This is a genomic window from Halorarum sp. SLYT50 (genome assembly GCF_059821265.1).
In genome coordinates this window covers 555798-664692 of record NZ_CM187555.1, presented here as the reverse complement: position 1 = coordinate 664692, position 108895 = coordinate 555798, and the positions used below count along the sequence as shown (strand labels likewise).

Here is a 108895-nt window from a genome sequence, read left to right as displayed (position 1 = left end):
CCGCCCCGGCCTCCGGGTCGTCTCGTACAACGTCCGGGCCGCCGGACTCGACGACGACGCCGACGCGTGGGAGAACCGTCGTCCGACCGTCGCCGGCCTGCTCCGCTTCCACCGCCCGGCGCTCGTCGGACTGCAGGAGGTCCTCGCCGGGCAGTTGGCCGACCTGCGCGAGGCGCTCCCGGCGTACGACTGGCTGGGCGAGAGCCGGCAGGGGCCCGAGTCGGACGAGTACACCCCCGTCGCGTATCGCTCCGACCGGTTCGAACTCGTCGGGACCGACACGTTCTGGCTCTCGGAGACGCCCGAGGAACCGGGGATAGGGTGGGACGCCGACTGCCCGCGGGTCGCGACCCGCGCGCACCTCCGCGACCGGACGACCGGAGCGGACGTCGTCCACCTCAACACCCACCTCGACCACAGAGGGGAGCGGGCGCGCCGCGAGAGCGCGGACCTGCTCCGTTCGCGGGTCGAGGAGACGGACGCGTCGACGGTCGTCCTCACCGGCGACTTCAACTGCCCCGCCGACGCCGACCCCCTCCGGCGACTCGCGGGCGACGCGTCGCCGCTCGTCCGGGCGGGAGACGTCTGCGAGACCCCCCACCACGGCCCCGAGACGACGTTCACCGACTTCGAGTCGCTCGTCCCCGGCGGGCGCATCGACCACGTGTTCGTGAGCGAGGACGCCCGAGTCACCGGGCACGCGGCCGCGACCGACCTCCGGCCCGACGGCCGGTTCCCGTCGGACCACCTCCCGCTGGTGGTCGACCTCGAATCGCCGGCCCGGTCCGAGTAGTCGGAGCGACGGGGCAGTCTCGCCTGCGTCGTCTGCCGAGTTCACCGTCTCGGGGAGGATGGACCGGGGTCTCCGGAAGCGCCTTCCCTCCGGTACGAGTCGCGGTTGCGACTGGCGATGGGTGGCCCGTCCAACCGCTCGACCGCCCGACGGCCGGCGTCTGGCCGCGCAGTGAAAAAACCGAACGGTCGCCGCTTCGAACCGGACTGCCCGTCTCAGACGACGTCGCTGTCGGCGCTGATGACGTACCGGGCGACCTCCCGCATGTCCACGTCCTGGAACCGGACCCGGAAGTCCCACGACTCGCCGGGGGCCAGTCGCTGGACGTCCTCCTCCTCTTCGACGGTGTCGTTGAAGTCGAGCAGTTCGTTGTCGTCGTCGTCGTAGAGCGTCACCGACACTTCGACCGACTCGATGTCCTCCTCGCCGGCGTTCTCGACCGTTCCGGTGACGAAGGTGGTCGACTCCTCGCGGGTGAGCTGGTGGCTCCTGATCTCGAGGTTCGGGTCCTGCTGGTCGATCTCACCCGTGACGCCGTCGTACAGGTCGCTCTCGTTCCCGGTCGCGTTGCCAGTGCCGGTCCCGGTCCCGAAGCCCGTCGTGCTGAGGTTGATCGTGTACGCCGTGACGGCGGAGAGGTCGTCCGCTTCCTCGAAGAGGACGTCGAAGCCCCACGACTCGCCGGCCGGGAGGGTCGTGGTGTCCGCCTCCTCTGTCTCGTCGAAGAATTCGTAGAGGACGTCCCCTTGGTCGTCCTGTAGCGTCACCTGGGCCTCGACGTACGAGTATCCCTCGTCGCCCGTGTTCTCGACGGTACCCTGTAGTCCGACCGCGCTCTGGTCTTCGTACAGTTCGTGGTTCGTGACATCGAGGTTCGCGGGCGTCTCCCCGACCTCTCCGGTGACGTCCGCGAGGACGTCCTCGCCGGACGTCGTCTCTTCGCCGGAGGTCGTCTCCTCACCGGACGTCGTCTCGTCGCCGGCGGTCGTCTCGGCCGCGGTGGCCGTCTGCTCGGCTCCCGCGGTGGTCCCTTCACCGCCCGCGACTTCCGTCGCTTCACTCTCTTCGCCGCCGATGCAGCCGGAAAACGCGAGCCCAGCCGTGCTGGCGCCCGCTGCCTTGATGAACTTGCGTCGCTCCATGCACCTGTCGTTGCGCCGTCAGACGGATGCACGCTGTGCTTGTATCTCCGAGTCCGTCTGCGGGCGCCATTGCGATGTTCACGCTCGTTCAGCGGACAGGCGCTGGCTCGCCCCACGGCGCAACCGTCCGCGGAATTCTCGGTCCCCTGGCACGTGACGGCACCGGGACGGTCCCACGTGGGACCGCGTGACGCGGGCCTCCACAAACGACTTTTCCGACGCCCGCGTACGACCGCACATGTACGTCCGCGATGCCAAGAACCGAGACGAGGTCTGGCTACTCGACTGCATCGAGGAGATGGGGCTCGACGAGGGGTCGTTCCGCTCGCGGGACTACGTCATCGCGGTCGACGAGACGAACAACGAGCGGGCCGGATTCGGTCGCGTCCGGGTCCACAAGACCGACGAGGGGGAGTTCTGCGAACTGACGAGCATCGGCGTGTTGGAAGCGTGGCGCGGGCAGGGCGTCGGCGCACACGTGGTCGAACGACTCATCGACGAGGCGGGCGACGCCGAGTTCGAGGTGGTGTACTGCTTCACCGACCTCCCGACGTACCTCACGCAGTTCGGGTTCGAGCGAATCGACCCGGCGGACCTCCCCGACTCGATGCGCGAGCGGTTCGAGACGGTCGCCGGAGACGACGACGCGGTCGCACCGCTCCACCTCCCGGTCGCAGAGTTCGAGATGCCGGCGCGTCTGCGCGAGCGGTTCAAGACGGCCGCCCCGACGGCGTCCGGCGGCGAGACCGCCCCCGAAGAGACGGCCGAGGACTTCGGCATCGACCCCGACGAGGCGACGTACAAGTACGACACGGGTCGGTGACGCGGTCGACCTCGGGTCGTTTCGTCGGACCGCTGCCGCCGGATTGCGTGCCCCCGGCGACCCTCACTCTCCGCGGTCCTCGCCCTCCGCGCTCACGTCCGGTCGTCGAGGAAGTCGGTCGAGAAGACGATGTACGAGAGGACCGAACAGAACAGGATGGGCGGGAGGATGGCGAACCCCCACAGCGGGTCGATGCCCCACACCAACAGGAGTGCCACGTCGGCCAGTCCGATGAACAGGAACGGGAGCGTCGACAGGACGCCGCGCGTGCGGTTCCGGTCGGGTCCCTCGTCCACGCTCGTCGCCATGCCCTTCCTCCGCGCCGCGGACTGAAAAGCCGCCCGTTACCGTCCTCTCTCCTCGCTCACGCTCGGTCGGCGTCGTCGTACCGCGAGGCGACCGTCACCAGCCCGAACAGCGTTCCCAGGACCAGCACCGACAGCAGCGCGCCGTACAGCGCCATCCCGACGGGCGTCCCGGGGAGCGTCACCACGCCGAACACGGTGACGGCGTCGACCGCGTTGTTCGAGGCGAGCACGTACCCCGCGACGGCCGCGAACGCGGTGACGCTCGCGGCCGCGCCGGCGAGGTACCGCCGGCCCGACCCCCCTTCGCGCACCGCGCCGTCGGCTCGTCGGCTCGGGCCCTCGCTCCCATTGCGCCCGTCGCTCTGACCGGTCTCGGGACCGTGGTCGCTCACGCTCGGCGTTGCACCGCGACGGGCATGGCTCTGTCGGGATTTATGTGCCCGCCGCCGGTCGGTCGGATATGGCACCCGACCCGGACGCCGACGCGGCGGACGACCCGCTCGTCGCCGCCGCCCGCGACGCCCTCGCGGACGCGTACGTCCCCTACTCGGAGTACCGCGTCGGCGCGGCGCTCGAGACCGCCGACGGCAGCGTCTTCGTCGGCTGCAACGTCGAGAACGCGAACTACTCCAACTCGCTGCACGCCGAGGAGGTGGCCGTGGGGCAGGCGGTGAAGGCCGGCCACACCGAGTTCGCCCGCGTCGCTGTCACCTCGGCGGCCCGCGACGGCGTGACGCCGTGCGGGATGTGCAGACAGACGCTCGCGGAGTTCGGCCACGACGAGATGCCCGTCGTCTGTGACGCCGAGGGCGGCCTCGTGGAGTACACGCTCGGCGAACTGCTCCCGAACACCATCAGTCTCGACACGCTCACCGACGCCGCCGAGAAGCGACGGAGCGAGGACGAAGCGGACGGCGACGCAGGTGGGGAGTAGTCGGCCGCCGTCCGACCGGCTGGCGAACGGCGCGAACAGGACGCAGCCGCCAGAGAGGGAGAGTGACGCGAGCGCGTCGGGGACACTGCCGGTGTCCGCCCCGCGGACTCGGCCCGACTCGCGGGCGCCCGGTCAGAGCCGCCGGGCACCCGCGAGGTACGCCGGGTTCCGCGAGTATCGCCGCTCGAACGTCGTCTCGACGACGGCCGAGAGCTCCCACCCGGTCTCCGCCCGGAACAGGTCGCGGAGTTCCCCGCGCGAGAGCGACGCCCCGTACGAGCACGCTCCGTCGGGACGGGCGTCACACAGCAGGTAGTAGTAGCCGCCCGGACGGAGCACCTCGCGAACCTCCCGCAGGACGCGGTGCTGCTCGTCGGGACCGAGACAGTGGAGCATCGCGGAGTCGACGACGGTGTCGAACTCGATGCCGAGGTCCGCGACCCTGGCTGCGTCCCACACCAGAAACGACGCGTCGACGCGTCGCCACCGCGCCTTCTCCCGCGCCCGGGCGATGGCGCTCGGCGCGACGTCGATGCCGAGCACCTCGTGGCCGCGACGCGCGAGGAACAGCGACAGTTCGCCGGTGCCACAGCCCACCTCCAGCACGCGCCCGCGAACCAGACCGGATTCCGCGAGGCGGACGAACGCTCGCTGCGGTCGGCCGATGTCCCAGTTAGGCGGCGGGCCCCGGTAGGCGGCGTCGAAACCGTAGGCGGCCGCGGGGTTCGTCGCGTCGACCCCGGGGTCCGGTGGGGCGCTCATCGGTCCCCCCGACGGGCGCTCGCGGGAAAACCCTACCCCCGCCGCTGTCGGTCGGTCGTGGTGACGGGTTCCTCCCGTGGTTGTTCGCGGATGGCGTAGATCTATGAGTTGCGGTATCATCTCACACGACATGTATCGGATCCTGATGCCCATCGACAGCGACGAAGACCGCGTCGACGCGCAGACAGAGGTCGTCACGGAGTTGCTCCAGGCCGCCGACGGCGTCGAAGTGACGCTCCTGCACGTGTTCGACGACGAGGAGCGCGCCGACGGAACCTCGCCGTCGCAACTCGCGGCGGGTCGACGGGCGCGGACCCGCCTCGTCGACGCCGGCGCGACGGTCGAGGAACAGAGCGCGTCGGGGAGTCCGGCCGAGGAGATAATCCGGGCCGCCCGCGAAATCGGCGCGAACCAGATCGTCCTCGGCGGGCGCAAGCGGTCGCCGCTCGGCGCGGTCGTGTTCGGGAGCGTGAGCCAGGACGTCATCCGCGAGACGACCATCCCCGCCACCGTCGCGGGGTCGGTGGAGGCGCTCGACCGACCCACCCACCGGTGTGCGGACTGCGGCGAGGTGTACTACTCCGAGACGAGTTCGGAGATCGAGACGTGTCGGCGCTGCGGCGGCGTGAACGTCGAGCGCATCACCGACGAAGCCGACGAAGCCGACGAACCGGTCGAGCGGGCGACCTGACCCGACTCGACGTCTCGACCCGACCGGATTCGGGTCTACCGCCGTCACACTCCGGCGAGCGGTCGCTCGAGGAAGGCGTCCTGATTGGGGGGTCCGCCCGCTCGCCGCTGTCGAGTGGCGGGGCCAGCCACCGCAGGACGACCACCGGGTCGTACTCAGGGTCGACCCCGGCGTCCGCGGGGTCGACCGCCTCGAACCCGTCGTCGCTCGCGCCGGGGAACTGCATGGGCGACCGTCGCCCGGACGGCGCAAAACGCCGAGGGAGGCGGCAGTCGGGGGAGCCGAGGAACTAACAGCGCGGTCGCCGAACCCGCTGTATGGACGACAGCGAGGACCCCAACGACGAGGTCCAGTACCACCTCGAGGTGGGGCCGGGCGACGTGGCCGACACCGTCCTCCTCCCGGGTAACCCCGAGCGGGTGGACAAGGTGACCGCGCTGTGGGGCGACTCCGAGGAGGTCGCTCACCACCGCGAGTACCGGACCGCGACGGGAACGTACGAGGGCGAGAGCCTCTCGGTCACCTCGACCGGTATCGGCTCGCCCTCCGCCGCCATCGCGGTCGAGGAACTCGCCCGCGTCGGCGCGAACACGTTCGTCCGGGTGGGGTCGTGCGGCGCGATACAGGAGGGGATGGCGGTGGGCGACCTCGTCATCTCGTCGGGCGGCGTCCGGCAGGAGGGAACGAGCGACGAGTACGTCCGCGAGGACTACCCCGCGAGCGCGGACTACGAGGTGGTGTCCGCGCTCGTCGCGGCGGCCGAACGGCTGGGGTACGACTACCACGTCGGCGTCACCATGTCGGCCGACTCCTTCTACGCCGGGCAGGGCCGACCGGGGTTCGAGGGGTTCCGCGCCGCCGGGTCGGAGTCGCTCGTCGAGGACCTCCGGGCGGCGAACGTGAAGAACATCGAGATGGAGGCGTCGGCCATCATGACCGTCGCGAGCGTCTACGGCCTCCGGGCGGGCGCGGTCTGTACGGTGTACGCCAACCGGACGACCGGCGAGTTCCGGACGGAGGGCGAGTCCCGGGCCGCCGAGTGTGCGAGCCTCGCGGCGGCGCTGCTGGCCGAGATGGACCGGGTGAAGGCGGACGCGGGCGTCGAGCGGTGGCACGCGGGCCTCTCGCTGGAGTGACCCGTCGGCCCGGTTTCGACCCTCCTCGGCCGAACGGGTCAGTCGCACTCCAGTCGCGTGCGCGATAACTCGAGTTCGCGGGCGCGATTCGGCCGCCGTCGGTCGGGAATCGGTCGTCGGGAGACCGAACTCGTTTCAACATTCCTTTATCCGATGCCCGGGAAGCCCGTCGCATGAGCACGAAGGTCGTCGTCGTCGGCGCCGGGTACGCCGGGGCGGGCGCGGTCAAGGCGTTCGAAGACGAGATCGAACCGGGCGAAGCCGAACTCACCTGGGTGTCGGAACAGGACTACCACCTGGTCCTCCACGAGGTCCACCGCTGTATCAGCACTCCCGAGTCGGAGTCGAAGGTGACCATCCCGGTCGACGAGATAAAAGCCGACAGCACCGAGTTCGTCCGCGACCGGGTCACGGACGTCGACACGGACGAGCGGACGGTCGAACTCCGCGACGGAGACGGTATCGATTACGACTACCTGCTCGTCGCCGTCGGCTCCGCGACGGCGTTCTTCGGCATCGAGGGGCTGCACGAGCACTCGCTCACGCTGAAGGGTCTCGACGACGCCCGCGAGATTCACCAGGCCGTGGCCGAGGCGGGTCGGGCGGCCGACCCCGACGACCCGGCGCAGGTGCTCGTCGGCGGCGCGGGCCTGTCGGGCATCCAGTCGGCCGGCGAGATAGCGGAACTCCGCGACGCACGCGGACTCCCCATCGACATCAAACTCGTCGAGGGACTCGACGAGGTGTTCCCGGGGAACGACCCCGAGGTGCAGGGCGCGCTCCGCAAGCGACTCCTCCAGAAGGACATCGAGATTCTCACCGGCGACTTCATCTCGAAGGCCGACGCCGACGCCGTCTACCTCGGCGGCGGCGAGGACCAGGAGCCGGAGCGACTCGACCACGACGTGCTGCTCTGGACGGGCGGTATCACCGGGCGCGAGGAGTTCGCCGACACGGCCGACAGCGACGAGCGGTCGAAGCGCCTGTTCGCCGAGTCGACGTTCGAGACGAGCGACGACCGGGTGTTCGCGCTCGGTGACTCCGCGCTCGTCGAACAGGGCGAGGACGACGTCGCGCCGCCGACCGCGCAGGCCGCCTGGCAGGCCGCCAAGGTGGCCGGCGGGAACCTCGCGCGCGCCACCCGCGGCGCGCCCCTGAAGTCGTGGAGCTACTCGGACAAGGGCACCGTCATCTCGGTCGGCGAGGAGGCCGTCGCGCACGACGTGCCGGGCGTCCCGATAAACACGTTCGGCGGCCCGGTCGCGAAGACGCTGAAGAAGGGCATCGCCGCCCGCTGGATCGCGACGGTCTCGTCCGTGTCGCGGGCGGCCACCTCGTGGAACGACATGTGAGACCGTAGTCGGCTCGAATCTCTCCGTCCCGCCCCCGTCGCCCGGTGCTCGTTCGGTCCCGTCGCCCGGGCGTTCTCAGTGCGCCGGGTCCTCGGCGGGCGCTCTCATCCCGTCTATCTTGAGGATGAGCACGTTCGACGTCTCGTCCTTCCCGTCGACGGTGCCGGTGATCTCGAGTTTCGAGAGCGGCGTCGGCCCGACGACGACCGAGTCCCCCTCGTGGAAGTCGCGAACCGACCCCTGAAGCTGCACCTCCGCGCGGCAGAGTTCGGGGTGGTGGACCGACGTGAGGTCGATCTCCTGGACGTTCACCTGGTCGAGCCGCTCGCCCTCGTGGAACAGCGGCGTCGCCGCCGGCTCGTCGAGGTTCTGGAGGTCGAGCGCCTCGAACGCGGTCGCCGTCGGCTTGTATCCCCCTTTCGGTCCGGGGACGCCCTCGACCAGCTGGAGGGCCTTCAGGCTCTGCATCTGGTTTCGGATGGTGCCGGGGTTCCGGCCGACGGCGTCCGCGATGGTCTCCCCCTTCACCGCGTCCTCGGTCTCGCGGTAGAGGTTCACGAGTTCGTTGAGTATCTTTCGCTGACTGTCCGTGAGTTCGATTGACGACATTTGAGAGGACGTTTCCCGCCTGCGCGCATAAATCCACGGACCTTCGTCCGGGGCGGACCGCACCGACGTTCCTTTCCCGATGGACGTCAGCGACTTGGACATGCGTGGAAAACGCGTTCTCGTCATGGGAGAGGCGGGATTCATCGGGTCGCGTGCGAGTCCCTGTCGGTGCCCGAGGAGGGCGTCGAGCGGGCCTGCGTCCCCTCGGTAGCCGTCACCGGTGCGGGCGCGCCGCGCTCACTCGTCCGTCGAGCGAGCGGCCGGGGACTGCGCCCGTTCGACGTACTCGACGGTGACGGCGGCCCGCTGCCCCGTTCGACGCTCGACGGCGGTCGCGAACTGCTCCGGGAGGTCCGGGAACGAGGCGTCGGGCGGGCGCGCCAGCGTGACGGTGATCTCCTCCGGCCCGGACGAGAGACTCAGGTCCGTGAACTCGGTGTGGGTCGACCGGAGCGAGAGTCGGTCGTAGACGGGCGTCTCCAGAACCTGCGTGACGGCCTCGTTCGTCCGGTTCTCGAATGCGACCTGGTCGGCGATGACGACCCCCGGCCCGGCGAGCAGCAGGAGCGTCGCCGCGATCGCCGCGAGCACTCGCGGCGAACGGACCGTCCGCCGCAGGTCCGCGACCGTCCCGCTGGGTTCGTCATCCCAGGGGCGGTAGCCGCGCCCCCACAGGACCGCTATCGCGGCGACGTTGATGGAGACGACGTTGACGGTGAGCAGGACCGTCGCGCCGACGGCGAGTCCGGGGTAGCCCCACGCGACCCCGACGCCGACGGCGGCGGCCGCCGGGACGAGTGCCGCGGCGACGGCGACGCCGACGAGCGACTCCGGGAGGTCCGACGAGACGCCGAACCCGCCGGCCGCGCCCGCACACAGCCCGACGAGCAGCGTGAACACGCCCGGAGAGGTGAGGTTGGATATCTCCGAGATGGTTCCCACGTCGAGTATCGCGGGGGAGATACCGCTCGTCTTTATCGTCCAGCCGAGCGCTATCGTCCCGACGACGGCCAGCGAGAACCCGACTACTTGCCGGACGACGGCCCGACGGAACATCCTCATGTCGCCGAGCACGGCCCCGACGGCCGTGCTGACCGCCGACCCGAGTTGCGGGGAGACCACCATCGCCCCGACGACGACCGACGGCGCGCCGAGCAGGAGTCCGGCGGCCGCGATGGCGGCGCTCAACAGCGTCATCGCGTAGTAGGTGTACTCGCCGGGCGCGAGGTCGAGTGCCTTCCCCCGGAGTTCCTCGTCGACGATGTTCACCTCGCGCCCGTTGGCGTACTCGTCTTCGAGTTCGGAGAACCTCGCAGTCCGTGCGCTCTGTGCGCTCGCGACGATGGTGTACTCCTCCTCCCCGACGCCGGTCTCCCGGACGTCCTCGAGCACCTCGCTCACCGCCTCGGTCGGGAGCGGAAACTGCACCAGGTGGGCGTCCCCTTCCTCCCCGTCGTCCTCGGTCCGCGTGTGGACGTAGTCCACGCCGGCGTCGTCGAGCGTCTCGAACACGCCGTCGCGCCGGTCGTCGTCGACGCGGAGGTGGACGATTCGCATGGGCGAATCACGACCGCCTCCGTGATAGTCCCACTCCTCTCGCCCCGGGCGACGTCACTCCGGTAGCTCTTTGCTCCCCCTCCGGGTGGAACGAGTATGACGACGGTCCGACTCATCGGCGTCCCGACGGACTACGGACAGGGACGACGCGGCGTCGACATGGGCCCCTCCGCTATCCGTTACGGCGGCCTCGCGGACGCGCTCGCGTCGGCCGGCGTGGAGACGCGCGACGCGGGGGACCTCCCGGTCCCGCGCGCCGAGGAGCGCGACCCGGACTACCGGGTGCCGAGTGAGGGACGTGCGAAGTTCCTCCGCGAGACGGAGGAGGTGTGCAGCCTGCTCGCCGAGGAACTGGCCGACGCGCTCGCGGCCGGCGAGACGCCGCTCGCGCTCGGGGGGGACCACTCCATCGCCATCGGGTCGCTCGGCGGCACCGCGCGCGACGCCGACGTGGGCGCCATCTGGTTCGACGCGCACGGCGACTTCAACACGCCGACCACGTCGCCGTCGGGCAACGTCCACGGGATGCCGCTCGCGGCCGCGCTCGGTATCGGCGAGTGGGCGGGCGTCGAGTGGGCGAACGCGCCGGGGCTCAGCGAGGAGAACACCGTCGTCGTCGGGCTCCGCTCCGTCGACGACGCGGAACGGGAGGCCATCCGCGACAGCGATGTCACCGCCTACACCATGTCCGACGTCGACGAACGGGGCATCACCGACGTGGTGGAGGCGGCGCTGTCGGTCGCGTCCGACGGGGTCGACGGCGTCCACGTCAGCCTCGACATGGACTGGCTCGACCCCACCATCGCCCCGGGCGTCGGGACGCCCGTCCGCGGCGGCGTCACCTACCGCGAGGCGCACTACGCGATGGAGCGAGTCGCCGAGGCCGGCGTGGTGCGGTCGATGGAGGTGGTCGAGGTGAACCCGGTACTCGACGAGCACAACGAGACGGCCGAACTCGCGACGGAACTCGTCGCCAGCGCGTTCGGGAAGCGCGTGCTGTAGCGTCCGGCCACTTCGCGCTCGCGGACCGCGCGGCGCAGGCGCAACCCCCGCGTTTTTCCGAGGGTCGGGCGACGTGTCCACGTGCGTCTCGTCCACGTCTACGTCCACGACGACGAGCGGCCGGCGGTCGAGCGGACGCTCGAATCGCTCGACATCGACTACGCCGTCGTCGCGGACGAGCGCGACCGGACCAACCTCTTCCAGTTCCCGCTGCCGCAGGGCGCCGTCTCGGAGGTGCTCGAAGCGCTCCGCGAGGCGGAGATCGACGTCGAGGAGGACGCGTACGTCGTCCTCGCGACGGCCGAGACGGCGCTGACGCCGAACATCGACGAACTCCAGGAGCGGTACGCGGAGTCGTACACCCCGCTGCCCGCGTTCGAACTGCAGGCGAAGGCGCGGTCGATGAACTACGAGACGGTGTCGTTCCTCTGGATGGTCTTTCTGAGCGCCGTCGTCGCCACGGTCGGCCTGCTGGTCGGTTCGCCCGCCGTCGTCGTCGGGTCGATGGTGCTCGCGCCGCTCGTCGGCCCGACGCTCACCGCGAGCGTCGGCGCGGTCACCGGCGACCCCGGGATGCTCGCCGCCAGCGTCCGCCAGCAGCTCCGCGGGCTCGTCGTCGCCGTCGTCGGGGCCGTCCTCACCGCCGTCGTCCTCCTGTACGTGGGACTGATACCCGCGACGCTCGACGTCCCGTCGCTCGGTCTCGTGGCGGTCCGCCTCTCGCCGGCGCGCTCGCGGTCCTCGTCGGGTCCTCGCCGGCGCCGCCGCCGCCTTCGGCCTCACCACGGAGGGACCGCTCTCCATCATCGGCGTCATGATCGCGGCGGCGCTCATCCCCGCCGCCGGCGTCACCGGCATCGGCGTCGCCTACGGCGAACCGCTGCTCGCGCTCGGGACGGTGGCGCTGCTCGTCGTCTCCCTGCTCGCCATCAACCTCGGCGAGGCGGTCACGCTGTCCCTCCTCGGCTACCGCGACCTCCCGCGGCTGTTCGACCAGGGGGACCGCGCGCGCGACAGCAGCGGCGCGGCCGGCGCGGGCGACCCCGAGCAGGGGGAGGGTGCCTCCGGGTCGACGCGGGCCGTCCTGCTCGTCGTCGTCGTCCTGCTGGTCGTCACGCCGGCGCTGGCGGCGACCGGCCAGCAGGTCGCGCTCCAGCGGGAGGTAACGGGGGCGGTCGACGCGACGCTCACTCAGCGGCCGTACGACGACCTCTCGGTCGTCGGTATCTCCGCGGAGTACAGCTACCCGGTCGGCCTCTCGGCGACGCCCATCGTCACCGTGGACGTCGCCACGACGTCGAACGCCTCGTCGTACCCCCGCCTCTCGCGAGCGATACAGCGGCGCGTGCACGAGCGGACGGGCCGGCGGCCGACGGTCAGGGTGCAGTTCACGGAGTACCAGCGGACCCGGGGGAACGCGACGCGGTGGTTCGACGCCGCCCCGCGCCCGCGCTCCCCGTCTGCGTAGCGCGGCCGTCAGAACCCGGGGAATCGGCGGAGAGCCGCTACTCGCCCGTCCGGAAGTTTAGCAGTCGTTTACTCGTCGTCCGTGCGCTCGGGCGCGACGCGGGCCGCCGGGAGGACGTCGACGGCGGCCACCTTGTCGCCGTCGTCGAGGTCCATCACCGTGACGCCCATCGTGTTGCGCCCGATGGTCGAGATGCCCTCGACGCGGGTGCGGAGTATCTGGCCCGCCTCGCTCAACGCGAACAGGTGGTCGCCGAACGTGACCGCCTCCACCGCGCACACCGGTCCGTTGCGCTCGTTCGTCTTGATGTCGATGAGTCCCTTCCCGTTGCGCGACTGGACGCGGTACTCGTCGAGGTCGGTCCGCTTCCCGTAGCCGTTCTTCGTCACCGTGAGCACCCAGTCGTGCTGGTCGCCGTCGATGGCGGCGACCCCGGCGACCCGGTCGTCCCCGGTCAACTGGACGCCGCGGACGCCGCGGGCCGACCGGCCCATCGGCCGGACCTCGCTCTCGTCGAACCGGATGGCCATCCCGTCGCGGGTGCCGATGACGATGTCGTGCCCGCCGTGGGTCACCTCCACGTCCGCGAGCGCGTCGCCCGCCTCCAGTTTGATGGCGCGGATGCCCGTCGAGAGGATGTTGTCGAACTCGTCGCCGGCGGTCCGCTTGATGTACCCGCCGCGGGTGACCATCGTGAGGTACTCGTCGTCGTCCAGGTCGTCGCAGTTGACGACCGCGGTTATCTCCTCGCCGTCGTCCAGGTCGAGCACGTTCACGGCGGACTTCCCGCGGGCGGTCCGGCCCATCTCGGGCACCTGGTACGTCTTCAGCTGGTACACCTGTCCGTGGGTGGTGAAACAGAGCAGGTAGTCGTGCGTCGACGCGAGGAAGACGGAGGAGACGCGGTCGCCCTCCTTGAGGTCGGTGCCGATGATGCCCTTCCCGCCGCGGTTCTGCGCGCGGAACTGGGCGGCGGGCATCCGCTTGATGTAGTCGTCCTCGCTGACGACGACCACGGACTCCTCCTCCGGGATGAGGTCCTCGTGGGTGACCGTCCCGGTATCCTCGACGAAGCCGGTGCGGCGCTCATCGTCGTACTCGTCTTTGATATCCCTGAGTTCCTCGGTGATGACCGACAGCAGCTCCGACTCGGAGCCGAGAATCTCCTCTAGCCGCTCGATGCGCGCGGTCACGTCCTCGTACTCGTCCTCGATCTCGGCCGCCTCCATCGAGGTGAGCGAGCCGAGTTGCATCCGGACGATGTGTTCCGACTGCGCCTCGGAGAACTCGAACGTCTCCTGGAGGGCGGCCTTCGCGGCGTCGCGGTCCTCGCTCTCGCGGACGAGTTCGACCACGCTCTCGACGCGTTCGAGCGCCCGCAGTCGCCCCTCGAGGATGTGCGCGCGGTCCTCGGCCTCGCCGAGTTCGTACTCCGAGCGCCGGGTGACGACCTCCTTGCGGTGCTCGACGTACTCCTCGAGCGTCTCCTTCAGCGTGAGCACGCGCGGCTGGCCGTCCACCAGCGCGAGGTTGATGACGCCGAACGTGGATTCGAGGTGGTGCTCCAGAAGCTGGTTCTTCACCACCTCCAGGCTCGCGCCCCGCTTCAGTTCCACGACGACGCGCACCCCATCGCGGTCGGACTCGTCGCGCAGGTCCGAGATGCCCTCGATGACGCCCTCGTTCACGTCGTCCGCGATACGTTCGACCAACCGCGCCTTGTTCTCCTGATACGGGAGTTCCGTGACGACGATACGCTCGCGGTCGGTCCCGAACTCCTCCGTCTCGAACGCGGCCCGGACGCGGATGCGCCCGCGGCCCGTCGTGTACGCCTCCCGCACCGCGTTCCGGCCGACGATGTTCGCGCCGGTGGGGAAGTCGGGCCCCTCGACGTGTTCCATCAGGTCCGCCAGCCCGCAGTCGGGGTTCTCGATGACCTCGATGGTCGCGTCGATTATCTCGCCGAGGTTGTGCGGCGGCACCTTCGTCGACATGCCGACCGCGATACCGGTCGAGCCGTTGACGAGCAGGTTCGGGTACGCCGCGGGGAGCACGTCCGGTTCCTGCAGGCGGTCGTCGTAGTTCGAGGAGAAGTCGACCGTGTCCTTCTCGATGTCCGCGAGCAACTCCTCCGCGATGGGGGCCATCCGGGCCTCCGTGTAGCGCATCGCCGCCGCGGGGTCGCCGTCCATCGACCCGAAGTTCCCCTGCCCGTCGATGAGCGGGTAGCGCATGGAGAACTCCTGGGCCATGCCGACGAGCGTGTCGTAGATGGCGGAGTCGCCGTGCGGGTGGTAGTCGCCCATCGTCTCGCCCACGACCGACGAGGACTTGCGGTGGCCGGTGTTCGAGGTGACGCCCATCTCGTGCATCGCGTAGAGGATGCGCCGGTGGACGGGTTTCAGCCCGTCACGGACGTCGGGTAACGCCCGCCCCGCGATGACGGACATCGCGTAGTCGATGTACGACTGCTCCATCTCGTCTTCGATGCGGACGCGCTCGACCTGCGCCGCGCGGACGTCCTCGGGGTCTACGGGTACGTCTGAACTCATCTCTGTCTCTCCTCGGATACCTCAGATGTCCACCCACTCCGCCTCGGGAGCGTGGTCCTTGATGAACTGTTTGCGCGGCTCGACCGAGTCGCCCATCAGCACGTTGAACATGCGGTCGGCCGCCGCCGCGTCCTCGATATTTATCTGCTTCAGGATGCGCTTCTCCGGGTCCATCGTCGTGTCCCACAACTGCTCGGGGTTCATCTCGCCGAGCCCCTTGAACCGCTGGACCTGCGTGGGGCTGCCGCCGCACTGCTCCTCGACGATCCGCTCGCGCTCCTCTTCCGTCATCGCGTCGTACGTCTCGCCGCCGCAGCGAACCCGGTACAGCGGCGGCTTCGTCGCGTATACGTACCCCGCCTCCAGCAGCGGGCGCATGTGGCGGTAGAAGAACGTGAGCAGCAGCGTCCGGATGTGCGCGCCGTCCACGTCGGCGTCCGTCGCCATGATGATCTTGTGGTAGCGCGCGTCCTCGATGTCGAACTCGTCGCCGATGCCCGTCCCGACGGCGGTGACGATGTTGCGTATCTGGTCGTTCTGCAACACGCGGTCGAGCCGGTGTTTCTCCACGTTCAACACCTTCCCGCGGATGGGGAGCACCGCCTGGTTCTCCGGGTTGCGCGCCTGCTTCGTCGACCCGCCCGCCGAGTCCCCCTCGACGATGAACAGTTCGGCGTCCTCGGGGTCGCGCGACTGACAGTCGGCCAGTTTCCCGGGCAGGGCCGTCGAGTCGAGCGCCGACTTCCGCCGGGTCAGCTCTTCGGCCTGCTTGGCGGCCTTGCGGGCGCGGGCCGCCTCGGCGGCCTTGCTCACGATGGCCGTCGCGGTGTCGGGGTGTTCCTCGAAGAACGTCCCCAGCCCCTCGTGGACCGTCGACTCGACGATGCCTCGCACCTCGCTGTTGCCGAGTTTGGTCTTCGTCTGTCCCTCGAACTGCGGGTCGGGGTGTTTGATCGAGATGACGGCCGTCAGCCCCTCGCGCACGTCCTCGCCCTTCAGGTTGCCGTCGATGTCGTCCGCGAGACCGTTGTCGTTCGCGTAGTCGTTGACGACGCGCGTCAGCGCCGTCTTGAACCCCGTGAGGTGGGTCCCCCCCTCGCGGGTGTTGATGTTGTTCGCGAACGCGTGGACCGACCCCTGCAACTCGTCGGTCGCCTGCATCGCCACCTCGACCTGGACGACGCCGTCGTCGATGGTCGCCTCGTCCGCGAAGTAGATGACGTCGCGGTGCAGCGGCGTGCGCGTCTCGTTGAGGTACTCGACGAACTCCCGAATGCCCCCCTCGTAGCGGAACGTCTCGACGGTGCCGTCGCGCTCGTCGGTCAGCGTTATCTCGACGCCGGAGTTGAGGAACGCGAGCTCCCGGAGCCGGTTCGCGAGCGTGTCGAACGCGAACTCCGTCTCCTCGAAGATGTCGTCGTCCGGCCAGAACCGGATGGACGTCCCCGTCTCCTCGTCGTCCTCCATGGGACGGACGCGTTCGAACGCGTCGGCGACGGGTTCGCCGTGGTCGAACCGGTGTCGCCAGACCGAGCCGTCGCGCTTCACCTCCACCTTGAGGTGGCGGCTGAGCGCGTTCACGACCGAGACGCCGACCCCGTGAAGCCCGCCCGACACCTGGTACGACTTGTTGTCGAACTTCCCCCCGGCGTGCAGGACGGTCATGATGACCTCCAGAGCGGGCCGGTCGTACTTCTCGTGGTGGTCCACCGGAATCCCGCGCCCGTCGTCGGCGACCGACACCGAGCCGTCCCCGTGGACGGTCACCCCGATGGTGTCACAGTGGCCGGCGAGCGCCTCGTCGATGGAGTTGTCGACGACCTCGTAGACGAGATGGTGGAGGCCGCGAGCGTCCGTAGAACCGATGTACATCGCCGGGCGCTTCCTGACGGCTTGCAGGCCCTCCAGGACCTGAATCTGCCCGGCACCATATTCACTACTATCCCCTGAGCCTGACATAGGAACCTTACAGGGGGTAGTAGGTCACCAGGTATAAAGTCCCCGCACGCGCGCGCGGAACCTGTCGAGTCGAACGCACCTCACTGCCGCGGGGTCGTGCACACCGTACGCACGACCGTTCCGGGAACGCCTCGAGGGGTGAAGGGGAGGCGGCGAGGGTTCACTTTCACCCCGCTGAGGACACCGTTTTATGCCCCGGCCCGGTAGGGGTGGACACCGAATGACGTCGTTCCAGTCGACGCTCGGGGACGAGGAGGGGATCGCGGACGAACTTGCGGCGGGCCAGCGCGAGATCTCCATCGCCGAGTTCTTCGAGAAGAACAAACACATGCTCGGGTTCGACTCGGGCGCGCGAGGGCTCGTCACCGCCGTCAAGGAAGCGGTGGACAACGCGCTCGACGCGTGCGAGGAGGCGGGCGTCCGCCCCGACATCTACGTCGAGATCCGGGAGGTGGGCGACTACTACCGCCTCGTGGTCGAGGACAACGGGCCGGGCATCACGAAAGCGCAGTTACCGAAGGTGTTCGGGAAGCTCCTGTACGGGTCGCGGTTCCACGCCCGCGAACAGAGCCGCGGCCAGCAGGGGATCGGCATCTCCGCGGCGGTGCTCTACTCGCAGTTGACCTCGGGCAAGCCGGCGAAGATAACCTCCCGGCCGAAGGGGGACTCGGAGGCGCAGTACTTCGAACTCATCATCGACACGGACACGAACGAGCCCGAGATCAAGGCCGAGCGAACCACCTCGTGGGACCGTCCCCACGGCACCCGCATCGAGATCGAGATGGAGGCGAACATGCGGGCGCGCGCTCAGCTCCACGACTACATCAAGCACACGGCGGTCGTCAACCCCCACGCCCGGCTCGAACTGCGCGAACCGGGGATGGACGAGCCGCTGAAGTTCGAGCGCGGCACCGACCAGCTTCCCGCCGAGACCGAGGAGATTCGTCCCCACCCCCACGGGGTCGAACTCGGCACGCTCATCAAGATGCTAGAGGCGAGCGAGTCGTACTCGGTCTCGGGGTTCCTCCAGGGGGAGTTCACCCGCGTCGGCAAGAAGACCGCGGACAAGGTCGTCGCCAACTTCCGCGACCGCCACTTCGGCCGCGAGGCGGCGTGGGAGACGCCCGCGTCCGTCGACGTCGAGGCGGTCGTCGCCGACGCCGTCGCCGGGAAGGGGGCGGAGGCCACCGACGCCTTCGCCTCGGGCGTCGCCGACGCGCTCGCGGACCGCGACCTGACGGCCCACCACGAACTCGTCCGTCTCGTCGACGCCGCCGCCGCCGACGCCGAGGACGCGACGGGGAAGACGTTCGGCGACACCGTCCGCGAGAACACCGTCGACGCCGTCTGGACCTCGATGACCGCGGGCCGGGTCGGCGAAGCCGACGAGGCCGACGAGGGGGGCGAGGGGGGTGACGCGAGCGAGGCGGAGTCGGTGCTTCGTGCCCCGCTGTACGCGCTCGTCGACGACGCGACGAGCAGCCGGAAGGACGACGAGACGGTCGAGGGACTCGCGGAGCGGCTCGCCGCGGACTTCGCGTCGGTCGAGGACGACCGGCACCGGCTCACCCGCGACCGACTCGCGCGGCTCGTCGGCGACGCCGCCGACCGGATGGTGGAGTTCGACGACGTGGCGTTCGGCGAGACGGCCCGCGAGAACGTCGTCGACGCGCTGTGGGCGCGGATGCGGACGGTGCCCGACGACCTGCCGAACGTGAACGACGTCGCGGCCGACCGTGACACCGCCTCCGCGCTGCTGGAGGCGATGCGCGAGACGGACATCCTCGCCCCGCCGACGGACTGTCTCGCGCCTATCACGGCCGACCTGGTCGAGGCCGGCCTCCGGAAGGAGTACGACGCCGACTTCTACGCCGCCGCCACCCGCGACGCCGACGTCCACGGCGGCGACCCGTTCATCGTCGAGGCGGGTATCGCGTACGGCGGCGACCTGAGCGCGGACGGACAGGTCGACCTGCTCCGGTTCGCCAACCGCGTCCCGCTGGTCTACCAGCGCGGGGCGTGTGCCACGACGGACGTGGTGAAGCGAATCGGCTGGCGCAACTACGGGCTCGACCAGCCCGGCGGGTCGGGGATGCCCAACGGTCCGGCGGTCGTCATGATCCACGTGGCGTCCACGAACGTCCCGTTCACGAGCGAGTCGAAGGACGCGCTCGCGAACATCCCCGCCATCGAGGACGAGATCGAACTCGCGGTCCGCGAGGCGGCGCGCGAACTCAAGAGCTACCTGAGCAAGCGGCGCTCGATGCAGAAGCGCCGGGAGAAACAGGACGTGCTCGGGCGCATCCTCCCCGAGATGGCCGACAAGGTGGCCGCGGTCTGCGAGCGCGACCGGCCCAACATCGAGGGCGCGCTGGCGCGCATCATGAACAACGTCAGCGTCGAGCGCGAGCGCGAGGGCGGCACGGTCAGGCTCGTCGTCGAGAACCACTCCGACCGGACGGAGGAACTCGACGTGACGGACATCGTCTCGGTCGAACCCGCGGACGTGCCGGAGGAGGCCACCGTCGTCGACCTGGACGGGGAGTGGTTCGTGAAGTGGGCGCCCTCGGTGGCCGGCGGCGACGAGGCGATTCTCGAGTACACGGTGTCGGACGACGCCGAGTTCGACGTGAACGTCGACGGGGTCGAGACGGAGAAACTCACGGTGAACGCGTAAATGAGCGAGACCGAGTCACGGACCAGACTGAACGAGGAGCAGGCGCGCGAACAGCTACTGGAACTGGCCGCGGAGTTCTACGACCAGTTCGACCGCGGGGACATCCCCGAGATGACGCTCCCCACGCGAACCAAGAGCAACATCGTCTTCGACGACGAGGCGGGCGTCTGGGTGTACGGCGACCGGACCTCGACCCGCTCTGCCAACTCCGTCCGCGGGGCGCGGAAGCTCCTGAAGGCGGTGTACGCGGTGGAGTTCCTCGCCCAGCAACTCGACGAGAACCGCTCGTCGACGCTGCGCGAACTGTACTACCTCAGCGAGTCGTGGGACTCCGAGGAGGCGCAGTTCACCACGCAGGACGAGTCGAACCAGCTCATCGAGGACCTCGAAATCGTCTCGGGGGTCACCCGCGAGGACTTCCACATGCGCCCGGAGGAGTCGGGCGCGAAGGTGATGGGGCCGCTGCTGCTCCGCGAGCAGACCCGACGGGGTGACCGCGAGATACACTGTCAGGACGACGTGGGGCAGGGGGGGTACCAGATTCCGAACAACCCCGACACCATCGACTTCCTCGACAACGACGCCGAGTTCGTCCTCTGCGTCGAGACCGGCGGTATGCGCGACCGGCTGGTCGAGAACGGATTCGACGACGACTACGACTGTCTCGTCGTCCACCTCGGCGGGCAGCCCGCCCGGGCGACGCGGCGCATCACGAAGCGCCTGCACGACGAACTCGACCTGCCGGTGGTGGTGTTCTGTGACGGCGACCCCTGGAGCTACCGCATCTTCGGCTCCGTCGCGTACGGCTCCATCAAGTCCGCGCACCTCTCGGAGTACCTCGCGACACCCGAGGCGCGGTACGTCGGCATCCGGCCGCAGGACATCGTGGACTACGACCTGCCGACCGACCCGCTCTCGGACTCGGACGTGAACGCGCTGGAGTCGGAACTCGAGGACCCCCGGTTCCAGACGGAGTTCTGGGAGGAGCAGATAGAACTCCAGCTCGACATCGGGAAGAAGGCCGAACAGCAGGCGCTCGCCGCGCAGGGGCTCGACTTCGTGACCGACACGTACCTCCCCGAGCGGCTGACCGAGATGGGCGTGCTGTAGCCCCGCCGTCTACGACGACTCGACCAGCCGCTCCCGTTCCGCCTCCACGTCCCCACTCTCCGACCGCTCCGATTTCGGTTCGTTCGAGTCGGTTCCCGTCGACGCTTCGGACTCCCGTGCGTCCGCGCAGTCGCGACAGTAGACGTTCTGCCCCTCCCGGTACGTCCGGACGGGGAGACCGGCGGCGTACAGCCTGTCGCCGTAGCGCCGGCGGACGCCGGTGCGGACCCGGTCGCCGCACGCCGCGCACGGTTCGGGCGGGTTCCGGACCGGTTCCTCGGAGACGGCCTGCTCGCGGCCGAACGTCGAGGGCGACCGCCGCCGGTCGCGCGACGGGAGCGACAGCAGGAGAAGCGGGGGGAGAAGCAGCGCGGCCAGAAGCACGACCCCGGTGAGGAGCGACCCGTTCAGCGCGAAGAACCCCAGTACCCCGACGGAGACGATGCCGACGCCGACCCCGAGGACGGTCGGGAGGTCGACGCTCGGGCCGTCGTCGGGGTACGAGCGCTCGGTGCCGTCGGCGCGCACCTCGCGGCGGGGCGCGCCGGCGGTGTAGCGGTAGGCGCCGTACGCGAGGTTGAGGACGCCGCCGCTGACGAGAAAGAGGAGGACGTGCGCGGGCAGCGAGCCGAACCCGCGCCTGCGGAGGACGACCCGGTCGCCGTGGTCCGCCGTCGTCTCCCAGCCGGCGACTTCGAGGTCCTGCACCCGCCGGCGGAGCCACGCGCGGTCCGGGTCGGCGGGGTCGCTCGCCCCGACCTCGCTACCGCACCGGGAACAGTACGCGTCGCCGAGCGAGAGCCGTCCCCCGCAGGCCGAGCAGTACGACGGGGTCGCAGTCGACGGGGAGGGCGCCATACCTCGGAGTCGGCGCGGACCGACCAAGTAATTTGCGCGGCGGCCGCCCGCTCGGCCGACGCTCGCTCCCGCTCCGACGCGGTGGCGTCGCTACTGGCCCGGTCCGCCCTCGTCGAGCGCGACCGGAATCGACCGCCGCGCCACGTCGACGACGAACTCGGCCGAGTCGGCCGCGAGGAAGTCGAGCGTGTTGTAGTGAATCGGGACGACCAGGTCGGGGTCCATCCGCTCGGCGAGGTCTGCGGCCTCCGCGGCGTTCATACAGACCGACCCGGAGATGTTCGCAAGGAACAGCGAGACGTCGAGTTCGGCGAACGCGTCGAGCGCGTCGGAGTCGCCCGGCCAGAACACCGACGTGCCGCCGAGCATCATCCGGTAGCCGACGCCCGACCCCCTCGGGTGCGTGACGCTCCCGTCGTCGTGGACGTGCGGGCCGTCGTCCCGGTTGTACGCCGGCATCGACCACACGTCGGCGGTCCCGTTCGCCGTCTCGACCACGTGGTGGTCCTCCTCGGCGACCCGGACCACGTCGAACGGCAGGTCGCGCACCGGCGCGACGTCGCGGTCGATGCTCCCGGCGTCGATGCCCTCGTACACGAGCACCGTCGCGTCGGCGCTCGCGACGCGTTCGATGCCGTCCGGGTCGTAGTGGTGGTCGTGGGTGACGCAGACCAGGTCGCCGTCCTCGGGGCGGTAGTCGGTCGCGCGCGGGTGGGCCGCCTCCGTCGGGTCGCCGCCGCCCGGCGGCGTCCACTCGCCGGTGAGCACGCCGTACCGCCCGGGGTCGACGTAGGCGACGAACCCGTCTTCGGTCTCCAGCCGTGCGGTCGCGTAGCCGAACCAGTCGACGGTCAGGTCGTCGTGACGGACTGTCATACTCGTCCGTCTGTGCGCGGACGGCTTACAGGTACCGCTCGGCGAGCGGTCCGGCGGCGAACCACGCCGCGAAACAGAACAGCACCGTGGTGAGCGCGGCGAGGCGGAGCGCGGTCGCCGTCGACTCGCCGCCGCCGACGACGTAGCCGACCGTGACGAACAGCGCGGCGACGAACGCGGTCCCGAGCACGACCTGCACGGGGTACGCGGCGACGGTCCGGCGGACGTTCACGCCCGGCCGTGCGACCGGCCGGGGCAAGTGCCTTTCCCTACGAGATCCGCCCCCACGCCGCCGCGAGCAGGAGCGCCGTGAACGCCCACCCGAGGACGACGAGTCCGGCGACGACCCACCGAACCCGCCCCACCTCCCCCTCCTCCGCCCGCCCGCGGGCGTCGGCGAGGACGTCGGCCGGCGTGAGGCGGCGGGCGAGCCACGCGCCGGCGGGGACGAACAGGAGGTCGTCGAGGTAGCCGAGCACGGGCACGAAGTCCGGAATCGGGTCGACCGGCGAGGCGGCGAGCCCGACCGTGAGGCCGAGAACCGCCTTCGCGTACCACGGCGTCCGTGGGTCGACCATGGCGACGGCCAGCGCGTCGACCTCCCGCCGGAGCGCCGAGAGGCGGTCGCGGAGCCCCATCTCACACTCCACCGCCCTCACTGCGCGTCCGCCAGTCGTTCGACCCGGGCGAGCGTGTCGGCGTCGCTCGGCTCCTTGTCCTCGCGCACGCCGAGGAACCGGGGGAACCGGAGGGCGTACCCCGAGGAGTACGTCGGCGAGCGCTGTATCTCCTCGTACCCCACCTCGAACACCACCGCCGGCCGGAGGTCCACGTCCGTCCCCGACTCTCCGACGACGTGTGGTTCCAGCCGCCCCGTCAACTCGGCCAACTCCTCGTCGGTGATGCCCGTCGCCACCTTCCCGATGGTCTCGTAGCCCGCCTCGCCGTCGCGCGCCGACAGCAGGAACGTCCCGAGGAACGTCGCCCGTCGCCCCTCGCCCCACTCCGCGCCCGTGACCGCCAGGTCGAGCGTCTCCACGTCCGGCTTGCGCTTCAGCCAGTTCCGGCCGCGCCGCCCGGGGGAGTACGCCGAGTCCGGCCGCTTCAGCATGACTCCCTCGTGGCCGGCCTCGAGCGCGTCGGCCTCGAACGCCTCTATCTCCTCGGGGTCGTCGGAGACCAGAAGCTCCGAGACGCCCGCACCGAGCAGTTCGCGGAGCCGGTCGTGTCGCTCGGTCAGCGGCGCGTCGAGCAGGTCCTCGCCCGCGCGAGACTCGGACTCGGACTCGGACTCGCGTGCGCCCGACCCGTCGCCGGGAACGCCCGCGTGGAGGCAGTCGAACGCCCGGAGTTCGACCGTCACCTCCTCGCGCATCCGGTCGACGTCGTGTTTGCGCCGGAAGCGCCGGAGTATCTCCTGGAACGGGAGCGGCCGGCCGTCGCCGTCGACCGCGACGGCTTCGCCGTCGACGATGGCCGGCGCGGCGAGGTGCTCCTCGGCGTGTTCGACCAGTTCCGGGAGCGCGTCGGTCACGTCCTCCATGTTCCGGGAGAACACCGACGCCGACTCGCCGTCGTAGTGGAGTTGGACGCGCGCGCCGTCGTACTTCGTCTCGACGACGGCGGCGTCCCAGTCGTCGAGCGCGTCGGCCACCGTGCCCGTCTGTGCGAGCATCGCGCGCACCGGCCGGCCGACCTCCAGCGACACCGACTCTAGCCCGTCGACGCCCTCGTCTCGCGCGAGTTCGGCCACGCGGCCGTAGTCGTTCGTCACCTGGAGCGCCCGCTCGACGACCCCCACCAGCGCGTCGGTGTCGTCGCCCTCGACCCGGTCCTCGACGGGCGTCGTCGTCGCCGCGCCGAGGAACGCCGCCGCCACCGCGTCACGGACGGTGCCGCCGCCGACGCCGACGCGCATCTCGCCGAGCACCAGTCGCGCGAGGTACTTCGCCTCCCGGGGGCCGGCGCGGTTGAACAGGCCGAACAGCGTGTCCCGGCGGGTGTCCTCGCTGCCCTCGCCCGCCGCGGCCGCCACGGACGCGAGCGCGTCGAACACCTCGCCGACGGTGAGGTCGCCCCTGCCCCTGTCCCCGCTCCCGGCGCCGTCCCCGTCACCGCCGCCCGCGAACGCCGCGAGCCCGGTCTGCCCGCCGAAGTCGTAGCTCGCGGCGACGGCGCCGATCTCGCCGGTCTCGGCCAGTTCCTCCTCCACGTCGTCGACGGTCACGTTCGTCCCGGCCGCGCGGGCGATGGCCTCGTAACACAGCGCCGGCCCGACCGAGAGCTTCCGGGTGTCCCATCCGGGGAACACCCTGCCCTGCAGGAAGCGCGCGACGACGGCGAGGTCCGCGTCCGCCTCGGTCAGGAGGGAAGCGACGAGTTCGACGGTCCCGAGGTCGCTCTCCTCGGCTTCGAGCCCGTCCGCCCGCTCGGCGAACGCCGCGAAATCCATACCGGCGGGTCGGCCGGCGGCGCGAATAAGTCCGCCGACTCGCGGTTGCCTCGCCGGAGACCCGTCGCGTTCTCCGGGTTCCTTTCGGTGTCCAACGGGTTGAAGGGCCGGCGGAGCGTCCCGGGGATATGGCCGAAGGCGACGGAACTCTCGCGGGCCGGGTGAACGACGTGCTGGCGGTCGACGCGGAGGCGTTCGGCCGGCGCGCGGCGGCCGACGCCGAGACGGTGAAGGAGGAACTGCGCGCCGGGACGTTCGACAACCACCAGTCCATCGTGGGGCTGGAGTACGAGTTCTACGCCGTCTCCGAGGGTCGCTGGCGGACCGACGAGGGGGACGGGGAGGCGCACACGCTGTGTCGCGTCCCCCGTCGACTGCTGGAACTCATCGGCTTCGAGAAGGAACTCGGGCTCCACAACGCGGAGATGACGACCAGCCCACAGCCGTTCAACCCCGCGGGCCTCCGGGCGCAGGCGGCCGAGGTTCGCGCGCGGCTGACAGCCGCGCTCGACACGACGGACACGGAGGGGATGCGCCTCGTCTCCGACGGCATCTGGACGATTCCGCCGGCCGGCGAGACGGCCCGGGGGTACCTCGCGGACTCCATCGTCGACGACGGGGTCCGCATCGCCACGAACATGAGCGACGCGGTGCGGTACCACGCGATGGCGAACGGGTCGTGGGTCGAGGGGGGCTTCTCCGTCGACGCGCCGCACGTCGACCTAGTGGCCGAGACGGTGATGCCCGAGAGCCTCATCACCTCCATCCAGCCCCACTACCAGGTGCCGAACGCCGAGGACGTCCCCGTCTATCACGACCTGGCGCTCCGCGTCGCCGGCCCACTGCTCGCGCTCGGGGGCAACTCCCCGTTCTTCCCGCCCGACCTGTACGCCGAGGACGCGTCGCCGGAGGCGATTCTCCGCGACGGCTGGCACGAGAACCGCGTCGCCGTCTTCGAGTCGGTGATGAACACCGAGGGCCACGAGAAGGTGCGGTTCCCGGCCGACCTCGACACGGTCGAGGAGGCGGTCGACCGGGTCGCCGCCGACGCGACGGTCGTCTCGATGCCCGTCGAGGAGGGAGACCGGTTCGACGACGCGTTCGCGACGCTCCGGCGGAAACACGGCACCTACTGGCGCTGGGTCCGCCCGGTGTTCGACGGCGCGACGCGGTCGGCCGCCAACGCCCGCATCGAGTTCCGTCCCATCGCCGCCCAGCCGACGGTGCGCGACTCGGTCGCGTTCCTCGCGGCGTTCGCGGGGCTGATGGAGAGTCTCACCCGCCGCCGTCACCCGGTCGTCGACCTCGACTGGGAGACGGCCGAGTCGAACTTCTACGCCGCCGTCGAGGACGGCGTCGACGCCGACCTCCGGTGGGTCGCCACCGACGGGGCGTCGACGACCGACTCGGCGACGGTGTTCGACGACCTGCTCTCGCACGCCGAGGCCGGACTGGAGGACGCGGGCTGTTCGACCGCCGAGGTGGAGCGGTACCTCGACCCGCTCCGCCACCGCGCCGAGACGGGGCGCACGCCCGCGACGTGGAAGCGACGGGAGGTGCGCGACCGACTCGACGACGGCGCGTCGTTCGCGGACGCGGTCGAGGGGATGCAGCGGCGCTACGTCGAGAAGCAGGCGGCGACGCTCGTGGACGGGCAGTTCGCGGAGTGGTGAGCGAACGGACGCGACGGCGCCGGGTGGGAGCGCGGGGCCGCACGGGAGCGCCCGCCTCCGGTCGCGACACCTCGCTGTTTCTCGCTACTCCTCGTCGAGGAAGTCGCCGAAGTCCTTGTGCTGGGTTATCTCGACGCCGTCGACGGTGACGACGCACATGTTGATGCCGTTGCCCGAGGCGAGGTCGCGCTCGACCGCCGACTTGATGGCGCGCGCGGCGACGATCTGGGCGTCCTCGACGCTCAGGTCGTCGCTGTACTCCTGTTCGAGCACCCCGAGCGCGTACTGTGAGCCGGACCCGGTCACGGTGTACTCCTCCTCGCTCATGCCGCCGGCGGGGTCGATGGAGTAGACGTGGGGTCCCTCGTCGTCGACGCCGCCGAGGATGGGCTGGACGATGTAGAACGCGCCCGAGCGGAGGAGGTTCCCGACGAGCGTCGACAGCGCCTGCATGCTCATCTCCTTGCCGCGGCGCGCCTCGTAGAGGTTGGTCTCCGCCTGAATCGTCTGGATGAGGTTCTGGGCGGCCGAGACGGCGCCCGCGATGGTGAGCGCGCCGCGCGGGTGGACCTCCTCGACCTTCTGGACGTCCTTCGAGGAGACCATGCTGCCGAGCGAGGCGCGCATGTCGGTCGCGAGGACGACGGCGTTGCCCGCGCGGATGCCGACGGTGGTCGTCCCGGTCTTCATCGCCTCGCCGTCCTCCAGTTGCTGTGCCCGGCGGTCGGCGTTCGGGAACTCCCCCAGTTCCGGTCCGAAGACGGTCTCGTCGCCACGAAGCGGGTCGAGGTCGGCGATATCGCTCGATGGTCGCATTGAAACGGCGTAGGGGGTCGCCGCTGATAAAGCCACCCCTTCGGGAATCGCGCGGACCCCGACGCTACCTCTCGGTCTCCGTCGTCTCGTCGGTCGCTCGCGCGTCATCGTACGCCCGCTGAACGCGCTCGACCGCCCGCCCGACCGGGAGCGAGAGCCCGACCCGGCGGGTGGCGAGCACCAGCGGGAACAGCAGGATGCCGGCGAGGACGGTCAACTGGTGGAGGGCGAACAGCCCGGTCCGTCGAACCGATTGCGTCGCGGTCATTACCGTACCGAGGAGCTACTCCGCCGATATATAAGCTTTCGGGCTAGGGTCCGAAGTACGGGTCGACGCAGTCTTCCGATTTTTGTTACCAGGTTATTAATCGTTATGTTTCTCCCGCTCTCGCCCCGCGACCCGGTGCATCCGGAGCGGCGACCGGAGTAATCGTCATAACTTACGGCGAAGTAGCGGGTGGCGTGCGCGTTCCCACGCGCCGTCCGGAGTCGGGCCCGGCCGAGACGAACCACAAGAGTCGAAACCCCGCAGACCCTCCAGGAACGGTATGAGCAACTACCTCGTCGCGTTGGAGGCGGCGTGGCTGGTGCGCGACGTCGACGACATCGACGACGCCATCGGCGTGGCGGTCAGCGAGGCGGGCCGGCGACTGAACGAGACGGACAAGGAGTACGTGGAGGTGGAGGTCGGCGCGACGCCGTGCCCCGCCTGCGGGGAGCCGTTCGACTCGGCGTTCATCGCCGCGAGCACGGCGCTGGTCGGACTCCTGCTCGAGATCGAGATATTCAACGCCGAGAACGAGGAGCACGCGACGCGCATCGCCAAGAGCGAGGTGGGCGGCGCGCTCCGTGACGTCCCCCTCGACGTCATCGAGGTCGTCCAGACCGAGGAGGACGAGGACGAAGCCGTCTGACCCGGCCCGCCGTGGGTCGCCGGGGACAGTCGAAACATTTTCGTATAACTCGAAGTAATTGAGCGGCATGGAACTGCCGACGCCACAGGACCTGCGCGAACGCCGGACGGGGTTGGACCTCACGCAGGCAGCGCTCGCGGAGCGGGCCGACGTGTCCCAGCCGCTCATCGCCCGCATCGAGGGCGGCGACGTGGACCCTCGTCTCTCGACGCTCCGGCGCATCGTCGAGGCGTTAGACGAGGTGGAGGGGGACGTGGTCCGAGCGCGCGACCTGATGCACGACGGGATAATCAGCGTCGCCCCCGACGACGCCGTCAGGACCGCCGTCGAGGAGATGGACGCCGAGGCGTACTCACAGCTCCCCGTGTTACAGAACGGCATCCCGGTCGGCTCCATCTCCCAGTCCGACGTCATCCACGCGGGCGAGGACGCCGCGGACCTCCCCGTGAGCGAGGTGATGAGCGAGTCGTTCCCGACCGTGGGCCCGGAGGCGACCGTCGACGAGATTCGGAACCTGCTCGACCACTACAAGGCGGTGATGGTGACCGACGGCGGCGAGGCCGTCGGCATCATCACCGAGGCGGACCTCGCGGCGCAGTTGTCCTGAGTTCGGCGTCGCGCGCGGCACGACCCGGAGTCCCACGAGCGGGACCGGGACGGCGAACCCCGCGCCTTCAGAGGCTGTTCTTGATCTTCTCGAAGAAGCCCTCCTTCACGTCGACCTCCTCGCCGCCGGCCTCCGCGAACGCCTCGAGGGCCTCGCGCTGGTCGTCGTTGAGGCTCTCGGGCGTGACGACGTGGACCTCGACGTAGAGGTCGCCCCGGCCGCGCCCGCGCAGACGAGGCATCCCCTTCCCGGCGAGGCGGAACGTCTCGCCGCTCTGGGTTCCCGCCGGCACGTCGAACTCGACGGTCCCGTCGATGGTCTCCAGTTCCACGGTCGCGCCGAACGTCGCCTGCGGGAACGAGACGGGTTCGGTGAGGTAGAGGTCCGCGCCGTCGCGTTCGAACCGGTCGTCCGCCTGAACGCGCACGTCGATGAGCAGGTCGCCGTCGCGCGCGCCGGGTTCGCCGGGCGCGCCCTCCCCCTCCATCCGGAGCGTCTGCCCGTCGCGGATGCCCGCCGGGATGTCGACCGTGAGCGTGGACTCCTCGCGGGTGACGCCCGACCCGTTACACCGCGCGCACTCCTCGGAGTACAGTTCGCCCTCGCCGTCACACCGGGGACACGCGCGGGTCTGCTGGACGCGCCCGAGCGGGGTCTGCTGGACCTGCGTCACCTGGCCCTGCCCGCCGCACTCGGGGCACGTCTCCACGTCGGCGTCGGGCGGGTGTCCGCTCCCGTCGCAGTCGGGACACCGGGTCGGTCGCGCCGCGGTGAACTCCTTGGTGACGCCCTCGAACGCCTGTTCGAGGTCGATCTCCAGGTCGGTCCGGAGGTCCTTCCCCGGCCGCGGGCCGCCCCCGCCGCGACCCCCGCCGCCGAAGAACTGCTCGAAGATGTCGCCCAGGCCGCCGCCCATGCCGCCGGCGCCGCCGCCCATGCCACCGAACGGGTCCCCCTGTCCCCCCATGCCGCCGGCGCCGCCGCCGACGCCGCCGTGTTTCTCGGCCTGTTCGTACTGCTGGTGGCCCATCCGGTCGTACGCCTGCCGCTTCTCCTCGTCCGTGAGAACCTCCTTGGCCTTCTGTATCTTCTTGAACTTCTCCTCCGCCTCCGGGTCGTCGCTCACGTCCGGGTGGTACTCGGTCGCCTTCTGCCGGTACGCCTGTTTGATCTCCTCTTCGCCGGCGTCCCGCGAGACCCCCAGCACGTCGTAGAAGTCCTCGCTCATTCGTTGTGGGTAGTACATTGCTCGTCGTATTAGTAAATCGCGGCTCGGGGACGCGAGCGGTCGACCGACCGGAACGACGGCTCAGCGGGTCACTCGCCGGCCGCGAACCGTTCGACGGCGGCCACCACGTCGTCGAGTGCGAGCCGTCGGGTGCCGCCGTCCCGCGTCTCCAGTTCCACCTCGCCCGTCTCCCGGTAGGTGTCGCCCACGATCACCTTCGCGGGCACGCCGAGCAGGTCGCTCTCCGCGAACCGCTCGCCGACCGACCGGCCGTCGTCGTACAGGAGACAGTCGCGGCCGACGGCGTCGTCGTCGACGGTGAGCCCCATCGCCCCCGAGTACCGCGTCCCGAGTTCGAAGACGTGACCCACCTCGACGCCGCCGCTCGTCTCGAGACGGCCGCCGCAGTCGGGGCAGGCGTCCCCGCCGACGAGTCGGTCGAACCCGGGCGACTCCTCGGTCGCACCGAACCGACACCCGTCGGCGGAACACAGCGTCAGTCGCGCCTCGTTACGCTCGCGGAACTCGTCCACGGGCCGTGTGCGACCCACGGGTACTGCGTGTCGAACGCATCGACCGGTTCGTCACCTCCCGAGTGAAGAAACGTTCCTCGACACTGGGACGAACCCTCGAGGGGGGCGCTCGCGTCCGCGCCGACGCCCGTCGGCGGGAGTCCGGCGACCCACGGGGACCGGAACGTGACGGGGACGGGGATTACTCGCCGTCGTTCTCGTCGTCGTCGACGTCCTCGAAGTCGGCGTCGACGTACTCGTCGCCCTCGCCGTTCCCGTCGGGACCGCCCGCACCGCCCGGACCGGCCTGTCCGCCCATGCCGCCCGCGCCGTCGGGACCGGCGCCGGCCGCGCCGCCCGCGCCGCCGGGTCCGGCCTGCGCCTGCTGCTGTTGCTGGTACATCTGCTTGCCGATCTCCTGAAGCTGAGTGCTCAGGTCCTCGGTCGCCGACTCCAGGTCCTCGGTGGAGGCGTCCTCGTCTTCGAGCACCGCCTCGACGTCCTCGATGGCCTCGCGGATGTCCGCCTCCAGGTCGTCGTCGACGTTCTCCTCGTTCTCGTCGAGGAGCGTCTCCGCCCGCTGGACCGTGCTCTCGGCCTCGTTGCGGGCCTCGATGCGCTGACGGCGCTGTTCGTCCTCCTCTGCGTGCTGTTCGGCCTCCTCCTGCATCCGATCGATCTCGTCGTCCGAGAGGCCGGCGCCGCCCTCGATGGTGATGTCCTCCTTGTTGCCCGACCCCTTGTCCTCGGCCTCGACGTTCACGATGCCGTTCTCGTCGATGTTGAACGACACCTCGATCTGGGGCGTGCCGGCGGGCGCGGGCGGGATGCCCGTGAGCTGGAACTCGCCGAGCAGTTCGTTCTCCTCGGCTATCTCGCGCTCGCCCTGGAACACGCGCACCTGGACTGACGTCTGGTTCGCCGCGGCGGTGGTGAACACCTTCGACTCCTCCGTCGGGATGGTGGTGTTCTTCTCGATGAGCCGCTCGAACAGCCCGCCTTTCACCTCGATACCGAGGCTGAGCGGCGTCACGTCGAGCAGCACCAGGTCGTCGACGTCGCCCGAGAGCACGCCGGCCTGGATTGCCGCACCGAGCGCCACCGCCTCGTCGGGGTTGACGTTCTTCTTGGGTTCGACGCCGAGCACCTCCTCGACCTTCTCCTGGACCTGCGGCATCCGGGTCGACCCGCCGACGAGGATGACCTCGTCGATGTCGTCCCTGTCGTAGCCGGCGTCCTCGAGCGCCTGCTCCGTCGGCCCGACCGTGCGGTCGATGAGGTCGCTCGTGATGGACTCGAACGTCGCGCGCGTGAGTTCCGTCTCCAGGTGGACCGGTCCGGAGTCGGTCGCCGTGACGAACGGGAGGTTGATCGTCGTCTGTTTCCGGGAACTGAGCTCTATCTTCGCCTCCTCGGCGGCGTCCTTCAGCCGCTGGAGCGCCTGGCGGTCCTCGCGGAGGTCGATGCCGTGGTCGTTCTCGAACTCCTCGGCCAGGTGGTCGATGATGGCCTCGTCCCAGTCGTCGCCCCCGAGGTCGTTGTCCCCGTTGGTCGCGACCACCTCGTAGACGCCGCCGCCGAGGTCGAGCACGCTCACGTCGAACGTGCCGCCGCCGAGGTCGTAGACGAGGACGGTCTGGTCGGACTCGTCGTCGAGGCCGTACGCCATCGACGCCGCCGTCGGCTCGTTGACGATGCGCTCGACCTCGAAGCCGGCGATCTCGCCCGCGTCCTTCGTCGCCTGCCGCTGCTTGTCGTTGAAGTACGCGGGGACCGTGATGACCGCCTTCTCCACTTCGTCGCCGAGGTACTCCTCGGCGTCGCGCTTGATCTTCTGGAGGATCATCGCCGAGATCTGTTCGGGCGTGTACTCCTCGCCGTCGATGTCGACCGTGTACTCCTCCTCGCCCATGTGCCGCTTGATGGACTGGATGGTCCGGTCGGGGTTCTGGACGGCCTGGTTCTTCGCGGGCTTGCCCACGAGTCGCTCGCCGTCGTCGGCGAAGCCGACGACCGACGGGGTCGTCCGGTCACCCTCGCCGTTCACGATGATCTCGGGCTCGCCGCCCTCCATGACCGCGAACGCGGAGTTCGTCGTTCCGAGGTCGATGCCCAGAATCTTGTCACTCGCCATTGTTACATCCATCTACACGGCCGGACTCCGTTAAACGTTACTAGATACGGCGGCGCGCGTCCGGCGGGTGCCCCCTCGCAGTCGTGCGGTTACGACGGAGCGGAGCGAGACGAGTGAGAATACTTATCACGAACCGCGGGACGGCCGGTTCGCGGGCGGTGCCGCGACGTCGGACGACGCGTCCGACGTTGCGGACGGACGTCGGTCGAGTGCGCCGCCAGCCGTCGCACGTTCACGCCTCGCGGGCGGCGTGGTCGAGGTCCGCGAGGAACCGGTCGAGGACGGCCTCGCGTCCCGACGAGGAGAAGAACTCGTGAGCGCCCTCGTACAGCCTGACCCGGTCGGCCGGCGCGCGCTCGCCGATGGCCCGCGTACTCACTACGCGGTCACGCAGCGAGCAGTGGACCGCGCTCCCCGCGCGGAACGGCGGCAGGGTCGCCTGTCCCTCCCGGACCGCGCCGAGCCACGCGGGCGAGAGCCCCCGGTCGGCCGCGGCGTCCTCGGTCGGTGGGCGGAGGTCGCCTATCATCGAGCGGTCCCGCGTCAGCGGCACCACCCGCTCGGCCACCGGGAGCCGCGAGACCAGGGGGAGGAGAATCGTCGTCAGCCCGTCGCTCTCGACGCCCCAGAACGGCGCCGAGTACACCCGCGGGTCGTCGCCGGGGACGTGCGCCAGCGCCAGCCCGCCGAGGCTGTGACCGGCGCACGCGTCGGGGTCGACGCCGTCGCGGACGCGGGTCAACGGCTCGGTGTAGTCGCGTTCGAAGTCGGTCCCGTTCTCCGGGACGACGGCGGCGTGGACGGTCCACCCGGCGTCGGCCAACGCTCCGAGGAGCCAGTCGACCGTGGTGTGCCCCGGTCGGTTCCCCCACCCGAGCGCGAACAGCAGGTCCCGGTCGCCGTCCCCGCGGACGTGGACGCGCACCCGGTCACTCCTCGTCGTCCGTCTCGTCTTCGTCCCCGGCGCTCCCGTCGCTGACCGTCACCTGCGCCGCCTCGATGACCCTGTCGGCCATCTCGTACCCCGGCTTGTACACGTCCGCGACGGTCCCCTCGGGCCGGTCGCTGTCGACGCGCATCATCACCTCGTGGCGCTCGGGATCGACCGCCTCCCCGGGGTCCGGTTCGATGGGGGCGACGTTCTCCGCTTCGAGCACGCGGTCGAACGTCTCCAGCGTCGACTCGACGCCGGGGCGGATGTCCGCGCTCTCGTCCTGTTCGAGCGCGCGGACGAGGTTGTCGCGCACCTCCGTCAGCCGGGCGACGAGGTCCTCGGTCGCGCGTTTCTTCTCCTGCTCGCGGCGCTTCTCCGTCCGCTTCTTGTAGTTCTGGAAGTCCGCCTTCGCGCGCGTCAGGGACGACTCCAGGTCCTCGACGCGCGCTTCCGCCTCCGCGGCGCGCTCTTCGGTCTCGGCGACCTCGGCGGCGAGTTCCTCGTCGTACTCCGCGACGCGGGCGGCCAGCGCCGACTCGGTCTCGTCCGCGGCTGGCGGTTCGCCGTCCTCGGACTCGGTGTCTTCGGACTCGACTCCGGCCTCGTCACTCATGCTCGGACGAAGTCGTTCGGCGGAAATAAGGGTTGCAGAATCGACCGGCGCCGCCCCCCGGTCGCGCGGAACCGGGGTCGGAGCCCGTCCCGGCTACTGGTACATCCGGACAGACTGCGCCTTCGAGGACTTCTCCTCCTGTTCCCGTATCTGCTGTGCGAGCTGTTCTTTCGCGCGCTGTATCTGCGAGGCGCTCTCGTCGAGTTCCGTCGTCGGGACGTCGACGTCGGCGATGGGAGCGACGCCGTCCTCGAGGACCGCCTTCGCGGCCGTCGGGTCCGGGAACTGCGGGTCGCAGTCGACGACCAGCCCGACCGCCGTGAGGTCGGTGTCCAGCGCGTGGTTCAACAGCGCGCCGGTCGGCCCGGAGATGAGTCCCGCGTCGTCCGGCGGGCCGATGCCGACGCGGTCGAGCACCGCCGCACCCTCGCCCGTCGCGACCCCGCGGACCCGGACCGGAACCTCCTCGTCGGTCGGTCCCTCGCGCTTCAGCCCGGCGAGGTACAGCGGCGTGACCGACTCCTCGCGGAACCAGTCCGCGACGCACTCCGCGAACTCCTCCGCGGCCGCGGGTGCGACGGGGACGTCCGACTGGAGGACGAGCAGGTCGTGGTCCGCGGCGGCGTACAGCCTGACCGGCGTCCTGAGCGTGCTGTCGCCCTCGGTGTACGCGGCCGCTGGAGGCAGGCTCCCGCAGTGGACGTCCGCGTAGTGACTCATCTCGAACGTCTCGACGAGGTGGTCGGCCGCGATTTTCCCAACCAGCCCGGCCCCGGGAAACCCCTCGACGAGAACGGGTTCCTCCAGCGCCACGTCCGCCTTCACGTCGATGCGTGCCATGACGTCCCCACGCGGGCGGTCACCGTAAACCCGCGGACGGCGGCTCCTCGGACGGGACGCCGTCGCGAGGCGAGTCCCGGGCGAGACGCCGCCGCTCGTCGATGAGTCTGACCCGCGCCGTCGGGGAGGGTTTCGGCCGGTGCGCCGGCGTGAGCGGGATGTCTTCGAGACCGAGCCACGTGAGAGCACCGACGACTGCGAGGACGCCGATGGTAATCAGACGTCCGTACATGGTCATATAGTAGAATCGTAATTAGTCGTAATAAGCTTTTGGCTATTTTACACCACTCTGACCGAGAAGCCACCGTCGAGTCCCAGAACGTCCAGCCCATCGGACGACTCTCCCGGTAGACCGGGTCGTGATCGCCGCCCCGTCGACTCCGAAACCGACAAGCGCGCCTGCCGCGAAGCGGGCGCGTGAACCCACTCGACCGCTACGCGCCGCTCGTCGACGACGAGGCGGCGTTCCGCGCCGCCTGCGAGCGACCGCTCCCGTCGGTGGTCCGGGTCAGCGCCATCAAGGGCGACGCCGAGCGGGTCGCCGCGGCGTTCGACGCGGAGGGGACCGACTACGAGCGCGCCGGCTGGCACGACGGGGTCTTCCGGTTGGCCGACCGCTCGCCCGGGACGACGTGGCCGTACGCCCACGGCTGGGTCCACGGGCAGGAGGAGGTGTCGGTGCTCCCGGCGCTCGCACTCGACCCCGCACCCGGTGAGCGCGTGTGGGACGCCTGCGCCGCCCCGGGGAGCAAGACAACCCAACTCGCCGCGCTCATGGACGACCGGGGGACGCTCGTCGGCAACGACACCAGCCTCGGGCGCATCTCCGCGCTCCGGCACAACGCCGAGCGACTGGGCGTCACGAACCTCGTCGTCGACCACCAGGACGCGCGCAACTACTCGCTCGCGCACCTGGGGTTCGAGGCGTTCGACGCGGCGCTCGTGGACGCTCCCTGCTCGTGTGAGGGGACGGTCCGGAAGAACCCGGACGCCCTGGAGAAGTGGACGCTCGACCACGTCCACCAGGTCGCGGGCGTCCAGAAGGGAATCCTCCGGCGGGCGGTCCAGGCGACGCGTCCCGGCGGCACCGTCGTCTACTCGACGTGCACGTTCGCGCCCGAGGAGAACGAGGCGGTCCTCGACCACGTCCTCGACGAGGAGGACTGCCGGGTCGTCGAGTGGGACTGCCCGCTCGACGCCCGGCCGGGCGTGACAGAGTGGGACGGCGAGACGTACGACCCGCAGGTCCGGAACGCCAGTCGGGTGTACCCCCACCTGAACGACACCGGCGGATTCTTCCTCGCGAAACTCCGCGTCGGCGGGGAGGTGGCGGCGTGACCGGGACGGTCGAGGACGAGGGGGACGCCCCCGAGAACGACGGCGGGCGCTTCGACCGCCTGCCCGCGACGGAAGACGAGCGGCGAGTCCCGGGTCGGGCGACGCGCGCGGAGGTGCTCGACTGGTGGGACGAGCGGTTCGGCGTCCCGCCGGAGACGTTCGACGACCACACCTTCTGGGAGAAGGGGTCGGGCAAACTCTGGGCGTTCGCCGGCGACGTCCCCTCGCCCGTCGACGTCGAGGGGGTAGGGATGACCGTCCTCCGGACGCGGCAGGAACACTGGAAGCCGACGACCACCGCCGTCCAGCGCTGGGGACGGCTGGCGACGAAGAACGTCGTCGAACTCTCGCCGAAACGGGCCGTCGCGTTCGCCGCGGGCCACGACCAGGACCTGCCCGAGTGGGACGGCGACTGGGGCTACCTCGTCGCCGCTCACCGGCTCGCGGGCGACCTCGAACCCATCGGAGTGGGGCTGTACCTCTACGACGAACTCCGGTCGGTCGTCCCGAAGGGGTACCAGGAGGACCTCCCCGACCTCTCCGAACTCCCCGCCGACCGTGACTGACGGCTACGCAGACTCGCGGTCGCTCTCGCCCGTCCCGCTCCCCTCCTTCTCGCGTATCGTCCCGCCGCCCAGCCCCTCCCACGCGACCCGGTAGCCGAGCGCCGACAGCGCCGCACTCGCGTCTGCGACGCCGCGGTCCGCGAGTATCTCCTCCGCGTCGGCGTACGTCATCCCGGGTTCGAGGTCGTCACGGAGCGCCGACAGCACCGCTGGCCGCACGAGCGTCCCCCCGACCCGTCGATGCTCGGGAAACGTCACGTCGTCGAGCGCGTCGGCGGGGACGCGGTACTCGTCCGCGAGGTCGGCGACCGCGACCACGTCGGCGTCGGGCGTCAGTTCCGCCGGGAGGTCGGCCGTCACCTCCGCCTCGAGTTCCGTCTCGTACTCCCGGAGGACGTCCACCACGTCCTTGACGCGGACCGTCCCCGAGTAGGGAATCGCGCGGTGGTCGCGCGCGGCGACCTCCTCGCCGACGCCCAGCGACTCGTCGACGGCGACGATCAGTTCCACGTCCTCGACGCCGTCGAGTTGCGCGAGTTTCTTCTCGACGTACGCGGGCGTCCAGAACCCCATCACCTCGAAGAACACCCGGAAGTCGGCGTGGCGGTACGCGAACGCGAAGTCGGGAATCATGACGCTCGTCCCCACTCGCAGGGGTTCCGGCTCACGCACGAGGTCCCAGTCCAGTCCGAGCGCGCGGAACCGGGCGGCGAACTCCGCCTCGACGCCCGAGTCGAACGCCGGTTCCGCGAGCGGTTCGACGCCCGGCACCCGGACGTCCGAATCCGAGAGACGGAGCTCCCGCTCGCGCCCCCGGTCGTCTATCGCGGCCGTCAGCTCCCAGTCCGCTGCGGTGCCCGCGACGCTCCGGAGCAGGCGCGCGAACGCGGTGCCGTACCGGCGGCTCCGCCGGAACAGCGCGTCCGGGCCGGTGACGACCACCTCCCGCGTCGGCAGGCCGCCCGTCGGCCCGCTCCCGGTTCCGCTCTCGCCGTCCGCCTCGCGTATCTCGTACAGCAGCCCCAGTCGCTTCACGGCGCTCACGAGCGCCTTCGGGTCCGACGACCGCACCCTGACCTCGGTCGCGTCGAACAGCGCGGTCTGAGCCAGCGAGAGGTCGTACTGCGTACACAGCGCGTCGGGGTCCCACCGCGGGTCGAACGACGCGAGCACCTCGTTCTCCTCCCGGTCGGCGTACAGCGACGCCTCCACCGCGTCCGGGTCGGCGCCCAGTTCGTCCGCGGCCCGCGCCAACGCCGCGGTCCGTCCCCCGTCGTCGGCGACGCCGTCGACTTCCGCGGCGTCGAACGCGGCGCGTCGGGCGCGTCGCGGGGGGAGCGGCGCGTGCGTCTCGAACCCCGCCTCCCGCTCCAGCAGCGCCGCGAATCCCCGGACGAGTTTGTAGTCGTCCGCGTCGCGCTCCAGCGACTCCAGCGCCGCGTCCAGGTCGCCGCGCCGCTCGCCGACGTGACCCTGGTAGACGCCGAGGACGCGCGCCGCCAGCGTCCGGGCGTCGTCGTCGCCGACGACGAACCGCGGGCGGTACGCGCCGCCGCGCCGCGAGACGCGCAGGAGGTCCTTCCGGAGCACGTCCGCGAGTCGGGCGGCGGAGACAAAAGCGATTCGCGCCCGCTCGGGGCGCCCGGCGGTCGACGCGGCCGGGTCGGGTCCGCCAGCGCCGGCGGAATGGACAAGGCTCATACCGGGGGCGACGGATTCGCGCGTATGAACCGCCGGGGACTACTGACGCGGCTCGCCGGTCTCTTCGGAGTCGGCGGGCTGAGTGCGAGCGCGGGCTGTACGGACCCCGTCAGTCCGTCGGGTCCCCGGACCCCGCCGCGGTCCGTCCAGCCGAGCGGGGACGACTCGCTGGTCATCACGGACTTCACCGAAGTGGAGTCGGAGTCGGGGAACGTGCACGTCAGCGTCACGGTAGAGAACCGCTCGGGCGCCGAGCAGACCGGCGTCGTCGTCGCCGAGGTGCGCGCCGGCGACACGGAGACGACCGTCGACCGGGAGGTGACGGTCGCCCCCAGCGAGCGCACCGAGGTGACACTGGAGACCGACCTCGCGTACGCCGACTTCGCGAGCGACGGCTCCATCTCCGTGTCGGTCGAGTGACCGACGCGGCCGCCGTCCCCGGACCCCGCTCCGTCCCCCGACACCCGGACGCGGCGACGCCCGGGGAGCGTACCCGTCCGACCGCGTTCAGAACACCCCGGTGATGAACCCGAACCCCCTGATGACGAGCACGGCCGCCGAGAACGCGGTAGGTACGGCGTGTATTCTTCGCTCGATCCTCGGAGCTGTGGTAGCCGCCGTCAGCAGCATCGTCAGCGTGATGATGCCGACGATAACGGTGAGCGCGTCCGCGGCAGCGACCGGCCGGCCGTGACCTGGCTCGATTCCGTGGACCGCTCCGAGTAACACGGCACCGACCAACAGGCGAACGCTTCGGTGTAGAGCATCGTGTCGAACGGAGGCAATCGGTCGGATTGGGGGTTGTCGTGACCGGACTCGCCCGTAATACCGGGGCCTAAGTACCACTGTGACTCACGGGCGCGTGTGCGAACAAGCCTCAACATCCCGCAGGAGGTACTGGACTCGTTCGACGAGACGTGGACGGCCGAGGGAATGGAGTCGCGCTCGCGTGCCGTGCGCGAGGCGATGCAGGAGTACATCGAGCGACACACCAAACTGGAGGAGGTGGAGGGGGAGGCGGTCGCGGCCGTCGCGTTCGACTACGAACACACGCTCGTCATCGGGGAACTCCACACCGTCCAGCACGAGTTCGAGCGAATCATCCGGACGACCCACCACCTGCACCACGGGGACTGGTGTCTGGAGACCGTCTTCTGTACCGGGCAGGCCGACCGGATTCGGGAACTGGTGTATCAGCTCCGCGATTTCGACGCCGTGGGGCGGGTGAACGTCATGTTCCTCCAGCCGGTCGGCTGACGCGGGCACGCGTCTCTCGCTCGCGGTGCCCACGCTGCTCCTGTCGACTGTCACCGCCGCCGGTCGGCCACCCGCTCTTCCGCCGTCTCGTTCGTCACCAGTTCGTACAACACGGCTCGCTTCCCGCCGTCGGACCCCGGACGGAGCACCCGACCCAGGCGCTGGGTGAACTCCCGCTCGGACCCGCTGCCGGAGATGACGACCCCGACGCTCGCGTCCGGCACGTCCACCCCCTCGTCGAGGACGTTCGCGGAGACGACGCGGGTGTACTCGCCCGCGCGGAACTTCCGCAGTACCTCGCGGCGCTCCTCCGCACCCGTCTCGTTCGTGATGGCGGGAATCAGGAACCGCTCGGAGATGCGGTAGACGAGGTCGGTGTGGGCGGTGAAGACGATGATTCGCTCGCCGCGGTGTCGGTGGAGGACGCGCGCCAACTCGTCGAGTTTCGCGTCGGCGTTCATCATCACTTCGCGCGCGCGCTGCTTGGCGAGCAGCGCCTCCCGGGCGCGCGGGTCGTTCCCCGACCGCTTCACCAACTGCTGGTAGTCCGCCCCCGACCGGAACGTGATGCCCGCCTCGCGGACGTAGTCGACGAACGTGCCCTGCGCCGCCTCGTAGCGCTCTCGCTCCGCGTCGGTCAGGTCGACCTCCACCCGGCGGACCTCGTACTCCGCGAGGTGCTCGCCCGCCAGGTCCGACGCGTCCCGCTCGTACACCACCGGCCCCACCAACCCGGCGACGGTCTCGTGCGCGCCGTCCGGCCGCTCGAACGTCGCCGTCAGCCCGAGTCGGGCGGGCGCGGCGAACAGGCGGGCGATGTCGCGGTACCCCTCGCCGCCGAGGTGGTGGACCTCGTCGAAGACCAGTAGCCCGAAGTCGCCGCCGACGTCGTCCGCGCGGAGGTACGCCGAGTCGTACGTCGCCACCGTCACCGCCTCCGCGCGCTGTTCGCCGCCGCCGAACTGTCCCACGGGAACGCCGAACTCGGCGTCGAGTTCGCGCCGCCACTGCTCCAGGAGGTCGACCGTCGGCACGACGACGAGCGTCGGGACGCCGAGCGCCGCCACCGCCGCGAGCGCGAGCACCGTCTTCCCGCTCCCGGTCGGCAGTTCCACGACGCCCCGGTCGTCGTTCGCGCGCCACGCGTCGAGCGCCTCGCGCTGGTACGCGCGGAGGTCGTACCGGAGCGAGAGGTCGAGCGTCGCGGCGGGCGCGACGCGGTCGGTGACCGCGATGCCCCGCGCGTCGAGCGCGTCGCGGACCTCGCGGTAGCGGTGGGCCGGCGCGCGCAGCGACCCCGTCCGGGCGTCCGACTCGACGCCGGGCAGGTCCGCGAGCGCGTCCGGGTGCGTCCCCCGGTCCTCGTCCGCGTCGAGGACCACCGCACCGTCCGCGAACCGGAGCGTGACCGTCACGTCCGTCGGTGGGCGTCTCGGGCGCTTAGTCCCTCCGGGTGCGGGAGCGAGCGGCGAGGATGAGCCGGCGACTGCCGCCGGACGCAACACCCAGGTGTCCGGCCACCGAACCACGACCCATGAGTGACGACCCGAGCGACGTGGACGACCCGACGACCCCGGACGAGGCGGTGGCGAACTTCCTCGCGGACGCCGAGGACGTGCTCTCGGAGTACGCGCAGGGGTACATGGACGCCGACGACGCGGTGTCGCTGCTCACGGCGCACGTCGAGGACCTCCGCGCGGAGTACGAGACGACCGCCGAGGAGTGATGCGGCCCGGGTCTCGTCGGTGCGTCCGTTCCCCCGTCTCCGGAGTGGAAACGACTATCGGGGTCGGTGCCTCCGAGTAGCACATGACCGACTTCTCCGACCGGGTGGAGCGCATCTCCATCAGCGGCATCCGCGAGGTGTTCGAGGCCGCCGGCGCGGACGCCATCAACCTCGGCCTCGGCCAACCCGACTTCCCGACGCCGGCGCACGCGAAGGAGGCGGCCGTCGACGCCATCGAGGCGGGCCTGACCGACGGCTACACGTCCAACAAGGGGACGCGCGACCTCCGAGAGGCCATCGCGGCCAAACACGACCGCGACCAGGGGGTCGCGGTCGACCCCGGCGACGTCATCGCCACCGCCGGCGGGAGCGAGGCGCTCCACCTGGCGCTGGAAGCCCACGTCGACGCGGGCGAGGAGGTGCTCGTCCCGGACCCGGGGTTCGTCTCCTACGACGCGCTGACCAAACTCGCGGGCGGCGAACCCGTCCCGGTCCCGCTCCGCGAGGACCTGACGCTCGACCCCGCGGCCGTCGAGGAGCGCATCACCGACGACACCGCGGCGTTCGTCGTCAACTCGCCCGCCAACCCGACGGGCGCTGTCGCCTCGCCCGACGACGTGCGCGCGTTCGCCCGCATCGCCCGCGAACACGACGTGCTCTGCGTCTCCGACGAGGTGTACGAGCAGTTCGTCTTCGACGGCGAGCACCGCTCGCCCATCGAGGACGAACGCGGGAACGTGGTGGTCGTCAACGCCTGCTCGAAGACGTACTCGATGACGGGGTGGCGGCTCGGCTGGGTGACCGGCGCGACCGACCGAATCGAGCGCATGCTCCGCGTCCACCAGTACGCTCAGGCGTGCGCCTCCGCGCCCGCGCAGTACGCCGCCGAGGCCGCCCTCTCCGGCCCACAGGACGTGGTCGGCGAGATGCGCGACTCCTTCGAGCGCCGGCGCGACATCGTCCTCGACGGCCTCGCGGACGCCGGCCTCGACTGCCTGACCCCGCAGGGGGCGTTCTACGCGATGCCCGAGGTGCCCGACGGGTTCGTCGACGCGTGCATCGAGCGGGGCGTCGTCCTCGTCCCGGGCGAGGCGTTCGGCGAGCGGGGGGCGGGCTACGCACGCATCTCGTACGCCACCGACGAGGACGACCTGCGTGCGGCGCTCGACGTCATCGCCGAGGCGGCCGCGGAGGTGCGGCGGTGACCCCCGAGGACCTCCGGGCGACCATCCCGGTCTGCGACCGCGCCGCCTACTTCAACACCGGCGCGACCGGCCCGTCGCCCGAACCGGTGCTGGAGGCGGCGGCCGACTGGGAACGGCACCAGAAGGTGGACGTGCTCGCCGAGGAGAACCCCTACCCGGTCAGCTTCGAGAAGTACGAGGAGTGTCGCGAGCACGTCGCGGGCCACCTCGGGGCCGAGGCGGACGAACTCGCGCTGACCGAGAGCACCGCCGACGGCGTGAGCGCCGTCGCCGCCGCCCTCGACTGGGAGGCTGGCGACGCGGTGGTCCGGACGGACCTCGAACACCCCGCGGGGACGCTCCCGTTCGACAGACTCGCGCGCCGCCGCGGCGTCGAGGTGCGCGTGGTGGAGACGGAACGCGGGCGAATCGACGTCGACGCGTTCGCGGACGCCGTCGACGGCGCGAAGCTTGCGTGTTTCTCCTCGCTCTCGTGGAACTACGGCACGCACCTGCCGGTGGAGGAACTGACCGACGTCGCGCACGACGCCGGCGCGTTCGTCCTCGTGGACGCGGTGCAGGCCCCCGGGCAGGAACCGGTCGACTTCCCCGCGTGGGGCGCGGACGCCGTCGCCGCGTCGGGTCACAAGTGGCTGCTCGGCCCGTGGGGCGCGGGCACGCTGTACGTCGACGCCGACGCGGCCGAGCGACTCCACCCCGCGCAGGTGACCTACCGGAGCGTCGCGGACGCGAGCGCCACCGAGTACGAACTCGCGCCCGGCGCGTGCCGGTTCGAGCGGGGGACCGACTCGCTCGCGCCGTCGGTCGGGCTCTGCGCCGCCATCGACCTGCTGGAGGAGGTGGGTCTCGACGCGGTCCGCGACCGGGTCCTGACGCTCTCCGCGCGGCTGGCCGACCAGGTGCCCGAAGGGCGACTGCTCAGCCCCGCCGACCCGGAGTCGGGGCTGGTGACCGTCGACGTCGACGACCCGGAGGCCACCGTCGAGCGACTCCGCGACCGGGGGCTGATTCTGCGGCACATCCCCGACCCGGCGGCGGTCCGGGCGTCGGTCCACGCGTTCAACACCGAGGCGGAGGTCGACCGACTGGCCGGTGCGCTCGCGGACGAGTAGCGGTTCGGGCACCTCCCCCGAGGCGGCGGTCTCGGCCGCTCAGTTCGCGGTGCTGACGACCTTGACGACGTCGCCCTCCTCCAGTTCCGTGTCCTCGCCGATGCGGCGGTCGGCGCGCGCGTCGACAGCGTGGAGGTAGCCGTCGCCGATGTCGGAGTGGACGGCGTACGCCAGGTCGCGGGGAGTACTCCCCGCCGGGAGCAGGAACGCGTCGGGGAGGACGTTCCCCTGCGCGTCGGTCCACCGGGTCTCGTTCTGGACGGGGTAGGCGGTCACCATCCCGAGCAGGCCGTACACCGCCTCGTTCAGCGACTGCTGGACGCCCGTGCCATCGAAGCGCTCCATCACGTCGCGTATCTTCTCCAGACCCTGCCGCTGTGCGCCGCTCACCTCGCCCGTGACCTCGAAGTCGGGGTCGCCCGGGTCGTAGCGGACGACGCCCGCCTCCGCGGCCTTCCGGAGCGCGAGTTCGCCGTCGGCCGTCGCGGGAATCACGGGTTTGTCGGTCTCGCGCAGGCGTTCGACGTTCCCCTCGGGCGCGATGTCGGCCTTGTTGGCGACGAGGACGATGGGTTTCGTCCGCGCGCGCACGTCGCGAGCGAGGGCCTCTCGGTGGTCGTCCGTCCACTGGATGGGGTCCTCGGGGTACTCCAGTTCCCGGAGCGTCGCGGTCACGTCGTACTCGGTCGCGCCGAACCCCGTGAGCAGGTCGGTCAGCGCCTCGTCGATGTCGAAGTCGGGCGAGCGCGACTTGCGCTGGACCGACTCCCAGTTGCGGTCGACGATACCCGCGAGCCACTGGTCCATCTCCTCCTCGACGAAGTCCACCTCCTCGACCGGGTCGTACTCGCCGACCTCGACCGGGTCGCCCTCGGCGTTCGTCGCGCCCGCCGCGTCGACCACCTGGAGGATGACGTCGGCGTTCGTGAGTGCGTCGAGGAACTGGTTACCCAGCCCCCTCCCCTCGTGCGCGCCGGGGACGAGTCCGGCGACGTCGAGCAGTTCGACCGGGACGTACCGCTTGCCGCCGCGGCAGTTCTCGTCGCCGCACCGCTCCTCGCGGTCGAGGCAGGGACACCGCGTGCGGACGTGCGTCACGCCCCGGTTCGGGTCGATGGTGGTGAACGGGTAGTTGCCGACGTCCACGTCGGCCATCGTCGCCGCCTTGTAGAAGGTAGATTTGCCCGCGTTCGGCTTGCCCGCGAGCGCGACGGATAGCATACGCTCCCTTCGAGAGCGCCGCGAAAAGCGCCTTTCGGTCTCGGCCGTCACCGTCACGGCCGTCGACGGTCCGCGCGGCGCGGAACTGCGCGCTTTTACGTCCGCACCGGCTACCGACCGATATGACCGCACTCGCTTTCGACGAGACCGGCGTCGACGTGGAGTACCAGGGCACCGAGTTCAGACTGGAGAAGACGCTCATCGAGGACGCGACGGACAAGCAGTACGTCGACGTGACCGACCACGAGGTGTTGCAGATAATCGAGGAGGAACCGTCGTTCTCGGGGGAGCCCCGACGCATCGGTGACGTACTGTAATCGCCGCCGCCGCCCTCGTCGCTCCGGAACACGGGCGCTCGACCCGTCGGTCCCTCGGTTCAGCCCAGCCCGCGGTCGTCGGGCGCCTCCTCCAGCGTCTCCGCCCGTTCGACGAGGTGGTCGATGAGCCGGGTCGCCGTCTCCTCGACGGTCGCCAGGTCGTCGTCGGCCCGACCCTTCACGCGCACCGAGACCTGGTACAGCCCCAGTTCTATCTCCGGGACCGTGTCCCGTCCGTTGTCGGTCGCCTCGACGGCGTCGCCACCCTCACCCTCGTCGGCCGTCCCCGTGTCGTCGGGCATACACTACGCGTACTGCCCGCCGGGAAAAGGGTAGCGCCTGCGACTACGGCTCCGCGGACGGCGACCCGTCCGCCTCCGTGTCGAAGCCGAAGTCGGGGTCGGGAAGGGTCGCGCGGTGGAGCCGCCCGGTCACCTCGTCGGCGAGCGTCCGGAGGTTGGCGGCGTCGTCGCGGTTGTACGAGACCAGCGTGTCGAGTGCGCCCTCGTCGCCCGCCTCGTACTGGTGCCAGAGGCGAACCGCGTCGCGGCCGGTCAGGTCCGGCCCGTCGCGGGCGAGACCCACCTCGCGCTCGATGGGCTTCAGCCCGCCCGTCAGGTCGAGTCGCCGGCAGGGGTACATGAGGTCGAGGTGGGGCGTCGTCACGTCCAGTCCGAGGGAGGTTTCGAGGAACGGCACGTCGAAGCGCGCCCCGTTGAACGTGACGAGCAGGTCCGCCGCGTCGAACTGCTCGCGGACCGCCTCGCCCGTGAGGTCGCGTCCGCGCACGAGCGTCTCCGTCTCGCCGTCGCAGTGGAACGACACCGTCGTCACCCGGTCGCGGTCGTGCGAGAGCCCCGTGGTCTCGATGTCGAAGAAGCACGCGCCGTCGCGAAAGTCCTCGTAGAGCCGCCACCGCTCGCCGCTCGGGAACGCGGCGTCGAAGTACGCCGCGTCCCGGTCGTCCAGCCGCTCGGTCGCCTCGTCGATGAACGACTCGATGCGGCCGGCGGTCGTCGCGCCGACGCCCGGGGCGCGGTCCTGTCGGAACTCGCCCCACTCGCCGATGCCGTTCTCCCACATCCGCCGCTCGGTCCGCTCGCCCACGCCCTCCACTGGGATGAAACTGTTCCGAATGCGCACTCTGTGGCTCCCCGGGCGACCGCCGACCCTCACCGCCGGGCGGCGGGTCACCCGTGTCTCGACGTACCTCGGCGCGTCGCCGGGTTAAGCGTTCGGTCGGCGCTCGCTCCCTGCCCGTGCGCGCGGTACCGTTATGCCCGCTCCGACCCGACTGGAGGGTATGTGTGGCCGGTACTCCCTGTTCACCCCCCGGTCGACGCTCGAGGAACGCTTCGACGCGGCCGCGCCGGCCGACTACGGCCCGCGGTACAACTGCGCGCCGGGACAGGCGCTCCCGGTCGTCGCCGGCGACGACCCAGACGAGATGCGACGGATGACGTGGGGGCTGACCCCGTCGTGGGCGGACGAGCCGTTCGACCTCATCAACGCCCGCGTCGAGACCGTCGACGAGAAGCGCTCGTTCGCGGACGCGTACGAGTCCCGCCGGTGTCTCGTCCCGGCCGACGGCTTCTACGAGTGGAGCGAGACGCGACCGGAGACCGGGGACGAGGAGGGGGGCGAGTCCGGCGACGCCGGGAGCGGGAAACAGCCGTACCGCGTCGCGTTCACGGACGACCGGCCGTTCGCCATGGCGGGGCTGTACGAGCGGTGGACGCCGCCGGGCCGGCAGTCCGGACTCGGGGAGTTCGGCGCCGGCGGGGGCGGCGGCGACGCCGAGACCGTCGAGTCGTTCACGATACTCACGACCGAACCGAACGCCGTCGTCTCCCCGCTCCACCACCGGATGGCGGTCGTCCTCCGCCCCGACGCCGAGGCGGACTGGCTCTCGGGCGACCTCTCGAACGACGCGCTCCTCGACCCGTACGAGGACGACCAGTTCCGGGCGTACCCCGTGTCGACGCGCGTGAACTCGCCGGCGAACGACGACCCGTCGCTCGTCGAACCGGTGGACGCCTGAGGCGGAGCCGTCGAACGGCGCGCGCCTCCCCCCGCCGCCGAACGGGAAACCGCTTAAGCACGTTCGCCCCTACTCGCTCCCGTCAGCCATGTACGAGAACATCCTCCTCCCCGTCGACGGCAGCGAGGGGGCGACGGAACTGCTCCACCACGTCGGCGAACTCGCGCACTGGGCGGACGCGTCCGTCCGACTGCTGTTCGTCGCGGACACCACCCACGACAGCGTCACCGTCGTCGAGAGCGACGTGGTCGACGCGCTCGAACGGCGCGGGGACGCCGTCGTCGACGCGGCGGCGGAGACGCTCGACTCGCTGGGCGTGACGTACGGCACCGACGTGGTGCAGGGTGCGCCCGCGCCCACCATCGTCGACTACGCGGAGCGGTACGACCACGACCTCGTCGCGATGCCGACCCGCGGCCGGACGGGGCTCTCGCGCTACCTCCTCGGCAGCGTCACCGAGAAGGTGGTCCGGCTGTCGACGGTGCCCGTACTCACCGGTCGGATGGAGTCGACCGATAGCTGGACGTTCCCGTACGAGCGCCTCCTCGTCCCGACCGACGGGAGCGTCGCGGCGACGCACGCCGCCGAGCACGCCTTCGCGCTCGCGGGGCCGCTCGGTGCGGCCGTCGACGTGCTCTCGGTCTTCGACGACGCCTCGCTCGGACCGGACGTTCGCTCGACGCTGTCCGGCACGGGACTCGAACGGGCCGCCAGCGAGGCGGTCGAGGGCCTGGTCGCGGAGGCGGCCGACCGCGGCGTCGACGCCGAAGGACACGTCGAACACGGGCGCCCGGCCGAAGAGATACTCGACGCAGTCGAACGGTACGGCGTCGACGCGGCCGTCATGGGTACGACCGGTCGGCGCGGCGTCGACCGGGTCCTGCTCGGGAGCGTCGCCGAGAAGACGGTCCGCTCCGCTCCGGTTCCGGTGTTCACGGTCCCCCGCGAGTCGTAACTTCCCGCGCTTCCCGGCGCGCACCGGGCCTGACACCCGTCGACGTGCGAGGCTCCCCTACCGGCCGCGAGGCGAGGGCGGCCGCCGAGTCCCCTCGCCGCCCGCCGGGCGGGACGTCCGAGCCTCACTCGTCGTCGAGCGGGTCTTCGAGTTCGCCGGCGATCTCCTCGAACGCGTCCGTCGCGGTTATCACTCCGACCGTCCGGTCCCCGTCAACGACGAACGCCAGTTCCTGTTCGGCCTCCTGGAACTCGTCGATGAGGTCGCTGACCGGGATGTCCGGCGGGACGGTCAGCGGCTCCGAGGCGATGTCCGCGAGTCCGCGCTCGCCCCGTTCGAGCGCGTCCTGTGCCTGCACGAACGCCGGGAGGTAGACGACCCCCACGACGTCGTCGACGCTCTCGCCGACCAGCGGGAACCGGGTGTAGGGGTGCGTTCGGATGGTGTCGAGGTTCTCCTCGTAAGACCGCTCGGTCGAGAGCGTGGTCACCTCCTCGCGGTCGACCATGATGTCCGACGCGTGGATGTGGTCGATGGCGACGGCGTTGATTATCTCTTCGCGCCGCTCGTCGGACATGTCGATGTCCGCCAGCGCGCCACCCATCCGACTGATGAGTTCCCCACGCGTCTGGGCTCGTTCGCCCGCACCCTCCTCCGCTTCCTCTTCGGCCCACGACCGGGTCATCTCGACGCCGAACAGCGAGAGGATGGCCTTCGCCAGCCAGTCGGCCAGCCGGATGACCGGCGAGAAGATACGCGTCCACCAGTAGAGGATGGGCGCGCCGAACTTCGCCACCTGTTTCGAGCGCTCGATTCCGAGGTACGTCGGCGCCTGCTCGCCGATGGTGAGGTGGAGGAGGTTGATGATGGCGAGCGCGGTGATGGCGGCGAGCGCGGTGTGCCCGCCGCTCCCGCCCCCGAGCACGCCGCCCAGTCCGAGCGCGGAGATGACGGGGTTGATGACGGCCGCGAGCGCAGGCTCGGCGACCACCCCGAGACCGACGCTACAGATGGTGATTCCGAGCTGACACCCCGAGAGGAACACCTCGAGGCGCTCGGTCATCTCCCACGCCCGTTCGAGTCCGCGGGACCCCTGAAACTCGCTCTCGGAGAACTGGCGAACGCGAGTCATCGCGAACTCGATAGTGACGAAGTACCCGTTGCCGAACAGAAGCGCCAGTCCGGCTCCCAGCCGGGCCAGCGTCGCGACATCGACCATGCTACCTCACCCCACCGGGGAGCAGAGGTTAAACGCTGTTCCTTCGCGTGCCCGACACGCTCCTCCCGGGTTCGCTCTCGGTCGTCGACGCGTCGTCCGCCCAGCACGACGTGCCGGTCGGAACTCGTGCTCCGGGTATCATCCGCGTGTCCACAGAACCGACCGGGCGGCGCGAGCAGGCGAGTCCCCAGGCGCTGAGCCACATCAGTGTGAGCGCACGGTACAGAGAGCCGTCGACGTCGTCGAGTACGTACCCGAGACGGGGCAGGTCGCGCGGCGTTCCACTCGAGGTGGCGGGACGACCACCACCTCGTCGTTCTCGCAGTCGCCGCGTTCGCGCTGCTCGTGTTCCGACTGCGCCAGAGGCGCCCCGTCAGTCCCACTCGCGGGGGCGTGCGGAGATGTCCGCTCCGTAGCCTCCGTGTCTCGAGCGCTCGCGGCGCCTGTCGGTGCGAGTTGACTCCGACGATTCGATATAGCGAGATACGATTCACCCGTCTGCCCCCGAGCGCGAAATAGTCACTCGTTCTCGAATACCACATCCGTCACGGGTCGGGAGGTGTCCGGCTACAGGAGTCGATAGACGTGCCGCTCGTACGTCTCGCGGACGTTGTCGCCCCAGTTGTGGGTGTAGGTGTCGATGATGTCGTCCGCGACGTCGCCCCGGAGGTACTTCACGACGCCGCGCTCGCCGGTCCGGTCGCGCAGGTGGGTGGTGAAGAAGTGCCTGAAGTAGTGGGGCGTGACGTTCTCGGACGCCCCGGCGCCGGCCTCGTGCCAGCCCACCGCCTCGGCGTGCCGGCGGACGACCCGCTGGACCTGTTCCGGCGTGAGTCGCTCACCCCACCCGCTCGCCGTCCCGACGAACAGGGGGTCGGCCGGCGAGACGGAGTCGGGACGGACGGCCAGCCAGCGTAGGAGGACGCGTTCGAGTTCGTCGTCGACGGGGACGACGGTCCCGCGCTTGCGCTTGTTCGAGGCGGTACGCTCCTCGCCGTTGTACCGCTCGCCGACCGACGGCTCCGACGGGACGTACAACGAGTCCGGCCGCCCGTCGAGTTGGGCGCGCGTGCCGAGGTCGTACCCGTCCACGCCGCGCGACAGCGAGAGGTCGCGCAGGTCCAGGTTGCAGAGTTCGCCGACCCGCATCCCGGTCTTGAGCAGCGCGACGACCAGCGCCCGCTCCAGGGGGTGCCGGACGCGCGCCACGAACGCCCGCATCCGCTCGACGGAAATCTCCCGGCGGGTCGGGTCGGTGTCGATACGCTCGTCGAGTTCCTCCATCACGAGCGCCATCGGGTTCGCGTCGAACGCGCCGACCTGCGTCATGTACGCGTAGAACCGGTGGAGGTAGGAGGCGTACGCCGCCACGGTCGAGTCGCCGAGCGCCGGGTCCTGCCGGAGGTGGTGGACGAACGCCATGCAGTCGCGGTGGGACGCCTCGTCCGGTGGAATCGCTTCTCCGCGGGGAGAGTGCCGGTCGTCGCCGAGGAACGCCTCGAACCGGTCGAGCACGCGCCGGTACTCGCCGCGGGTCCGGGCGCTCTTGCCGTGGAACTCCATGTCCTGGAGGAAGTAGCCCACCGGGTCGTCCGGGTCCGCGGCGTCTGCGCTACTCATCGGTCACCACGTACCCGCCGTCGCGCCCGCTGTAGCGGATTCGGCCGGCCGCCTGCAACTCGTTCACCGTCTCGTCGACCCGCTCCTCGAACTCCGCCGCGGCGGCCTCGAGGAGCGCGTCCCACGACAGGGGACCCCCCCGTCGAAGAACCCCGAGGAGCCGGTCTTCGAGCACGTCACTCCGGGGGGAAGAGGGGGGAGGAGTGGACTCCTCGGGGTCGGACTCGGCTCCGCTCTCCTCGGCCGCGAGCCCCAGGTCGTGGCGCCCGGCCTGCACCATCGTACGGACGAACTCCGCCTGCGACATCCCCAGGTCCTCGGCGTCCGCGACCCACGTCTCCTTCTGGTACGCCGGGAGTTTGACCCGCACCTCGACGCGGTCCGTGTCGGGAGTACTCACGCCTCGTGGGTCGGCTCGTCCCCACTTCAATCCCCGTATTCCTGTCCTAACTCACTAAGACGCGATTACGTGGATTATCTACATCCTCTTTGTACGGCGATTACCCAATGTCCTTGCAGGTTCAGACCGCTCTCGAGGAACCTTCGTTTCGAGTGGAGGTGTTGATAGTTCCGTCGAAGGCCAACGTGGTGGGTCTTCGTGCGGCGACGACGGTCCGGTCTCTCGCAGACCGACGAGTCGCCGGACGCACACACGGTCCGTGAGTGTCTGGTCGGGTTTGATACGGTTCGGGTCCGACGGTCGTCCCGTGCCCACGAGCGAGGACGGAGTCACCACCGGGACGACGGGCGTCTGGGTCGGCGAGGACGACGTGGAGATGGTCGACGCGTTCGACTCGCGATTCAAGGACGAACGCGGCCGTTCACGAGCGATCAAGGACGCCATGCGACTGCTCCTCGCCGTCGACGAGGCGTTCGACAGCACCGACCTCGACCCGGACGCGTTCCCCTCGGACCGCGAGTTCCGCGCCTGGGTCAAACAGGCCGTCATCGACCAGGCGAGACGCGAGTCGGAGTGACATCTCTCCCCCGGGACACCCTACTCGCACACCGCTTCCCCGTCGACGGACGGGAGGGGTGCGACGGACACCGAATATCTACCGTATCACCTTATTTTACGACGATATATTACCGAAATCTCACTTATGAAAGCCGAGAACGTACTTATATCTGCTGGCGACGACGAGCGGGAGTCGAGACATGCGACTATGTGACTTCGCCCGGTTCGCCGGCGACACCGGTCGGATGAAGTTCACGCCCCGTTCGGCGACCCGCCCCTCCACCGAGAAGACCCGCCGCGGAGGTGGACGGTAGTGGCGTACGAGGACGTACTCGACCGGTCGCTCGCCGCCGACCGCGCCGAACCGGTCCGCATCCGGCGGCTGGAGTCCGTCGACGAGATCGAACGGTACCGCCGCTCGGAGACCGGGTCGAGTGTCGACTGGGACCGACTCGTCGCCGAGAACCTCCTCCAACCGGCCGTGACGATACACGACGTCGTCCGGGCGTCCTCCACGGCGTATCGGGGGGTACTGCGGGCGATCCTCCGAGAGGCCGTCGACGAACCGACGCTGGAGGCGATGCTCGAGTGACGACGCTCGGTCCCGCCGCGTGACGGACTCGAGCGTGGACGACCGTCGCCCGCGCCGGTTCGACGCGATTCACCCGCGAGCGGCTTCGACGACCGCACGAACGCGGGACTCCGACACCGGGTTTCCGACTTCTCCGTCGACCTTGAGGGCCGTTCCGACGATGACGCCGTCGGCGAGCGCGAGCGTCTCCCCGACCGTCTCGGCGGTGACGCCGCTCCCGACGAACACCGGCACGTCGAGTCCGTACTCGTCGCGCCGCGCCACCGTCGCCTCCAGGTCGGCCGCGTCGACGCCGCGACCCGTGCCAGCGCCGCTGACGACGACGGCGTCCGCGTGGCCACGCCCGACCGCGTCGACCATCGACTCCGCCGCGAATTCGCTCGACGCGAGCGGGGCCGAGTGTTTCACGTCGTGGTCGGCGAGTAGCCGGACGTCCGCGTCCAGTCGCTCGCGGAGGCGGACCGTCCGGTGGGCCCGCCCCTCGACGAGTCCCTGGTCGGTGACGCGAGCGCCGGTGTGGACGTTCACGCGCACGAACCGCCCGCCGGCGGCGGCCGCCACCGACAGCGCCGCCTCGGCGTCGTTCCGCAGGACGTTCACGCCGACGGGGACGTCCACCGCTTCGACCACCTCGCGGGTCGCCCGCGTCATCGACGCGACCACGTGGTCGGGCACGTCGTCGGGGTAGAACGGCGCGTCGCCGAAGTTCTCGACCAGTACCGCGTCCACGCCGCCCGCATCGAGCGCTCGCGCGTCGCGCCGGGCGCTGTCGAGCACCCCCGCGCGAGCGCCCTCGTAGCCTGGAGAACCCGGCAACGGCGGCAGGTGCACCATGCCGACGACCGGCGCGTCCGTTCCGAACGTGGATTCGAGCACGCGCCGAGTTGTGGCCGACGGGTCGAATGCCTACTGGTCGGTGCACGACCGGCGAAATCCGTCCTCTCACTGGCGACTGATTCCTGCCGGCTGTCGTACTTGTATATCCCATACCGCTATACCGAGTTAGTCACCTCGACGAGTCGGTACGGACCGTGCGCGTCCCACCAGGGCCTGGTCGGGAGCAGGTCGACGGCTCGGACGGCCCGGGTGGTCGTCGTCCACGGGAACGACGACGCGCAGGTCCTCGTCGACGTTCGCCAGCAGTTCTCGACAGGACCCACAGGGAGGGAACCGGAGTTCGTCGGCGTGGGGTGGTCGACGCGCGCTCGTCGGTCGGCGGCGACGGGGCGGTGTTCACACCGGAGGGGGTACACCACCGCGGCGAGTGTCTCTCGACCGCCGCGGCGTGTCGCTCGCTGGAGGGGACCTCCGTCTCTCGGCACGGTTTTGTGAAGGGACCGACTAGTGCGGCGTATGCTCGACCCGGACGTCTCCCGACCCGACCACCGCTCCCCGCTCGGACGAGTCGGGCGGGAGCGGTGGGGCGGGGGACCGCCGACGAATCCGCACCGACGTCGTCGCGAGGGGCGATGGTAGACCTCCTCTCCGTCGGCGGTCTACTGCTGGCGTTCTTTCTCGTGTTCATGAACGGCTTCTTCGTGGCCGCCGAGTTCGCGCTCGTCAGGATTCGGCCGACGCAGGTGAACGCGCTCGTCGAGCAGGGGAAGTCCGGCGCCGCCACCGTCCGGGAGGCGGTCGAGAGTCTGGACGACTACCTCGCGGTCTGTCAGCTCGGGATTACGCTCTCCTCGCTCGGGCTGGGGTGGATCGGCGAGCCGGCCGTCGCGGCGCTCATCGAACCAGTCCTCGGTTCGTTCTTCCCGCCCCCGACGGTCCACCTCGTCGCGTTCGCGCTCGGGTTCGGCTTCATCACGTTCCTCCACGTCGTGTTCGGCGAACTCGCACCGAAGACGTTCGCCATCCAGGAGGCGGCGCGCATCTCGCTGCTCGTCGCGCTACCGATGAAGTTCTTCTACTACCTGTTCATGCCGGGCATCGTCGTGTTCAACGGCACCGCCAACTACTTCACCCGGCTGGTCGGCGTCCGTCCGGCCTCCGAGACGGAGGAGACGCACACCGAAGAGGAGATACGGATGATTCTCACCCGGTCACAGGAGACGGGCCAGATAGACCTCGACGAGGTGGAGATGATAGAGAGCGTCTTCGACCTGGGCGACACGGTCGTCCGGGAGATAATGGTTCCGCGCCCGGACGTGGAGACGGTCCCCGCCTCGATGCCGGTCGAGGAACTCCGGTCGGTCGCCGCCGCGGGGACATACACGCGGTATCTCGTGCTCGACGACGAGGGTGAGCAGCCGCTCGGATTCGTCCACGTCAAGGACGTGCTCCGGGCGACCGGACCCGAGGCGGAACCCGAGGCGGCGCTCACCGCGAGCGACCTCGCCCGCGAGGTGCTCATCGTCCCGGAGACGCGGCGCGTCGACGAGATTCTCGCCGAGTTCCAGACGCGCCAGGGGCAACTCGCCGTCGTGATCGACGAGTGGGGGGTGTTCGAGGGTATCGTGACCATCGAGGACGTCCTCGAGGAGATCGTCGGCGACATCCGCGACGAGTTCGACCCGGAGACCCGGGCGCCGTCCATCGAGGCTCGGGGGGACGGGGCGTACACCGTCGACGGGGGCGTCCCCGTCCACGAGGTGAACGACACGCTCGACACGGCGTTCGAGACGGAGAACGAGACCATCGGCGGCTTCGTCTTCAGCCAACTCGGTCGCGCGCCGGAGGTCGGGGACCGGGTCGAGCGCGAGGGGTACCGTTTCGAGGTGGAGGCGGTCGAGGACGCTCGCATCGCGCGCCTCACGGTCCGGGAGGCGCGTTCGAGTCAGACGGCGGACGAAGGGTCGAACCGGGTCGACTAACGGAGGCGTCCCCCGGCGCTCCCGCCGCGCGCGAGACGCGTCCGACTCGGAGCGACCGGTGGAACGGTCACTCCAGCGCGAGGCGCATCTTCAGCGTGGGCGTCACCGGTTCGGCTTCGACGTCGGTTTCGAACCCCACCTTCCGGTAGAGGGCGACCGCGGGGTCGTTGTCGCGCTCGACCGTCAGCCAGACGCGGACGACGCCGACCGTCTCGGCGTACGCCAGCAGCGTCCGGAGGAGGCGCGTCCCGATGCCCGCGTCGTGGTACGACTGGTGGACGAATATCACGAGTTCGTGCCCTCCCGACTCGTCGGGGACCAGGGCGGCGTGTCCGACCACCCGATCGCCGTGGCGCGCGAGGAGGTGGTGTCCGGCGTCGAGACTGCTCAGCCACTCGCGGACGTCGTCCGGACCGGTCGGCGGAAGCCCCTGTGCCCTGTGAGACCGGTCGAACTCGTCGTACATCCGTCCGAGACCGTCGAGTTCCCCGAGTCCCCCCGTGCCCCCGACGACGGTCAGGTCGACCTCCCGGTCGCGCCCGTCGACGAACGCCCACGACGGCGTCGGCTCCGACGGCGGAGTCGTCTCCTCCACGTCGGAACTTACTGTACGTCCATGTAGTTTCGAATTCGGTACTGATTCGCTCATCGATCTGAGTGAATACTACTCGTCCGTCCGGGTTGATAACGCTTCGCGCTAGCTACGTGGTAATACCTCCGTCACTACCGTAGAGTGTAATCCACACACGAGGTATGGGAAGTATATTAAGACGCACGCGGTCCGGCGGTGGAGGCGACGTCAGTCGGGCCGGATGGCCGTCTCCACGCCGCGACCGAACGCGCGTTTGAGCGCGTCCGTGGCGGCGGTCGCCTCCGCCTCGTTCTCCATGAGGACCGTCTCGCTGGGGAACAGGTCCGTCCCGAGGACGAGTCCGTGCTCGCGGGCCGTCCCCCCGGTGACGGTGAGGTAGACGCCCAGTCCCGCCTCCGCGATGGCGGCCTCCTCCTCGACGCCGTCGCCGGGGTAGACGAACTCCACGCCCTCGAGCGCGTCCGTCCCGAGGACGGCCTCGACCAGCCGTTCGTAGCGCGGCGAGACGCACAGCGGCCCCTCGTAGCCGGCGACGAACTCGCGGTCGAGCGACGCGCCCGGGGGGAGGGTCTCCGGGAGCGCCATCAGCGTGTGGTTGACCGTGTCGCCCAGTCCGGTCGTCACGCGCACGTCGGTGTCGCGCGGGTCGATGCGGGCGTTCACGTCGGCGAGGTCCGAGACGCCCGACGGGTCGAGCGGGACCACCTCCTCCAAGACGAGGTCCGCCGAGTCGAACCCGAGCGCGAACTCGTGGGTGCGGAGCGCCCGGAACGGTTCCTCGCGACCGACGAGGCGGACCGTCGTTCCGGACACGTCGAGGCGGGCGCTGTCGAACACGACCCGCCGCGGGTGCCCCTCCCGGTCGTCGCGGACCAGCGTGTACTCCGGGCCGTCGCCCGCGGGGTCGCTGTAGGCGGCGAGGCGGTCGTAGACGCCCCGGTCGGCGGACTGGTGCCCCTTGGTGACCGCCTTCTCGTAGCGCAGCGTCGAGGCGACGCCGTCGGCGAGCGACTCGGCCTCCTCGCCGGCGACCGCGGCGAGTCGTTCGAGCGCGGCCTCCAGCGGTCGGCCCTTGCGCGGCACCGCGACCGACACCGTCCCTGTCATTACCGGTCGCACGGTCTCACCCGTCAAAAACGGCGCGTTTCCGGCGACGGGAGGGCCGTGAGAACGTGGCACGCGGGTCGCCCGCGAGCGTTCGTGGAGACGTCTCGACGACCCACGAGAACGGCCGAGAAGACGAGGGTGCTCGGTGCGGCGGCGCGAGTGTCTTACTCGCCCTCGACGTCGGCCGCGTCGGCCGCACCACCCGCACCGCCCGCGTTCGTCGCGCCGAACGCCGACGAGAGCCGGTCGCGGAACGCCTCGAACTCCTCCATCTCGGCGCGGATGGCGGCGAGTTCGCTCCGAACGTCGCTCACCTCGTCGTCGACCAGTCCCGAGAGCGACTCGACCTCGTTCTGGAGGCTCTCCACGTCGTCGCGCACGTCCGCGACGGCGCCGTCCTCGGTCGCGACCTCCTCCGCGAGGTCGTCGAGGTCGCTCCGGACCGCCGCGACCGACGACTCCAGGTCGGCGGTGGCCGCCGACAGGTCCGTCTCCACCTCGTCGACGTCACGCCGAACCTCGTCCAGACCGTCGTCGAGTTCCTCGCGTCGGTCGCCCGCCGCGGCGGCGTCGGCCTCGACGGCGGACAGCGACTCGCGGAGGTCGGCCACCTCGTCGTGGAGTCCCTCGACGGCCTCCTCCGCGGTGCCGTTCTCGTCGATGAACCCCTCCAGCGCGTCCGCGTAGGCGGCGACGTCCTCGACGTTCGACTGGAGCCGCGAGATGCGCGCGTCGACGCTCGTCGAGTGGTCGAGTTCGAGTTCCTCCCGGAGCGTCTCGCGGTCCTCGACGGAGACGGTCCCCGCGCGCAGTTCGGCGGCGAGCGCCTCCGCGACGCCGTTCGCGCCGACCCCCGGCGAGGCGCCGGCGGCCGCGGCCGCCGCCTCGGCGGACGACGACGGCTGGCCGTCCGACTCGTCCCGGTCGTCGTTCTCGGCCTCGGGTGTCTCGACGCCGCCCTCGCGTTCGTCCGCCGGCGTCTCGTCGTCGCCCGCGTGGTCGACGTCCGCCTCTCTGGCTCCCCCCTCCGCCGTCTCGCCCGTCTCGTCCGCCGGCGGAGCGTCGTCGTCGATGACCGTGGCGACGGCGTCGTCGTCCGCGCTCGCACCAGCGTCGGTCTCGGCGACGCCGGGGTCGACGTCCTCTTCGTCGCCGTGCGGTTCGGACGGTTCGGGGTCCGTCGGCGGCACGCCGCCGGGGACCGCGTCGCGGTCGCCCGAGAGCACGTCGCGGACGACCTGCGAGGAGTCCTCGCCGATGACCTCGGAGACGTCCCCGACGGGGTCGGCGTCGTCGTCGACCTCCTCGACCGTCGGCTCGCCGAGGAACTCCTCGCCCGCGTCGGGGTCGTCGGTCCGGACGCCGTACACCGTCGTCACCTCCTCGCCGGGGTCGACCCGGCGTCGGTACTCGACGCGGTGGTCCTGGTACGCCGTCCACCGGTCGGCGTCGTACTCCGGGTGGAACCCGACGCGGTCCATCGGGAACTCCGCCGGGACGTCGTCGACGACGCGGACCTCCGCCGCCTCGTCGCGTTCGGACCGGAGCGTGAACCGAACGGCGGGGACGGGGAACTCGTCGGTGGTGAAGGTCTTCTCGACGCTGACGCCGTCGTTCTCGACGACGACCGCCGCGCTCGTGTCGCTCCCTTGGCTCATACGTGAGCCGTTCCGTGGGCGGTACAAAAGCGCCACGGGCCGATTATCGACTCTGAATCGTGGCGGCCTCTGTCGAGGAGAGCGACGACGGACCGGCGCGTGTGAGGCGGGCGGCGGCAGTCGAATCGACGGGTCTCACCGGCCGGACGGGCGACCGGGGCGGCCGCGGGCACCGAGCGGACTACTCGGTGACGACGGTGACGGGAACGTCCGCATCGAGGACGACACGCTGGGTGTCGTCGCCGAACACCGCTTTCCCGGTCGGCGAGCGGTGTCGACCGGTGATGAACACGTGGTCACAGCCGCGCCGGTCGCGCTCGGTCAGGACCGTCTCCGCGCGGTCGCCGACGCTGCCGACCGCCTCGTACGCCACGTCGACACCCTCCAGCACCTCGCGGCCGATGTCGTCCGCGTAGTTCTCCGCTCCCTCGACGGCCTGTCCGACGCTGTAGGTGGTGGTGCCGTCCGATATCCGCTGGAGCTGTTCGCGCTGCTCGTCGTACTCCTCCTCGTCGGTCACGTGGACGAGCGTCAACTCGGCGTCGACGCCGGCGGCCAACTCGCCGGCCTCGCGAACGAGTCGCTTCGCCGTCTCCGTCGGCCCGACGACCGCCAATGCGTGGTCCATGGGCGGGGCATGCGGTCGTCCGGCAAAAGTCCGGTGGTCCCCGGGTTCGGCCCCTACAGGTCGGTGCGGTCGCCGATTTCGACCAGTTCCAGCCGGTCGGGGTACTCGAAGCTCCGGACGTGTTCGTGGAGCGCGGTCGGGTCGGCGGTCATCCCCTTCCACATGTCCCAGTGGCTCGGGAGCAGTCGGTCGGCCGCGAGCGCGTTGGCCACCTCGACCGCGTCGTTCTCGTCGCTGTACCACCGCGTGCGGACCGGTTCGCCCGTCTCCTTGTCGGCTATCCGGCCGACCGACCCGAACGCGACGACGGCGACGTCGACGTCGTACCGTTCCCCGAGCGAGTCGAACCCGTCGGCGGGCCGCGTGTCGCCGCCGTGGAACAGCGTGCCGGCGTCGTGGCGAATCACGTACCCCACGGGGTGAGTGGCGTCGGGGTCGTTCACCTCGACAACGTCGACGGTGAACTCTCCCACCTCGAACCGGTCGCCCTCGGTCACCTCGTTGAACTGGTCGTCGCTCACGTCCCACTCGTCGGTCCAGGCCTCCTCGCGAGCCACCGCGAGCGAGTCGTCGGCGGCGTACAGGCTCGCACCGGTGGCCTCCAGAATCGGCGCCTGGGAGGGACCGTGGACGTGGTCGGTGTGTTCGTGCGTGGCGAGTACCGCGTCCGCCTCCGTCACGTCTGCCGGGTCGAACGGGACCGGAATCATCCGCACGGTCCGGGGCGGGTCGCCCAGGCCGACGTACGGGTCGACCCAGAGCGTCGTCCCGCCGCTCCCCTTGAGAACGAAGCCGTTACAGCCCAGATACCAGACGGCGACGCCGTCCGGGTCGGCGTCGACGACGGCACGCGGGAGCCAGTCTCCCCAGTCCGATGTGGTCTCGCGCATACGTCTCTCCTGTCGGGCCGCCGGCAAAGCGTTGTCCACTTCGACCGGGGTCTGTACCTTGGCCCGAAGATATATACTTCCCGGAGTCGTGCTGTGATACGTGATGACAGTCGAACGATCTACCGCCGATTTCGCGTCGATGCGCCGCGGTGTCTCCGAGAGCGTCCCCGCGTTCGACGCCGAGGGGCTCTCAGAACTCCGCGCGGAGTAGTCTCCGTAGTACGCTCCCCGTCTCTATAATTAACGTTCGTTTCCTTCCGCCGCCGCCACCCCCGGGTCAGTCGCCGTAGAGGTGACAGGCGGCCGGGTGGTTCGATTCCGTCGAGCGGAACGCGGGGTCCTCCCACTCGCACACCGACGAGAACGCCGAGTCGAGGCGCTCGCGTGCCGCGTCCGTCTCTCCCGCCAGCGATTCGCCGACCGCGGCGCGAACCGCCTCCGCCGCGGTGTCGTCGCCGAGGTCCTCGGGGATTCCGTACTCGCCGCGTAGCGTCCCGCGGAGCGTCGCGTCGCTCACCGCCCCCGGGCCGACCGAGCGGTCGGCGGCCGCGCGTTCGCGCAGTTCGGCCGGGTCGACCCGGTCCGCCTCGAGCGCGAGTTTGAAGTCGAGCACCGCCCGGTACTCGTCGGTCGTCAGGCCCGTCTCGGCCGGCGGGACGACCGACGGACAGCGCGGGTGGAACCGGCAGCCCGACGGTGGGTCGGCCGGGTCCGGGACGTCGCCCGAGAGGTCCGTGTGCGAGCGGTCCGCCCGCGGGTCGGGTGTCGGTACCGCGGCGGCGAGCGCCCGGGTGTAGGGGTGCTGCGGGGTCCCCAGGACGGCCTCCGTCTCGCCCCGTTCGACCAGTTCGCCCGCGTACATCACCGCCACGCGGTCGCACACCTCGCGGACGACGCTCACGTCGTGTGAGATGAGCAGCAGCGAGAGGTCGAACTCCCGCCGGAGGTCGTCCAGCAACGCGAGTATCTCCGCCTGCACGCTCACGTCGAGCGCGGACACCGGCTCGTCGAGTACCACGAACTCGGGGTCGAGCGAGAGAGCGCGCGCGAGCCCCACCCGCTGTTTCTGCCCGCCCGAGAGTTCGTGCGGGTAGCGCTCGAGCGTCTCGCGCCCGAGTCCCACCCGCTCGAACAGTTCGGCGACGAGTTCGCGGCGCCGCGCTCGGTCGCGGAGCCCGTTCACCGCCAGCGGTTCGGCGGCCGACTCGCCGGCGGTCATCCTGGGGTCGAGGCTCGCGTTCGGGTCCTGAAACACCATCGCGGTCCGGCGTCGAAAGCGCGCGAGACCCTCGTCCGAGAGGGCGGTCACGTCTCCGCCGTCGAACCGGACCTCGCCGCCCGTCGGCTCCTCCAGTCGGAGGACGCTCGCGGCCGCCGTCGACTTCCCGCAGCCGGACTCCCCGATGAGGCCGAGCGCCTCCCCCCGACCGACGGCGAAGTCGACGCCGTCCACCGCCCGCACCGCGCCGACGCGCCGACGGAGGAACCCCTCCGTGAGCGGGTAGTGTTTCTCCAGCCCGGTCACGTCGAGGAGCGGCGGGTCGGCGCTCCCGTCGGCCGGTTTCCCACCGTCCCGTCGTTCGGGTTCGCGACCGGAACTCACGGGGAGCCACCCCCGGTCGCCCCGGCGGGCGGCGAGCCTGCCCCGTCGTCCGACGGCCCGTCCCCGTCCGCTCCCGCCTCGTCGAGCACCGCCGGGTCGCGGTCTCCGTCGTGGAACACGCACGACGCCTCCCCCCCGACCGGGACGTCGTACAGGGGCGGCTGGTCGCCCGTCCGGCACGCCTCGATGGCGTGGGGACACCGCTCGTGGAACCGGCAGCCGGAGGGGGGGTCGAGCGGGTCCGGCGGCTCCCCGCCGATGGGGTCCATCCCGTCGCCGCGACCGGGGAGACACGCCAGCAGCGCCCGGGTGTACGGGTGGGCCGGCCGTTCGAACACGTCGTACACCGTCCCGCGCTCCATCACCTTCCCGCCGTACATCACGACGACGCGGTCGGCGATGCCGGCGACGACGCCGAGGTCGTGGGTGACGAACAGCACCGCCATGTCGCGCTCGGCCTGCAGGTCCGCGACGAGGTCGAGCAACTGCGCCTGGATGGTCACGTCGAGCGCGGTGGTGGGTTCGTCGGCGACGAGCAGGTCGGGGTCGTTCGACAGCGCCATCGCCACGACGACGCGCTGTTTCATCCCGCCGGAGAACTCGTGGGGGTAGTCGTCGGCCCGCGCGGGCGCGTCGGGGATGCCGACCCGGGCGAGCAGTTCGACCGCCCGTTCGCGCGCCTCGGCGTCGGTGCAGTCGCGGTGGTAGCCGACCACCTCCGCCAACTGCTCGCCGACGGAGTACACCGGGTCGAGCGCCCCCTGCGGGTTCTGGAACACGTACGAGATGCGGTCGCCGCGGAGGTCCCGGAGGGTCGACTCGCTCGCGGCCGTCAGGTCGCGGTCGTCGAACCGGACCTCGCCGTCCACTATCTCGCCCGGCGGCGTCTGGACCAGCCGACCGACCGACTCGCAGGTGACGGTCTTGCCCGACCCCGACTCGCCGACGAGACAGACCGTCTCGCCCGACCTCACGTCGAAGCTCACGCCGTCGACCGCCCTCACGGTCCCCTCGGGGGTGCGAAAGTGCGTCCGCAGGTCGCGGACGGACAACAACGGCTCGCCGTCCGCGCGCGCCCCGTCGCTCATCGGCTCACCTCCGAGCGCGGGTCGAGCACGTCCCGGAGCGCGTCCCCGAGGACGTGGAGGGCGCCCACCGTCGCAACGAGCAACACGCCCGAGGACACCGCGGTCCACCAGTACATCGGGGCGCCGTCGAGCCCCAGCGCGAGCGTCGTCCCCCACGACTGCGAGAGCGGGCTGGAGAAGCCCAGGTAGGCGATACCCGCCTCTACGACGATGAGCGTCGGCATCTTGTTCGTCACCGCGGTGACGACGGTGCCGGAGACGTTCGGGACGAGGTGGCGTCTGATGACGCGCCCGCCGCCGCTCCCCGCGTCCCGGGCGGCGCGGACGTACCCGGACTCCATCCGCTGGAGCGCCTCGCTCCGCACGAGCCGCGCGGTCCCGCCCCAGTCGAACAGGCCGAACGCGAGCACGATGACGATGAGGCTCCGGCCGGCGAACGTCTCCTGGGCCAGGATGACGACGAACAGCGCCGGAATCACCAGCTGAACGTCGACGTACCGCATCAGGAGTTCGTCGACCCAACCGCCGTAGTACGCAGCGACGGTCCCGACGACGACGGCGAGCGGGACGATGAGGGCGGCGGTCACGAGCGCGACTTCGAGGGCGACGCGCGCCCCCTCGACGAGCACGTCGATGAGGTCGGCGCCGCCGACGGTCGTCCCGAGCGGGTAGCGCCAGGTCCCGTGACACGCCTTGTCCACGTCGCCGCTCACCTCGCCGATACAGTAGAGCGTGTTCGAGGCGCTCGTCGTCGACGGCATGGGCACGGAGAACCCCGGCGGCGGCTGTCCCGGTGGGGTACCGCCCCGGATGCCCTCCGAGGACCCGATGTCGAACCGGTCGACGACGCCCGGACCGAGCGTGGCGACGAGCGCGAAGAGCGTCAGGTACGCGAGGCTCGCGACCGCCGCCGGTCGCTCGCGGAGTCGCCGCCAGTACCGTCGGGTCACCGCCGGCCGCTGGACCAGCGGCACCACCAGGTAACAGACGGTCAACACCAGCGAGACGTACAGCAGGAAGTCGATGGCGGTCGGTCGCCACCCCCAGAACGGAACGAGCCCGGGCGGGACGACCACCCGCTGGTAGACGAACGCGGCCGCGACGACGAGGACGCCGGCGAGTGCGCCGAGCGTGCGGGGAGCGAGGCGGAACCGGCGACCGCCGCCGTCGTCGAAGTCCGGCGTGTCGAGGGGTGCGGCCACCCGAAGTCACTCCCGTCGCCGTCGGTCCGGGCGAGGCGTTCGAACGCGGTTCGGGGAGGGGCGGCGGGGAGCGTGCATGGTCCGCGCTGACACGCTATCGCGACTAAAGCCACACGGTGGGTGAAACCGCCGTTTCAGCGTCGCTAACCGTTATGTGTCCCCCGTTCGGTTGGTCGGACGATATGTCGACCCGTCTCGCCGCCGCGCCCGGTCGGGTGCGACGCGTCCGCCCGGAGGTGTCTCCGACCGGATGAACCGCCAGCGGTTCCTCGCCGGCCGCGCCCTCTGGTCGCTGTTCGTCGTCTGGCTCGTCCTGACCGCGACGTTCCTCGTCACCGCGGCGACCCCCGACCCGAACGCGGCGCCGCTGATGTGGCGACTCCCTCCGGAGAAGGCGCGCGCGGTGCTCGAACAGTACCGCGAGCAGATGCACTACGACGAACCGCTCCTCCGGCGGTACCTCCACTGGATGGTCGAGTACGCGACGCTCCAGTTCGGCCAGTCGTACGTGAAAGAGCGGTCCGTCGCGGCCATCTTCACCGGCGCGCTCCCGGTGACCGCGGCGTACCTCCTCCCCTCGCTGGCGCTCTCGCTCGTGTTCGGGGTGCTCGGGGGCGCGTACTCCTCGGTCGCGGACCGACTCCCCGCACGGGCCGCCCGCTGGTTCATCCACTCGGGACTCGCCGTCCCGGTGTTCCTCCTCGGCGAAGTCGTCGTCCTCCTGTCCGTCCACGAGTTCGACCGCTCGCTCGGCTGGAGCGCCGACGCCGCGTTCTGGAGCGCGGGGAACGTACTGGTCCTCGGTCTCGCCGCGGCCACGCTGACCGTGAACCTCGCCGCGGTGCAGGCGCGGTACTCCCGCGCGCTCACCGCGGAGTACGCGACGGCCGACTTCGTCAAGACGCTCCGCGCGAACGGGGCGGGACTCCGGCCGGTGGTGCGACACTCGGTGCGGAACGCGTCCGTGCCGCTGGTCTCGCTGTTTCTCACGCGGGCGCTCACGGTGCTGTTCCTCAGCGTCTACCTCGTCGAGGCGGTGTTCGGCCTCCCGGGGCTGGGGACGGTGACGCTCGCGGCGTTCGAGACCCGCGATGTCGCGGTCATCCTCGCGACCACGTTCCTCGCGGTGCTCGTCGGCGTCCTCGGGAACTTCCTGCAGGACGTGGCGTACGCGTACCTCGACCCGCGCGTCGCGGCCGACGGGTGACGAGTCGAGGACCGACGAACCGGCGACTCGAGTGAACCGGCGCGCGGCGGGCGCACGGGCGCGAGAACGCGGACGCCCCGGAACTCCGGCACCGGTAACCGGTACGCTCTCCTCGCCCGCGGCCCTCACGCCGCCATGCGCGTGAGCGTCGTCGTCGGCGGGAGCGTCGACAGCGAGACGGAGGCCACCGCCGCGGAACTGGGTCGTCTGCTCGGCGAGCGAGGACACACCGTCGTCTGTGGCGGACTGGGCGGGGCGATGGCGGCGGCCTGTCGCGGCGCCCGCGCGGCCGGCGGGGAGACGGTCGGCATCCTCCCGACGGCCGACACCGCGGACGCGAACGAACACGTGACGGTGCCGGTGGCGACCGGGCTGGGTCACGCGCGCAACGCGCTCGTCCCGCTGAACGGCGACGCAGTCGTCGCGGTGAGCGGCGGACCCGGGACGCTCTCGGAACTCGGGTTCGCGCTGGTGTTCGGCCGGCCGGTCGCCGGCATCGACACGCACCCGGTCGAAGGCGTGCGCGCGGTCGACTCGCCCGCCGAGGCCGTCGCGTACGTCGAGAGACGGGCCGAGACCGGGTGAGCGGCCTCGAACGGAGGGGAGGCGGTCGTCCCGAACACCGGGACACGGCGTACGCGGGCGGGGCCGACGTTCTCGTTCCCGGTCAGTCCCGCGGGGAGCGGAACCCGGCGTCTCCTCACCCGTCGCTGGCTACCTCCGCCTCGAGGATGCCCTTCAGGTTCTCGCCCTCCTCGTGCATGTGCGTCCGAACGGCGTCGAACTCGCGCCGGTTGAGCCGAGCGCCGATCGGGCCGGTCCGCACCTCGATTCGCTGGGTGAGGTCACAGCCCCCCTCGCGAGGAGTGATGGTGAAGCTTATCGAGGGCATGAGTACCCCGACCAGCCACGACGTCGGTTTGAACTCGATGTATCGACCGGGGACGGTCTCCGTGAAGCGGACCCGCTTTCTCTGCATCTTCCCGCCGATTCGCTCCTCGAAGTAGGCCTCGGCTCCCGGTTCCAGTCCCCGTCCGTCGGCCCAGTGGAAGACGACGTGGTCCGGGTGCCACCGCTCGTAGTTCGCGTCCATCCGTTCGAAGAACCGGTAGACCTCCTCCGGGGATGCGTTCAGCCTGGTGGTCTCTTGTAGGAGCATCTCTTTCGTCTACCGTAGGCGTTCTCGGACCATAACGTCGCTCCGGGAGTCGGTCGGGTTCACACGCGCTGCCTCCGTCGATGGACGGTCGCACGGAGGCGTCACTCCCCCGGTTCCTCCAGTTCCTCCGGCATCTCCGGGTCGACGGTGCTGGTCGGGTCAGTCCAGCCAGGACCGATACAGGCCGCGGCCGACGACGCCGATGCCGAGGAAGCCGGCGAGTTGCGCGAGGAACTCCCCGAGCAGCGGCACCGCGGCGACGAGCGCCAGCGTCAGCGCGCCGGCGAACGCCGCCGTCCCGCCGGGTTCACCGGGGGCGCTCGTGAGCACCGCCCCCACCGCGACGACGGTGACGGCGTTGCCGACGATACCGACCGGAACGAGGAGGATGAAGCCCGGAATCGCGACCACGAGACCGACTATCGTCACGGCGAGGACGGCGAGCGCGACGGGGACGCCGATGCCGACGAGCAGGCCCCAGCCGAACGCGCCGACCGGGTTCTCGCGTATCTCGCGGACCTTCCGGGCGGCGTAGTGGGGACCGAACGCGACGAGCGCGCCGCCGACGAGGAGGTTCACGACGAACACGACGCCGAACCTGATGCCGACCCGCGTGCCGAGTCCGAGCTCGCCCCCGGCTCCGGTCTGTGCGGCGGCGGGACCAGCGGCTGCGAGCGCGGCGACCGTCGAGAGCGCGGCGAGGGCGCCGACGCTGCGAGCGAGCGTCCGTGTGGAGGGCATCGACGGAGGGGAGGGGTCGGGGGGCAAGTGTCTTCGGGTGGCGCCCCACTGAAAGTACTTACCGCTCGTCGCGGAACGCCCGGTGTGCGACGCCGCGCCCTCCTCACCGCGCTCACCGCCCTCCCGGTCGCCGGGTGTCTCGGCTCGCCGAGCGGTCCGACCGGGTCGTCGGCCGAATCACGGACGGATTCGTCCCCGATGGACGCGCCCACTGCGACTCGCTCGCCGACGCCACCCGACGCTCCTCGGTCCGCGCCCTCGTGTCCCGACTTCCACGCCGACGTGGTCGAGACGCACTGCTGGCCGCGGGAGAGCGACGCGCCCGTCGTTGTGCGGGCGTCCCCCCGGCGCGCAGCGCTCCCAGCGGACGTGACGTTCACGGTTCGCAACCGGAGTGACCGGCCCTTCGGTATCAACCCGTACCACTGGCAGTTGTACCGACTGGATGCGGACGGATGGACGTACCTGTACCCCGACGGACCGGTCCCCGAACCGCTGATGCAACTCGACCCCGGTGGACACCACGAGTGGCGCGTCCGGTTCGAGGGTGGGAGCGGCCCGAGCGGGTCGGTCGGCGGAAGCGAGAACGAACTGACGGTCCCGGGGCTGGAGCCGGGGACCTACGCGTTCGGAACGACGGGGTGGTTCACCGCCGAGGACGACGGGAGCGACCACACCGCGAGAACGGCGGTCGTGGCGCGGTTCGAACTCCGGTGACGTACGGCGGGCGTCCGCGGTCGGTCGTCCGCGTTGCTCACCCCGCCCGTGCTGTCACCACGTCCCGTGGAACGTGTCGAACTCCAGCGAGTCGAGCGGTTCGTTGCCGACGGCGATCTCGTACTCGCCGGGGGTGAGCATCGGCTTGTGGAACTGCGGGCCGTCGTCGGTCGTGATGCGGGGACAGCCCGTGTTGACGAACGCGTCGAAGTCGAAGTTCCGCAACCGGTCGGGCGTGACCTCGTCCATCGTGATGAGGTGGGCGTTCTCGTTGTTCTCCACGATCTCCTCGGCTCGGTCGAAGCGGCCCTGCCCGATCTTGGTACAGAAGATGACGCCGAACGTGTCGGCGTCCATCGCGCGGTGGACCGCGCCGTAGCGCTGCTTGAGGAACTTCTCGGTGTCGGCGACGGTGACGACGTTGTTGACCGGGTCCGCGATGACGACGGTCTTGTCGGGGTGTTCCATCGCCAGTCCCAGCGGGTGGAACTTTCCGCCGCCGACGTACAGCACCTGGTCCGCGTCGATGTCCGCGGAGGCGTAGTTACACCCCAGCACCTGCCCCTCGTGGGTCAGTCGGTCGTCGCCCCGGCGGGTGTGGACCTCGAACCCGCGCTCGTCGAGCCAGTCGTACATGTCCTCGAACAGGTTCATGTGCTGGGCGGTCGTGACCAGCCCGACGCCGGGGTTCTCCGCGGGGTCCGCGAGTTCCTCCAGCGAGTCTTCCATGATCGGGAAGGGGTCGACGTTGGAGAACAGCGGGACGTAGATTATCTTGTCCGACTCCTTCATCGGCGAGTGGCCGAAGTGGACGAACACGTCACACCGGCGCATGAGGTAGGTGTCGAGGTCGCACGCGCCGTAACACGGCTGGCCGGAGATGAGGTAGCGAACGCCGTCGGTCAGTTCCCGCAGGTCGTCCGCCACCGCGGGCGCGCGGCGCTTGAGCCCCTCCGGGAACTGGAGTCCCACCTTCTCGGCGTCGCGCTCCTCCACCGCCTCCACGATGCGCTCCAGTTCGTAGTCCCACTCGCGGTCGTGCTTGAGCGACATCCCGGTGTTCGTGAGGTCCCCCTCGCTTCGCTGGCTCATTGGGCCCGGTAGCGGACGGAGTGGGTTAAACGGCGCGCTCCGGGGAGTCGTGAGCGGACCGTTCGCACGGGCTCGACCGACGCGTCGGCGACGCGCCGGGGGTCAGACGCCCGGGACGAACGCGGTGAGCCCGACCGACTCCGCGACCATCCACGCGACGAAGACGCCGTACAGCGCGAGGAGGCCGACCGCTTCCCTCCGGGTGAGTGCGAGGTCCGTCCGCGTCACCACGAGGAAGCCGAGCGTCGCGACGGTGAGGAAGCCGACCATCGGTACCGCGGTCCCGAAGTCGATGTCGGCCGACCCGGCGAGCAGGACGGCGGCGGGCACCGCGACGAGGAGGTCGAACGTGTTGCTCCCGAGCACGTTCGCGAGACTCGTCGTTCCCCGCCCCTCCTGCGCGGCCCGCACGGACACGGCGGCGTCCGGGAGGCTCGTCCCCGCCGCGACGACGGTGAGTCCCCACACCGTCGAGGGGACGCCCAGAGTCGCCTCGAACGAGAGCGCGGCCTGCACCAGCGCCTCGACGCCCATCAGGATGGCCGCGAGCGACCCCAGGAGGAGGAGCCACTGGCGAGCGGCGTTCACGTCGCCGGGGTCGGGGGCGTCGTAGTCGCTCACGTCCTGGTACTGGATGAAGACGTAGACGCCGTACAGCGCGACGGGGACGAGCGCGAGCGGTCGGGTGATGCGCGCGACCAGTCCCCCGCCGGGGGCGGGGTTGTAGATGACGCCGAGCGAGAACGTGAGCAGCAGTACCGCGACGGCGAGCATGTAGAACTGCGTCTCCTTGTACACCACGTCGCGGTCGGCGTCCATCCCTCGCCCGCGGATCGCGCTCCACCCGGGGATGACGAGGATGTTGAAGATGGCGGAGCCGACGATGGCGCCGACGCCGAGGTCGAACTCGCCGTGGAGGAGCACCGAGAGCACCGCCGTCGAGAGTTCGGGGAACGACGACCCGACCGCGGCGATGACCGCCCCCTGGACGACCGGGGGGAAGCCGTAGTGCGCGCCGAGGCGCTCGCTCGCCGCCTCGAGTCGACCGCCCGAAACCCAGACGACGGCGCTCCCGGCGACCGCGAACGCGACCGCGAGGACCAGCGACACCATACCCGGGTCGCCGGCCCGGCGCGTCTAAATCCGTCCGGTTCGCGGTCGGGCACCACCACTACGGGTGGCGCGACGAGTTCCCGTAACGACGCCGGATTCGGACCCGCGTCCCGGCTACGCGATGTCCCGGCTGGTGTCGATGGAGACCGACTCCTCCAGTCGGAGTTTGACGGTCTCGCTCAGCGCGCGTCCGCCGCGGAACTTCGGGACGGCGAGGTGGTTCTCCACGTCGGTCCCGCTGACCCGGGTCTCGAGGTCCCACACCACGTCCGCCACGTGCTCGGTCACCGCGCGGCGCTCGGGTTCGTGGTCCCCCTTCATCGCGTGGAGGAACGCGACGCTCCCCGTGTTGACCATCGTCGTCTGGAGTTGCGAGAGGAAGCGGCGGTACCGTCCCGGGTCGGCCCGCTCCAGCGGGTCGAGCACGTCGACGACGAGGTTCGCTCCCTCGGGGAGCGTGCCGACGAGGCGGTTCACGTCGTCGAGCGGCGCGTCCCCGCTGACGTCGCGGACCGTCGGGTCGCCGATTCGTCCCTTCGTCGCGGCCAGCGCGTCCGACACGGCGCTCTCCGAACGGAGCGTCGTCAGGTAGAGCGTCCCGCGGGCGGCCGTGAGTTCGTACAGGAGCAGTTCGGCCTGACTCGCCGGGTCGGCCGCGAAGAGGACGATGCTCCCGGCCGGGATGCCGCCGCCGAGGCGGCGGTCGAGCACGTCGATGCCGGTCGGGAGCCGTTCGGCCATGCTGGCGGGTCAACGGGACGCCACCGTATAACCGTTGCCCACGTGTTCTCACGCGTGAGACGCCGACACGCCCGCCGCGTCGGACGCCAGCGCGGCCGCGGCCCGCGCGTACGCCCGGCGGACGCGAGCGGTCGAGCGGACCGGCCCGTCGACCGTCGGAACGCGGGCCAGTACCGGACAGCCGAGGAGTCGGCGACGCCCGGCGGCACCGCCGCCGCGCGGACGAGCACCGCGCCGCGCACGGGCGTTCCGAGCGTCCGCGCCATCGCGGCGGCCTTGGCGGCGTCCCGGAGCGCGGGTGCACACGGCGTCACCGCGAGCACGGCGGCGTCGGCGACCCGGAGCGGGGCGGCCGCGTCGGGACCGGCGCCCGCGGGGCAGTCGACGAGGACCGTCGGCGCGGCGTCGGCCACCGCCGCGAGCGTCGGTTCCCGTTCCCGGTCGCGCGCGTCGGGCGGCGCCGGGAGGACCGAGACGCCGTCGTCCCCGTCGGGGACCCGAATCGCCTCCGCAGGGTCGTCCCCGTTCCACGCCCGTTCGACCCCCGCGAGCGCGTGGAGGTCCGGCAGGTCCCAGTCGGCGTCGACCGCCAGCGCCCGGCCGTCGACGGCGCTCGCGAGGCCGAGCGTCGTCGTCGTCTTCCCCGTCCCGCCCTTGCCGCCGGTGACTGCGAGCACGGGGCGGGTGGTCGCCTCTCCCTACTTCAACCCTCGTCGGCCTCCCCTTCCAGGGAGACGTCGAACTTGGCCCGCCAGCGGTACCGCCGACCGCCCCAGACGAACGTCCGGCGGGCGAGCGCGTACGCGAACAGTCCCGGTCCGGCGAGAATCGCGGGATAGGCGTACAGTGCGGTCCACCGCCACACGCCGAAGTAGGCGTACACGGCCGCCAGAAGCGCCGTCGTCGCGACGGCGGTCGGCAGCGGGGCGAGCACCCCCGCCACCGCCAGCAGCGTCGTCACTGCGAGGTTGACCGCCGTCCCGGCCGGGTCGTGGAACCGGACGATCTTCGAGAACCGGGTGTGGCGCTCCAGCGTCGTCCGCCGGTCGCCGCCGACGGTCACGCGCCTGACGCGCCGTACCGGGGTCACGTCGAGTCGTTCCGAGAGGAGGCCGTCGTCGCTCACGGTCCGGCGGAGGTCGGCCACCAGCGCGTCGACGTCGAGGTCCGACCGCTCGAACACCACCGCCCCCGCCCACGCCCTGTCGGTGGCGTACACGCCGAGCGTGCCGCCGAGCGCGTACACGGGTTCGAGCAGCCGAGCCAGTGGGTCCGCGCCGACGAAGAACGGCAGTTCGCTCGTCGGACCGTGCGCGGCGTAGTCGTCGTGGAGCGTCGCGAGCCAGCCCGGCGGGTGGTCGAAGTCGTCGTCGGTCCAGACGACGCGGTCGTTCGCGGCCGCCTCCATCCCCGCGGCCACGGCGTTCGCCTTCCCCGAACAGTTCCGGGGCTCGCCGGCGAACACGAGGCGTACGCCGTCCGGGAGGTCGTCCCCCCGCTCTGCGACCGGGTCGGCCCGCGAGTCACAGACGACGAGGAGTTCGTCGGCCGGGGTGAGCTGTTCGGCCACGTCGGCGCACGCGTCGGTCCAGCGGACGGTGGGGAGGAGCACGCTCGTCGGCGGAGGGTCGCTCATCGACGGCCGTTCTCGGGCGGGTTCCTAAACGGCTCCGGAACCTCCGGCGACCGCCGGCGACGCCGCTCGCGCACGGGAGGCGAGAAAAACGGGCTCCGAGAACGCGAGACGTCCGAGCGCCAGTCCGTCAGTCCTGGCAGCAGCCACCGGCCTCGCCGCCGAAGTCGACCGCCAGCGGCTCCGAGATGGCCTCGTTCAGGTCCTCCAGCCGGCTCTGGAGGTCGTCCTGCGCCTCGACGTACCGCTCCATGACCGGAAGCGCGTGCAGGTCCTGCTGGGCTTCCCTGACCCTGTCGAGCGTCTCCTCGTCGGCGCTCCCCGTCTGGCGGGCGAGCGCGAACTCCTGGCGGAGTTGCTGGAACTCGCCGATGCGCTCCTGCGCCTCCTCGTCGGCCTCGACGGCCGCCTTCGCCTCCTCGAACCGCTCGTAGGCGGGGAGGTCCGCGATGGCGCCGCCCAGTTCTCGCGCGAGCGCGTCGACGTCGGCCGACTCGTTCGTCTCGGCCTCCGCTCCGGTGTCGATGCTCATGGACGCGGTTGGCGGCGGCGTCGTATAACACCCGCGACTCCGGCGACCTGACCGGGGCCGTCCCGGTCGGGACGGGTAACTCGCCGGACGAGCGGCGGGTGGGTCCCGAAAAAATCGAGTGGTCTGACGCGGCTCGTCGCGTTACTCCTCGGCGTCGTCGAGTTCCTCGACGAGTTCGTCGGCGTCGACGTCGATGTCCTCGAGCGCTTCCTCCATGTCCTCCTCGCCGCCCATGCCGCCCATCATGCCGCCCATCCCGCCCATCATGCCGCCCGCGCCGGCTTCGATGACCTCCTCGACGACGACGCGGTCGAGGTCGAGGCGGTTCATGATGTCCTCGGCGATTTGTTGCTTCGAGAACATCCACTGCTGGTTCATCTGCATCATCGGGGTCGCCTCGATGTACAGCGTCTCCTTCTCGACCTCCTGTACCTCGGTCTCGCGGTCTACCTCGCCGGTCTCCTCGTCCTCGTGGACCTCGACGGGGACCTCCTCCTCGACCGTCTCCGTCTCGATGCGGAGGTCCGGCACGTCCTGGAGGTACATGCCGATGAGGCCGCGAGCCTTCTCCTCGCGGTCCTCGACGAGTTCGAGCACCTCGTACTCGTACTCCAGGTCGTCGCCCGCCAGCGGGTGGTTGAAGTCGACGCGAGCGCGCCCGCCGACGATGGTCTCGAGGTAGCCCTGCTGGCCGTCGATGGTCACCTGCGCGCCGGGGTAGCGGTCGTCCTCGGGAATCTTCTCGGCGGCGACCGTGCGCACGTCGTCGGGGTCGAACTCGCCGAACGCCTCGGTCGCGGGGACGTCGACGGTGTTCTCGTCGCCGACCGACCGGCCGACGAGGTCCTCGTCGACGGAGTCGAACACGTGCCCCTCGCCCACGACGATGGTGCGCGGCGAGAAGTCGTAGTCGTCGTCGTCGATGCCGGCCTCCTCGGCCACCTCCTCGCTGGTCGTGTCGACGACCCGTCCCTCGTCGTCGTCGTCGCCGACCGTCCGGACCGTGTAGTCGAGTCGGACGAAGTCGCCGTTCTGGATGCCGTCCTCGGTTTCCTCGGCCTCCTCGCCCTCGGATTCTTCGGACCCCTCGGTCTCCGCGTCGGCGTCCGCCTCCGCCTCCGCGTCGTCGTCGGCCTGTTCGGCGTCCTCGGCCGCCTCGGCCTCGGATTCGGCCTCGTCGGCCTGCTCTTCTTCACTCATGTCCGGACCGTCGCCCGTGCGGTCCTTAAGAATCACGTTTCGCCTCGCGCGGCGTTTCGCACCGGATTCGCCGTTGCTCCGTCTCGGAGCGACCGTTCGCGTCGGTTCCGACGGTCCGCGGCGACGGCGGAACACGACGCTTTTGCCCGACGGTGGCGAGGGTGTGCGCATGTACGAGGTCGAGGTGAAAGTCCGCGCGGCGCACGAACTCGTCCGGGACCGACTCGCGGCGCTCGGAGCCGAGCGGACGGGGAGCGTCCGGCAGTCGGACACCTACTACTCGGCGCCCCACCGCGACTTCGCCGAGACGGACGAGGCGCTCCGCACTCGCCGCGAGACGCTCGTCGACGAGGAGGGGGACGGGGGAAACGAGGGAGACGATTCGTCTGCCTCCGGCGACGCGACCGGCGGCGAGACCCGGACCCACATCACCTACAAGGGACCGCTCGTCGAGGCCGAGTCGAAGACCCGCGAGGAACACGAGACGGCGGTCGACGACCGGGCGGCCGCGCGCGGCATCCTCGACGGACTAGGGTTCGAACCCGCCGCGACCGTCGAGAAGGTCCGCGAGCGGTACGTCGTCGGCGAGTACACGGTCACGCTCGACGCCGTCTCCGGCCTCGGGGAGTTCGTGGAAGTCGAGCGGACCGTCGAGGAGGCGGACGTCGAACGCGCACGCGAAGGCGTGCACGACCTGCTCCGTGACCTCGGACTCGACCCGGCGGACCAGATACGGACCTCGTACCTCGGTCTCCTCCTCGACGCCGAGCCGAATTCCTCGCAGTAATCTCGCGCCGCGCGGTCGTTTCCGCAAGTTATAGAGCGTCACGACACCACCGGGGGACAATGAGGAACATCCAAGTCTCAGAACTCGACCGGCGCGCGGTCGAGGACCAGGACGTGGAGATCGTCGAGCGGAAGGGGCTCGGACACCCGGACTCCATCTGCGACGGCATCGCGGAGGCGGTTTCGCGCGGGCTCTCGCGGCTCTACCTCGACCGCGTCGGGAAGGTCCTCCACTACAACACCGACGAGACGCAACTCGTCGCGGGGCGCGCCGCGCCGGCGTTCGGTGGCGGGGAGGTGCTCTCGCCCATCTACATCCTCATCGTCGGGCGCGCGACGAGCGAGTACGAGGGCGAGACGCTCCCGGTCGAGCGGACCGCCCTCGAGTCGGCCCGGGCGTACCTCCGCGAGCACATCCCCGAACTCGACGTGGGGGCGGACGTGGTGCTCGACGTGAAACTCGGCGAGGGGTCGGGCGACCTCCAGGAGGTGTTCGGCGAGGAGGGGGCGCAGGTGCCGATGGCGAACGACACCTCCTTCGGCGTCGGGCACGCCCCGCTCACGGAGACGGAGCGCATCGTCCTGAACGTCGAGCGCGGGCTGAACGGCCGTTACGCCGCCGACCACCCGGAACTCGGTCCCGACGTGAAGGTGATGGGCAAGCGCGAGGGCGACGACATCGACGTGACCGTCGCGGCCGCCATCGTCGACGGCTACGTCGACTCGATGGCCCAGTACCGGGAGGCGGTCGACGGCGTCCGCGAGTTCGCGACCGACCTCGCGGCGGAGTACACCGACCGGTCGGTCAGCGTCGAAGTGAACACGGCCGACGACGTCGAGGAGGGGTCCATCTACCTCACGACGACTGGCATCTCCGCCGAACAGGGCGACGACGGCTCCGTCGGCCGGGGGAACCGTGCGAACGGTCTCATCACGCCCAACCGGCCGATGAGCATGGAGGCGACGTCGGGGAAGAACCCCGTCAACCACATCGGGAAGATATACAACCTGCTCTCGACGGACATCGCCGAGAGCGTCGTGAGCGAGGTGGACGGCATCCGCGACCTGCAGGTCAGGCTCCTGTCACAGATCGGCCGGCCCATCGACCGGCCGCACGTCGCGGACGCGCAAGTGGTCACCGAGGAGGGGGTCACCGTGGCCGACGTGGAAGGGGAGATGCGCGAACTCGTCGACGACCGCCTCGCGAACGTGACCGACATCACCCGCCGGGTCATCGAGGGCGACATCTCCACGTTCTGAGCGTCCTCACGCACCCGACGCGAGAGACCTCGCGCTAAGACGACTCTCGGTCCGGGAGTCAGTCCTTCGAGAGTTCGCGCGCGAGGTAGTCGGCGATGGGTACGCGCTCCTCCTCGACGAACCGCGCCACCTCCTCGCCGTCGCGGCGGACGACGACCGTCGGGATGAGAGACACGTCGTACTCGTCCATCCCCGGTCCCCGCTTCTCGCCGTCGACTTTCTCGACCGGGTACTGTACGATTCGCTCGCGCGGGACGTCGGCGGCGTCGAGGGCGGCCGCGAACGCCGGAAGCTGCCCCCGGCAGTCGGAACACCAGTCGCCGCCCCAGACGTGGAACGTCAGCGACTCGTCCGCCAGTGCGGCGACGGTCTCCTCGTGGCTCGCGGCGTCCCACGTCGGGGCCGGCCGCATCGTCTCCAGTTCGGTCTCGCTCTCGCTCACGACCGGAGGCACGGGGTGCGCCGATAAAACCCCGACGGCGGCGGCAGTCGCGGCCTGACCGGCGGCGCGCACGAACGCTTGCCGGCGTCGTCGGGGGGTTAAGGGGGAGGCGTGTACGGCCGGGTATGGACGACTCCGTACTCGATACCATCGGCTCGCCGCTCGTCCGGGTGGAGTCGCCGCCGGGTGCGACCGTCGCGGCCAAACTGGAGTCGCGCAACCCCGGCGGCTCCGCCAAGGACCGCCCCGCGCGGTACATGGTCGAGGCGGCCGAGGCGGCGGGCGACCTCGAACCGGGCGACGCGCTCGTCGAACCCACCTCGGGCAACACCGGCGTCGGGCTGGCGATGGTGTGCGCGTCGAAGGGGTACGACGTGACGCTCGTGATGCCCGCCTCGAAGTCCGAGGAGCGCCGGCGCGTGATGGACGCCTACGGCGCGGACCTCGAACTCGTGGAGGGCGGCATCGAGGCGGCGAAGGAGCGCGCCGACGAACTCGAGGCGACCGGGATGGTCCAGCTTCGGCAGTTCGAACACGAGGCCAACCCCCGCTCGCACTACGAGACGACCGGCCCGGAGATTCTCGACCAGTTGGACGGCCGGACGCCGGACGCCCTCGTGGCCGGCGTCGGCACCGGTGGGACGATATCGGGCATCGGCCGCAGGCTCCGCGAGGCGTTCCCGGACCTCGACGTGGTGGCGGTCGAACCGAGCGGCAACGCGGTGCTCTCGGGCGAGGACCCGGTCAGCGACAGCTTCCAGGGGATGGGCCCGGGGTTCGTCAGCCCGAACCTCGACACCGACATGCTCGACGGCGTGCTCACGGTGGACCTCGACGCCGCCGAAGCGGAGTGCCGGCGGCTGGCCCGCGAGGAGGGCATCCTCGTCGGCCAGTCGAGCGGCGCGTCGAACCTCGGCGCGCGCCGCGTCGCGGAGGCGTACGTCGCGGGCACGGACCCGGAGTACACCGACGTCGCCGTCGGGGGGTGGACCCCCCGCGAGGGGGCCGGCGTCGCCGGCGACGATCCGCTCGTCCTCACGGTGTTCTGGGACTCCGGCGAGCGGTACATGTCGACCGGGATGTTCGACTGAGCGCCTCCCGTACTCACTCGGCGGCGAAGTGGTCGCCGAGGAGTTCGGTCACCCGTTCGGGCCGTTCGCGAGGGGGCCAGTGCCCGCAGTCGGGGAGTAGCTGGAGCGTCGCGTCGGGCGTCCTCGCGGCCGCGCGCGCTGACCACGCCGGCGGGACGAGCGGGTCGCGCTCCCCGTGGACGTACAGCGTCGGCGCGCGGACGTCGGGCAGGCGGTCGAGGTAACACGTCCGGAGACCGGCCGCCGTCACCTCGGCGCGCTGGAGGCGGCGCCAGTCGTCGCCGTCGGTCGTCGCGAGCACGTCGGCCACCTCGTCGACCAGTTCGGGCGTCGCGTTCCCCGGTGCGACGACGCTCCGCACCGCGAGGCCGGTCAGCGTCCGACTGCGCCGGAGCACCTCCCACGAACACTCCGCCAGCAGCGGCGCGCGGACGAACGCGGCCGCGAGCGCACCGCCCGGGGCGGCGTCGCCGAGACCGTACGCGTCGACGGGCGCGAGTCGAGCCACCCGTTCGGGGGTCGCGAGCGCCGCACCGACGACGGCCGCGCCGCCGAGCGAGACGCCCGCCAGCCGCGCGTCCGTCAGGTCGAGTTCGCGGAGGAACTCGGTCACGACCCGGGCGTAGTACGCCGCGGTCGGCGTCTCGTCCGGTCGTCCGCTGTGACCGTAGCCGGGCAGGTCCGGCGCGTACACCGCGAACTCGCCGGTGTCCGCGAGGGCGGGGAGCACCTCGCGCCACGAGAGCGCCGCCGAGTCGAGTCCCCCGCCGTGGACCAGCACGACCGGGGGCGGTCCGTCGCGCCGGCCGCCCGCTCGGTCGCCGGCAGTGGCGTCGGTACTGTCGGCTCCGTCGGTTCGTGCGGTCCGGTCGGGTCCGGCGCGGAGGTACGAGACGTGCGCGCCGCCGGCGCGGGTCGACCGGCGGACGGTTCCCGTGGGGTCGGGGAGGCTCACGCGAGTCGGGTGGCTCCCGGACGCGAAAAGCTCACCCGCCGAACTCCGCCTCGGTGACGCGGACTCGGACGGTCCGGTCGACGTCGCGGAGGTCGTACTCCGGGAGCGGCGCGTCGTCGCTGCGCGCGAGGAACAGCGGTTCGACGAGTTCGCCGTCGACGACGCCGTACACCTTGAGCAGGCGGTCGGTCTCCGTCGGCCGGACCGCGTCGTTGCGCACGGCGGTCGCCAGGTCGCGAGAGAGCCACTCGTCGGTCGAGACGGACGGCTCGCGGACGAGCACGTCCGCGGTGAACCGGACGAGGTACCAGTTCAGGTCGTTACACAGCGAGACGGCCGCGCCGAGGCTCACCGTCTCCACCGCGACGCTGTTCTCGAACGGCGCGGAGAGGTCGTACGTCGAAAGCGCGTCGCGGGCCGTCTCGCGCGAGAGGAGTTCCCGCCGGAGGTCGACCTCCGGGTCCCCGACGAGACAGACCGTGGTCATACCGGCCAGTCGTCACGGCGCGGCAAAGCGATTACGCTCCGTCCGACCGGGTTCACGCCCCCGCGGCCGGTCGGGCGACGCCGCGCTCGGAACGGTCGGAACTGCTCAGAACGTCTCGATTATCGCGGCGTCGAGCGCGTCGACGGCCTCGTCCACGTCCCCCCGGTCGATACACAGCGGCGGCGCGACCGTCAACTGGAAGTCCGGCCGGCCGCCGCCGACGAGGACGCCCCGCTCCTGGGCCGCCTCCCGGACGCCGGCGACCGGGTTGTCGCCGTCGTCCACCCGGGAGTCGAAGAACGGTTCGCCCGTGTCGGGGTCGGTGAACTCCACGCCCCAGAGGAACCCCCGGCCGCGCACGTCACCGACCGCCTCGTGCCGCTCCAGGTCGCGCAGGCGCTCCTCAAGATACGGCGCGAGCGTCGCGCAGTTGTCGACGAGGCCGTCGCCGTACGCGTCGAGGGCTGCGACGCCGGCGGCACACGACACCGGGTGACCGGCGAACGTCTGGCCGAGGTCGAGTCCCTCCCGGCGGAAGTGGTCCGCGATGTCCGGCCGCGCGAGTACGCCCGCGAGCGGCGCGTACGCGCTCGTGACTCCCTTGGCGAACGTGAGCAGGTCCGGTTCGACCTCCTCGGTGTCCATCCCGAACCAGTCGCCGCAGCGGCCGAACCCCGTGATGACCTCGTCGGCTATCAGCAGCACGTCGTACTCGTCGCAGAGTTCGCGCACCCGCTCGAAGTAGCCCGGCGGCGCGGGGTAGCCGCCGCTGGTCCCCCCGACCGGTTCCATCAGCACCGCGGCGACGGAGTCGGGACCCTCGTTCCGGAGGACGAACTCCAGGTGGTCGGCCGCCTGCGCGGCCAACTCCTCGGGCGAGTCGGCGTCGAACGGCGACCGGTGCGCGAGCGGCGGGAGGAACTTCGCCGACCCGGTCGTCGCGGCGTGTCGCTCGACGGTCGCGCGCGTCTCCGGGTCGCCCGTGAGCGACGCCGCGCCGTACGTGCCGCCGTGGTACGACCGCCACCGCGTGAGCACCTTCCCCCCGCCGGTGTACTCGCGCGCGAGGTGGGCGGCGAGTTCGTTCGCCTCGCTGCCCGTGACGGAGAAGAACGCCGTCGTCAGCTCCCCGGGCGACACCTCGGTCAGCCGTCCCGAGAGGTCACGCCGCGCAGGTGCGTCCTTCGCCGAGGAGACGTACGGGATGGCGCGCGCCTGCTCCGTCATCGCGTCGACGATGCGCGTCTCGTCGTGGCCCGCGTTCACGCAGTACAACTGCGAGAGGAAGTCGAGGTACTCCCGGCCGTCCCCGTCGGTCACCCGCGCGCCCGCGCCCTCGACGAGCGACAGCACGTCGCCGTCGGGAGCGTACCAGTGCGGGACGGCTCCCGGAGCCGCCTCCGACGACGTGTGAGTTCCTACCATGCGGCTACCGGGCGGGGGCGCGGGCAAAAGCCTTCGGTCGGCGGCGAACCGCCGCGACGCACCGCCGTCCGTGGCGAAACGGACGCAGCGTCGGCGCCCGGAACCGGCCCGCCGACGCCGCGTGCTACGGGTGGGCGTAGTACGCGACGGTCACGCCGTCGGAGACGCCGTCGTAGCGTGCGAACCCCACGCGCTCGAACTGCACCACGTCGTCGGGGTGGTGCTCCGCGAACCCGGGTTCCGCGCGGCCGAACACGTCGCCGTCCATCGTCCGGAGGCGGACGCGGACGTTCTCGTCGTCGGGGACCCAGTGGATGACGGGGACGCCCTCCTCGCGCACCGCGGAGATGTCGTCGCCGGTCCACGCGAGTTCGTCGCCCTCGCGGCGGAGACAGCCGTACCCCTTCAGCCACACCCGCTCGCCCGCCGGGGGAACGTCGTCCGGTTCGAGACGCACCGCCTCGCCCACTGGGATGTCGCGCGTCCCCCGCTCCTCGTGTTCGGGGTGCAGCGGTGGGTGGCCCGCGTCGGGACGGTCCGCGCCCCGTACCTCGAACGTCTCGCCGTCGCGCACGAGGAACCGGCGGTCGGCGTCGTCGTCTACCAACTCGCGGTTGTTGGCGTACACGCTCGACATCGCGAGGTCGACGTTCGAGGTGGAGACGCCGAGTTCGACCATCGACTCCACGACGGCCTCGCCGCGTATTCCGCGCCGGCGGACGGACGCGAGCGTCGGCGCGCGCGGGTCGTCCCAGCCCGTCAACTCCCCGTCGGCTATCTCCGCCTTGATGGTGGAGGTGGACATGGCGACGTCGTACTCGTCTATCTGGACGTGCCCCCAGTGGAGCACCTCGGGGTACTCCCAGTCGAAGTAGTCGTAGACGAACCGCTGGCGCTTCGCCGAGTCCTGCAGGTCGATGCCGCGGATGATGTGGGTGATGCCCGTGAGGTGGTCGTCGACCCCGGACTGGAAGTCGAGCATCGGCCACGCCCGGTACTCGGACGCCTCCTCGCGCGGGTGGGGCGTGTCGACCATCCGGAAGGCGACGAAGTCGCGCAGCGCGGGGTTCTTGTGTTCGATGTCCGTCTTCACGCGGAGCACCATCTCGCCCGACTCGTACTCGCCGCCGACCATCGCCTCGAACTCCGAGCGCACGGTCTCCGTCTCCTTGTCGCGGTGGGGGCACGCCTCGGCGTCGGCCTTCAGGCTCCGGAACTCCTCGGCGGGACACGAGCAGGTGTACGCGCCGCCCGTCTCGATTAGGTCGCGCGCGTGCTCGTAGTACGTCTCCATCCGGTCGCTCGCGCGCACCACCTCGTCGGGGTCGAACCCGAGGTAGTCGACGGCGTCGAGGATGGCGTCGTACGCCTCGAGGTCGGGCCGCTTCGTCTCCGGGTCGGTGTCGTCGAACCGGCAGAGCATCCAGCCGTCGTACTGCTGTTTGTACGTGCCGATGACGGAGGGCATCCGGGCGTTGCCGAGGTGCCACGGACCGTTCGGGTTCGGCGCGAGCCGCATCCGTATCTGGTCGTACTCCTCCGCGTTCGGGAGGTCCGGGAGCGCGTCGTCGTCGTCCTCCTCCTCGTCGGCGTCCAGTTCCGCGAGGAGGTCCGGTGCCACCTCCCCGAGTCGCTCGCGCCGCGCCGCCTCGTCCAGTCCGCTCACCTCGTTCGCGACGGGGGCGACGACGCCCGGAATCTCGTCGCCGTGCTGGCGGAACTCGGGGTTCTCGCCCATCAGCGGGCCCATGATGGCGCCCACGTCGGGGTCGGAGCCGTGCTTGAGGGCGTTGAACAGCGCGTGCCGCTCGGCCGCGGCACGGACGCGTTCGCGCAGGTCGTCGTCCATCGTCGCCGGATTCGCCGTGCGGCACAAAAGGGGCGTGAATCGAAGGGCACACCCGGGTAGGGGTGTCCGTGGGGACGCGGCCGGCGCGCTTAGGGGTGTCGACGTTTCACACGGGGCGCGCCGGGTACGGTGCGCTTACCGGCCCCCTGCCGCCCTCCACCGGTCGCGGGCCCGCGGTGGCGGTGCGTTGATGGCCCGCGCGCCGAACGGTGCGCCATGCCCGTCTTCTACGAGGACGTGACCGTCGGCGAGGCGAGCGAGCACGGCAGCTACGAGGTCACCCGCGAGGAGGTGCTCCGGTTCGCCCGGCAGTACGACCCCCAGTGGTTCCACACCGACCCCGAGCGCGCGCGCGAGGAGTCGCCGTACGGCGGCGTCATCGCCTCGGGCTGGCACACCGCCGCGATGACGATGCGCCTGCTCGTGGAGAGCGTGCTCGCGGACGCGGCGACGGTCGGCGCGAAGGGCGTCGACGAACTCAGGTTCCCGAGACCGGTCCGCCCGGGCGACAGTCTCCGCGTCGAGAACGAGGTGCTGGAGAAGGTCCCCGAGCGACCCGAACGAGGGCTGGTTCGCGTGCGGACGCGGACGTTCAACGGCGACGGAGAGGTGTTCTCGATGGTGGGGAACGTGATGTACCTGCGCCGAAACGCCGAGGAGTGAGCCGGCGCGGCGTGAGCGGGCCGCGCGCCCGCCGGGCGGTCACTCGGTCGCCGCGGCCCGCACCAGCGCGTCGTACGCCTCGCGGTTCGCGTCCGCGACGGCGTCCGGGTCGCTCCGCTCGGCGTCCGCGAGCGCCGGGAGCGCGTGCGTCGAGAGGGGGTCGAGCATCCCCGTCACGCGCCCGACGCGCTCCTCCAGTCGGCCCTCCTCGCGCCCGCCACCCGCCGCCTCGCGCGCGACGGTCCACCGCTCGCCGTCGTACACGCGGGCGCGGCCGGGCGCGACGGTCGCCACGGCGTCGTACGCCACTCCGTCGAGCGGGTCCGCGATGTCGCCGTACGACTCCACGACCGCGTGCTCGGCCGCGCGGACGTCCGCGGCTACCCGGTCGAGCGCCGGGACGTGGAGTTCGCGCATCGCGTCGTTGAACTCCGCGACCGACGCGACGGAGCGCGCACCCGACAGCGGGAGTCGCTCGCGGACGAGCGACGGCAGGTCGGCCCCGCCGTCGACCACCCACGACGGGCCGTCGGGCGTCGACACCCGGTCGAGCAGGAACGTCCGGTTCTCGTCGCCGAGCATCCCCGTCCGGCCGGGCGTCGGCCGCCAGAGGCGGTGGATGGGGTTGCGCGCCTCCGCGGCCGCGTCGCTCGCCGCGGCGTCGAGCAGGCGGCGCACGTCCTTCCCGTACAGCCGACCGTCGGCCGTGGACGCGCGCACGTCGTCGTGGTCGAACCAGTAGTCGTTGCCCGCCCGCGGCTTGAACACCGCGGGCGAGCGGCCGGACAGCGAGCGCACCAGCCCCGCCGCGAACGTGGTCTTGCCGGCGTCGACCCGGTCGTCGCCGACGACGAGCAGTCTCATCCGTCCGAGTCGTCCGGTTCGCCCGGTTCGTCAGACTCGTTCGCGTCCGTCACGTCGGTCCCGTCCGTCTCGCTCGGGCGCGTCGGGTCGGGCGACGCCGCTCCGTCGGTGCCGCCGGCGCGCTTCAGCCCGTAGTACCCCGGTTCCTCGTCGGTCCGCGGCTCCGCGACGACCAGGTCGTCGGCGTTCACCATCACCCACGGGATGGCCCAGTCGAGCAGGATGTCCTCGGTCCCCTCGTCTATCTCGGCGTCCGGGTCGAGTCCCTGCAACAGCCGCGCTATCTCGTAGACGGTGTACATCTGGCCGTCGTCGAGCAGTTCCGCGGGGGTGTAGAAGTCACACGGGTACAGCTCCGGGAACTCGGACTTCGCTGTCGGCATGCGCGGCGGTACGCGAGCCGCCGGGTAAAGAGGACGGGTTCACGCCTCCGCGTCCCCCCCCCCCCGCTCCGACTCACCTCGAGGGGTCGGCTTCGGCCCCGCACTCGGGGCAGACGAACGTGACCCCCTCCTCGTCCGGTTCGGCCGCGAGCGTGTCGTGGCCGCACCCGCGACACGCCGTCGGCACGCGTATCTCGGTCGACCCCTTCGGCGCGCCGAGCGCGAGCGCGAGCACCCGCTCGTCGCCCTCGTTGGCCCCTGCCTGGTACTCGCCGGGTGCGAAGCGGACCGCCTCGTGTGGACCGACGGTCACGTCGTCGGCCGTCGTCTCGAACGTCGCCTCCCCCTCCAGCACCACGAACACCTCCTCCTGGTCGAGGTGGGTGTGCATCCCGACCGAGAACGACTCCCCGGGGTCGAGTCGGTAGAGGTTCACCGCCACGTCGTCGGTTCCCAGCGGGCCGCCGAGCGACCGCGCGTCCGCCTCGCTGCCCGTGGGGCTGCCGGGTTCGACCTCGTCGATGTCGACGTGCTCCACGGCGGGTGCCGTCGGCGCCGGCGGGATAAACGCTGACGGCTGATTCCCCGCCCGGCCGTGGTCGGCGTCGGTCTACACGTCGTGTTCCGCCCGCAGGCGGTCGTACACCCGTTCGACGGCCGCCGTCCCCCCGTCGACCGGTCCGCCGTGGAAGCAGTGAATCCGGTCGACGTCGAGGTCGGTCAGCCGCCCGACCGACCGGGTCGCCTCGACCATATCCGGGGTGAACCCCTCGTTGGGACCCCGGAGTTCGCCGTCCTCGCTGGTGAGCGCGTCGCCCGCGAGCAGCAGTTTCGCCTCCGGGAAGTACAGCGCGAGGTGTCCCGGCGCGTGCCCCGGCGTGAACACGGCGCGCATCGGTCCGGCCGCGGTGCGGAACGTCACGCCGTCTTGGAGTTCCACGTCGACCGGCACCGGCGGGTACCGCTCGTCGTCCGGGTCGCTCTTGATGGGGTGTTCCCGGCCGTCGACGAACGGCGTCGCCGCCTCGTGGGCGTACACCACCGGGTCGTCCGCGCGTTCGCGCGCGCCCGCCAGCCCGCCCGCGTGATCGCCGTCGTGGTGCGTGAGGAGGACGGCGGTCACGTCCGAGAGCGCGAGGCCGGCGTCCGACAGCGCCGCGTCCAGGTCGTCCGTCGTGCCGGGGAGGCCGGCGTCGAGCAGGAGCACGCCCCGGTCCGTCTCGACGGCGGCCGGCCGGAACGTCCGCTCGACGTCGCCGCGCTGTATCGTGAGTGGCAGGGTGTACACTCCGTCGGTGAGTTCCATACCGGCGCTTGGCGCGCCCGCTACCTCACAGTACCGGTGGCGAACGGTCGTCCGGGGGTCGAGTCACGCCGACCGGTGCGGCGGCTGTCGGGCGCGGCGTCGAAAGAACGGGAGAGTCTGCGACCGAGTCGTCGTCGCTCGCGTCGGGACGCCTCGACTACTCGAACAGCTGGACCGCCTGTTCGTAGCGGTTCGACGGCTCCTCCCAGTCGGCGACCTCGAAGAAGTTCTCGATGAAGTCGCCCCGGTCCGGGCCGTAGTCGTAGTAGTAGGAGTGCTCCCAGACGTCGAGTGCGAAGATGGGGTGACTGCCCCAGAGCGCGCCCTGGTCGTGCTTGTCCACGACGACGTTCTGCAGTTGGTTGCTGAACGAGTCGTAGACGAGCAGCGCCCAGCCGCTCGCGTTCTTCGCGGCGGCCTCGAACTCGCCTCGCCAGGCGTCGTACGAGCCGAAGTCCTCCTCGATGCGGTCGGCGAGGTCACCAGACGGCTCGTCGCCGCCCTCGGGGCTCATGTTCTGCCAGAACAGGTCGTGGAGGATGTGACCGCAGCCGTTGTGGGTCACGTTCCGGAGGGCGCTCCCGGAACTGCTGAAGTCGCCCGACTCGCGGTTGGACTCCAGCGTCTCCTCGGCGCTGTTCCAGCCGTTGACGTAGCCCTGGTGGTGGGTGTCGTGGTGCCACGTGAGCACCTGTTCGGAGATGTGCGGCTCGAGTGCGTCGTAGTCGTACGGTAGTGGCGGAAGTTCGTGGTCGCTCATGGGTGGTGCCTCCGCGTGCTCAATCGTTCGGATAGCTGTTAAAGATTGAGAATGCCGACGGTAACATCCCACACGGAGTCGCGGTCGTCCCGACCGGGACCACAGGAGGTACCACCGCGCCCGCGGTAGTCGGCGCATGCGCGAGTGGCGCGGCGTCGGTCTCGTCGGCGGCTGGCAGGCGACAGCCAGCCTCTGTTTCTACGCGGTGTTCGCGGCGACGGCGTTCCTCCGCGAACAGTTCGGCCTCTCGCGGTTCCTCACGGGCGTCGCGGTCACCGCCGTCATGCTCGGCTACACGCTCGCGCTGTTCGGCGCGGGCGCGGCGGTGGACGCCTACGGCGAGCGTCCGGCCATGCTCGCCGGCCTCGCGCTCCTGGCCGTGGGGATGGTCTCGGTCGCGAGCGCGCCGACGTACGCGCTGTTGCTCGCGGCGCTCGTCCTCGTCGGGGTCGCGTACGCCACGGGGATGCCCGCGACGAACCGGGCGGTGCTCGCCGTCGCGCCGCCCGGCCGGCGGAACCTCGCGATGAACCTGAAGCAGGTGGGCGTGACCGCCGGCTCGGGCGTCTCGGCGCTACTGGTCACCGAGGCGGCCGCGCGCGGCCGCTGGAGCGACGGCTTCCTCGTCGCCGCGGGGGCGGCGGCCGTCGTCACCGTCGCGTTCGCCCGCGGCTACGACAGCCGGCCGGCCGGCGGAGACCTCTCGCTGCCGGACGTTCGTGGTCTGCTCGCGGGCGAGGGCTACCGGGGTCTGCTCGTCGCCGGCGTCTTCCTCGGCGCGTCGGTGTTCACCACGACCGGCTACGTCGTCCTCTACATGCGCGACGCGGCGGGCGCGGCCGCCGGCCTCGCCGGCGCGACGCTCGCCGCGATGCAACTGTCGGGCAGCGTCGGCCGCCTCGGCGGCGGTGAACTCGCCGACCGCCTGTCGCTCCCGGCGGCGACGGCGAACGCGCGCGTGCTCCTCGCGCAGTCCGCCCTCGCGGCGGCTTGTTTCGTGGCGGTCACGCTCGTCGGGCGGCCGACGGCCGCGGCCGCCGCGTTCTTCGTCCTCGGGCTGTTCATCCTCGGGTTCCCGGGTATCTTCTACGGCTGTCTCACCGCCCTCGTCGACGACGACGAGGTGGGCGCGGCCACGGCGGGCGGGCAGTTCGCGCTCAACCTCGGCGGCCTGCTCGCGCCGCCCGCGTTCGGCTACGTCGCCGACTCCGCCGGCTACCGACTCGGCTGGTACGCGCTCGCGGCGTTCTCGCTCGCGGCCGGGGTCGCCGTGCTCCCGCTGGCGCGCGAGTGACCCGTCCCTGAGTCTCCCTCGATTACCCGGATTCGGGACCGTCGACCGTCGTCGCTGGCGGTCCGGTGCCGACGAAACTCATCACGATTGTCCAGTCCTCGTCCGCGGCGTTCACGACACGACGCGTCGTCCACGGCGGGACGTACACGAAGTCGCCCGCGGCGAGGTCGACCGACTCCTCGCCTCCCGGTCCGTGTTCGAGGGACGCCCGTCCGGACACCACGTACCCGTACGCGTGCCGGTCGCCGTTGTGGTGCCAGTCCGTCGTGACGCCGCCGCGCACCCGCGACCGAACGACGACGGTGTCGTCCGTCTCGAAGACGCGCCAGCGGGTCACGCCGGACTCGGATTCGTCCTCGGGTTCGTCCAGTTCGGCTCCGGGCACCACGGTGAGTTCGTCCATTCGAATCGCTCTCCTCCGGAGTGGGGGTCCGAGACGACCTCAGTGTTCGCTTCGGCCGTGATTCCCGCTCCGCGCCCGGGACTCACCTCGGTACGTCTCCGACGACTACGGCGCGTACACGTCGTGCCGCCGCTCGTACTCCAGCGTCGTCGCCACGCGGTCTGCGACGTCCGGACCGGCCTCGCGTTCGACGAGGCGGAGCGCGAGGTCCAGCCCCGAGGTGACGCCGCCGGCGGTGAGCACGTCCCCGTCGTCGACGACGCGTTCCTCGCGCACCTCGGCGTCCGTCGCCCGCAGGTCGTCGAGCGCGCCCGCGTGTGTGACCGCGGGCCGACCGTCGAGCAGTCCCGCCTTCGCGAGGAGCATCCCGCCGGTACACACCGACGCGACCGTCGCGCCGGCGGCGTGGTGGGCGGCGGCGGCCTCCGGGACGGCGCCCCGTTCGTACTCCGCCCACGCGCCGACGCTGCTCCGGTCGTTCCACCCGCCGCCGGGGACGACCAGCAGGTCCACCGTGCCCGGGTCGCGCAGGCCGTCCTCGGCGTCGACGCGCATCCCGTGGCTCGCGGTGACGGGGCCGCCGCCGTCGAGCGAGACGAGTCGGGTGTGGAACGCGGCGCCCTCCCCCTCCGCGGTGCGGAACACCTCGAAGGGGCCGACCGCGTCGAGTTCGTCGAACCCCTCGTACAGCAGTACGGAAACGTCCATGCGGGGTGCACGGACGGTCCCACCAAAGGGGTGTCGAGCGAGACACAAGACCGATACCGCGGGTGGCCGTCGGCTCCCGGTATGGGACGGTGTCCCCACTGCGAGCGCGAACTCAGAGAGGTGGTCGAGAGCGACACGGACGCCCGCTACGCCGGCGGGGCGACCGTGTGGGAGTGTCCCGACTGCGGGGCGATACTCGGTGTGAGCCAGGTCGGCGTCTGACCGCCGGAGGGCGCGTGGGCTCGGCGTGTCACCCGGTCGCGTTTATCGGGTTCGGGAGCCGGAAGAGGTCGGCCGCCGTGTCCTCGTTCTCGACGGTCAGTACCGCCCGCCCGTCCACCGTCACGTCGAAGCGGGCGTACTCCGTCGGGAGACTGACGCCGAGGTCGACGGTCGTCCCGACCGGGCAGTCGCCAGCCGGCGACTTCGACCCGTTCGCGTCGTCGGGGACCGTCCGGAACGCGAGCACGTACGACCCGGGGGCGACGCGGCTGACGTCGGCCGAGACCGTCCGTCCGCGGTCGTGTGCGACGGTGGCGTTCACGGTGACCGCGTAGCTGCGACCCACCGCGACCTCGTGGACCCACCCGCCGTTCGGTTCCACCTCGTCGGCGAGACAGTCGCTCCCCCCGTGGGAGACGGAGTAGGGTGGCGACGTGGGGTCGGGTCCCGCGTCGGTACCGGCTCCGACGGGGGTCAACGTGCCGAGCGCCGGGGCGACGACGACCCCGAGAACGAACGCGAGGGCGACGAGCGGGAGCGCTGACCGTTCGACCATCGGCCGTGGTTCGACGCCGCCCGGTAAGTGTACTCCGGTCGGTGACAGTTCTCCCGTCCGTCGTCGTCCGTCACCTCGGAGAACGGGCCGCAGCGGTATCTCTCGTCCGCGGTGCGGTCGCCGGTTCGCCGGTGTCCGCTCTCTGCTACCCGTCGTCCTCGCCGCGCGCTCGCTCGAACATCTCCAGCGTCGCCTCGCGCGCCTCGGCGTGGTCGACGATGGGGTGCGGGTAGTCGTCCGCCGTCTCGCGACGCTCCTGGTCGCTCAGGTCGGTCCACCCGTGAATCCGCTCGGGGGGGACGTCGGCGAGTTCGGGGACGTACGTCTTGATGTACTCCGCGTCGGGGTCGTACTCCTCGCCCTGCGTGACGGGGTTGAAGACCCGGAAGTACGGCTGGGCGTCCGTCCCGGTGGAGGCGGCCCACTGCCAGCCGCCGTTGTCGTTGGCGGTGTCGTGGTCCGCGAGGTGCTCCCGGAAGTGGGCGTACCCCTCGCGCCAGTCGACGCGGAGGTCCTTCGTGAGGAACGACGCGACGAGCATCCGGAGCCTGTTGTGCATGAACGCCTCCCCGCGCAACTGGCGCATCCCGGCGTCGACGATGGGGTAGCCGGTCTCGCCGTCCTTCCACGCGCGCAGGTCCTCGTCGTCGTCGCGCCACTCGATGGGGTTCCGGTACGACTTGTAGTTCTCCGTCACGACGCTCGGTTCGTCCCACAGCACTTGCGTGTAGAGCTCCCGCCAGGCGAGTTGCGACTGGAACGTCTCGACCGACTCGTCCCGGTCGCCGCCCTCGTCTTCGCGGGCCGCGGTGGTCGCCTCGTACACCTCGCGGATTCCGATAGTCCCCCACTTGAGGTCGGCCGAGAGCCGCGATGTGGCCTCCCGGGCGGGGTAGTCCCGCTCCGACTCGTAGTCGTACACCGGCCCGTCGCAGAACGCGTCGAGGCGCTCGCGGGCCGCCTCTGTCCCCGCCGTCTGGACCTCCGCCTCGGGTTCCTCGAACCCCAGTTCGTCGACGCTCGGCAGGTCCTCGCCCGAGACGTCCGCGAGCGCGTCCGCCGCCGGCGGGTCGACCGGGTCGCGCTTCTCCCGGTCGCGCCACTTCTTCCAGAAGTAGCTGTACACCTGGTAGGGGTCGCCGTCGTTCGTCGTGATGGCTCCCGGCTCGTGGTGGACCGCGTCGTGGAACGTCCGCACGTCGACCATCTCCTGCGTCAGCGCCCCCTCGACGGCCCAGTCGCGGTCGCGGGCGAGACCGGAGTAGTCCTCGTTCCAGTACGCCCGCTCGGCGTCGTACTCGTCGACGAGCGCGGGTATCTCCGCGCTCGGGTCCCCCCGCGCGACCACGAGGTCGGACCCCCGTTCCCGGTACCACGCCCGCAGGTCCGCGAGCGCGTCGAGCATGTAGCGCACGCGGGCCGGTCCGGCGTGGTCGAGCAGCGCGTCGTCGAAGACGAACGCCGGCACGACCGCGTCGCCGCCGTCGTCGGTGGCCGCCGCGGTGAGTCCCCGGTTGTCCGTGGCTCTGAGGTCGCGTCGGTGCCAGAAGAGGCGCATTGTGCGCCTCAGACGCGCGCGCGTAATGAGGGCACGGATGCCGACCCGCCGCCGGTCGCGGACTCGGCGAACGTCCCCCGCCCCGTCCTGACGCGACCTCTCGCCTCCCCCGCCGTGAGAACCGTCCCGTTCTCGCGGACGGTGACCACGGTGACGTTCCGCGACGTGCCGACGACGATTCGCTCTCCGATGCGGGCGGCCGCGCCCGGCGGTCCGCCGACGACCCGGACCGTCACGACAGTCGGGTGACGCAAGAACAGGTCCGTCCGGTACTCCACCTCGGTGGAGAGCACACGAGCGCCGGTTCCGGCGGTGGCGTCCTCGACGGTCCGCTCGAACTCGGCGTTCTCCGCGAGGTTGACGCTCGTGGCGACGAGCGCCGAGGAGAGGACGAGCACTGCGAGTCCGAGCGCCACCGTCCGGCGAACGACCGCGCGCAGCACCGTCCGTTCCTCGGACCAGTGTTCCGGGCGGTAGCCCTGCACCCAGAGCGTCGCGAGACTCGCCATGTTGATCGTGAGGACGTTGATACAGACGAGCACCCCGGCGCTCACGGCGGCAGTGACGTCGCCGTACGCGACTCCGAGTCCGACGGTCGCCGCCGGGGGAATCAGCGCGACCGCGATAGCGACGCCGACCAGCGCGACGCTCGTCGTCGACGTGAGCGAGACGGCGCCGGCCACGCCGGCACCGACCGCGACCACGAGCGCGAGCGCGCCGGGATTGACCCGCTCTGCGACCTGTGCGATTGTCTGAATCTGTGCGTTCGGAAGCAGTGTCAGGCGGAGGAGTCCGGCGAACGCGGCCGCGCTCGCCACCGCGACCGCGAGACCGACGAACTGCGCCCTGACGCTCGTCCGGAAGAGGTCGTCGTCGTCGAGAATGCTCCCGACGCTCGCGGCGATAGCCGGCCCGAGCAACGGGGCGATAACCATCGACCCGACGACGACCGCCGCGCTGTTCGTCAGCAGGCCGGCGGTCGCGATGACGCTGCTCAGGACGATGAACAGGAGGAAGTTCGGCGTGACGGGGGCGATCTCTCCGGCTCGCTCCCGAAGCTCTTCTCGAGCGATTCGACCGTCGGTTTCGTCGAGTCCGTCGGCCGTCACCGGCGTTCGGCGGTGTTTTCGCTCGAACCGGTCGGAGACGACCGCTTCGAGTTCGCCGGCCGTGATGTACCCCTCTCGGTCGACTCCGGCCGCCCGGAGCAGGTCGACGAGTCCCTCGACGTCCTCCGGTTCGGCTGGGACGAACAGGAGCGCGGCGTACCGGCGTCTCGACGCCTCCTCGGTGAGGAAGTAGTCGACGTCCGCCTTCGTCAGCGCCGTCTCGACGGCGTCACGTTTTCCGAGCGGTACGGCGATTTGGAGGAGGCGCATACCGTGTCTCTCCGTCTGTCGACTCAACAAACCCCTCCAGAGCGGGGTACGTCGACGACTGGCGGGGGATTCTTCCCCGCCGCCCCCGTCCGGTGTGTCATGACCGCGCTGGACGTCTCGCTCCCCGTCGCCGCTCAGTCCTCCCTCGACGGTCTCGTCTCGCTCGCCGTCGCAGCGGAGGACGCGGGTTACGACCGCGTGTGGCTCCCCGAGACGTGGGGCCGCGACGCCGTCACGACGCTCGCGCTCGCGGCCGAGCGAACGGGTGAAATCGCCCTCGGCACCTCCGTCGTCAACGTCTACTCCCGCTCGCCCGCGCTCGTCGGCCAGACCGCCGCGACGCTCCAGGAGGCCAGCGACGGCCGCTTCCGACTCGGACTCGGCCCCTCGGGGCCGGCGGTCGTCGAGCACTGGCACGGCGCCGCGTTCGACCGCCCGCTCCGGCGCACCCGCGAGTACGTGGACGTGGTGCGGCGCGTCCTCTCGGGCGACGTGGTGAGCTACGACGGCGAGTTGTTCCACCTCGACGGCTTCCGCCTGCGACAGGGGCCGCCCGACCCGGCGCCGCCGGTGGACACCGCCGGGATGGGACCGAAGGCGGTCGAACTCTGCGGTCGGTTCGCCGACGGCTGGCACGCGCTCCTGTTCACGCCCGACGGCCTCCGCGAGCGGCTGGCGGACCTCCGCCGCGGGGCGGAGTTGGGCGACCGCGACCCCGCCGACCTCCGGGTGACGCTGTCGGTCACCTGCTGTGCGCTCGACGACGCCGACCGCGCCCGCGAACTCGTCCGCCGCCACCTCGCGTTCTACCTCGGCGGCATGGGGCCGTTCTACCGGGGCGCGCTCGCTCGCCAGGGGTATGCGGAGACGGCCGAGACCGTCCACGACGCGTGGACCGCGGGCGACCGAGACGCGGCGCTCGACGCGGTTCCCGACGACCTGCTCGACGACCTCGCGGCCGCCGGGACGCCCGACGACGCCCGCGACCGCCTGCGGACGTTCGCGGGCGTCGAAGGGGTCGACGCGGTGGCCGTCTCGTTCCCCCGCGGCGCGACCGACGCCGAGGTCCGCGAGACGCTGGAGGCGATGGCGCCGTGAGCCGCCGGGACCCGGACGAGACGGGTCGGAGGGAGTCGACCGGCGCGGCGGCCGACGAGACGAGCGGCGTCGCCGCGGACGACGCCTTCTCGGCGCTCGCCAGCGAGACGCGCCTCCGGACCGTCCGGACGCTCGCCCGCGCCGACGAGCCGCCGACGTTCACCGACCTGTTCGAGGCCAGCGGCGAGGAGACGAGCGCGGGGTTCGCCTACCACCTCCGCCAGTTGACCGACCGGTACGTTCGCAAGGCCGAGGAGACGGAGCGGTACCACCTCACCTACGCCGGCCGGCAGGTGGCGCGCGCGCTCGCGGCGGGGACGTACACCGAGCGGGTGGACCGCGACCCCGACCCGGTCGACGGCGACTGCCCGGTGTGTGGCGCGGCGGCGCTCCGCGCGCGCGTCGCGGACAACTACGTCGCGGTGGCGTGCACCGACTGCGGGACGGAGTTGCTGTCGCTCCCGTTTCCACCCAGCGGCGTCCGCGACCGCGACACGGACGAGGTGCTCTCCGCGTTCGACGCGCACCACCGCGCCCGGTTCCGCCTGCTCGCGGGCGGCGTCTGCCCGGACTGCGCGGGCCGCGCCCACGGTCGCATCGAGTTCGTCGAGACCCCCGGCCTGCCGGGCGAGGCGTCGCGGCCCGTCCTCGCCGGGGCGTGCGACGACTGCGAGTTCGAGGTGCGCGCGCCGGTGTCGCTGGCCGTCCTCGAACACCCGGCGGTCGTCGCGTTCCTCGAGGCGCACGAGGGAGCGGACGCCGTCCGCGACCGCCCCGTCTGGAATCTCGGCCCCGAGTGGGCCGAGACGGTGCTCTCGGAGGACCCCGCGGCGGTCCGCGTCTCCGTTCGTCTGGACGGCGAGCGACTCGACCTGCTCGTGGGCGACGGACCGACGGTGGTCGACGTCGAGCGGACCGCCCTCGACGGTGACGCCGCCGACTCGAGCGACCGGAACGAATCCGGAGCGGCACCCCGGGACGACTCGGCGGAATCCGCCGAATCGGCTGACTCCGCTCACTCCGACGGTCCTCGGGGAGACGACTACGAGGCGGCGAGCGCCGGGTCGTCGTAGACTTCCATCTCGGGGGCGGCGTCGGCCGTGAACGTCGCGAGCCGGAGCCCGTTCCCGGACGCCAGGTCTCGCTCGCACGCGGCGTCGACCGCGCGCGCGGCGAGCGACCGGGCGTCGTCGAGGCTCATCCCCGCCTCGTACCCGGCCTCCAGCGGGCCGTACGCCGTCGGCCCGCCCGACCCGTCGGCGGCGTACGGCTGTTCCATCGCCGCGCCGCCGGCGTCGAACCCGTACAGCCGCGGGCCGTTCGAGTCGACGCCGCCCAGCAGGTGCTGGACGCCGAACCGGGTTTCACGCATGGTGTTCCCCGCGAGGCTCGCGAGCGCCTCCACCGACATCCGCTCGCCGCGGCGCGTCTCGTACAGGCGGCGTTCGCTCTCGAGGCGGGCGACGAGTGCCTGTGCCCCGGAGACGGCGCCGGTGAACGCCAGCCCCGCCCGGTCGCCGAGTTCGAACACCTTCCGCGCCCGCTTGCTCGCCACCATCGGTCCCACGCTCGCCCGCCGGTCCGACGCCAGCACGACGCTACCCTCGGCCACGATGCCGACGATGGTCGTCCCGAACTCCGCCTCGCCGTGTTCGGTCCGGCGTCCCCGTTCGTACTCGTCTCCGTATCCGTACCCGCCTTCGCGTCCGTGCTCCGTCCCGTGTCGGCCTCCGTATCCGTGTTTGACCATACCCGTCCTCGGCTCCCCGCCCGGATAAGTATCTGCTAAATATGTTTTAGCGCGGCGGCCGACACCGAGCGCCGGCGGGGGGCGAGGCGTGCGTCGGGCGGGTCACCCCTCGACGCGCTCGACTCGGTCGCGCCGGCCGTCGAGCACGTCGAACCGCTCGCCCCGGCGGCGTTCGAGCCACGCCAGCAGGCGCTCGGCCCACCGGAGTTTCCGCCGCTTCACACCCGACACCGCGGGGTCGTCGAAGTCCCACCCGACGAACGCGAGGTCCGCCGCCCCGAGCGCGTCCGCGAGGAACGCCGCCCGGTCGCCGTCGGTGAACCCGCCGAAGTTCGCCACCGGACCGACGGGCGCCGCCTGCGTCGTCGCCAGCACGTGGTCGGCGTCGTACCGGGGGAGCCAGCGTTCGACCAGCGGGACGTTGTCGCCGTGCGCGTGCGCGACGACTACCTCCCCTCGGCGGGTTCGCTCCGCCCCCGTCTCGGGATTCTTGTCGAGGTCGGTCACCATCGCGTCGACGGCGACGCCGGCGTCCGCGAGGCGGTCCGTCGCCGTCGAGGCGGCGAACACCCGGTCGGCGGCCCGGGCGCGGTCCGACTCCGACTCCAGCGACGGGCCGGCGCCCGCGACGGCGACGGTCCGGTTCGAACAGTCCAGCCGGTCCGCGTCGAACGGACGCGCCAGTTCCGCCAACCGGTCGCGGGCCGCCTCGTCGCCCCGGCGGTCGTAGCCGAAGTCCGCGAGAATACGCTCGTACACCGGCTCCCACGTTGCGAAGTCCATGGATGGCGTCGTCACTCGGCGAGTGAAGATACGGAGTTGGGCCGGGAAGGCATCCAAGTACCCCTACCCGTGATGCCCTTCCGGCTTCCATTCGGTGGTATCTGCCGTGTCGGTATAAGTTTTCTCACTCCGTCTGACGCCTGACACGCGCAAATGCGTCGTCCAGCGCGGCTGAGACGCCGGATACGGCCTCGGCGACCCGGCCCGTCCCGGCGGGGGTGGCGACGAGCAGGGCGTTCGGGGCCGCCTCGTCGGCGACGACGAACGCGCCCGTGCTCCCGCGTTCGTCCCGCTCGCCAGTCCCGCTCGCCGCGGCCCGGAGCGCGCCCAGTTCTTCGGGGTCCAGCCCGCCGAACTCGACGACGCGCGTCACCGCCTCCCCGGCGACGGCGGGGTCGCCGCCGACCCTGTCGAGGTGCCGGCGGGCCTCTCCGGTGGTGGTCACGTCGAGCTCCTCGACGCTCACGTCGCCCGACTCGCGGACGCGACGGCGGGCGAACTCGCGGCCGACCAGCGCCGCGTCGCGCGTCTCGGCCACGTCGTGCGTCCGGACGACGTGCGCGCCCCGCTCGACGGCCATCGAGGTGGCGGCGAGCGAGACGGGGAGCGCCGCCTCGGTGTCGCGGCCGGCCACCTCGCGCAGGAAGTTCTTGCGGTTGATGGAGACGAGCAGCGGACGGGCGTAGCCACGGAACTCCCGGAGGCGGCGGAACGTCTCGCGGTCGTCTTCCAGCGTCTTGGCCTCGCTCCACCCGCCGAACGCGGGGTCGACGATGGTCTTCTCGGTGAATCCGTTCCGCGCGAGTGCGTCGTAGATGTCGTCCACCGCCTCGACGGCGCCGGGCCGTTCGAGGTCGGGCGGCGACGCCATCTTGACGACCGCCGCGTTCCGCTCCGCGCAGACCCGGGGCATCTCCGGGTCGGCGAAGCCGCAGACGTCGTTCACCATGTCGAACCCGCGGTCCAGCGCTTCGGCCGCCACCTCGTGGTAGCGCGTCTCGATGGAGAACACCGCGTCGCCCGAGACGCTCTCCATCGCCTCGACGGCGGTGTCGAGGCGGGCGAGTTCCTCCTCGGCCGACAGCACCTCGAACCGCTTGTTCGCGGACTCGAGCCCCACGTCCACGATGTCCGCGCCCTCGTCGACGAGCGACTCGTCGACGTACGCCGCGGCCTCGCCGGGGTCGTCGAAGACGCTCGGCGAGTACGTCGACTCGGTCGAGACGTTGAGCACGCCCATGATTCGCGGCGGGTAGTCGTCGCCGACGCGCAGGCCGGCGGCGTCCACGGTTCGCATCGGGCGTTCGTGGTGCGGCGATGGCTTATGTCGTCCGGTCCGGGACCCCGACGACACGGTTTCCAGGGCCGGCCGCGTCGGTGTGGGCGTGACCGCCGCAGACCGGGACGAGCCGACGGAGTGCGACGCGGACGACGGCATCGACGCTCGCTCGGTGGCGAAAGGACGGGTGAAGTCACGGGCGCGGACCCGACTGCTCGACGCGCTGTTCACGGACGGGAAACTCCTCGGCGTCGCGGACCCCGGAACCCCGCTCGCGGGTGGCGCGGTCGCCACCGCCGTCTTCCTCGGACTCGGTGGCCTCGAACTGGGCGACGAGGAGGGGACGGTCGGGCTCGGACTGCGGGCGGCGGGCGCGGGTGCCGGCTTCCTCGGTGTCGTGCTCGTTCGCGCGGTACTCGCTCGGTTCGGGTAGTGGCGAGCACGACCACGGTCGTCCGGGCACGGTCGTCGTGACGCGACCCGGGCCGACGGCGACCGGAGACACACGGCTTTTGACTCCCGGCCGGCAACGGGCACGGTAATGGGTAAGGTGAGCATCGGTCTTCGGGGCTGGCGCTTCGAGGAGGACGACCTGTTCACGGACGAGGACGCCTGGCGGCCGGTGATGGAGATTCCGGAGGAGACCCGCCAGCGGCTCCTCCGCCTGCAGGTCGTCATCGGCAAACCCTGCGACGCCTGCTACCTGATTCACGGCGAGGAGGAGAAGACCCGGTGTCGCGAGACGACCATCGTCTACGGCGAACCGCTCGACGAGGTGTTGCTGTGCGACGAGCACGAGGCGGACTTCCTCTACTGGTTCCGCGAGCGCGGCGGGAGCGACCTGACGGGCGAGGAGACGTTCCGCGACGCGTTCCACGAGTGGTTCGACGACGGCGGACGCGCCCCCGAGGGGTACGGCGGTCTCGACCACGTCGAAGCGGCGCCCGAGGACCTGCCGGACCTCCCCGACCCGGAGGAGGTGTACGAGCGCGAGGCGGACCTGCTGCGCGACGAGCGGGCCGACTTCGAGGAGGCGGGAGCGGACGAGGGGGGGAGCGACCTCGACGACGACGAACTCGACCTGGACCGCGAGTACCCCACATGAGTCGGTTCGTCGTCGTCGTGGTGGAACCGGAGACGCCGGGCAACGTCGGGACCATCGCCCGCGCGATGAAGAACTTCGGGCTGTCGGATCTGAAACTCGTCGACCCCCCCGAGATATCGCGCGACAGCGAGGCGTACGGCTTCGCCGGCCACGCCCGCGAGGACGTGCTCCCGAACGCCGACACCGTGACGTTCGAGGAGGTCGTCGAGCGCTACCACACCGTCGGTTGCACCGCCATCACCGCACAGGACGCCCGCAGCCACGTCCGATTCCCGTTCCGCACGCCCGCGCAACTCCGCGAGTCGCTCGCGGGCGTCGAGACGGACACCGCCCTCGTGTTCGGCCGCGAGGGGACGGGGCTGAACAACGACGAACTCTCGCGGCTCGACGAGGTGTGTTCCATCCCGGCGAACGCCGACTACCCCGTGCTCAACCTCGGGCAGGCGGCGACGGTGACGCTGTACGAACTCCGCGAGTTGTTCCTCGACGACACGCAACTTCCGGACGTGGAGCGCGAACGGGCGACCGAACCCGACATCGAGCGCCTGTACGACCAGTTCGAGTCGTTCCTCGCGGGCGTCGAACACCGCGAGCACAAGCGCGAGCGGACCGAGCGCCTCGTCCGCCGGTTGGTCGGCCGCGCGCACCCGACCGAACGGGAGGTGAGCACGCTCACCGGCGTCTTCCGGCGAGCGGCGCGGGCGGTCGACCCTGGCGGACGCGGCGACGTGGAGGGGCCGACGGACGCGGACGTCGAGAGCGACGTCGTCGACGGCGAGTAGCGTCGGTCGCGCTCCCGCTCCCGTCTCCGTGCCGGCGTGCCGTCCTTCCCGTCGCACTAGCCTCGCGCGCGGCCGGTCACCGCGTCCGGGCGGCACGGACGGCCCGCGCCACGTGACTCGACGCGTCGGTGGTGACGCTCGGTCCGTGACCGACGTGCAGTTCGCGCAGGTCCTCTCCCACCCGCGCCTCCACGCGGTCGATGCTCCGAACCAGCGTCTCGCGGTCGCCCTCGGCGAGGTCGGTCCGGCCGAACCCGCCGTTCTGGAACACCAGGTCGCCCGCGAACAGCACCGCGGCGTCGGGCGCGTACAGGCAGAGGTGGTCGTTCTTGTGCCCCGGCGTGTGGAGCGCCTCGTACGTCGCGGTCCCCATCTCCACCGTCCCGCCGTCGGGGAGTTCGTGGTCGACGGCGGGGACGGACGGGTCGAACCCCCACGTCTCGACGCCGAACGCGTCCCGGACCGCGTCGACGCCGGCGACGTGGTCGGGGTGGGTGTGCGTGAGTACGACGGCGTCGAGGTCGGCGACGTGTTCGCGGACCGCCGCCACGACGTCGAAGTTCGCGCCGGTGTCGACGAGCGTCCGCCGCCCCGTCTCTCCCTCGGCGGTCGTCGCCGGCGCGTCGGCCCGCGGCGGCCCGGAGACGAGGAACGCGTTGCTCGTGAACGCCTCGACCCCGGCCGCGAGGTTGCGAATCACGTCCGCCGGTTCGGCCCCCACCGACTTCGCGTTTCCTCCGCCTGCGCTATAGCGAGGACGGCGGACGTCATCAGGGGGTCACCGGGGACGGAGTTTCGGTGCGAGAACGCGTCCCAGGACGCACGGGTGGAGCAACGAAAACGGCGGGCGCTCCATCGTGATGACGCTGAAGAGGGCTTCGCGCAGGTCGCCGTCGCTGTGCGCCTTCCGGGTGAGCCGCGACACGTACCGACCGAACAGCTTCGCGCTCCGGATGTTCGCCCCGACGGTGTCCGCGAACTGCGCGTCCGCGCCGACGGCCATCGTCCACGCGGCGTCGACGACCGGCGCGGCACGTTCGAAGAAGCGGCGCGAGAGGTCCGTCCGTCCGCCGGACGCGAGCGCGTGGTGGAGCACCAGCGCTTCGAGCGCCGCCACCGAGATGCCCTGCCCGTAGATGGGGTTGAAGCTGGCGACCGCGTCGCCCACGACGACCAGTCCGTCCGGGAACCGGTCGAGGCACTCGTAGTAGTGGCGACGGTTCGACGGGAAGGGGTAGTAGTCCACGCACTCGTCGGTCCATGAGTGGTGTTCGATGAGCCGTGCCAGTTCCGGGACCGGGAGGCTCGCGGCGAACTCCGCGACGCCGTCGACGCCGTTCGTCGACGGGTGGTCGCCGTGGACGCCGTGGACGTTCACCAGCCACCGGCCGCCCTCGACCGGGAACGCCGCGCCGCCGCGGGTGCGCGGGGCCGACGCCGGGGCGAAGATGACGCGCCGGTCGTCGTGGGGTCGCCGGACGGCGGCCGTCCCGTAGACGACGTCGATTCCCACCTCGTCGACGGGCGGCGACGCGTAGCCGTGGCGCTCCAGCCAGGCCGGCGTTCGGCTCGTCCGACCGGTGGCGTCGACGACCAGGTCGGCGACCACGTCCTCGACCCCGGACGTTCGGTCCCGAACGCGCACGCCGGTCACCGTCGCCGCGCCGTCGTCGACGAGGTACTCGGTACACCGGCACTCCGACCGCACGCGGACCCCGTCGAACGCCGCCACGCGCCGCCGGGCGACGCGCTCGAACAGGGGCCGGGTCGCGCTGTACATCGGCACCCGGGTCGGACCGTCTGCGAGGTAGTCCCCCTCGTCGAAGAACGCCACGTCGCTCGCCGCGTCGACTATCAGTCCCCCGCCCGCGACGAGGTCCTCTCCGTACCCCGGGAACAAGTCCTCCAGCGTCGCCCGCCCCGCCTCCAGGAGCGCGTGTATCTGCGGGCCGTGGGGGACGCCCGGGCGCGTCCCCGACTCGTCGGAGACCGGGTCCGTCTCGACGACCGTGACCGTCTCGAACGCGTCGGCGAGGACGCGGGCCGCACAGAGACCGGCGACGCTCCCCCCCACCACGACGGCGTGCTCACCGACCGTCGACACCCGCTCGCTCCCGTACCGCGAGACGGTCGCCAGCGTCATCCCGACCTCCCTGTTCGGGGTCGGTGCCTCCCGGCACCGCGCCGGGTTCGGGTCCCGGTGTCCCGTAGTGCTCCGGTCATCGGACGTTCGAGCGTCTCGGGCCGCACGTATATCCGCTCGGCGGTACGCCGCGACTCTCCAGTCTGCGACTTCCGACCGACTCGCGCGTCGGCCGCCCCTCCTCCCCCCGGTACCCCCCCTCGCGTGCCCCGTGGGCGGTCGATACGGTCCGTCCCCCGCCCCCCACGGACGGCACCCGTCTCCGCTCCGCGGCTCTCCGGGTCCATGCGCCCGTGTTCGGCCCGTGAGGTAACAAAATTTACGCTATAACGTAATAAAGTGGTATGGTGGCGTGTGACGCTCTCGCCACCTCGTCGGTCCACTGCTGTCGGAACCGTTTTGCCCCACCCGGCGTCCACACCAGACATGCACCAGTACCTCGGCCTCGTCGAACGCGTCCTCCGGGAGGGGACGTACAAGCCCAACCGGACGGGCGTGGACAGCGTCTCCTCGTTCTCGGAGGGGTACGAGGTGGACCTCGCGTCCGGGTTCCCCCTGCTCACGACGAAGGACCTCTCGGGCGCCCGCTGGAACTCGCTGGTCCAGGAGTTGCTCTGGTACCTCTCCGGGGAGGAGCACGTCCGCTCGCTCCGCGAGGAGACCGGCATCTGGGACGCGTGGGCGGACGAGGAGGGCCGACTCGACACGGCGTACGGCCGCTTCTGGCGGCGGTACCCGGTACCGGACGCGGGCCTGCCCGGCGAGTCGTGGCCCGACGACGCCCACCGCTGGATGAACGACGACGAGCGCACGTTCGATCAGTTGCAGTACGTCCTCGACACGCTTCGGGAGAGCCCCAACTCCCGCCGCATGGTCGTGAACGCGTGGCACCCCGCCAACGCCGCCGTCTCGACGCTCCCCCCGTGTCACTACACGTTCGTCTTCAACGTGCAGGGCGACCGGCTGAACCTCCACCTCACCCAGCGCTCCGGCGACATCGCGCTCGGCGTCCCGTTCAACGTCGCCGCGTACGCGCTGTTGCTCACCGCCGTGGCGAACCGGACCGGGTTCGAACCGGGGACGCTCGCACACTCCATCGTCGACGCGCACGCCTACTGCGGGGTGGGCCAGCGCGGCGCGTGGCACGGGGAACACCGCGCGGAACTCGCAGAGCGGGTCGCGGCCGTCGAACGCCGGGAGGAGTACCGCGACGTGGCCGACTGGGTGGCCGAGTCGGCCCCGGCCGAGGCGGACGACGAGGAGGGGCACGACCACGTGCCGGGCCTCCTCCGCCAACTCGCGCGCGAGCCCCGCGAGCGACCCAGCGTCGAGGTGGCGGACGTCCCGCTGGACGAACTGACCGCCGACGACATCAGCCTGCGGGGGTACGACCCGGCCGACGGCATCCGGTTCGCGGTCGCGGAGTGACGGTGGAACTCGTCGTCATCGTCGCCGTCGCGTCGAACGGCGTCATCGGCGCGGACGGGGACATCCCGTGGCACTACCCGGCCGACCTCCGCCACTTCAAGGAGACGACGACCGGTCACCCGGTCGTCATGGGGCGGCGCACCTACGAGTCCATCGAGCGCGACCTGGGCGGCCCGCTCCCCGACCGGACGACCGTCGTGCTCTCGCGGGGCGACCCCGACCTGCCCGCGGGCGTCGTCCACGCAGACTCCGTCGAGGCGGCCGTCGAGGCGGCCGCGGCGACGGGCGCCGATACCGCCTACGTGGCGGGCGGCGCGCGCGTGTACGAGACGTTCCTCGACCGGGGGCTGGTGGACCGGATGCTCGTCACCGAGATACGCGAGACGGTCCCGGGCGACACGAGGTTCCCCGACTGGGACCGCGACGCGTGGCGCGAGACCGAGCGCGAGAGACACGACGCGTTCGACTTCGTCACCTACGAACGGGTCGACGGGGACGACGCGACGGACGCGGTTGACGCGACCGAGGCCGACGGCACGACCCGCGCGGCCGACGACTCCCGGTCCGCCGCGGACCGGGAGTGACGCGCTCGCGTCCCACCGCCGGCCCGTAACCGCTTTTGCCGCGCCGACTCGTCGTCCGGTATGACGCGCCGTTCGGCCACCGCGCTGGCGTGCTGTCTCCTCCTCGTTCTCGGGGGCTGTTCGACCGCGCCGGCACCCGCGTCGACCCCCGCGCCCACGGGCGCGGCGACGGCCACGCCGACCGCGTCCGCGTCGGAGAGCACGGACGGGACGACGCCCGGCGCGACGGGGACCGACAGTACGCCTCCGGCGGACGGCGTGCGGGCGGAGGTCGTGGAGGTGGTCGACGGCGACACGGTGAAACTCGTCTTCCCGAACGGGACGCGCGACACCGCGCGCCTGCTCGGCGTCGACACTCCCGAGGTGCACGGCGAGAACGCGCCCGACGAGTTCGAGGGCGTCCCCGAGACGGCCGCCGGTCGCTCGTGTCTCCGCGAGTACGGCGAGCGGGCGAGCGCCTACGCGAAGCGGCAACTGGTCGGCGAGACGGTGACGCTCACGTTCGACGCGAACGAACCCCGCCGCGGCTACTACGACCGCCTGCTCGTCTACGTCCACCACGACGGTGCGGAGTTCAACTACCGCCTCGTGGAACGGGGGCTGGCGCGGGTGTACGACTCCTCGTTCGAGGAGCGCGAGCGGTACTACGCCGCCGAGGCGGACGCGATGGCCGCGGGTCGCGGCCTGTGGACCTGCCGCGACGGGACGGCCGGCACCGGGACCCCGACTGCGACACCGGACCGGACGCCGACCCCGAGCGGCGCGGGCGTCGTCGTCGCCGCGATGCACGCCGACGCCGCGGGCGAGGACGGCGAGAACCTGAACGACGAGTACGTCGTCCTCCGCAACCGGGGCGACGACCCGGTCGACCTGAGCGGGTGGACGCTCGCGGACGCCGCCGGCCACTCGTACACCGTCCCCGACGGCGTGACGCTCGCGCCCGGGGCGTCGCTCACGATTCACGTGGGAAGCGGGACGGACACCGACTCGGACCTGTACTGGGGGCGCACCGCGCCGACGCTCAACAACGGCGACGAGACGGTGACGCTCCGGGACGCCGACGGGAGCGTGGTCGCGGAACGGTCGGCGTAGCCGGTGTAGCCGGTTCTCGACCGTACCGCCGACGCGAATTAGTCACCGGAGGACGAACCTCCCCCGTATGAGCGACGCGACGTTCGAACTGTACGAGGACCGCGAGGGACAGTGGCGCTGGCGGCTGCGACACGACAACGGCAACGTCATCGCCGACTCCGGGGAGGGGTACACCACCAAGCGGAGGGCGAAACAGGGGCTGGAGAGCGTGCGGCGCAACGCGCCCGAGGCGGACGCGGTCGAGACGGACGAGTGACGGGCGACGCGAGCGACGGTCGGGTGAGGAGAACCGACTCGGGGCCGAGTCCAGCCGGCCGGACCCTCGCTAAAGAACCTTTTAGGGAGGCTTTTTCCGTCGGAGGGTCCTAGCCCGACTCGATGACCGCTATCGTGACGACCGGACGCGACGGAGGGACGCGATGAGGGGGAACGACCAGCAGGCGTACGACCGAGGAACGTCGCTGTTCTCCCCGGACGGACGCATCTACCAGGTCGAGTACGCCCGCGAGGCGGTCGCGCGCGGCGCGCCGAGCGTCGGCGTGCGCACGAGCGACGGCGTCGTCCTCGCGGCGCAGGCGCAGGCGTCCTCCAGCCTGATGGAGTCGGAGTCCATCGAGAAACTCCACAAACTCGACGACCACATCGGGACCGCGAGCGCGGGTCACGTCGCCGACGCGCGCCAGCTCATCGACTTCGCCCGGCGGATGGCGCAGGGCAACCGCCTGCGCTACCAGGAGCCGGTCGGCGTCGAGACGCTGACGAAGTACGTCACCGACCACATCCAGGAGAACACCCAGCGCGGCGGCACCCGGCCGTACGGCGCGGCGCTGCTCATCGGCGGCGTCGACGGCGACACGCCGCGGCTGTTCAGCGCCGACCCGACCGGGACGCCCCACGAGTGGAAGGCGACGGCCATCGGCGGCTCCCGGCAGGAGATTCAGGAGGTCCTCGAAGAGGAGTGGGGCGAGGAGTTGACGCTCGGCGACGGCATCGACCTGGCGCTCCGTGGCCTGCTCACCGTCGAGGACGAACTGACCGCGGGCGAGGTGAGCCTCGCGACCGTCACCGCCGACGAGGGGTACCAGTCGGTCGCGACCGAGGAGATAGAGGACGTGCTCGACGGCATCAAGGTCGAGTCGGACGAGGAAGACGGGAGCGAGGACGAGGAGTAGCGACCGGCGCCGCTGACCGGGGTCGTCCAGCGGGCCGACGAGACCGAGTCGCTTTCTACCCCGCCGGCCGTCTCTCGCCACATGACAGACTCGGCGACGCTCGACCGGGTTCGAGTGTACCCGGTGAAGTCGCTCGACGGGGTGGACGTCGACGCCGCGACGCTCGGGCCGGACGGCGGACTCCTCCGGGACCGCGAGTTCGCCCTGCTCGACGCCGACGGCGAGTACGTGAACGGGAAGCGCGAGCGGGCCGTCCACCGCGTGCGAGCCGACTTCGACCTCGGCGCGCGGACCGTCCGTCTCGACGCGCCGGGTGCCGACCCCGACCGCTTCCACCTCGACGACGACCGCGACGCGCTGGCGGCGTGGGTGAGCGGGTTCCTCGGCTACGAGGTCAGCCTCGCCGCCGAGCGACCGGGCGGTTACCCCGACGACACTCGCGCGAGCGGCCCGACGGTCCTCTCGACGGCGACGCTCCGGGAGGCCGCGTCGTGGTTCGACGGCGTCGACGTCGACGGGATGCGCCGCCGCCTCCGCGCGAACCTCGAACTCGACGCACCGGTCGCGTTCTGGGAGGACCGCCTGTTCGCCGGGCGGGGGGAGCGCGTGCGCGTCTCCGTCGGCGACGCCGACCTGCTCGGCGTGAACCCGTGTGCGCGCTGCGTCGTCCCCTCGCGCGACCCGGACACGGGCGAGGAGTACCCGGGGTTCCGCGAGCGGTTCGTCGAGAAGCGCCGGGAGACGATGCCGGCGTGGAGCGGCGGCGAGCGGTTCGACCACGACTTCCGGCTGATGGTGAACACCGCCGTCCCCGACGAGTCCAGAGGAGCGACGCTCCGCGTCGGCGACGCCGTCGGACCGCTGGAGACGGTGGCGGCCGCGGAGTCCGGGCGGTAGCCGGACGGCGGGCGTCGCTCCCGCTCCTCTCTTTCCCGCTCCGGAGTCAGTCGCGTTCGCCGTGTTCCGCGTACTCCTCGGGCGTGTACGTCTTGATCTCGAGCGCGTGCACGTCGGTCGTCATCGACTCGCCGAGCGCGTCGTACACCATCTGGTGCTGTTCGACCAGCGACTTCCCCGCGAACGCGGGCGAGACGACGACGGCCGCGAAGTGCTGGTCCTCGTGGTCCGGGTCGGGCGCGCGGGGCGTCGTCACGGTCGCCTCGGCGTCCTCGACGCCAGCCTCGATTGCCGCCTCGACGTCCGCGGCGTTCATCGTCATACGAGACCGGTGGGCGGCCGGACGGGAAAAAGCGGTCGGTGCAGAACACCCCTCGCCGACGGGTTTACCCCGTCCCGCTCGCTCCGTCGAGGCGTGACGGCCGACCCCGCGGAGACCGTGCGCGACCGCGTCCGCGCGGAGCACGCCGACCTGCTGGTCGCCGTCGAGGAGTGCGCGGACGCCGTGGCGGCGGCGTGGGACGGCGACGCGACGGCCGACCGCGGGGCGGTGGTGCCGCCGTTGCGCGCCGCGCTGTCGGACGCGGGCCTGCTCGCGCGCCTGCCGGCGCTCCTCGGGACGGCCGCGGAGGCGCTCGACGAGTCGCTCCCGGCCGAACCGGTCGCCGCGCCCCCGTACCTCGTCGTGGCGGCGACCGGCCCGGTCGTTCGCGCGACGTTCCCGGACCGAGGACGACTCGTCGTCGAACTCCGGGTCTTCGCTGTCGACCGCACCGCCACCGGGCCGCGATACCATCGGGCGACGAACTCCGTCGCCGACGCGCTCCGCGTCTCGTTCCGGTGACGAACGCGCCGTCCGGAGTTCCATTTCCCCAGTCTCTTCGAGTTCACCCCCGCGCAACCGTCCACAGCCCCACCGCTCCCATCACGAACCCGGGGAGCATCGCGAGCGCACCGAGCAGGGCGAACCCCACGCTTCCGGGCGGCGGGGGCGGTCGGACCGACAGGAGGTACACGAGCCCCGCGGGTACCCCGACCAGCGAGACGGCGACACTGCCGAGCGTCGCCAGCCAGTCGGCGTTCACCGGCCGCGCCCCCCCACCGAGCGGGGCTCGTCCGCGGTCGTGTCGACGCCGAACAGCGCGTTCCCGCCGCAGAACCCGGTCAGGTAGTTGGCGAGCAACCCCGCGCCCGCGAGGGCGGCGGTGGTCGCGCGGGTGCGCCTGCCGTCGAGGAGGGCCGCGAACGCGACGGCGAGCAGCCAGACGCCCGCGACGCCCCGAGCGATTCGGTCGGTGTCTCCGACGTTTCGCATCACACGACCGAGACACGGCCGGAGGTGAGGAAGCGTCTCTGCCGGACGTGTCCGGACGGTTTATGTCGGTTCGGACGGCGCGGGCCTCGGCGAGCAACCCTTTTCGACCGCCGCTCCCGACTGCACGTCGTGAAACGGGTTCGCGTCACCATCCACCCGCAGGACCTCGACAACCCGTCGCTGTACCACACGCT

At 71.1% G+C, this 108895-nt stretch carries 118 protein-coding genes and 3 pseudogenes (2 of these 121 only partly in view); 49 read left to right on the top strand and 72 right to left on the bottom strand.

What is annotated here, in order from left to right; translation table 11 throughout:
- A protein-coding gene (locus AC6RUA_RS03480; RefSeq protein WP_499814551.1) for an endonuclease/exonuclease/phosphatase family protein crosses the window boundary here: on the top strand, positions 1-793 show its 3' portion. Its footprint begins 8 nt before the window's first position; the window shows 793 of its 801 coding nt (coding positions 9-801); its start codon lies off the left edge, out of view; it ends in the stop codon at positions 791-793.
- A 215-nt stretch (positions 794-1008) separates the two neighbouring features.
- On the opposite strand, the gene AC6RUA_RS03475 is transcribed toward AC6RUA_RS03480, so the two are convergent.
- Positions 1009-1935 (bottom strand): FxLYD domain-containing protein, encoded by a 927-nt coding sequence (locus tag AC6RUA_RS03475; RefSeq protein ID WP_499814550.1) that lies wholly within the window; start codon positions 1933-1935, stop codon positions 1009-1011.
- Between the two features lie 238 nt (positions 1936-2173).
- Here AC6RUA_RS03475 and AC6RUA_RS03470 point away from each other — a divergent pair, with 238 nt between their 5' ends.
- On the top strand, positions 2174-2758 hold the full coding sequence (locus AC6RUA_RS03470; RefSeq protein WP_499814549.1) for a GNAT family N-acetyltransferase: 585 nt from the start codon (positions 2174-2176) through the stop codon (positions 2756-2758).
- A 92-nt stretch (positions 2759-2850) separates the two neighbouring features.
- Here the strand turns inward: AC6RUA_RS03470 and AC6RUA_RS03465 are convergent, their stop codons facing one another.
- Together AC6RUA_RS03465 and AC6RUA_RS03460 are read right to left on the bottom strand one after the other, a co-directional pair.
- On the bottom strand, positions 2851-3066 hold the full coding sequence (locus AC6RUA_RS03465) for a DUF8142 family protein (RefSeq protein WP_499814548.1): 216 nt from the start codon (positions 3064-3066) through the stop codon (positions 2851-2853).
- 56 nt (positions 3067-3122) lie between these two features.
- Entirely contained in the window at positions 3123-3458 is a 336-nt protein-coding gene (locus tag AC6RUA_RS03460) for a DUF7520 family protein (protein ID WP_499814547.1), read from the bottom strand.
- 68 nt (positions 3459-3526) lie between these two features.
- Between AC6RUA_RS03460 and cdd the strand changes: the two genes are divergently transcribed.
- Complete coding sequence (gene cdd / locus AC6RUA_RS03455) at positions 3527-4000, top strand: cytidine deaminase (protein WP_499814546.1); 474 nt, start codon at positions 3527-3529, stop codon at positions 3998-4000.
- 132 nt (positions 4001-4132) lie between these two features.
- Here the strand turns inward: cdd and AC6RUA_RS03450 are convergent, their stop codons facing one another.
- Entirely contained in the window at positions 4133-4762 is a 630-nt protein-coding gene (locus tag AC6RUA_RS03450; RefSeq protein WP_499814545.1) for a class I SAM-dependent methyltransferase, read from the bottom strand.
- A gap of 130 nt (positions 4763-4892) precedes the next feature.
- Between AC6RUA_RS03450 and AC6RUA_RS03445 the strand changes: the two genes are divergently transcribed.
- From AC6RUA_RS03445 to AC6RUA_RS03435, 3 genes are all read left to right on the top strand, one after another.
- The gene (locus tag AC6RUA_RS03445) at positions 4893-5453 is read left to right on the top strand and encodes a universal stress protein (protein WP_499814544.1); all 561 of its coding nucleotides are present in this window, start codon (positions 4893-4895) and stop codon (positions 5451-5453) included.
- Between the two features lie 317 nt (positions 5454-5770).
- A complete protein-coding gene (locus AC6RUA_RS03440) occupies positions 5771-6589 on the top strand; it encodes a nucleoside phosphorylase (RefSeq protein WP_499814543.1) in 819 nt (272 codons plus the stop codon).
- A gap of 173 nt (positions 6590-6762) precedes the next feature.
- Positions 6763-7941 carry an NAD(P)/FAD-dependent oxidoreductase gene (locus AC6RUA_RS03435; protein ID WP_499814542.1) on the top strand — a complete coding sequence of 393 codons (1179 nt, stop codon included), beginning with the start codon at positions 6763-6765 and terminating at the stop codon, positions 7939-7941.
- Between the two features lie 75 nt (positions 7942-8016).
- Here AC6RUA_RS03435 and AC6RUA_RS03430 read toward each other — a convergent pair whose 3' ends face one another.
- Complete coding sequence (locus AC6RUA_RS03430; protein WP_499814541.1) at positions 8017-8550, bottom strand: HTH domain-containing protein; 534 nt, start codon at positions 8548-8550, stop codon at positions 8017-8019.
- Positions 8551-8787: 237 nt separating this feature from the next.
- Positions 8788-10107, bottom strand: coding sequence for a TIGR00341 family protein (locus AC6RUA_RS03425; protein ID WP_499814540.1), 1320 nt, complete (start codon positions 10105-10107; stop codon positions 8788-8790).
- Between the two features lie 96 nt (positions 10108-10203).
- Here AC6RUA_RS03425 and rocF point away from each other — a divergent pair, with 96 nt between their 5' ends.
- From rocF to AC6RUA_RS03410, 3 genes and pseudogenes are all read left to right on the top strand, one after another.
- Positions 10204-11109 (top strand): arginase, encoded by a 906-nt coding sequence (gene rocF / locus AC6RUA_RS03420; RefSeq protein WP_499814539.1) that lies wholly within the window; start codon positions 10204-10206, stop codon positions 11107-11109.
- 402 nt (positions 11110-11511) lie between these two features.
- Positions 11512-11706: pseudogene (locus AC6RUA_RS03415) on the top strand (DUF389 domain-containing protein); the annotation flags it as partial.
- Between the two features lie 205 nt (positions 11707-11911).
- Positions 11912-12577, top strand: a complete 666-nt coding sequence (locus tag AC6RUA_RS03410) for a DUF389 domain-containing protein (RefSeq protein WP_499815390.1) — start codon at positions 11912-11914, stop codon at positions 12575-12577.
- Positions 12578-12645: 68 nt separating this feature from the next.
- Here AC6RUA_RS03410 and gyrA read toward each other — a convergent pair whose 3' ends face one another.
- On the bottom strand, positions 12646-15129 hold the full coding sequence (gene gyrA / locus AC6RUA_RS03405; protein ID WP_499814538.1) for a DNA gyrase subunit A: 2484 nt from the start codon (positions 15127-15129) through the stop codon (positions 12646-12648).
- A 21-nt stretch (positions 15130-15150) separates the two neighbouring features.
- Positions 15151-17088, bottom strand: a complete 1938-nt coding sequence (gene gyrB / locus AC6RUA_RS03400; protein ID WP_499814537.1) for a DNA topoisomerase (ATP-hydrolyzing) subunit B — start codon at positions 17086-17088, stop codon at positions 15151-15153.
- 220 nt (positions 17089-17308) lie between these two features.
- Here gyrB and AC6RUA_RS03395 point away from each other — a divergent pair, with 220 nt between their 5' ends.
- Both AC6RUA_RS03395 and AC6RUA_RS03390 read left to right on the top strand, forming a co-directional pair.
- Positions 17309-19765, top strand: a complete 2457-nt coding sequence (locus tag AC6RUA_RS03395) for a DNA topoisomerase VI subunit B (protein ID WP_499814536.1) — start codon at positions 17309-17311, stop codon at positions 19763-19765.
- Positions 19766-20875: a DNA topoisomerase IV subunit A gene (locus tag AC6RUA_RS03390; RefSeq protein ID WP_499814535.1), complete on the top strand. Its 1110-nt coding sequence runs from the start codon at positions 19766-19768 to the stop codon at positions 20873-20875.
- Positions 20876-20884: 9 nt separating this feature from the next.
- Here the strand turns inward: AC6RUA_RS03390 and AC6RUA_RS03385 are convergent, their stop codons facing one another.
- The 5 genes from AC6RUA_RS03385 to ligA all read right to left on the bottom strand — a co-directional run bounded on the left by AC6RUA_RS03385 (position 20885) and on the right by ligA (position 25061).
- Complete coding sequence (locus AC6RUA_RS03385; RefSeq protein WP_499814534.1) at positions 20885-21733, bottom strand: DUF8108 domain-containing protein; 849 nt, start codon at positions 21731-21733, stop codon at positions 20885-20887.
- A 90-nt stretch (positions 21734-21823) separates the two neighbouring features.
- A complete protein-coding gene (locus AC6RUA_RS03380) occupies positions 21824-22609 on the bottom strand; it encodes an MBL fold metallo-hydrolase (protein ID WP_499814533.1) in 786 nt (261 codons plus the stop codon).
- A gap of 25 nt (positions 22610-22634) precedes the next feature.
- On the bottom strand, positions 22635-22841 hold the full coding sequence (locus AC6RUA_RS03375; RefSeq protein ID WP_499814532.1) for a hypothetical protein: 207 nt from the start codon (positions 22839-22841) through the stop codon (positions 22635-22637).
- A 37-nt stretch (positions 22842-22878) separates the two neighbouring features.
- Positions 22879-23268 carry a YkvA family protein gene (locus AC6RUA_RS03370; RefSeq protein WP_499814531.1) on the bottom strand — a complete coding sequence of 130 codons (390 nt, stop codon included), beginning with the start codon at positions 23266-23268 and terminating at the stop codon, positions 22879-22881.
- The gene (gene ligA, locus AC6RUA_RS03365; RefSeq protein ID WP_499814530.1) at positions 23265-25061 is read right to left on the bottom strand and encodes an ATP-dependent DNA ligase LigA; all 1797 of its coding nucleotides are present in this window, start codon (positions 25059-25061) and stop codon (positions 23265-23267) included. The genes AC6RUA_RS03370 and ligA overlap by 4 nt, the downstream gene beginning before the upstream one ends.
- 128 nt (positions 25062-25189) lie before the next feature.
- Between ligA and AC6RUA_RS03360 the strand changes: the two genes are divergently transcribed.
- The gene (locus tag AC6RUA_RS03360; RefSeq protein WP_499814529.1) at positions 25190-26734 is read left to right on the top strand and encodes a glutamate-cysteine ligase family protein; all 1545 of its coding nucleotides are present in this window, start codon (positions 25190-25192) and stop codon (positions 26732-26734) included.
- 84 nt (positions 26735-26818) lie between these two features.
- On the opposite strand, the gene psmB is transcribed toward AC6RUA_RS03360, so the two are convergent.
- The gene (gene psmB / locus AC6RUA_RS03355) at positions 26819-27550 is read right to left on the bottom strand and encodes an archaeal proteasome endopeptidase complex subunit beta (protein WP_499814528.1); all 732 of its coding nucleotides are present in this window, start codon (positions 27548-27550) and stop codon (positions 26819-26821) included.
- A gap of 64 nt (positions 27551-27614) precedes the next feature.
- Positions 27615-27818, bottom strand: a complete 204-nt coding sequence (locus AC6RUA_RS03350) for a hypothetical protein (protein WP_499814527.1) — start codon at positions 27816-27818, stop codon at positions 27615-27617.
- A 280-nt stretch (positions 27819-28098) separates the two neighbouring features.
- Here AC6RUA_RS03350 and AC6RUA_RS03345 point away from each other — a divergent pair, with 280 nt between their 5' ends.
- Positions 28099-28464, top strand: a complete 366-nt coding sequence (locus tag AC6RUA_RS03345) for a DUF555 domain-containing protein (RefSeq protein ID WP_499814526.1) — start codon at positions 28099-28101, stop codon at positions 28462-28464.
- Positions 28465-28531: 67 nt separating this feature from the next.
- The gene (locus AC6RUA_RS03340) at positions 28532-29071 is read left to right on the top strand and encodes a CBS domain-containing protein (RefSeq protein WP_499814525.1); all 540 of its coding nucleotides are present in this window, start codon (positions 28532-28534) and stop codon (positions 29069-29071) included.
- Between the two features lie 67 nt (positions 29072-29138).
- Here the strand turns inward: AC6RUA_RS03340 and dnaJ are convergent, their stop codons facing one another.
- The 7 genes from dnaJ to AC6RUA_RS03305 form a co-directional block, all read right to left on the bottom strand.
- Complete coding sequence (gene dnaJ / locus AC6RUA_RS03335; protein ID WP_499814524.1) at positions 29139-30299, bottom strand: molecular chaperone DnaJ; 1161 nt, start codon at positions 30297-30299, stop codon at positions 29139-29141.
- An 89-nt stretch (positions 30300-30388) separates the two neighbouring features.
- Complete coding sequence (locus AC6RUA_RS03330; protein ID WP_499814523.1) at positions 30389-30832, bottom strand: His/Gly/Thr/Pro-type tRNA ligase C-terminal domain-containing protein; 444 nt, start codon at positions 30830-30832, stop codon at positions 30389-30391.
- Between the two features lie 181 nt (positions 30833-31013).
- A complete protein-coding gene (gene dnaK / locus AC6RUA_RS03325; protein WP_499814522.1) occupies positions 31014-32945 on the bottom strand; it encodes a molecular chaperone DnaK in 1932 nt (643 codons plus the stop codon).
- Positions 32946-33177: 232 nt separating this feature from the next.
- Positions 33178-33870: a hypothetical protein gene (locus tag AC6RUA_RS03320; protein WP_499814521.1), complete on the bottom strand. Its 693-nt coding sequence runs from the start codon at positions 33868-33870 to the stop codon at positions 33178-33180.
- A gap of 4 nt (positions 33871-33874) precedes the next feature.
- A complete protein-coding gene (locus AC6RUA_RS03315) occupies positions 33875-34492 on the bottom strand; it encodes a nucleotide exchange factor GrpE (RefSeq protein ID WP_499814520.1) in 618 nt (205 codons plus the stop codon).
- A gap of 93 nt (positions 34493-34585) precedes the next feature.
- Positions 34586-35332, bottom strand: a complete 747-nt coding sequence (locus AC6RUA_RS03310; protein ID WP_499814519.1) for a proteasome assembly chaperone family protein — start codon at positions 35330-35332, stop codon at positions 34586-34588.
- A 19-nt stretch (positions 35333-35351) separates the two neighbouring features.
- Positions 35352-35570 carry a hypothetical protein gene (locus tag AC6RUA_RS03305; RefSeq protein WP_499814518.1) on the bottom strand — a complete coding sequence of 73 codons (219 nt, stop codon included), beginning with the start codon at positions 35568-35570 and terminating at the stop codon, positions 35352-35354.
- Between the two features lie 179 nt (positions 35571-35749).
- On the opposite strand from AC6RUA_RS03305, the gene AC6RUA_RS03300 reads away from it, so the two are divergent.
- Positions 35750-36670 (top strand): RsmB/NOP family class I SAM-dependent RNA methyltransferase, encoded by a 921-nt coding sequence (locus AC6RUA_RS03300; protein WP_499814517.1) that lies wholly within the window; start codon positions 35750-35752, stop codon positions 36668-36670.
- Positions 36667-37236, top strand: coding sequence for a DUF7122 family protein (locus tag AC6RUA_RS03295; protein ID WP_499814516.1), 570 nt, complete (start codon positions 36667-36669; stop codon positions 37234-37236). Before AC6RUA_RS03300 ends, AC6RUA_RS03295 begins: the two co-directional genes overlap by 4 nt.
- A 3-nt stretch (positions 37237-37239) precedes the next feature.
- Here the strand turns inward: AC6RUA_RS03295 and AC6RUA_RS03290 are convergent, their stop codons facing one another.
- The gene (locus AC6RUA_RS03290) at positions 37240-38826 is read right to left on the bottom strand and encodes a DUF790 family protein (RefSeq protein ID WP_499815389.1); all 1587 of its coding nucleotides are present in this window, start codon (positions 38824-38826) and stop codon (positions 37240-37242) included.
- A gap of 135 nt (positions 38827-38961) precedes the next feature.
- Here AC6RUA_RS03290 and AC6RUA_RS03285 point away from each other — a divergent pair, with 135 nt between their 5' ends.
- The gene (locus tag AC6RUA_RS03285) at positions 38962-39357 is read left to right on the top strand and encodes a hypothetical protein (RefSeq protein WP_499814515.1); all 396 of its coding nucleotides are present in this window, start codon (positions 38962-38964) and stop codon (positions 39355-39357) included.
- 87 nt (positions 39358-39444) lie between these two features.
- Here the strand turns inward: AC6RUA_RS03285 and AC6RUA_RS03280 are convergent, their stop codons facing one another.
- Positions 39445-39666 carry a hypothetical protein gene (locus AC6RUA_RS03280; protein ID WP_499814514.1) on the bottom strand — a complete coding sequence of 74 codons (222 nt, stop codon included), beginning with the start codon at positions 39664-39666 and terminating at the stop codon, positions 39445-39447.
- Positions 39667-39801: 135 nt separating this feature from the next.
- On the opposite strand from AC6RUA_RS03280, the gene AC6RUA_RS03275 reads away from it, so the two are divergent.
- Entirely contained in the window at positions 39802-40194 is a 393-nt protein-coding gene (locus AC6RUA_RS03275; RefSeq protein WP_499814513.1) for a CopG family ribbon-helix-helix protein, read from the top strand.
- Between the two features lie 50 nt (positions 40195-40244).
- Here AC6RUA_RS03275 and AC6RUA_RS03270 read toward each other — a convergent pair whose 3' ends face one another.
- Entirely contained in the window at positions 40245-41609 is a 1365-nt protein-coding gene (locus AC6RUA_RS03270; protein WP_499814512.1) for a DEAD/DEAH box helicase family protein, read from the bottom strand.
- 119 nt (positions 41610-41728) lie between these two features.
- Here AC6RUA_RS03270 and AC6RUA_RS03265 point away from each other — a divergent pair, with 119 nt between their 5' ends.
- The 3 genes from AC6RUA_RS03265 to AC6RUA_RS03255 all read left to right on the top strand — a co-directional run bounded on the left by AC6RUA_RS03265 (position 41729) and on the right by AC6RUA_RS03255 (position 44237).
- A complete protein-coding gene (locus AC6RUA_RS03265; RefSeq protein ID WP_499814511.1) occupies positions 41729-41920 on the top strand; it encodes a hypothetical protein in 192 nt (63 codons plus the stop codon).
- An 83-nt stretch (positions 41921-42003) separates the two neighbouring features.
- Positions 42004-43125 (top strand): pyridoxal phosphate-dependent aminotransferase, encoded by a 1122-nt coding sequence (locus AC6RUA_RS03260; protein WP_499814510.1) that lies wholly within the window; start codon positions 42004-42006, stop codon positions 43123-43125.
- Positions 43122-44237, top strand: coding sequence for an aminotransferase class V-fold PLP-dependent enzyme (locus AC6RUA_RS03255; RefSeq protein WP_499814509.1), 1116 nt, complete (start codon positions 43122-43124; stop codon positions 44235-44237). Before AC6RUA_RS03260 ends, AC6RUA_RS03255 begins: the two co-directional genes overlap by 4 nt.
- Before the next feature lie 39 nt (positions 44238-44276).
- Here the strand turns inward: AC6RUA_RS03255 and AC6RUA_RS03250 are convergent, their stop codons facing one another.
- Positions 44277-45458 carry a redox-regulated ATPase YchF gene (locus AC6RUA_RS03250; RefSeq protein ID WP_499814508.1) on the bottom strand — a complete coding sequence of 394 codons (1182 nt, stop codon included), beginning with the start codon at positions 45456-45458 and terminating at the stop codon, positions 44277-44279.
- A 122-nt stretch (positions 45459-45580) separates the two neighbouring features.
- Between AC6RUA_RS03250 and AC6RUA_RS03245 the strand changes: the two genes are divergently transcribed.
- Complete coding sequence (locus AC6RUA_RS03245) at positions 45581-45775, top strand: DUF5800 family protein (RefSeq protein ID WP_499814507.1); 195 nt, start codon at positions 45581-45583, stop codon at positions 45773-45775.
- 59 nt (positions 45776-45834) lie between these two features.
- Here AC6RUA_RS03245 and AC6RUA_RS03240 read toward each other — a convergent pair whose 3' ends face one another.
- Together AC6RUA_RS03240 and AC6RUA_RS03235 are read right to left on the bottom strand one after the other, a co-directional pair.
- On the bottom strand, positions 45835-46077 hold the full coding sequence (locus AC6RUA_RS03240; protein WP_499814506.1) for a DUF8002 family protein: 243 nt from the start codon (positions 46075-46077) through the stop codon (positions 45835-45837).
- Positions 46078-46120: 43 nt separating this feature from the next.
- Positions 46121-46918 (bottom strand): ribonuclease H-like domain-containing protein, encoded by a 798-nt coding sequence (locus AC6RUA_RS03235; protein WP_499814505.1) that lies wholly within the window; start codon positions 46916-46918, stop codon positions 46121-46123.
- Between the two features lie 160 nt (positions 46919-47078).
- Here AC6RUA_RS03235 and AC6RUA_RS03230 point away from each other — a divergent pair, with 160 nt between their 5' ends.
- Positions 47079-47816: an SOS response-associated peptidase gene (locus AC6RUA_RS03230; RefSeq protein ID WP_499814504.1), complete on the top strand. Its 738-nt coding sequence runs from the start codon at positions 47079-47081 to the stop codon at positions 47814-47816.
- Positions 47817-47904: 88 nt separating this feature from the next.
- Complete coding sequence (locus tag AC6RUA_RS03225) at positions 47905-48771, top strand: universal stress protein (RefSeq protein WP_499814503.1); 867 nt, start codon at positions 47905-47907, stop codon at positions 48769-48771.
- Between the two features lie 124 nt (positions 48772-48895).
- On the opposite strand, the gene AC6RUA_RS03220 is transcribed toward AC6RUA_RS03225, so the two are convergent.
- The 3 genes from AC6RUA_RS03220 to AC6RUA_RS03210 form a co-directional block, all read right to left on the bottom strand.
- Complete coding sequence (locus tag AC6RUA_RS03220; protein ID WP_499814502.1) at positions 48896-49990, bottom strand: CNNM domain-containing protein; 1095 nt, start codon at positions 49988-49990, stop codon at positions 48896-48898.
- 567 nt (positions 49991-50557) lie between these two features.
- The gene (locus AC6RUA_RS03215; protein WP_499814501.1) at positions 50558-51610 is read right to left on the bottom strand and encodes a tyrosine-type recombinase/integrase; all 1053 of its coding nucleotides are present in this window, start codon (positions 51608-51610) and stop codon (positions 50558-50560) included.
- Positions 51603-52010, bottom strand: coding sequence for a DUF5805 domain-containing protein (locus AC6RUA_RS03210; RefSeq protein WP_499814500.1), 408 nt, complete (start codon positions 52008-52010; stop codon positions 51603-51605). The genes AC6RUA_RS03215 and AC6RUA_RS03210 overlap by 8 nt, the downstream gene beginning before the upstream one ends.
- A gap of 307 nt (positions 52011-52317) precedes the next feature.
- Between AC6RUA_RS03210 and AC6RUA_RS03205 the strand changes: the two genes are divergently transcribed.
- Entirely contained in the window at positions 52318-52587 is a 270-nt protein-coding gene (locus tag AC6RUA_RS03205; RefSeq protein ID WP_499814499.1) for a hypothetical protein, read from the top strand.
- A gap of 294 nt (positions 52588-52881) precedes the next feature.
- Positions 52882-53160 (top strand): hypothetical protein, encoded by a 279-nt coding sequence (locus AC6RUA_RS03200; RefSeq protein ID WP_499814498.1) that lies wholly within the window; start codon positions 52882-52884, stop codon positions 53158-53160.
- Positions 53161-53229: 69 nt separating this feature from the next.
- Here AC6RUA_RS03200 and AC6RUA_RS03195 read toward each other — a convergent pair whose 3' ends face one another.
- The gene (locus AC6RUA_RS03195) at positions 53230-53994 is read right to left on the bottom strand and encodes a BtpA/SgcQ family protein (RefSeq protein WP_499815388.1); all 765 of its coding nucleotides are present in this window, start codon (positions 53992-53994) and stop codon (positions 53230-53232) included.
- A gap of 635 nt (positions 53995-54629) precedes the next feature.
- On the opposite strand from AC6RUA_RS03195, the gene AC6RUA_RS03190 reads away from it, so the two are divergent.
- Complete coding sequence (locus AC6RUA_RS03190) at positions 54630-55979, top strand: hemolysin family protein (RefSeq protein ID WP_499814497.1); 1350 nt, start codon at positions 54630-54632, stop codon at positions 55977-55979.
- Between the two features lie 67 nt (positions 55980-56046).
- On the opposite strand, the gene AC6RUA_RS03185 is transcribed toward AC6RUA_RS03190, so the two are convergent.
- The 8 genes from AC6RUA_RS03185 to AC6RUA_RS03150 all read right to left on the bottom strand — a co-directional run bounded on the left by AC6RUA_RS03185 (position 56047) and on the right by AC6RUA_RS03150 (position 64747).
- Positions 56047-56574 (bottom strand): GNAT family N-acetyltransferase, encoded by a 528-nt coding sequence (locus tag AC6RUA_RS03185; RefSeq protein WP_499814496.1) that lies wholly within the window; start codon positions 56572-56574, stop codon positions 56047-56049.
- Positions 56575-56778: 204 nt separating this feature from the next.
- Positions 56779-57678 (bottom strand): phosphoribosyltransferase HisG-related protein, encoded by a 900-nt coding sequence (locus tag AC6RUA_RS03180; protein WP_499814495.1) that lies wholly within the window; start codon positions 57676-57678, stop codon positions 56779-56781.
- 164 nt (positions 57679-57842) lie between these two features.
- Entirely contained in the window at positions 57843-59336 is a 1494-nt protein-coding gene (locus tag AC6RUA_RS03175; protein WP_499814494.1) for a hypothetical protein, read from the bottom strand.
- Positions 59337-59517: 181 nt separating this feature from the next.
- Complete coding sequence (locus AC6RUA_RS03170) at positions 59518-59964, bottom strand: universal stress protein (RefSeq protein WP_499814493.1); 447 nt, start codon at positions 59962-59964, stop codon at positions 59518-59520.
- Positions 59965-60017: 53 nt separating this feature from the next.
- On the bottom strand, positions 60018-60854 hold the full coding sequence (locus AC6RUA_RS03165; RefSeq protein WP_499814492.1) for an MBL fold metallo-hydrolase: 837 nt from the start codon (positions 60852-60854) through the stop codon (positions 60018-60020).
- A 277-nt stretch (positions 60855-61131) separates the two neighbouring features.
- Positions 61132-62457: an ABC transporter ATP-binding protein gene (locus tag AC6RUA_RS03160; RefSeq protein ID WP_499814491.1), complete on the bottom strand. Its 1326-nt coding sequence runs from the start codon at positions 62455-62457 to the stop codon at positions 61132-61134.
- Complete coding sequence (locus AC6RUA_RS03155) at positions 62454-63545, bottom strand: ABC transporter ATP-binding protein (protein WP_499814490.1); 1092 nt, start codon at positions 63543-63545, stop codon at positions 62454-62456. The genes AC6RUA_RS03160 and AC6RUA_RS03155 overlap by 4 nt, the downstream gene beginning before the upstream one ends.
- Entirely contained in the window at positions 63542-64747 is a 1206-nt protein-coding gene (locus AC6RUA_RS03150) for an ABC transporter permease (protein WP_499814489.1), read from the bottom strand. The genes AC6RUA_RS03155 and AC6RUA_RS03150 overlap by 4 nt, the downstream gene beginning before the upstream one ends.
- Before the next feature lie 250 nt (positions 64748-64997).
- Here AC6RUA_RS03150 and AC6RUA_RS03145 point away from each other — a divergent pair, with 250 nt between their 5' ends.
- Both AC6RUA_RS03145 and AC6RUA_RS03140 read left to right on the top strand, forming a co-directional pair.
- Entirely contained in the window at positions 64998-65954 is a 957-nt protein-coding gene (locus AC6RUA_RS03145; protein WP_499814488.1) for an ABC transporter permease, read from the top strand.
- Positions 65955-66089: 135 nt separating this feature from the next.
- A complete protein-coding gene (locus AC6RUA_RS03140; RefSeq protein ID WP_499814487.1) occupies positions 66090-66539 on the top strand; it encodes an SLOG cluster 4 domain-containing protein in 450 nt (149 codons plus the stop codon).
- Between the two features lie 115 nt (positions 66540-66654).
- On the opposite strand, the gene AC6RUA_RS03135 is transcribed toward AC6RUA_RS03140, so the two are convergent.
- Positions 66655-67113, bottom strand: coding sequence for an SRPBCC family protein (locus AC6RUA_RS03135; RefSeq protein ID WP_499814486.1), 459 nt, complete (start codon positions 67111-67113; stop codon positions 66655-66657).
- A gap of 159 nt (positions 67114-67272) precedes the next feature.
- On the bottom strand, positions 67273-67854 hold the full coding sequence (locus AC6RUA_RS03130; RefSeq protein WP_499814485.1) for a DUF8173 domain-containing protein: 582 nt from the start codon (positions 67852-67854) through the stop codon (positions 67273-67275).
- 84 nt (positions 67855-67938) lie between these two features.
- On the opposite strand from AC6RUA_RS03130, the gene AC6RUA_RS03125 reads away from it, so the two are divergent.
- The gene (locus AC6RUA_RS03125; protein WP_499814484.1) at positions 67939-68571 is read left to right on the top strand and encodes a hypothetical protein; all 633 of its coding nucleotides are present in this window, start codon (positions 67939-67941) and stop codon (positions 68569-68571) included.
- Between the two features lie 54 nt (positions 68572-68625).
- On the opposite strand, the gene dph2 is transcribed toward AC6RUA_RS03125, so the two are convergent.
- The 7 genes and pseudogenes from dph2 to AC6RUA_RS03090 form a co-directional block, all read right to left on the bottom strand.
- Positions 68626-69663: a diphthamide biosynthesis enzyme Dph2 gene (gene dph2, locus AC6RUA_RS03120; RefSeq protein WP_499814483.1), complete on the bottom strand. Its 1038-nt coding sequence runs from the start codon at positions 69661-69663 to the stop codon at positions 68626-68628.
- Between the two features lie 102 nt (positions 69664-69765).
- Positions 69766-70776, bottom strand: coding sequence for a sodium:calcium antiporter (locus AC6RUA_RS03115; RefSeq protein WP_499814482.1), 1011 nt, complete (start codon positions 70774-70776; stop codon positions 69766-69768).
- 114 nt (positions 70777-70890) lie between these two features.
- The gene (locus AC6RUA_RS03110) at positions 70891-71517 is read right to left on the bottom strand and encodes an RAD55 family ATPase (RefSeq protein ID WP_499814481.1); all 627 of its coding nucleotides are present in this window, start codon (positions 71515-71517) and stop codon (positions 70891-70893) included.
- A 48-nt stretch (positions 71518-71565) separates the two neighbouring features.
- Positions 71566-72194, bottom strand: a pseudogene (locus AC6RUA_RS03105) (MinD/ParA family ATP-binding protein).
- Between the two features lie 26 nt (positions 72195-72220).
- Positions 72221-73153 (bottom strand): glycosyltransferase, encoded by a 933-nt coding sequence (locus AC6RUA_RS03100; RefSeq protein WP_499814480.1) that lies wholly within the window; start codon positions 73151-73153, stop codon positions 72221-72223.
- Between the two features lie 127 nt (positions 73154-73280).
- Complete coding sequence (locus AC6RUA_RS03095; RefSeq protein WP_499814479.1) at positions 73281-73682, bottom strand: YlbF/YmcA family competence regulator; 402 nt, start codon at positions 73680-73682, stop codon at positions 73281-73283.
- 141 nt (positions 73683-73823) lie between these two features.
- A complete protein-coding gene (locus AC6RUA_RS03090; RefSeq protein ID WP_499814478.1) occupies positions 73824-74882 on the bottom strand; it encodes an FKBP-type peptidyl-prolyl cis-trans isomerase in 1059 nt (352 codons plus the stop codon).
- A gap of 169 nt (positions 74883-75051) precedes the next feature.
- Between AC6RUA_RS03090 and cyaB the strand changes: the two genes are divergently transcribed.
- Positions 75052-75669: a class IV adenylate cyclase gene (gene cyaB, locus AC6RUA_RS03085; RefSeq protein WP_499814477.1), complete on the top strand. Its 618-nt coding sequence runs from the start codon at positions 75052-75054 to the stop codon at positions 75667-75669.
- 59 nt (positions 75670-75728) lie between these two features.
- Positions 75729-76928 carry a methionine adenosyltransferase gene (locus AC6RUA_RS03080; RefSeq protein WP_499814476.1) on the top strand — a complete coding sequence of 400 codons (1200 nt, stop codon included), beginning with the start codon at positions 75729-75731 and terminating at the stop codon, positions 76926-76928.
- Between the two features lie 58 nt (positions 76929-76986).
- On the opposite strand, the gene AC6RUA_RS03075 is transcribed toward AC6RUA_RS03080, so the two are convergent.
- Positions 76987-77370, bottom strand: coding sequence for a thioredoxin family protein (locus tag AC6RUA_RS03075; protein ID WP_499814475.1), 384 nt, complete (start codon positions 77368-77370; stop codon positions 76987-76989).
- Between the two features lie 125 nt (positions 77371-77495).
- On the opposite strand from AC6RUA_RS03075, the gene AC6RUA_RS03070 reads away from it, so the two are divergent.
- A complete protein-coding gene (locus AC6RUA_RS03070) occupies positions 77496-78461 on the top strand; it encodes a PLP-dependent cysteine synthase family protein (RefSeq protein ID WP_499814474.1) in 966 nt (321 codons plus the stop codon).
- Between the two features lie 13 nt (positions 78462-78474).
- On the opposite strand, the gene AC6RUA_RS03065 is transcribed toward AC6RUA_RS03070, so the two are convergent.
- The 4 genes from AC6RUA_RS03065 to AC6RUA_RS03050 all read right to left on the bottom strand — a co-directional run bounded on the left by AC6RUA_RS03065 (position 78475) and on the right by AC6RUA_RS03050 (position 83177).
- Positions 78475-79416, bottom strand: coding sequence for an alpha/beta fold hydrolase (locus AC6RUA_RS03065; protein ID WP_499814473.1), 942 nt, complete (start codon positions 79414-79416; stop codon positions 78475-78477).
- A 31-nt stretch (positions 79417-79447) separates the two neighbouring features.
- Positions 79448-79903, bottom strand: a complete 456-nt coding sequence (locus AC6RUA_RS03060) for a DUF5804 family protein (RefSeq protein WP_499814472.1) — start codon at positions 79901-79903, stop codon at positions 79448-79450.
- A gap of 105 nt (positions 79904-80008) precedes the next feature.
- Positions 80009-81328, bottom strand: a complete 1320-nt coding sequence (locus AC6RUA_RS03055; RefSeq protein ID WP_499814471.1) for an aminotransferase family protein — start codon at positions 81326-81328, stop codon at positions 80009-80011.
- 124 nt (positions 81329-81452) lie between these two features.
- Positions 81453-83177, bottom strand: coding sequence for a glutamate--tRNA ligase (locus AC6RUA_RS03050; RefSeq protein WP_499814470.1), 1725 nt, complete (start codon positions 83175-83177; stop codon positions 81453-81455).
- A gap of 216 nt (positions 83178-83393) precedes the next feature.
- Here AC6RUA_RS03050 and AC6RUA_RS03045 point away from each other — a divergent pair, with 216 nt between their 5' ends.
- Positions 83394-83840: a MaoC family dehydratase gene (locus AC6RUA_RS03045; protein ID WP_499814469.1), complete on the top strand. Its 447-nt coding sequence runs from the start codon at positions 83394-83396 to the stop codon at positions 83838-83840.
- A 39-nt stretch (positions 83841-83879) separates the two neighbouring features.
- On the opposite strand, the gene AC6RUA_RS03040 is transcribed toward AC6RUA_RS03045, so the two are convergent.
- From AC6RUA_RS03040 to sod, 5 genes and pseudogenes are all read right to left on the bottom strand, one after another.
- Positions 83880-84704, bottom strand: a complete 825-nt coding sequence (locus AC6RUA_RS03040; protein WP_499814468.1) for an ATPase — start codon at positions 84702-84704, stop codon at positions 83880-83882.
- A 122-nt stretch (positions 84705-84826) separates the two neighbouring features.
- Positions 84827-85087, bottom strand: a pseudogene (locus tag AC6RUA_RS03035) (DUF5827 family protein); the annotation flags it as partial.
- Between the two features lie 73 nt (positions 85088-85160).
- On the bottom strand, positions 85161-85625 hold the full coding sequence (locus AC6RUA_RS03030; RefSeq protein WP_499814467.1) for a cupin domain-containing protein: 465 nt from the start codon (positions 85623-85625) through the stop codon (positions 85161-85163).
- A 72-nt stretch (positions 85626-85697) separates the two neighbouring features.
- On the bottom strand, positions 85698-86393 hold the full coding sequence (locus AC6RUA_RS03025; RefSeq protein ID WP_499814466.1) for an MBL fold metallo-hydrolase: 696 nt from the start codon (positions 86391-86393) through the stop codon (positions 85698-85700).
- Positions 86394-86550: 157 nt separating this feature from the next.
- Positions 86551-87153 (bottom strand): superoxide dismutase [Mn], encoded by a 603-nt coding sequence (sod, locus tag AC6RUA_RS03020; RefSeq protein ID WP_499814465.1) that lies wholly within the window; start codon positions 87151-87153, stop codon positions 86551-86553.
- Between the two features lie 136 nt (positions 87154-87289).
- On the opposite strand from sod, the gene AC6RUA_RS03015 reads away from it, so the two are divergent.
- Positions 87290-88447: an MFS transporter gene (locus AC6RUA_RS03015; RefSeq protein ID WP_499814464.1), complete on the top strand. Its 1158-nt coding sequence runs from the start codon at positions 87290-87292 to the stop codon at positions 88445-88447.
- Positions 88448-88469: 22 nt separating this feature from the next.
- On the opposite strand, the gene AC6RUA_RS03010 is transcribed toward AC6RUA_RS03015, so the two are convergent.
- Together AC6RUA_RS03010 and AC6RUA_RS03005 are read right to left on the bottom strand one after the other, a co-directional pair.
- The gene (locus tag AC6RUA_RS03010; RefSeq protein WP_499814463.1) at positions 88470-88850 is read right to left on the bottom strand and encodes a cupin domain-containing protein; all 381 of its coding nucleotides are present in this window, start codon (positions 88848-88850) and stop codon (positions 88470-88472) included.
- Positions 88851-88955: 105 nt separating this feature from the next.
- On the bottom strand, positions 88956-89558 hold the full coding sequence (locus AC6RUA_RS03005; protein ID WP_499814462.1) for a DJ-1/PfpI family protein: 603 nt from the start codon (positions 89556-89558) through the stop codon (positions 88956-88958).
- Between the two features lie 81 nt (positions 89559-89639).
- Here AC6RUA_RS03005 and AC6RUA_RS03000 point away from each other — a divergent pair, with 81 nt between their 5' ends.
- The gene (locus AC6RUA_RS03000) at positions 89640-89780 is read left to right on the top strand and encodes a hypothetical protein (protein ID WP_499814461.1); all 141 of its coding nucleotides are present in this window, start codon (positions 89640-89642) and stop codon (positions 89778-89780) included.
- 28 nt (positions 89781-89808) lie between these two features.
- Here the strand turns inward: AC6RUA_RS03000 and AC6RUA_RS02995 are convergent, their stop codons facing one another.
- From AC6RUA_RS02995 to AC6RUA_RS02985, 3 genes are all read right to left on the bottom strand, one after another.
- The gene (locus tag AC6RUA_RS02995; RefSeq protein WP_499814460.1) at positions 89809-90336 is read right to left on the bottom strand and encodes a hypothetical protein; all 528 of its coding nucleotides are present in this window, start codon (positions 90334-90336) and stop codon (positions 89809-89811) included.
- A 145-nt stretch (positions 90337-90481) separates the two neighbouring features.
- Positions 90482-91894, bottom strand: coding sequence for a cryptochrome/photolyase family protein (locus tag AC6RUA_RS02990; RefSeq protein ID WP_499814459.1), 1413 nt, complete (start codon positions 91892-91894; stop codon positions 90482-90484).
- Between the two features lie 8 nt (positions 91895-91902).
- Complete coding sequence (locus AC6RUA_RS02985) at positions 91903-93273, bottom strand: TIGR00341 family protein (protein WP_499814458.1); 1371 nt, start codon at positions 93271-93273, stop codon at positions 91903-91905.
- 99 nt (positions 93274-93372) lie between these two features.
- Here AC6RUA_RS02985 and AC6RUA_RS02980 point away from each other — a divergent pair, with 99 nt between their 5' ends.
- A complete protein-coding gene (locus AC6RUA_RS02980) occupies positions 93373-94371 on the top strand; it encodes a TIGR04024 family LLM class F420-dependent oxidoreductase (RefSeq protein ID WP_499814457.1) in 999 nt (332 codons plus the stop codon).
- Positions 94368-95444, top strand: coding sequence for a DUF7351 domain-containing protein (locus tag AC6RUA_RS02975; protein WP_499814456.1), 1077 nt, complete (start codon positions 94368-94370; stop codon positions 95442-95444). The genes AC6RUA_RS02980 and AC6RUA_RS02975 overlap by 4 nt, the downstream gene beginning before the upstream one ends.
- Here AC6RUA_RS02975 and AC6RUA_RS02970 read toward each other — a convergent pair.
- The 3 genes from AC6RUA_RS02970 to AC6RUA_RS02960 all read right to left on the bottom strand — a co-directional run bounded on the left by AC6RUA_RS02970 (position 95414) and on the right by AC6RUA_RS02960 (position 98201).
- Positions 95414-96121: an Ntn hydrolase family protein gene (locus tag AC6RUA_RS02970; protein WP_499814455.1), complete on the bottom strand. Its 708-nt coding sequence runs from the start codon at positions 96119-96121 to the stop codon at positions 95414-95416. The genes AC6RUA_RS02975 and AC6RUA_RS02970 overlap by 31 nt on opposite strands.
- A 102-nt stretch (positions 96122-96223) precedes the next feature.
- Positions 96224-96904 (bottom strand): 6-hydroxymethylpterin diphosphokinase MptE-like protein, encoded by a 681-nt coding sequence (locus tag AC6RUA_RS02965; protein WP_499814454.1) that lies wholly within the window; start codon positions 96902-96904, stop codon positions 96224-96226.
- Between the two features lie 124 nt (positions 96905-97028).
- Positions 97029-98201: a dihydropteroate synthase gene (locus AC6RUA_RS02960; protein ID WP_499814453.1), complete on the bottom strand. Its 1173-nt coding sequence runs from the start codon at positions 98199-98201 to the stop codon at positions 97029-97031.
- 88 nt (positions 98202-98289) lie between these two features.
- On the opposite strand from AC6RUA_RS02960, the gene AC6RUA_RS02955 reads away from it, so the two are divergent.
- The 3 genes from AC6RUA_RS02955 (at position 98290) to AC6RUA_RS02945 (ending at position 100070) form a co-directional block, all read left to right on the top strand.
- A complete protein-coding gene (locus AC6RUA_RS02955; protein WP_499814452.1) occupies positions 98290-98616 on the top strand; it encodes a hypothetical protein in 327 nt (108 codons plus the stop codon).
- A gap of 108 nt (positions 98617-98724) precedes the next feature.
- Positions 98725-99288: a DUF8114 family protein gene (locus AC6RUA_RS02950; protein WP_499814451.1), complete on the top strand. Its 564-nt coding sequence runs from the start codon at positions 98725-98727 to the stop codon at positions 99286-99288.
- Positions 99285-100070, top strand: coding sequence for an RNA methyltransferase (locus AC6RUA_RS02945; RefSeq protein WP_499814450.1), 786 nt, complete (start codon positions 99285-99287; stop codon positions 100068-100070). The genes AC6RUA_RS02950 and AC6RUA_RS02945 overlap by 4 nt, the downstream gene beginning before the upstream one ends.
- A 76-nt stretch (positions 100071-100146) precedes the next feature.
- Here AC6RUA_RS02945 and AC6RUA_RS02940 read toward each other — a convergent pair whose 3' ends face one another.
- Complete coding sequence (locus tag AC6RUA_RS02940; protein WP_499815387.1) at positions 100147-100770, bottom strand: MBL fold metallo-hydrolase; 624 nt, start codon at positions 100768-100770, stop codon at positions 100147-100149.
- Positions 100771-100848: 78 nt separating this feature from the next.
- A complete protein-coding gene (locus AC6RUA_RS02935) occupies positions 100849-102213 on the bottom strand; it encodes an NAD(P)/FAD-dependent oxidoreductase (protein WP_499814449.1) in 1365 nt (454 codons plus the stop codon).
- A 426-nt stretch (positions 102214-102639) separates the two neighbouring features.
- On the opposite strand from AC6RUA_RS02935, the gene thyA reads away from it, so the two are divergent.
- From thyA to AC6RUA_RS02905, 6 genes are all read left to right on the top strand, one after another.
- Positions 102640-103641, top strand: coding sequence for a thymidylate synthase (thyA, locus tag AC6RUA_RS02930; protein ID WP_499814448.1), 1002 nt, complete (start codon positions 102640-102642; stop codon positions 103639-103641).
- A 2-nt stretch (positions 103642-103643) separates the two neighbouring features.
- Entirely contained in the window at positions 103644-104225 is a 582-nt protein-coding gene (locus tag AC6RUA_RS02925) for a dihydrofolate reductase (protein ID WP_499814447.1), read from the top strand.
- 60 nt (positions 104226-104285) lie between these two features.
- Positions 104286-105317: a lamin tail domain-containing protein gene (locus AC6RUA_RS02920; RefSeq protein ID WP_499814446.1), complete on the top strand. Its 1032-nt coding sequence runs from the start codon at positions 104286-104288 to the stop codon at positions 105315-105317.
- A gap of 67 nt (positions 105318-105384) precedes the next feature.
- A complete protein-coding gene (locus AC6RUA_RS02915; RefSeq protein WP_499814445.1) occupies positions 105385-105573 on the top strand; it encodes an HVO_2922 family protein in 189 nt (62 codons plus the stop codon).
- A gap of 163 nt (positions 105574-105736) precedes the next feature.
- Positions 105737-106489 carry an archaeal proteasome endopeptidase complex subunit alpha gene (psmA, locus tag AC6RUA_RS02910; RefSeq protein ID WP_499814444.1) on the top strand — a complete coding sequence of 251 codons (753 nt, stop codon included), beginning with the start codon at positions 105737-105739 and terminating at the stop codon, positions 106487-106489.
- Positions 106490-106570: 81 nt separating this feature from the next.
- Positions 106571-107386, top strand: coding sequence for an MOSC domain-containing protein (locus AC6RUA_RS02905; protein ID WP_499814442.1), 816 nt, complete (start codon positions 106571-106573; stop codon positions 107384-107386).
- A gap of 46 nt (positions 107387-107432) precedes the next feature.
- Here AC6RUA_RS02905 and AC6RUA_RS02900 read toward each other — a convergent pair whose 3' ends face one another.
- The gene (locus AC6RUA_RS02900; protein ID WP_499815386.1) at positions 107433-107702 is read right to left on the bottom strand and encodes a BolA family protein; all 270 of its coding nucleotides are present in this window, start codon (positions 107700-107702) and stop codon (positions 107433-107435) included.
- 99 nt (positions 107703-107801) lie between these two features.
- On the opposite strand from AC6RUA_RS02900, the gene AC6RUA_RS02895 reads away from it, so the two are divergent.
- Entirely contained in the window at positions 107802-108230 is a 429-nt protein-coding gene (locus AC6RUA_RS02895; RefSeq protein ID WP_499814441.1) for a DUF7988 family protein, read from the top strand.
- A 43-nt stretch (positions 108231-108273) separates the two neighbouring features.
- Here the strand turns inward: AC6RUA_RS02895 and AC6RUA_RS02890 are convergent, their stop codons facing one another.
- Positions 108274-108471, bottom strand: coding sequence for a hypothetical protein (locus tag AC6RUA_RS02890; RefSeq protein ID WP_499814440.1), 198 nt, complete (start codon positions 108469-108471; stop codon positions 108274-108276).
- Positions 108468-108701 carry a YgaP-like transmembrane domain gene (locus tag AC6RUA_RS02885; RefSeq protein WP_499814439.1) on the bottom strand — a complete coding sequence of 78 codons (234 nt, stop codon included), beginning with the start codon at positions 108699-108701 and terminating at the stop codon, positions 108468-108470. Before AC6RUA_RS02885 ends, AC6RUA_RS02890 begins: the two co-directional genes overlap by 4 nt.
- 129 nt (positions 108702-108830) lie before the next feature.
- Between AC6RUA_RS02885 and AC6RUA_RS02880 the strand changes: the two genes are divergently transcribed.
- Positions 108831-108895: the start of a helix-turn-helix domain-containing protein gene (locus AC6RUA_RS02880; protein WP_499814438.1), read on the top strand. 589 nt of this gene lie beyond the right edge of the window; the window shows 65 of its 654 coding nt (coding positions 1-65); it begins with the start codon at positions 108831-108833; the stop codon falls past the right edge of the window.

What these genes read in the sequence shown, in the direction of transcription:
- AC6RUA_RS03475 (WP_499814550.1), bottom strand. Translation starts at nt 1,935, where the DNA reads ATGGAGCGACGCAAGTTCATCAAGGCAGCGGGCGCCAGCACGGCTGGG.
- AC6RUA_RS03470 (WP_499814549.1), top strand. Translation starts at nt 2,174, where the DNA reads ATGTACGTCCGCGATGCCAAGAACCGAGACGAGGTCTGGCTACTCGAC.
- AC6RUA_RS03465 (WP_499814548.1), bottom strand. Translation starts at nt 3,066, where the DNA reads ATGGCGACGAGCGTGGACGAGGGACCCGACCGGAACCGCACGCGCGGC.
- cdd (WP_499814546.1), top strand. Translation starts at nt 3,527, where the DNA reads ATGGCACCCGACCCGGACGCCGACGCGGCGGACGACCCGCTCGTCGCC.
- AC6RUA_RS03450 (WP_499814545.1), bottom strand. Translation starts at nt 4,762, where the DNA reads ATGAGCGCCCCACCGGACCCCGGGGTCGACGCGACGAACCCCGCGGCC.
- AC6RUA_RS03445 (WP_499814544.1), top strand. Translation starts at nt 4,893, where the DNA reads ATGTATCGGATCCTGATGCCCATCGACAGCGACGAAGACCGCGTCGAC.
- AC6RUA_RS03440 (WP_499814543.1), top strand. Translation starts at nt 5,771, where the DNA reads ATGGACGACAGCGAGGACCCCAACGACGAGGTCCAGTACCACCTCGAG.
- AC6RUA_RS03435 (WP_499814542.1), top strand. Translation starts at nt 6,763, where the DNA reads ATGAGCACGAAGGTCGTCGTCGTCGGCGCCGGGTACGCCGGGGCGGGC.
- AC6RUA_RS03430 (WP_499814541.1), bottom strand. Translation starts at nt 8,550, where the DNA reads ATGTCGTCAATCGAACTCACGGACAGTCAGCGAAAGATACTCAACGAA.
- AC6RUA_RS03425 (WP_499814540.1), bottom strand. Translation starts at nt 10,107, where the DNA reads ATGCGAATCGTCCACCTCCGCGTCGACGACGACCGGCGCGACGGCGTG.
- rocF (WP_499814539.1), top strand. Translation starts at nt 10,204, where the DNA reads ATGACGACGGTCCGACTCATCGGCGTCCCGACGGACTACGGACAGGGA.
- gyrA (WP_499814538.1), bottom strand. Translation starts at nt 15,129, where the DNA reads ATGAGTTCAGACGTACCCGTAGACCCCGAGGACGTCCGCGCGGCGCAG.
- gyrB (WP_499814537.1), bottom strand. Translation starts at nt 17,088, where the DNA reads ATGTCAGGCTCAGGGGATAGTAGTGAATATGGTGCCGGGCAGATTCAG.
- AC6RUA_RS03395 (WP_499814536.1), top strand. Translation starts at nt 17,309, where the DNA reads ATGACGTCGTTCCAGTCGACGCTCGGGGACGAGGAGGGGATCGCGGAC.
- AC6RUA_RS03390 (WP_499814535.1), top strand. Translation starts at nt 19,766, where the DNA reads ATGAGCGAGACCGAGTCACGGACCAGACTGAACGAGGAGCAGGCGCGC.
- AC6RUA_RS03385 (WP_499814534.1), bottom strand. Translation starts at nt 21,733, where the DNA reads ATGGCGCCCTCCCCGTCGACTGCGACCCCGTCGTACTGCTCGGCCTGC.
- AC6RUA_RS03380 (WP_499814533.1), bottom strand. Translation starts at nt 22,609, where the DNA reads ATGACAGTCCGTCACGACGACCTGACCGTCGACTGGTTCGGCTACGCG.
- ligA (WP_499814530.1), bottom strand. Translation starts at nt 25,061, where the DNA reads ATGGATTTCGCGGCGTTCGCCGAGCGGGCGGACGGGCTCGAAGCCGAG.
- AC6RUA_RS03360 (WP_499814529.1), top strand. Translation starts at nt 25,190, where the DNA reads ATGGCCGAAGGCGACGGAACTCTCGCGGGCCGGGTGAACGACGTGCTG.
- psmB (WP_499814528.1), bottom strand. Translation starts at nt 27,550, where the DNA reads ATGCGACCATCGAGCGATATCGCCGACCTCGACCCGCTTCGTGGCGAC.
- AC6RUA_RS03350 (WP_499814527.1), bottom strand. Translation starts at nt 27,818, where the DNA reads ATGACCGCGACGCAATCGGTTCGACGGACCGGGCTGTTCGCCCTCCAC.
- AC6RUA_RS03345 (WP_499814526.1), top strand. Translation starts at nt 28,099, where the DNA reads ATGAGCAACTACCTCGTCGCGTTGGAGGCGGCGTGGCTGGTGCGCGAC.
- AC6RUA_RS03340 (WP_499814525.1), top strand. Translation starts at nt 28,532, where the DNA reads ATGGAACTGCCGACGCCACAGGACCTGCGCGAACGCCGGACGGGGTTG.
- dnaJ (WP_499814524.1), bottom strand. Translation starts at nt 30,299, where the DNA reads ATGAGCGAGGACTTCTACGACGTGCTGGGGGTCTCGCGGGACGCCGGC.
- dnaK (WP_499814522.1), bottom strand. Translation starts at nt 32,945, where the DNA reads ATGGCGAGTGACAAGATTCTGGGCATCGACCTCGGAACGACGAACTCC.
- AC6RUA_RS03315 (WP_499814520.1), bottom strand. Translation starts at nt 34,492, where the DNA reads ATGAGTGACGAGGCCGGAGTCGAGTCCGAAGACACCGAGTCCGAGGAC.
- AC6RUA_RS03310 (WP_499814519.1), bottom strand. Translation starts at nt 35,332, where the DNA reads ATGGCACGCATCGACGTGAAGGCGGACGTGGCGCTGGAGGAACCCGTT.
- AC6RUA_RS03305 (WP_499814518.1), bottom strand. Translation starts at nt 35,570, where the DNA reads ATGACCATGTACGGACGTCTGATTACCATCGGCGTCCTCGCAGTCGTC.
- AC6RUA_RS03285 (WP_499814515.1), top strand. Translation starts at nt 38,962, where the DNA reads ATGAACCGCCGGGGACTACTGACGCGGCTCGCCGGTCTCTTCGGAGTC.
- AC6RUA_RS03265 (WP_499814511.1), top strand. Translation starts at nt 41,729, where the DNA reads ATGAGTGACGACCCGAGCGACGTGGACGACCCGACGACCCCGGACGAG.
- AC6RUA_RS03260 (WP_499814510.1), top strand. Translation starts at nt 42,004, where the DNA reads ATGACCGACTTCTCCGACCGGGTGGAGCGCATCTCCATCAGCGGCATC.
- AC6RUA_RS03250 (WP_499814508.1), bottom strand. Translation starts at nt 45,458, where the DNA reads ATGCTATCCGTCGCGCTCGCGGGCAAGCCGAACGCGGGCAAATCTACC.
- AC6RUA_RS03245 (WP_499814507.1), top strand. Translation starts at nt 45,581, where the DNA reads ATGACCGCACTCGCTTTCGACGAGACCGGCGTCGACGTGGAGTACCAG.
- AC6RUA_RS03240 (WP_499814506.1), bottom strand. Translation starts at nt 46,077, where the DNA reads ATGCCCGACGACACGGGGACGGCCGACGAGGGTGAGGGTGGCGACGCC.
- AC6RUA_RS03230 (WP_499814504.1), top strand. Translation starts at nt 47,079, where the DNA reads ATGTGTGGCCGGTACTCCCTGTTCACCCCCCGGTCGACGCTCGAGGAA.
- AC6RUA_RS03225 (WP_499814503.1), top strand. Translation starts at nt 47,905, where the DNA reads ATGTACGAGAACATCCTCCTCCCCGTCGACGGCAGCGAGGGGGCGACG.
- AC6RUA_RS03220 (WP_499814502.1), bottom strand. Translation starts at nt 49,990, where the DNA reads ATGGTCGATGTCGCGACGCTGGCCCGGCTGGGAGCCGGACTGGCGCTT.
- AC6RUA_RS03215 (WP_499814501.1), bottom strand. Translation starts at nt 51,610, where the DNA reads ATGAGTAGCGCAGACGCCGCGGACCCGGACGACCCGGTGGGCTACTTC.
- AC6RUA_RS03195 (WP_499815388.1), bottom strand. Translation starts at nt 53,994, where the DNA reads ATGGTGCACCTGCCGCCGTTGCCGGGTTCTCCAGGCTACGAGGGCGCT.
- AC6RUA_RS03190 (WP_499814497.1), top strand. Translation starts at nt 54,630, where the DNA reads ATGGTAGACCTCCTCTCCGTCGGCGGTCTACTGCTGGCGTTCTTTCTC.
- AC6RUA_RS03180 (WP_499814495.1), bottom strand. Translation starts at nt 57,678, where the DNA reads ATGACAGGGACGGTGTCGGTCGCGGTGCCGCGCAAGGGCCGACCGCTG.
- AC6RUA_RS03175 (WP_499814494.1), bottom strand. Translation starts at nt 59,336, where the DNA reads ATGAGCCAAGGGAGCGACACGAGCGCGGCGGTCGTCGTCGAGAACGAC.
- AC6RUA_RS03170 (WP_499814493.1), bottom strand. Translation starts at nt 59,964, where the DNA reads ATGGACCACGCATTGGCGGTCGTCGGGCCGACGGAGACGGCGAAGCGA.
- AC6RUA_RS03165 (WP_499814492.1), bottom strand. Translation starts at nt 60,854, where the DNA reads ATGCGCGAGACCACATCGGACTGGGGAGACTGGCTCCCGCGTGCCGTC.
- AC6RUA_RS03155 (WP_499814490.1), bottom strand. Translation starts at nt 63,545, where the DNA reads ATGAGCGACGGGGCGCGCGCGGACGGCGAGCCGTTGTTGTCCGTCCGC.
- AC6RUA_RS03145 (WP_499814488.1), top strand. Translation starts at nt 64,998, where the DNA reads ATGAACCGCCAGCGGTTCCTCGCCGGCCGCGCCCTCTGGTCGCTGTTC.
- AC6RUA_RS03140 (WP_499814487.1), top strand. Translation starts at nt 66,090, where the DNA reads ATGCGCGTGAGCGTCGTCGTCGGCGGGAGCGTCGACAGCGAGACGGAG.
- AC6RUA_RS03135 (WP_499814486.1), bottom strand. Translation starts at nt 67,113, where the DNA reads ATGCTCCTACAAGAGACCACCAGGCTGAACGCATCCCCGGAGGAGGTC.
- AC6RUA_RS03130 (WP_499814485.1), bottom strand. Translation starts at nt 67,854, where the DNA reads ATGCCCTCCACACGGACGCTCGCTCGCAGCGTCGGCGCCCTCGCCGCG.
- dph2 (WP_499814483.1), bottom strand. Translation starts at nt 69,663, where the DNA reads ATGAGCCAGCGAAGCGAGGGGGACCTCACGAACACCGGGATGTCGCTC.
- AC6RUA_RS03115 (WP_499814482.1), bottom strand. Translation starts at nt 70,776, where the DNA reads ATGGTGTCGCTGGTCCTCGCGGTCGCGTTCGCGGTCGCCGGGAGCGCC.
- AC6RUA_RS03110 (WP_499814481.1), bottom strand. Translation starts at nt 71,517, where the DNA reads ATGGCCGAACGGCTCCCGACCGGCATCGACGTGCTCGACCGCCGCCTC.
- AC6RUA_RS03100 (WP_499814480.1), bottom strand. Translation starts at nt 73,153, where the DNA reads ATGAGCGACCCTCCGCCGACGAGCGTGCTCCTCCCCACCGTCCGCTGG.
- AC6RUA_RS03095 (WP_499814479.1), bottom strand. Translation starts at nt 73,682, where the DNA reads ATGAGCATCGACACCGGAGCGGAGGCCGAGACGAACGAGTCGGCCGAC.
- AC6RUA_RS03090 (WP_499814478.1), bottom strand. Translation starts at nt 74,882, where the DNA reads ATGAGTGAAGAAGAGCAGGCCGACGAGGCCGAATCCGAGGCCGAGGCG.
- cyaB (WP_499814477.1), top strand. Translation starts at nt 75,052, where the DNA reads ATGTACGAGGTCGAGGTGAAAGTCCGCGCGGCGCACGAACTCGTCCGG.
- AC6RUA_RS03080 (WP_499814476.1), top strand. Translation starts at nt 75,729, where the DNA reads ATGAGGAACATCCAAGTCTCAGAACTCGACCGGCGCGCGGTCGAGGAC.
- AC6RUA_RS03070 (WP_499814474.1), top strand. Translation starts at nt 77,496, where the DNA reads ATGGACGACTCCGTACTCGATACCATCGGCTCGCCGCTCGTCCGGGTG.
- AC6RUA_RS03060 (WP_499814472.1), bottom strand. Translation starts at nt 79,903, where the DNA reads ATGACCACGGTCTGTCTCGTCGGGGACCCGGAGGTCGACCTCCGGCGG.
- AC6RUA_RS03055 (WP_499814471.1), bottom strand. Translation starts at nt 81,328, where the DNA reads ATGGTAGGAACTCACACGTCGTCGGAGGCGGCTCCGGGAGCCGTCCCG.
- AC6RUA_RS03050 (WP_499814470.1), bottom strand. Translation starts at nt 83,177, where the DNA reads ATGGACGACGACCTGCGCGAACGCGTCCGTGCCGCGGCCGAGCGGCAC.
- AC6RUA_RS03045 (WP_499814469.1), top strand. Translation starts at nt 83,394, where the DNA reads ATGCCCGTCTTCTACGAGGACGTGACCGTCGGCGAGGCGAGCGAGCAC.
- AC6RUA_RS03040 (WP_499814468.1), bottom strand. Translation starts at nt 84,704, where the DNA reads ATGAGACTGCTCGTCGTCGGCGACGACCGGGTCGACGCCGGCAAGACC.
- AC6RUA_RS03025 (WP_499814466.1), bottom strand. Translation starts at nt 86,393, where the DNA reads ATGGAACTCACCGACGGAGTGTACACCCTGCCACTCACGATACAGCGC.
- sod (WP_499814465.1), bottom strand. Translation starts at nt 87,153, where the DNA reads ATGAGCGACCACGAACTTCCGCCACTACCGTACGACTACGACGCACTC.
- AC6RUA_RS03015 (WP_499814464.1), top strand. Translation starts at nt 87,290, where the DNA reads ATGCGCGAGTGGCGCGGCGTCGGTCTCGTCGGCGGCTGGCAGGCGACA.
- AC6RUA_RS03010 (WP_499814463.1), bottom strand. Translation starts at nt 88,850, where the DNA reads ATGGACGAACTCACCGTGGTGCCCGGAGCCGAACTGGACGAACCCGAG.
- AC6RUA_RS03005 (WP_499814462.1), bottom strand. Translation starts at nt 89,558, where the DNA reads ATGGACGTTTCCGTACTGCTGTACGAGGGGTTCGACGAACTCGACGCG.
- AC6RUA_RS03000 (WP_499814461.1), top strand. Translation starts at nt 89,640, where the DNA reads ATGGGACGGTGTCCCCACTGCGAGCGCGAACTCAGAGAGGTGGTCGAG.
- AC6RUA_RS02995 (WP_499814460.1), bottom strand. Translation starts at nt 90,336, where the DNA reads ATGGTCGAACGGTCAGCGCTCCCGCTCGTCGCCCTCGCGTTCGTTCTC.
- AC6RUA_RS02990 (WP_499814459.1), bottom strand. Translation starts at nt 91,894, where the DNA reads ATGCGCCTCTTCTGGCACCGACGCGACCTCAGAGCCACGGACAACCGG.
- AC6RUA_RS02985 (WP_499814458.1), bottom strand. Translation starts at nt 93,273, where the DNA reads ATGCGCCTCCTCCAAATCGCCGTACCGCTCGGAAAACGTGACGCCGTC.
- AC6RUA_RS02980 (WP_499814457.1), top strand. Translation starts at nt 93,373, where the DNA reads ATGACCGCGCTGGACGTCTCGCTCCCCGTCGCCGCTCAGTCCTCCCTC.
- AC6RUA_RS02970 (WP_499814455.1), bottom strand. Translation starts at nt 96,121, where the DNA reads ATGGTCAAACACGGATACGGAGGCCGACACGGGACGGAGCACGGACGC.
- AC6RUA_RS02965 (WP_499814454.1), bottom strand. Translation starts at nt 96,904, where the DNA reads ATGGACTTCGCAACGTGGGAGCCGGTGTACGAGCGTATTCTCGCGGAC.
- AC6RUA_RS02960 (WP_499814453.1), bottom strand. Translation starts at nt 98,201, where the DNA reads ATGCGAACCGTGGACGCCGCCGGCCTGCGCGTCGGCGACGACTACCCG.
- AC6RUA_RS02950 (WP_499814451.1), top strand. Translation starts at nt 98,725, where the DNA reads ATGGGTAAGGTGAGCATCGGTCTTCGGGGCTGGCGCTTCGAGGAGGAC.
- AC6RUA_RS02945 (WP_499814450.1), top strand. Translation starts at nt 99,285, where the DNA reads ATGAGTCGGTTCGTCGTCGTCGTGGTGGAACCGGAGACGCCGGGCAAC.
- AC6RUA_RS02935 (WP_499814449.1), bottom strand. Translation starts at nt 102,213, where the DNA reads ATGACGCTGGCGACCGTCTCGCGGTACGGGAGCGAGCGGGTGTCGACG.
- thyA (WP_499814448.1), top strand. Translation starts at nt 102,640, where the DNA reads ATGCACCAGTACCTCGGCCTCGTCGAACGCGTCCTCCGGGAGGGGACG.
- AC6RUA_RS02920 (WP_499814446.1), top strand. Translation starts at nt 104,286, where the DNA reads ATGACGCGCCGTTCGGCCACCGCGCTGGCGTGCTGTCTCCTCCTCGTT.
- AC6RUA_RS02915 (WP_499814445.1), top strand. Translation starts at nt 105,385, where the DNA reads ATGAGCGACGCGACGTTCGAACTGTACGAGGACCGCGAGGGACAGTGG.
- psmA (WP_499814444.1), top strand. Translation starts at nt 105,737, where the DNA reads ATGAGGGGGAACGACCAGCAGGCGTACGACCGAGGAACGTCGCTGTTC.
- AC6RUA_RS02905 (WP_499814442.1), top strand. Translation starts at nt 106,571, where the DNA reads ATGACAGACTCGGCGACGCTCGACCGGGTTCGAGTGTACCCGGTGAAG.
- AC6RUA_RS02900 (WP_499815386.1), bottom strand. Translation starts at nt 107,702, where the DNA reads ATGAACGCCGCGGACGTCGAGGCGGCAATCGAGGCTGGCGTCGAGGAC.
- AC6RUA_RS02885 (WP_499814439.1), bottom strand. Translation starts at nt 108,701, where the DNA reads ATGCGAAACGTCGGAGACACCGACCGAATCGCTCGGGGCGTCGCGGGC.